The 115,343-nt window shown below is 42.8% G+C and carries 110 protein-coding genes and 1 tRNA gene (2 of these 111 running past the window's edge); 51 read left to right on the top strand and 60 right to left on the bottom strand.

What is annotated here, in order from left to right:
• Together FAI41_08350 and FAI41_08345 are read left to right on the top strand one after the other, a co-directional pair.
• Nucleotides 1-574 carry the 3' portion of a LysE family translocator gene (locus FAI41_08350; GenBank protein QCE33589.1) on the top strand. 56 nt of this gene lie to the left of the window's left edge, so the window shows 574 of its 630 coding nt (coding positions 57-630); its start codon lies off the left edge, out of view; it ends in the stop codon at nucleotides 572-574.
• A 27-nt stretch (nucleotides 575-601) separates the two neighbouring features.
• Nucleotides 602-1,273, top strand: a complete 672-nt coding sequence (locus FAI41_08345; GenBank protein QCE33588.1) for a LysE family translocator — start codon at nucleotides 602-604, stop codon at nucleotides 1,271-1,273.
• 97 nt (nucleotides 1,274-1,370) lie between these two features.
• Here the strand turns inward: FAI41_08345 and FAI41_08340 are convergent, their stop codons facing one another.
• From FAI41_08340 to FAI41_08300, 9 genes are all read right to left on the bottom strand, one after another.
• Nucleotides 1,371-2,348 carry a DMT family transporter gene (locus FAI41_08340; protein ID QCE33587.1) on the bottom strand — a complete coding sequence of 326 codons (978 nt, stop codon included), beginning with the start codon at nucleotides 2,346-2,348 and terminating at the stop codon, nucleotides 1,371-1,373.
• Nucleotides 2,332-3,180, bottom strand: a complete 849-nt coding sequence (locus tag FAI41_08335) for a pantoate--beta-alanine ligase (protein ID QCE33586.1) — start codon at nucleotides 3,178-3,180, stop codon at nucleotides 2,332-2,334. The genes FAI41_08340 and FAI41_08335 overlap by 17 nt, the downstream gene beginning before the upstream one ends.
• 33 nt (nucleotides 3,181-3,213) lie before the next feature.
• Entirely contained in the window at nucleotides 3,214-3,915 is a 702-nt protein-coding gene (rpiA, locus tag FAI41_08330; GenBank protein ID QCE33585.1) for a ribose 5-phosphate isomerase A, read from the bottom strand.
• Entirely contained in the window at nucleotides 3,912-4,646 is a 735-nt protein-coding gene (gene pgl / locus FAI41_08325) for a 6-phosphogluconolactonase (protein ID QCE33584.1), read from the bottom strand. The genes rpiA and pgl overlap by 4 nt, the downstream gene beginning before the upstream one ends.
• A gap of 36 nt (nucleotides 4,647-4,682) precedes the next feature.
• A complete protein-coding gene (gene gnd, locus FAI41_08320) occupies nucleotides 4,683-5,717 on the bottom strand; it encodes a decarboxylating 6-phosphogluconate dehydrogenase (protein QCE33583.1) in 1,035 nt (344 codons plus the stop codon).
• Nucleotides 5,718-5,823: 106 nt separating this feature from the next.
• Nucleotides 5,824-7,509, bottom strand: coding sequence for a hypothetical protein (locus FAI41_08315; GenBank protein ID QCE33582.1), 1,686 nt, complete (start codon nucleotides 7,507-7,509; stop codon nucleotides 5,824-5,826).
• A 109-nt stretch (nucleotides 7,510-7,618) separates the two neighbouring features.
• On the bottom strand, nucleotides 7,619-9,697 hold the full coding sequence (tkt, locus tag FAI41_08310) for a transketolase (protein QCE33581.1): 2,079 nt from the start codon (nucleotides 9,695-9,697) through the stop codon (nucleotides 7,619-7,621).
• Nucleotides 9,698-9,730: 33 nt separating this feature from the next.
• Entirely contained in the window at nucleotides 9,731-11,083 is a 1,353-nt protein-coding gene (locus FAI41_08305; protein QCE33580.1) for a phosphoglucosamine mutase, read from the bottom strand.
• Between the two features lie 78 nt (nucleotides 11,084-11,161).
• Complete coding sequence (locus FAI41_08300; protein ID QCE33579.1) at nucleotides 11,162-13,057, bottom strand: ATP-dependent metallopeptidase FtsH/Yme1/Tma family protein; 1,896 nt, start codon at nucleotides 13,055-13,057, stop codon at nucleotides 11,162-11,164.
• 320 nt (nucleotides 13,058-13,377) lie between these two features.
• Between FAI41_08300 and FAI41_08295 the strand changes: the two genes are divergently transcribed.
• On the top strand, nucleotides 13,378-13,653 hold the full coding sequence (locus FAI41_08295) for a hypothetical protein (protein QCE33578.1): 276 nt from the start codon (nucleotides 13,378-13,380) through the stop codon (nucleotides 13,651-13,653).
• A 191-nt stretch (nucleotides 13,654-13,844) separates the two neighbouring features.
• On the opposite strand, the gene tilS is transcribed toward FAI41_08295, so the two are convergent.
• The 13 genes from tilS to secA all read right to left on the bottom strand — a co-directional run bounded on the left by tilS (nucleotide 13,845) and on the right by secA (nucleotide 26,672).
• Nucleotides 13,845-15,095 (bottom strand): tRNA lysidine(34) synthetase TilS, encoded by a 1,251-nt coding sequence (gene tilS, locus FAI41_08290; GenBank protein QCE33577.1) that lies wholly within the window; start codon nucleotides 15,093-15,095, stop codon nucleotides 13,845-13,847.
• A gap of 112 nt (nucleotides 15,096-15,207) precedes the next feature.
• Nucleotides 15,208-16,179 carry a tetratricopeptide repeat protein gene (locus tag FAI41_08285; GenBank protein QCE33576.1) on the bottom strand — a complete coding sequence of 324 codons (972 nt, stop codon included), beginning with the start codon at nucleotides 16,177-16,179 and terminating at the stop codon, nucleotides 15,208-15,210.
• A gap of 25 nt (nucleotides 16,180-16,204) precedes the next feature.
• Entirely contained in the window at nucleotides 16,205-16,726 is a 522-nt protein-coding gene (gene pal / locus FAI41_08280) for a peptidoglycan-associated lipoprotein Pal (protein QCE33575.1), read from the bottom strand.
• A 170-nt stretch (nucleotides 16,727-16,896) separates the two neighbouring features.
• Entirely contained in the window at nucleotides 16,897-18,273 is a 1,377-nt protein-coding gene (tolB, locus tag FAI41_08275) for a Tol-Pal system protein TolB (protein ID QCE33574.1), read from the bottom strand.
• 93 nt (nucleotides 18,274-18,366) lie between these two features.
• Nucleotides 18,367-19,347 (bottom strand): energy transducer TonB, encoded by a 981-nt coding sequence (locus FAI41_08270; GenBank protein QCE33573.1) that lies wholly within the window; start codon nucleotides 19,345-19,347, stop codon nucleotides 18,367-18,369.
• Nucleotides 19,348-19,365: 18 nt separating this feature from the next.
• Entirely contained in the window at nucleotides 19,366-19,782 is a 417-nt protein-coding gene (tolR, locus tag FAI41_08265) for a protein TolR (protein ID QCE33572.1), read from the bottom strand.
• A gap of 17 nt (nucleotides 19,783-19,799) precedes the next feature.
• A complete protein-coding gene (gene tolQ / locus FAI41_08260) occupies nucleotides 19,800-20,459 on the bottom strand; it encodes a protein TolQ (protein QCE33830.1) in 660 nt (219 codons plus the stop codon).
• A gap of 97 nt (nucleotides 20,460-20,556) precedes the next feature.
• Nucleotides 20,557-21,033, bottom strand: coding sequence for a YbgC/FadM family acyl-CoA thioesterase (locus FAI41_08255; protein QCE33571.1), 477 nt, complete (start codon nucleotides 21,031-21,033; stop codon nucleotides 20,557-20,559).
• Complete coding sequence (gene ruvB / locus FAI41_08250; protein ID QCE33570.1) at nucleotides 21,033-22,052, bottom strand: Holliday junction branch migration DNA helicase RuvB; 1,020 nt, start codon at nucleotides 22,050-22,052, stop codon at nucleotides 21,033-21,035. Before ruvB ends, FAI41_08255 begins: the two co-directional genes overlap by 1 nt.
• On the bottom strand, nucleotides 22,053-22,667 hold the full coding sequence (gene ruvA, locus FAI41_08245; GenBank protein QCE33569.1) for a Holliday junction branch migration protein RuvA: 615 nt from the start codon (nucleotides 22,665-22,667) through the stop codon (nucleotides 22,053-22,055).
• Nucleotides 22,664-23,209, bottom strand: coding sequence for a crossover junction endodeoxyribonuclease RuvC (ruvC, locus tag FAI41_08240; protein QCE33568.1), 546 nt, complete (start codon nucleotides 23,207-23,209; stop codon nucleotides 22,664-22,666). The genes ruvA and ruvC overlap by 4 nt, the downstream gene beginning before the upstream one ends.
• A gap of 1 nt (nucleotide 23,210) precedes the next feature.
• On the bottom strand, nucleotides 23,211-23,960 hold the full coding sequence (locus tag FAI41_08235; GenBank protein QCE33567.1) for a YebC/PmpR family DNA-binding transcriptional regulator: 750 nt from the start codon (nucleotides 23,958-23,960) through the stop codon (nucleotides 23,211-23,213).
• A 48-nt stretch (nucleotides 23,961-24,008) separates the two neighbouring features.
• A complete protein-coding gene (gene secA / locus FAI41_08230; protein QCE33566.1) occupies nucleotides 24,009-26,672 on the bottom strand; it encodes a preprotein translocase subunit SecA in 2,664 nt (887 codons plus the stop codon).
• A 418-nt stretch (nucleotides 26,673-27,090) separates the two neighbouring features.
• On the opposite strand from secA, the gene FAI41_08225 reads away from it, so the two are divergent.
• The 5 genes from FAI41_08225 to FAI41_08205 all read left to right on the top strand — a co-directional run bounded on the left by FAI41_08225 (nucleotide 27,091) and on the right by FAI41_08205 (nucleotide 31,868).
• Nucleotides 27,091-28,014, top strand: a complete 924-nt coding sequence (locus FAI41_08225; protein ID QCE33565.1) for a peptidylprolyl isomerase — start codon at nucleotides 27,091-27,093, stop codon at nucleotides 28,012-28,014.
• 9 nt (nucleotides 28,015-28,023) lie between these two features.
• Nucleotides 28,024-29,253: a bifunctional glutamate N-acetyltransferase/amino-acid acetyltransferase ArgJ gene (gene argJ / locus FAI41_08220; protein QCE33564.1), complete on the top strand. Its 1,230-nt coding sequence runs from the start codon at nucleotides 28,024-28,026 to the stop codon at nucleotides 29,251-29,253.
• Between the two features lie 139 nt (nucleotides 29,254-29,392).
• Nucleotides 29,393-30,595 carry an NAD(P)/FAD-dependent oxidoreductase gene (locus tag FAI41_08215; protein QCE33563.1) on the top strand — a complete coding sequence of 401 codons (1,203 nt, stop codon included), beginning with the start codon at nucleotides 29,393-29,395 and terminating at the stop codon, nucleotides 30,593-30,595.
• A 25-nt stretch (nucleotides 30,596-30,620) separates the two neighbouring features.
• Nucleotides 30,621-31,400 carry a hypothetical protein gene (locus FAI41_08210; protein ID QCE33562.1) on the top strand — a complete coding sequence of 260 codons (780 nt, stop codon included), beginning with the start codon at nucleotides 30,621-30,623 and terminating at the stop codon, nucleotides 31,398-31,400.
• A 9-nt stretch (nucleotides 31,401-31,409) separates the two neighbouring features.
• On the top strand, nucleotides 31,410-31,868 hold the full coding sequence (locus FAI41_08205; protein QCE33561.1) for a hypothetical protein: 459 nt from the start codon (nucleotides 31,410-31,412) through the stop codon (nucleotides 31,866-31,868).
• Here FAI41_08205 and FAI41_08200 read toward each other — a convergent pair.
• Nucleotides 31,865-32,314 carry an Rrf2 family transcriptional regulator gene (locus FAI41_08200; protein ID QCE33560.1) on the bottom strand — a complete coding sequence of 150 codons (450 nt, stop codon included), beginning with the start codon at nucleotides 32,312-32,314 and terminating at the stop codon, nucleotides 31,865-31,867. The two genes, FAI41_08205 and FAI41_08200, sit on opposite strands and share 4 nt — an antisense overlap.
• Nucleotides 32,315-32,555: 241 nt before the next feature.
• Between FAI41_08200 and FAI41_08195 the strand changes: the two genes are divergently transcribed.
• The 5 genes from FAI41_08195 to FAI41_08175 are packed head-to-tail and all read left to right on the top strand — an operon-like array spanning nucleotide 32,556 to nucleotide 35,481.
• The gene (locus FAI41_08195; protein QCE33559.1) at nucleotides 32,556-33,008 is read left to right on the top strand and encodes a hypothetical protein; all 453 of its coding nucleotides are present in this window, start codon (nucleotides 32,556-32,558) and stop codon (nucleotides 33,006-33,008) included.
• Entirely contained in the window at nucleotides 33,005-33,739 is a 735-nt protein-coding gene (locus FAI41_08190) for a hypothetical protein (GenBank protein QCE33558.1), read from the top strand. Before FAI41_08195 ends, FAI41_08190 begins: the two co-directional genes overlap by 4 nt.
• A 24-nt stretch (nucleotides 33,740-33,763) precedes the next feature.
• Nucleotides 33,764-34,240 (top strand): low molecular weight phosphotyrosine protein phosphatase, encoded by a 477-nt coding sequence (locus FAI41_08185; protein ID QCE33557.1) that lies wholly within the window; start codon nucleotides 33,764-33,766, stop codon nucleotides 34,238-34,240.
• Nucleotides 34,241-34,268: 28 nt separating this feature from the next.
• Complete coding sequence (locus FAI41_08180; GenBank protein ID QCE33556.1) at nucleotides 34,269-35,216, top strand: 2-hydroxyacid dehydrogenase; 948 nt, start codon at nucleotides 34,269-34,271, stop codon at nucleotides 35,214-35,216.
• Between the two features lies 1 nt (nucleotide 35,217).
• Nucleotides 35,218-35,481: a hypothetical protein gene (locus FAI41_08175; GenBank protein ID QCE33555.1), complete on the top strand. Its 264-nt coding sequence runs from the start codon at nucleotides 35,218-35,220 to the stop codon at nucleotides 35,479-35,481.
• Here FAI41_08175 and FAI41_08170 read toward each other — a convergent pair whose 3' ends face one another.
• The 5 genes from FAI41_08170 to FAI41_08150 form a co-directional block, all read right to left on the bottom strand.
• Nucleotides 35,482-36,240: an NAD kinase gene (locus FAI41_08170; protein QCE33829.1), complete on the bottom strand. Its 759-nt coding sequence runs from the start codon at nucleotides 36,238-36,240 to the stop codon at nucleotides 35,482-35,484.
• A 47-nt stretch (nucleotides 36,241-36,287) separates the two neighbouring features.
• Nucleotides 36,288-36,665, bottom strand: coding sequence for a hypothetical protein (locus FAI41_08165; GenBank protein ID QCE33554.1), 378 nt, complete (start codon nucleotides 36,663-36,665; stop codon nucleotides 36,288-36,290).
• A 62-nt stretch (nucleotides 36,666-36,727) separates the two neighbouring features.
• Nucleotides 36,728-37,345, bottom strand: a complete 618-nt coding sequence (gene eda, locus FAI41_08160) for a bifunctional 4-hydroxy-2-oxoglutarate aldolase/2-dehydro-3-deoxy-phosphogluconate aldolase (protein ID QCE33553.1) — start codon at nucleotides 37,343-37,345, stop codon at nucleotides 36,728-36,730.
• Between the two features lie 18 nt (nucleotides 37,346-37,363).
• Complete coding sequence (locus FAI41_08155) at nucleotides 37,364-39,226, bottom strand: phosphogluconate dehydratase (GenBank protein ID QCE33552.1); 1,863 nt, start codon at nucleotides 39,224-39,226, stop codon at nucleotides 37,364-37,366.
• Nucleotides 39,227-39,502: 276 nt separating this feature from the next.
• Nucleotides 39,503-40,534 (bottom strand): hypothetical protein, encoded by a 1,032-nt coding sequence (locus FAI41_08150; protein QCE33551.1) that lies wholly within the window; start codon nucleotides 40,532-40,534, stop codon nucleotides 39,503-39,505.
• Between the two features lie 171 nt (nucleotides 40,535-40,705).
• On the opposite strand from FAI41_08150, the gene FAI41_08145 reads away from it, so the two are divergent.
• Nucleotides 40,706-41,671: a 4-(cytidine 5'-diphospho)-2-C-methyl-D-erythritol kinase gene (locus FAI41_08145; GenBank protein QCE33550.1), complete on the top strand. Its 966-nt coding sequence runs from the start codon at nucleotides 40,706-40,708 to the stop codon at nucleotides 41,669-41,671.
• The gene (locus FAI41_08140; GenBank protein QCE33549.1) at nucleotides 41,671-42,939 is read left to right on the top strand and encodes a ubiquinone biosynthesis protein UbiH; all 1,269 of its coding nucleotides are present in this window, start codon (nucleotides 41,671-41,673) and stop codon (nucleotides 42,937-42,939) included. The genes FAI41_08145 and FAI41_08140 overlap by 1 nt, the downstream gene beginning before the upstream one ends.
• A 24-nt stretch (nucleotides 42,940-42,963) precedes the next feature.
• Here FAI41_08140 and FAI41_08135 read toward each other — a convergent pair whose 3' ends face one another.
• Nucleotides 42,964-44,190 carry a galactose mutarotase gene (locus tag FAI41_08135; GenBank protein QCE33548.1) on the bottom strand — a complete coding sequence of 409 codons (1,227 nt, stop codon included), beginning with the start codon at nucleotides 44,188-44,190 and terminating at the stop codon, nucleotides 42,964-42,966.
• Nucleotides 44,191-44,419: 229 nt separating this feature from the next.
• On the opposite strand from FAI41_08135, the gene FAI41_08130 reads away from it, so the two are divergent.
• The 6 genes from FAI41_08130 (at nucleotide 44,420) to FAI41_08105 (ending at nucleotide 51,694) form a co-directional block, all read left to right on the top strand.
• Nucleotides 44,420-45,220, top strand: a complete 801-nt coding sequence (locus tag FAI41_08130) for a VacJ family lipoprotein (GenBank protein ID QCE33828.1) — start codon at nucleotides 44,420-44,422, stop codon at nucleotides 45,218-45,220.
• Nucleotides 45,221-45,306: 86 nt separating this feature from the next.
• The gene (locus tag FAI41_08125; GenBank protein QCE33547.1) at nucleotides 45,307-46,062 is read left to right on the top strand and encodes an ABC transporter substrate-binding protein; all 756 of its coding nucleotides are present in this window, start codon (nucleotides 45,307-45,309) and stop codon (nucleotides 46,060-46,062) included.
• Nucleotides 46,063-46,079: 17 nt separating this feature from the next.
• Nucleotides 46,080-47,189, top strand: a complete 1,110-nt coding sequence (queA, locus tag FAI41_08120; GenBank protein ID QCE33546.1) for a tRNA preQ1(34) S-adenosylmethionine ribosyltransferase-isomerase QueA — start codon at nucleotides 46,080-46,082, stop codon at nucleotides 47,187-47,189.
• A gap of 5 nt (nucleotides 47,190-47,194) precedes the next feature.
• Nucleotides 47,195-48,409, top strand: coding sequence for a tRNA guanosine(34) transglycosylase Tgt (tgt, locus tag FAI41_08115; GenBank protein ID QCE33545.1), 1,215 nt, complete (start codon nucleotides 47,195-47,197; stop codon nucleotides 48,407-48,409).
• Between the two features lie 42 nt (nucleotides 48,410-48,451).
• On the top strand, nucleotides 48,452-51,061 hold the full coding sequence (locus FAI41_08110) for an RND transporter (protein QCE33544.1): 2,610 nt from the start codon (nucleotides 48,452-48,454) through the stop codon (nucleotides 51,059-51,061).
• Between the two features lie 15 nt (nucleotides 51,062-51,076).
• Nucleotides 51,077-51,694, top strand: coding sequence for a hypothetical protein (locus tag FAI41_08105; GenBank protein ID QCE33543.1), 618 nt, complete (start codon nucleotides 51,077-51,079; stop codon nucleotides 51,692-51,694).
• A 33-nt stretch (nucleotides 51,695-51,727) separates the two neighbouring features.
• On the opposite strand, the gene FAI41_08100 is transcribed toward FAI41_08105, so the two are convergent.
• The 8 genes from FAI41_08100 to FAI41_08065 form a co-directional block, all read right to left on the bottom strand.
• Entirely contained in the window at nucleotides 51,728-53,386 is a 1,659-nt protein-coding gene (locus FAI41_08100; protein QCE33542.1) for a glycosyltransferase family 39 protein, read from the bottom strand.
• A 2-nt stretch (nucleotides 53,387-53,388) separates the two neighbouring features.
• Nucleotides 53,389-54,138 (bottom strand): glycosyltransferase family 2 protein, encoded by a 750-nt coding sequence (locus tag FAI41_08095; protein QCE33541.1) that lies wholly within the window; start codon nucleotides 54,136-54,138, stop codon nucleotides 53,389-53,391.
• Entirely contained in the window at nucleotides 54,139-54,639 is a 501-nt protein-coding gene (locus tag FAI41_08090; GenBank protein QCE33540.1) for an ATP synthase F0 subunit B, read from the bottom strand.
• A gap of 31 nt (nucleotides 54,640-54,670) precedes the next feature.
• Nucleotides 54,671-55,297 (bottom strand): ATP synthase F0 subunit B, encoded by a 627-nt coding sequence (locus FAI41_08085; GenBank protein ID QCE33539.1) that lies wholly within the window; start codon nucleotides 55,295-55,297, stop codon nucleotides 54,671-54,673.
• A gap of 44 nt (nucleotides 55,298-55,341) precedes the next feature.
• Nucleotides 55,342-55,596, bottom strand: coding sequence for a F0F1 ATP synthase subunit C (locus tag FAI41_08080; protein ID QCE33538.1), 255 nt, complete (start codon nucleotides 55,594-55,596; stop codon nucleotides 55,342-55,344).
• Nucleotides 55,597-55,676: 80 nt separating this feature from the next.
• Nucleotides 55,677-56,435 (bottom strand): F0F1 ATP synthase subunit A, encoded by a 759-nt coding sequence (locus FAI41_08075; protein QCE33537.1) that lies wholly within the window; start codon nucleotides 56,433-56,435, stop codon nucleotides 55,677-55,679.
• Between the two features lie 36 nt (nucleotides 56,436-56,471).
• Complete coding sequence (locus tag FAI41_08070; GenBank protein ID QCE33536.1) at nucleotides 56,472-56,924, bottom strand: hypothetical protein; 453 nt, start codon at nucleotides 56,922-56,924, stop codon at nucleotides 56,472-56,474.
• Nucleotides 56,818-58,560, bottom strand: coding sequence for a hypothetical protein (locus FAI41_08065; GenBank protein QCE33535.1), 1,743 nt, complete (start codon nucleotides 58,558-58,560; stop codon nucleotides 56,818-56,820). The genes FAI41_08070 and FAI41_08065 overlap by 107 nt, the downstream gene beginning before the upstream one ends.
• A 181-nt stretch (nucleotides 58,561-58,741) precedes the next feature.
• On the opposite strand from FAI41_08065, the gene FAI41_08060 reads away from it, so the two are divergent.
• The 5 genes from FAI41_08060 (at nucleotide 58,742) to FAI41_08040 (ending at nucleotide 64,138) form a co-directional block, all read left to right on the top strand.
• Nucleotides 58,742-59,242 (top strand): outer membrane lipid asymmetry maintenance protein MlaD, encoded by a 501-nt coding sequence (locus tag FAI41_08060; protein ID QCE33534.1) that lies wholly within the window; start codon nucleotides 58,742-58,744, stop codon nucleotides 59,240-59,242.
• Nucleotides 59,243-59,254: 12 nt separating this feature from the next.
• The gene (locus tag FAI41_08055) at nucleotides 59,255-60,400 is read left to right on the top strand and encodes a DUF2155 domain-containing protein (GenBank protein ID QCE33533.1); all 1,146 of its coding nucleotides are present in this window, start codon (nucleotides 59,255-59,257) and stop codon (nucleotides 60,398-60,400) included.
• Nucleotides 60,397-60,912 carry a disulfide bond formation protein B gene (locus FAI41_08050; GenBank protein QCE33532.1) on the top strand — a complete coding sequence of 172 codons (516 nt, stop codon included), beginning with the start codon at nucleotides 60,397-60,399 and terminating at the stop codon, nucleotides 60,910-60,912. Before FAI41_08055 ends, FAI41_08050 begins: the two co-directional genes overlap by 4 nt.
• A 3-nt stretch (nucleotides 60,913-60,915) precedes the next feature.
• Nucleotides 60,916-62,988 carry an NAD(+) synthase gene (locus tag FAI41_08045; GenBank protein QCE33531.1) on the top strand — a complete coding sequence of 691 codons (2,073 nt, stop codon included), beginning with the start codon at nucleotides 60,916-60,918 and terminating at the stop codon, nucleotides 62,986-62,988.
• A 160-nt stretch (nucleotides 62,989-63,148) separates the two neighbouring features.
• Entirely contained in the window at nucleotides 63,149-64,138 is a 990-nt protein-coding gene (locus tag FAI41_08040; protein ID QCE33530.1) for a hypothetical protein, read from the top strand.
• A 144-nt stretch (nucleotides 64,139-64,282) separates the two neighbouring features.
• Here the strand turns inward: FAI41_08040 and FAI41_08035 are convergent, their stop codons facing one another.
• The 6 genes from FAI41_08035 to FAI41_08010 form a co-directional block, all read right to left on the bottom strand.
• Nucleotides 64,283-64,408: a 50S ribosomal protein L36 gene (locus FAI41_08035; protein QCE33529.1), complete on the bottom strand. Its 126-nt coding sequence runs from the start codon at nucleotides 64,406-64,408 to the stop codon at nucleotides 64,283-64,285.
• Nucleotides 64,409-64,597: 189 nt separating this feature from the next.
• Complete coding sequence (locus FAI41_08030; GenBank protein ID QCE33528.1) at nucleotides 64,598-64,927, bottom strand: hypothetical protein; 330 nt, start codon at nucleotides 64,925-64,927, stop codon at nucleotides 64,598-64,600.
• 25 nt (nucleotides 64,928-64,952) lie between these two features.
• On the bottom strand, nucleotides 64,953-66,089 hold the full coding sequence (locus FAI41_08025; GenBank protein QCE33527.1) for a purine nucleoside permease: 1,137 nt from the start codon (nucleotides 66,087-66,089) through the stop codon (nucleotides 64,953-64,955).
• Nucleotides 66,086-67,702, bottom strand: a complete 1,617-nt coding sequence (locus FAI41_08020) for an adenosine deaminase (GenBank protein ID QCE33526.1) — start codon at nucleotides 67,700-67,702, stop codon at nucleotides 66,086-66,088. Before FAI41_08020 ends, FAI41_08025 begins: the two co-directional genes overlap by 4 nt.
• Nucleotides 67,703-67,731: 29 nt before the next feature.
• Complete coding sequence (locus FAI41_08015) at nucleotides 67,732-68,190, bottom strand: hypothetical protein (protein QCE33525.1); 459 nt, start codon at nucleotides 68,188-68,190, stop codon at nucleotides 67,732-67,734.
• 47 nt (nucleotides 68,191-68,237) lie between these two features.
• Nucleotides 68,238-68,969, bottom strand: a complete 732-nt coding sequence (locus tag FAI41_08010) for a hypothetical protein (GenBank protein QCE33524.1) — start codon at nucleotides 68,967-68,969, stop codon at nucleotides 68,238-68,240.
• A gap of 188 nt (nucleotides 68,970-69,157) precedes the next feature.
• Here FAI41_08010 and FAI41_08005 point away from each other — a divergent pair, with 188 nt between their 5' ends.
• The 6 genes from FAI41_08005 to FAI41_07980 all read left to right on the top strand — a co-directional run bounded on the left by FAI41_08005 (nucleotide 69,158) and on the right by FAI41_07980 (nucleotide 72,800).
• Nucleotides 69,158-69,439 carry an aryl-sulfate sulfotransferase gene (locus FAI41_08005; protein ID QCE33523.1) on the top strand — a complete coding sequence of 94 codons (282 nt, stop codon included), beginning with the start codon at nucleotides 69,158-69,160 and terminating at the stop codon, nucleotides 69,437-69,439.
• Entirely contained in the window at nucleotides 69,436-70,275 is an 840-nt protein-coding gene (locus tag FAI41_08000; GenBank protein ID QCE33522.1) for a molecular chaperone DjiA, read from the top strand. The genes FAI41_08005 and FAI41_08000 overlap by 4 nt, the downstream gene beginning before the upstream one ends.
• Complete coding sequence (locus tag FAI41_07995; GenBank protein ID QCE33521.1) at nucleotides 70,265-70,726, top strand: hypothetical protein; 462 nt, start codon at nucleotides 70,265-70,267, stop codon at nucleotides 70,724-70,726. The genes FAI41_08000 and FAI41_07995 overlap by 11 nt, the downstream gene beginning before the upstream one ends.
• A 146-nt stretch (nucleotides 70,727-70,872) precedes the next feature.
• Entirely contained in the window at nucleotides 70,873-72,075 is a 1,203-nt protein-coding gene (locus FAI41_07990) for an Mrp/NBP35 family ATP-binding protein (GenBank protein ID QCE33520.1), read from the top strand.
• Entirely contained in the window at nucleotides 72,075-72,308 is a 234-nt protein-coding gene (locus FAI41_07985) for a hypothetical protein (protein QCE33519.1), read from the top strand. The genes FAI41_07990 and FAI41_07985 overlap by 1 nt, the downstream gene beginning before the upstream one ends.
• A gap of 36 nt (nucleotides 72,309-72,344) precedes the next feature.
• Nucleotides 72,345-72,800, top strand: a complete 456-nt coding sequence (locus FAI41_07980; GenBank protein QCE33518.1) for a hypothetical protein — start codon at nucleotides 72,345-72,347, stop codon at nucleotides 72,798-72,800.
• Between the two features lie 3 nt (nucleotides 72,801-72,803).
• Here the strand turns inward: FAI41_07980 and FAI41_07975 are convergent, their stop codons facing one another.
• The 7 genes from FAI41_07975 to FAI41_07945 form a co-directional block, all read right to left on the bottom strand.
• On the bottom strand, nucleotides 72,804-73,436 hold the full coding sequence (locus FAI41_07975) for a LysE family translocator (protein QCE33517.1): 633 nt from the start codon (nucleotides 73,434-73,436) through the stop codon (nucleotides 72,804-72,806).
• 24 nt (nucleotides 73,437-73,460) lie between these two features.
• Nucleotides 73,461-74,993 carry a hypothetical protein gene (locus FAI41_07970; protein QCE33516.1) on the bottom strand — a complete coding sequence of 511 codons (1,533 nt, stop codon included), beginning with the start codon at nucleotides 74,991-74,993 and terminating at the stop codon, nucleotides 73,461-73,463.
• A 202-nt stretch (nucleotides 74,994-75,195) separates the two neighbouring features.
• On the bottom strand, nucleotides 75,196-75,771 hold the full coding sequence (locus FAI41_07965) for a hypothetical protein (protein ID QCE33515.1): 576 nt from the start codon (nucleotides 75,769-75,771) through the stop codon (nucleotides 75,196-75,198).
• Nucleotides 75,772-75,790: 19 nt separating this feature from the next.
• Nucleotides 75,791-76,543: a polyprenol monophosphomannose synthase gene (locus FAI41_07960; protein QCE33514.1), complete on the bottom strand. Its 753-nt coding sequence runs from the start codon at nucleotides 76,541-76,543 to the stop codon at nucleotides 75,791-75,793.
• 100 nt (nucleotides 76,544-76,643) lie between these two features.
• On the bottom strand, nucleotides 76,644-78,017 hold the full coding sequence (gene hemN / locus FAI41_07955) for an oxygen-independent coproporphyrinogen III oxidase (GenBank protein QCE33513.1): 1,374 nt from the start codon (nucleotides 78,015-78,017) through the stop codon (nucleotides 76,644-76,646).
• Between the two features lie 15 nt (nucleotides 78,018-78,032).
• The gene (locus FAI41_07950) at nucleotides 78,033-78,419 is read right to left on the bottom strand and encodes a hypothetical protein (GenBank protein ID QCE33512.1); all 387 of its coding nucleotides are present in this window, start codon (nucleotides 78,417-78,419) and stop codon (nucleotides 78,033-78,035) included.
• Between the two features lie 33 nt (nucleotides 78,420-78,452).
• Nucleotides 78,453-78,526, bottom strand: a tRNA-Gly gene (locus FAI41_07945).
• 188 nt (nucleotides 78,527-78,714) lie between these two features.
• Here FAI41_07945 and ispF point away from each other — a divergent pair.
• From ispF to FAI41_07920, 5 genes are read left to right on the top strand one after another with little or no spacing between them, the layout of a single operon-like run.
• Entirely contained in the window at nucleotides 78,715-79,950 is a 1,236-nt protein-coding gene (ispF, locus tag FAI41_07940; GenBank protein ID QCE33511.1) for a 2-C-methyl-D-erythritol 2,4-cyclodiphosphate synthase, read from the top strand.
• Between the two features lie 3 nt (nucleotides 79,951-79,953).
• Nucleotides 79,954-81,528 (top strand): type I restriction-modification system subunit M, encoded by a 1,575-nt coding sequence (locus FAI41_07935; protein ID QCE33510.1) that lies wholly within the window; start codon nucleotides 79,954-79,956, stop codon nucleotides 81,526-81,528.
• Nucleotides 81,525-82,706 (top strand): restriction endonuclease subunit S, encoded by a 1,182-nt coding sequence (locus tag FAI41_07930; GenBank protein QCE33509.1) that lies wholly within the window; start codon nucleotides 81,525-81,527, stop codon nucleotides 82,704-82,706. The genes FAI41_07935 and FAI41_07930 overlap by 4 nt, the downstream gene beginning before the upstream one ends.
• A 1-nt stretch (nucleotide 82,707) precedes the next feature.
• A complete protein-coding gene (locus FAI41_07925) occupies nucleotides 82,708-83,745 on the top strand; it encodes an anticodon nuclease (protein QCE33508.1) in 1,038 nt (345 codons plus the stop codon).
• Nucleotides 83,746-86,766 carry a type I restriction endonuclease subunit R gene (locus FAI41_07920; protein ID QCE33507.1) on the top strand — a complete coding sequence of 1,007 codons (3,021 nt, stop codon included), beginning with the start codon at nucleotides 83,746-83,748 and terminating at the stop codon, nucleotides 86,764-86,766.
• 56 nt (nucleotides 86,767-86,822) lie between these two features.
• Here FAI41_07920 and FAI41_07915 read toward each other — a convergent pair whose 3' ends face one another.
• The 7 genes from FAI41_07915 to FAI41_07885 are packed head-to-tail and all read right to left on the bottom strand — an operon-like array spanning nucleotide 86,823 to nucleotide 97,522.
• Nucleotides 86,823-89,519: an AsmA family protein gene (locus FAI41_07915; GenBank protein QCE33506.1), complete on the bottom strand. Its 2,697-nt coding sequence runs from the start codon at nucleotides 89,517-89,519 to the stop codon at nucleotides 86,823-86,825.
• 12 nt (nucleotides 89,520-89,531) lie between these two features.
• The gene (locus FAI41_07910) at nucleotides 89,532-90,509 is read right to left on the bottom strand and encodes an RluA family pseudouridine synthase (GenBank protein QCE33505.1); all 978 of its coding nucleotides are present in this window, start codon (nucleotides 90,507-90,509) and stop codon (nucleotides 89,532-89,534) included.
• A gap of 31 nt (nucleotides 90,510-90,540) precedes the next feature.
• Nucleotides 90,541-91,908: a replication-associated recombination protein A gene (locus tag FAI41_07905; protein QCE33504.1), complete on the bottom strand. Its 1,368-nt coding sequence runs from the start codon at nucleotides 91,906-91,908 to the stop codon at nucleotides 90,541-90,543.
• Nucleotides 91,909-91,938: 30 nt separating this feature from the next.
• A complete protein-coding gene (locus FAI41_07900) occupies nucleotides 91,939-95,418 on the bottom strand; it encodes a hypothetical protein (protein QCE33503.1) in 3,480 nt (1,159 codons plus the stop codon).
• 58 nt (nucleotides 95,419-95,476) lie between these two features.
• On the bottom strand, nucleotides 95,477-96,190 hold the full coding sequence (locus tag FAI41_07895; protein ID QCE33502.1) for a hypothetical protein: 714 nt from the start codon (nucleotides 96,188-96,190) through the stop codon (nucleotides 95,477-95,479).
• A 24-nt stretch (nucleotides 96,191-96,214) separates the two neighbouring features.
• Nucleotides 96,215-97,066 carry a hypothetical protein gene (locus tag FAI41_07890; protein ID QCE33501.1) on the bottom strand — a complete coding sequence of 284 codons (852 nt, stop codon included), beginning with the start codon at nucleotides 97,064-97,066 and terminating at the stop codon, nucleotides 96,215-96,217.
• Nucleotides 97,067-97,096: 30 nt separating this feature from the next.
• Complete coding sequence (locus FAI41_07885) at nucleotides 97,097-97,522, bottom strand: EVE domain-containing protein (protein ID QCE33500.1); 426 nt, start codon at nucleotides 97,520-97,522, stop codon at nucleotides 97,097-97,099.
• Between the two features lie 105 nt (nucleotides 97,523-97,627).
• Here FAI41_07885 and FAI41_07880 point away from each other — a divergent pair, with 105 nt between their 5' ends.
• From FAI41_07880 to FAI41_07845, 8 genes are read left to right on the top strand one after another with little or no spacing between them, the layout of a single operon-like run.
• Nucleotides 97,628-98,434 carry a heme ABC transporter permease gene (locus FAI41_07880; protein ID QCE33499.1) on the top strand — a complete coding sequence of 269 codons (807 nt, stop codon included), beginning with the start codon at nucleotides 97,628-97,630 and terminating at the stop codon, nucleotides 98,432-98,434.
• On the top strand, nucleotides 98,431-98,619 hold the full coding sequence (locus FAI41_07875) for a hypothetical protein (GenBank protein ID QCE33498.1): 189 nt from the start codon (nucleotides 98,431-98,433) through the stop codon (nucleotides 98,617-98,619). The genes FAI41_07880 and FAI41_07875 overlap by 4 nt, the downstream gene beginning before the upstream one ends.
• Complete coding sequence (gene ccmE, locus FAI41_07870; GenBank protein ID QCE33497.1) at nucleotides 98,616-99,143, top strand: cytochrome c maturation protein CcmE; 528 nt, start codon at nucleotides 98,616-98,618, stop codon at nucleotides 99,141-99,143. Before FAI41_07875 ends, ccmE begins: the two co-directional genes overlap by 4 nt.
• On the top strand, nucleotides 99,140-101,122 hold the full coding sequence (locus tag FAI41_07865; protein ID QCE33496.1) for a heme lyase CcmF/NrfE family subunit: 1,983 nt from the start codon (nucleotides 99,140-99,142) through the stop codon (nucleotides 101,120-101,122). Before ccmE ends, FAI41_07865 begins: the two co-directional genes overlap by 4 nt.
• A gap of 40 nt (nucleotides 101,123-101,162) precedes the next feature.
• Nucleotides 101,163-101,795, top strand: coding sequence for a redoxin domain-containing protein (locus FAI41_07860; protein QCE33495.1), 633 nt, complete (start codon nucleotides 101,163-101,165; stop codon nucleotides 101,793-101,795).
• Entirely contained in the window at nucleotides 101,782-102,231 is a 450-nt protein-coding gene (locus tag FAI41_07855; protein ID QCE33494.1) for a cytochrome c-type biogenesis protein CcmH, read from the top strand. Before FAI41_07860 ends, FAI41_07855 begins: the two co-directional genes overlap by 14 nt.
• Nucleotides 102,228-102,821 (top strand): hypothetical protein, encoded by a 594-nt coding sequence (locus tag FAI41_07850; GenBank protein QCE33493.1) that lies wholly within the window; start codon nucleotides 102,228-102,230, stop codon nucleotides 102,819-102,821. The genes FAI41_07855 and FAI41_07850 overlap by 4 nt, the downstream gene beginning before the upstream one ends.
• A gap of 11 nt (nucleotides 102,822-102,832) precedes the next feature.
• A complete protein-coding gene (locus FAI41_07845; protein ID QCE33492.1) occupies nucleotides 102,833-104,533 on the top strand; it encodes an NAD-dependent malic enzyme in 1,701 nt (566 codons plus the stop codon).
• Between the two features lie 39 nt (nucleotides 104,534-104,572).
• Here the strand turns inward: FAI41_07845 and FAI41_07840 are convergent, their stop codons facing one another.
• From FAI41_07840 to hemA, 3 genes are read right to left on the bottom strand one after another with little or no spacing between them, the layout of a single operon-like run.
• Nucleotides 104,573-105,466, bottom strand: a complete 894-nt coding sequence (locus tag FAI41_07840; GenBank protein QCE33491.1) for a hypothetical protein — start codon at nucleotides 105,464-105,466, stop codon at nucleotides 104,573-104,575.
• 45 nt (nucleotides 105,467-105,511) lie between these two features.
• Nucleotides 105,512-106,198, bottom strand: a complete 687-nt coding sequence (locus tag FAI41_07835; protein QCE33490.1) for a CvpA family protein — start codon at nucleotides 106,196-106,198, stop codon at nucleotides 105,512-105,514.
• A gap of 21 nt (nucleotides 106,199-106,219) precedes the next feature.
• Nucleotides 106,220-107,425: a 5-aminolevulinate synthase gene (gene hemA / locus FAI41_07830; GenBank protein ID QCE33489.1), complete on the bottom strand. Its 1,206-nt coding sequence runs from the start codon at nucleotides 107,423-107,425 to the stop codon at nucleotides 106,220-106,222.
• 128 nt (nucleotides 107,426-107,553) lie between these two features.
• On the opposite strand from hemA, the gene FAI41_07825 reads away from it, so the two are divergent.
• The 6 genes from FAI41_07825 to FAI41_07800 all read left to right on the top strand — a co-directional run.
• Nucleotides 107,554-108,819 (top strand): MFS transporter, encoded by a 1,266-nt coding sequence (locus tag FAI41_07825; protein QCE33488.1) that lies wholly within the window; start codon nucleotides 107,554-107,556, stop codon nucleotides 108,817-108,819.
• 561 nt (nucleotides 108,820-109,380) lie between these two features.
• On the top strand, nucleotides 109,381-112,074 hold the full coding sequence (locus tag FAI41_07820; protein ID QCE33487.1) for a TonB-dependent receptor: 2,694 nt from the start codon (nucleotides 109,381-109,383) through the stop codon (nucleotides 112,072-112,074).
• A 245-nt stretch (nucleotides 112,075-112,319) separates the two neighbouring features.
• The gene (locus FAI41_07815) at nucleotides 112,320-113,543 is read left to right on the top strand and encodes a DUF4102 domain-containing protein (GenBank protein QCE33486.1); all 1,224 of its coding nucleotides are present in this window, start codon (nucleotides 112,320-112,322) and stop codon (nucleotides 113,541-113,543) included.
• Nucleotides 113,543-114,418 (top strand): hypothetical protein, encoded by an 876-nt coding sequence (locus FAI41_07810; GenBank protein QCE33485.1) that lies wholly within the window; start codon nucleotides 113,543-113,545, stop codon nucleotides 114,416-114,418. Before FAI41_07815 ends, FAI41_07810 begins: the two co-directional genes overlap by 1 nt.
• A 108-nt stretch (nucleotides 114,419-114,526) precedes the next feature.
• Nucleotides 114,527-114,742, top strand: coding sequence for a helix-turn-helix domain-containing protein (locus FAI41_07805; GenBank protein ID QCE33484.1), 216 nt, complete (start codon nucleotides 114,527-114,529; stop codon nucleotides 114,740-114,742).
• Between the two features lie 66 nt (nucleotides 114,743-114,808).
• Nucleotides 114,809-115,343: the 5' end (the start) of a hypothetical protein gene (locus tag FAI41_07800; GenBank protein QCE33483.1), read on the top strand. Its footprint extends 851 nt past the window's final position; only the first 535 of its 1,386 coding nucleotides appear in the window; the start codon lies at nucleotides 114,809-114,811; its stop codon lies beyond the right edge, outside the window.

Raw genomic sequence — 115,343 nt, 5'->3', positions numbered from 1 at the left:
AGGAACAGATACAGCTCTTGTTTTAAGCAGTACCCTTCGAGAAGGACTAAAAACGGCTTTTGGTGTCATTGCAGGAGTTCTTTTTAGTACTTTTGCTTGGGGAGTAGCAAATGCCCTTGGCCTCTGCGCACTCCTAAAACTTTATCCTCAAGCCTATACGCCCCTTAAATGGGTGGCGGCGATGTGGCTGGCTTGGCTTGGAATTAAAATGTTTCTACCAAAAGAAAAAGCTTTTGGTACAGAAATGGAAAATAATCTTGCTAACACACAAGAAGCAGGCCTCTATGCCGGCTTTAAAATTGGCATGGTTACAGATCTTCTCAACCCAGAAACAGGTATTTTTACCCTTACTTTTTTTCCGCCTTTTATTCCAGCCGGAGCCAATCCTCCCCTCTACAGCTTGATGCTGACGTTAATCACAATGGGCGAATGTCTGATTATTTTTAGTGCCTTAGCCCTTCTTGCACGTCCTCTTTCTGGCTTTCTCAAACGCCCTGATATTTCACGCTATCTTGATTGGCTAACAGGTTTCGTCTTTCTCTATCTCTGCCTTAAGCTCCTCACCTCCTCTTAATCTTCCACCTTACCTTAGGTTCCTTTTATGCTATCTGCTTATCTCCTAAAATTTTTCATTGCTGAATCAGCCTTTCAGGTTTCACCCGGCCCAGATATGGCATTGGTACTCCGATCTGCTTTAAAGGGAAATTTGCGCCTGGCATGGGGATGTGTCTTTGGCATTATGATTAGCTCTCTCATTTGGGGAGGTGCAAGTGCGATTGGACTCTGCGCACTCATTGCCGTCTCTCCTAAAATTTTTAATATTTTAGCTATCATTGGCGTTCTCTGGCTGGCATGGCTTGGCATTCAAATGATTATGAGTAAATCAGCCTCTTTTCTCGGAGAGAATAATGAGGGAACGCTCAATCTTGCTGACGGATTTTTCACAGGAATTAAACAAGGGATTGCAACAGATCTTTTAAGCCCGACAACGGCGATCTTTATCCTAACCTTTTTTCCTGCTTTTATTCCCCCTGGTTATAATCCTGCTTATTTTAGCTTGATTTTAGGGGCGATTATGGCACTGGATACCTTGCTTATTTCTGGTGCAATGGTTCTCCTTGCAAACTCTTTTTCCCGTTTTATCTCCAACCCCCGTATCGCACTTTGGATTGATAGAATTGCAGGAATTATCTTCCTCATTATTAGTTATCAACTCTTTCGGGAAACGGCTCTGGATATAAAATTTCTGACATTCCTTCACCATTTTTTCTAAATCTCACAAAGAAATTTTCCCAAAATAAAAAGGAGGCTTAACTTCAACTGAAGTAAGCCTCCTTTTTCTATCTATTTATCCAAAATGAAGAATGACTTTAAACTTCTGGATTAACGAGAGAAGCACGCCCTTCTCTCTTTTGTAAAATTGCACCGAAAACACCAGAAAGAAGAATAATCCCCAATCCAACATAAGTATGAATGGCAGGCATATCTTTAAAGATAATAATGGCAAAAACAGTTGTCCAAATCAGCTGACTATACTGAGCTAAAGTAATCTTAGCCGCAGCAATTTTTTGCGAAGCATAGATTAAGAACAGCTGTGCAAGTGCTGCTAAAAAGCCATAGCCAAAAAGTTCAAGACAAACATCTAAGGAAGAAGGCATGACAAAAGTATTGCCAAAAACAATGCCATCTCCAATGATTGGTCCAAAGACAACAGCAGCGTAAATACTAAGATCATTTGCCTTACCATTTAAGCCTCGCGCAGCCATAATATTAACGCCGGCTGTAAGTGCGACACCAATCGCACAAAGTCCACCAATTCCTAAATCATTAAATTTCCCAGATTGCAATGTTTCCTGAAAAGAAGCAAGAAGATCAGGACCTGCAACCGTAGCAACTCCGACAAGCCCTACTAAAGCAACAACCCATGTGGAAAACGGAACTTTTTCACGTAGAACAACGACCGTTAAAATTGCTGTTACAAGCGGCATTAAAAACATCAATGCCTGAGCTATCGGTAAAGGCAAAAGCATAAAAGCTGTTACAGCCAGCGCCGTCGCAGCAAAGACACAAAATGCACGTAAAAGCCACAATAACCATGCTGTTTTACCAACAGGAAAGAAGGAACGAAATGTGTATTCTTTTTTCCATAAAACAGGAAATAAAAGAATACCGAGCAATCCGCCAAAGAAAGCAACTTCATAAGCAGGCAATCTGTTGTGCAAAAGCTTTGAACAAAGATCACTGGTTGAAAATGTTAAAAACGCAAGCAGTGCTAGGGGCGTTCCCATTCCACTACTGGCCTGATTTATGGAGGGTGTCCGTTCTATTTCGTCACTCATGGTATCCATCTTTCATTTTGATATTATCCAACAAACGCACCTTTCCAAGGTACATTGCTACAATGGCTAAAGAAGATTCATCCGCTTCTTTAACAGGAGAGAAATCATGCGAACGAACCAAAGCAGCATATTCTGGATTAGGCAATCCAGCTTCCTGAAATGAATGACGCAATATTTCCTCTAAGGTACTACTCTTACGTTCCCCGGCTTCAAAAGCAGCACGTACTTTTTGCAATCCTTTAAAAATTTCTGGCGCACGTTTCCGATCTGATTCTGAAAGACGTATATTCCGACTGGAATAAGCCAAGCCATCCTCTTCCCTGACAGTCGGTGCCGTTTTTAAAGAAATTGAAAAATTTAAATTTTTTATTATATCGGCGACAACAGCAACTTGCTGAGCGTCTTTTTGCCCTAGCCAAAGCTCATCGGGACGAACAATATTAAAAAGCTTAGCTAAAATTGTCGTTACCCCGTCAAAATGTCCTGGACGATCCGCCCCCTCCCACATTTGAGCAACTTTACCTGCCAAAACTCTTTTTTCAAAACCGTCTGGATAGATTTCCGCTTCGGAAGGGATAAAAACAATGTCAGGATCATAGGCTTCTAAAAGCGCTAAATCCTTTTTTTCCGTCATTGGATATTTGTCAAAATCCTCTGGCTGATTAAATTGAGAGCGATTAACAAAAATGCTCACAATTGTTTTTTTTCCAGAATTCTTTGCTTGAGAAAGAAGGGAAAGATGCCCTTTATGTAAAGCTCCCATCGTTGGGATAAAGGCAACTTCTTCTTTAAAGGCAGAACGTAATTTCTGAAGTGCCTCTATGGTTCGACAAACTTTCATAATACGTTCCTCTTTTTTCAGAAGAGAGTGATCTCATTTTACTGAAAAATACGCTACGCCGTCAGGGCTTCCTATAAAAATACCCGACGTTAATCTACAAAATAATCCGTGTTCTAGAACGGCTGGTATAGAGTTTAGCCTATCTGATAATATTTGGGGAGATAATATTGCATCAAAAAGGCAATCAAGGATGGGATTATGATTATCAGAATAGAAAATTTGACCGTCTTTTCTATGTCTTAAAGTAATTTCAATTGCTCCACTCTGCACTAAATCCTTTTCCACAGCGCCTAATGCAAAAGCAGGCACCTCCACCGGAACAGCACAATTTTTACCGAGTATCTCTGTTTTTTTTGTAGAATCTGCCACAACAATAAATGTTTCAGCGGCAGAAGCAATGATTTTTTCCCTTAAAAGCGCACCACCATGCCCCTTAATCAGATCCAATGTTCCCATAAGAACCTGATCTGTTCCATCAATCGCAAGTTCAGGTCTTGGACATTCTTTTAAAGAAAGAACTTCAATGCCACAGCGCTTCGCTAATTCTGCTGTCGCTAAAGAGGTTGGAATCCCTTTAATCCCTTTTAAACGTCCATCTTTTAGACGCTGGCCAATTTCTTCTAAAACATAATTACTTGTACTGCCTGTCCCTAAACCTAAGGTCATGCCTGAACGTACAAAATGCGTAACAGCCTCTTTTGCTGCCATTTGCTTCTGAGAAGAAAGGTCACTCATAAAGCATCCGTTGCATTAAGGTCTGCCATAACAAGGAGATTTCCCTCAGAGACAACACAACCCGCAGGAATAGAAGTATCTCCCTCTAAAAGACGGGCAAGCATTTCGCCTTTAGAAGTTCCCTCCACAAGAAAAACAACATTTCTGGTGCTGGCAATCGCAGGGTAAGTTAGTGTAATCCGGCGATGTGGTGCTTCAAGGGGTTTTGAAGTTCCAACCCATGCTGTTTTTTCATTTAGGATCTCATTTTCAGGGAAAAGAGAAGCTGTATGACCATCACCGCCAAGCCCTAATAATACAAGATCAAAAAGAGGTTCTTTTGGATCAAGCGTATTCTTCCCATATTTTTCTCTTAAAAGATTTTCATAAATCTCAGCATCTTTTTCGGGAGAAATACCCTCGGTGGGGATGGGATAAAAATGTTCTCTAGAGATACCACTATTTTTAAAATAGTCCCAAGCCATACTGCCATTATTGTCAGCATGACCCTTCGGAACCCAACGATCATCGACAAAGAAAATTTCAGCATCAGATAAAATAGAAAATCCTTGCTGTGCCTTTTCCTCAATTAAAGCAAATAAACGCCTTGGTGTCGTGCCGCCAGAAATGGCAATGCGAAAAACACGCCCCGCCTTCTTTGCATTTTCAGATGCTTCCTGAATAAAACTTAGCGTCGCTTCTGCTAAAGCCTGAGGATTAGGAAAAACTTCTAAGGTAATCTCTTTATTCATGATTCACTTCTATAATATATGCAATAAAGGCTGAACCTATTTCGCAGCCTCACCAACATCGGAAACAGATGTTGAATTTTCTTTATGACCACCAAAACCGTAGCGCATTGCGGAGAGTGATTTCTCACCGAATGTATTCCCTGAGCGGGAACGGAATCTCGCAAAAAGAGCTGCCGTCATAACAGGTGCAGGAACATCCTCATCAATAGCGGCCTCAACCGTCCAACGTCCCTCACCTGAATCCGCAACAACACCACTAAATTCAGATAATTCTGGAGAGTTTGCGAGCGCCTCTGCTTTTAAATCCAAAAGCCATGAAGTCACAACACTGCCACGACGCCATAATTCTGCGATATCGGCAAGATTAAGGTCATAACGCTCTTTTTCTGGAAGACGGGAAAGATTACGTGATTTAAGAACGTCAAATCCTTCGGCAAATGCCTGCATCATGCCATATTCAATACCGTTATGAATCATTTTTACAAAATGACCGGAACCAGATGGTCCACAGTAAAGATACCCTTCTTCCGCTCGTGGATCATGACGTTCATCTCCACGATGCTTAACAGGCTTAACAGAGCCTTTTCCCGGCGCAAGTGTTTTGAAGATAGGTTCAACTTTGAGGAAAATTTCTTTACGACCACCACACATAAGGCAATAGCCACGCTCTAGCCCCCAAACGCCGCCAGAGGTACCGACATCCAAATAATGAATATTTTTAGTTGCGAAATGATCTGCCCTGCGAATATCATCCTTGAAATAGCTATTACCGCCATCAATAACGATATCTTCTTTTTCTAACAAATCATAAAGAATATCTAAACATTGTTGTGTCGCACTTCCGGCAGGGATCATCACCCAAACAATTTTGGGCCCACCGTCTTTTCCAAGATAACGAACAAGATCCTCAGGAGAAAATGCGGCAACCGCACGGTTTTCCTCACAACGATCTACCGTTTCAGCAATGGCCTGCGGATCGCAGTCCCAAACGACAACCTCGTGCCCATGTCGTGTAAGACGAACTGCAATATTACTGCCCATACGTCCTAAACCGATTATTCCAATCCGCATTTTACCTCTTTTCGGTTTTCTTAATCGTTATCCTTCGCAGAAGTCCCCCACCTCTGCAAAATTTTACATTTTTGACTACAAACTCAATATATCATGAATAGTAAGTTCATAGCTGATCAAGTGCTTTTTTAATATCTTTTTCTATGATTTTTAAGCCCTCAACAAGATTATCTTCGATTTCAATGCGTAAAACCCTTCTCTTAGATTCTGAAAGCGCCTTGTAATCTCCCTGTTCTTGTGTCGCTGAAAGAACAGCAAGCTCTTTTGACTCTTCCGAAGAAAAAGTTTTCTTATTGCAGGTGAGTTGTAAAAATAAACCTACATTTTTACCCCCCTTATAAGCCTGACCTGTTGAATGCAGAAAACGAGGACCCATTTCCAACATAACAGGAACATCCAAAGATTCCTGAAGCAAATGTGCTATTTTTTGCCCGGCTACGGCACTTTCCCTCCCGGTCCAGAATAAAAGGCCAAGGTAATCACCAGCTTTTAGACTTTTAAGGGCCGATTTAAATACTTCAACCGCATTTTTATCTGCTGCAAAAAGCGCCGCACTTGGTGAGGCAAAGCTTAAAAGACCATCCTTTAAAAAATTCTCAACCTCAGGAACTTTGCCTGTTTCATGATAGGCCTTCGCCAAGGCTCTGCTTAATTTTTTACTGGATTCAACATTTGGCTGATCAAAAGGGTTAATGGAAATGACAGAACCTGCAACGGCAATGGCAAACTCCCAAAGATAGAACATCTGTCCAATTTGCTGTGTATTTTCCGGATTGAGAGTGATAGAGGCATTCTTTGCTTTTTCCGGCGCAGAAAGCCCTGCATAAACAACAGTACGGTCAGCCCCTGCTAAAGCTTTTTTTCCCTCTGGAAGAACAGGGAAAATACCTGTCCCTAATTTTCCTGTACTTTCTGCAATCAGCTGCTCCAGCCAAGGGCCAAAGGCTTTTAATTTATCTGAAGCATCAAAAATCAGCTTATCAGCCCCTTGAAGACAAGCTACCCCAAGCGCTGTACCTAAAAGAAGCCCCGGATTTTTTTCAGCTTGGGCTTTTGGGGAGCATGCCTGCATCATTTCAACAGCACCCGCCAACAAAGGCTCAAGATCATATCCTGAAGCGGCAAGCGGTACTAATCCAAAAGCAGAGAAAAGAGAGTAGCGACCGCCAATTTTAGGGTGGCCGTGGAAAATATGAGAAAAACCACGATCTTGGGCAAGCGTTTCCAAAGAGGTGCCGGGATCTGTCACAGCCACGAAATGCGCACCACGTTTGTCTTCCGGGAGAGAGTCTAACTTACCCCAAAAATAATGAAAAAGCGTATTACTTTCTAAAGTTCCACCGGATTTACTTGAAACAATAAATAATGTTTTTAGCGGATCAATCTGCGCTGAAACAGCCTCAACATCACTCGGTACAAGACTATCGAGAACCAACAAAGATGCCGCTTCTTTCTTCTGTTCTAGGAAGGCTTTTAAAGCTTCTGCCCCCAGAGCAGAACCGCCCATTCCAAGTAAAACAACATGCTGCCAATTGTTGGATTCTGCATAAAGCTGTTTCAAACCCTGAGAAAGTTTCGCAGGTTCATCTTCCGGTGCTTTCAGCCATCCAAGCATATGCTCATCAGAATCCCCTTTCCACAAGTTTGAATCTCCGGCCCAAAGATTTGAAATGAGCCCCTTTTCCTTCCATCTTTCCAAAGACTCAGCAAAATGTTTTTTTTGCTCCGTAGGAAGGGAAAAGGAGATCTCTAAAAGAGAGATTGGCGAATTTTGTGGATGAGTATCTGACATCTTTGATTTTCCTCTTATTTTTCTTGAAATTTCTAAAATATGTAGGAAGAAAAATAATCTTGTTTTTCGGGATTAGTTTAACAAACTCTTATCAAAACCCCCAAGCACTTTATTCAATTTTATTTTGACAACGCAAAAGCACTTTGCGAACTAAATCCAACAAATTCTCCTCTGTGAAACCACGGGAACGCGCCAAAATTTCTCCATCACCAGATTCTCCAAAATCCTCAACCGAAAGCATTCCCCCCTCCAAGCCTAAATATTTCCCCCAAGGTTGAGAAACCCCCAGCTCTACCGCAATACGGGCACGAACTGATGACGGTAAAATTTTTTCTTTATACGCTTCGGACTGCTGTTCAAAACATTCAAAGCTTGGGAAAGAAACCAATCGTGCCTTAACATCTGACAAGATAAGTTTTTTCCAAACTTCTTCCGCCAATGCTACCTCGGAGCCACTTGCCATTAGAATACACTCTGGCAGGCCATTTTCATGACAAGCCTCTTTTAAAATATAGGCCCCTTTAGAAACAGGATAATCTGCAATATGCGATGCAGTTAATTGCGGCACTGACTGACGGGAAAAAATCAAAGCAATAGGCGTTCGCTTGGCTTCCATGGCAAAATGCCAAGCCTGTTGTGTCTCACATTCATCCGCAGGCCGAATAACGGTCAGTCCAGGAATAGAACGCAACTGTGCCAACTGCTCAACCGGCTGATGGGTTGGCCCATCTTCACCAACTTTAATCGAGTCTAAGGTAAAAACATAGATAACAGGAAGTTTCATCATGGCAGATAAACGGATTGCCGGATGTATATAATCAAAAAAGGCTAAAAAAGTTCCAACAAACGGACGCAATCCTATCAGAGCGATCCCATTTGCGATCGCTCCCATCCCGGCCTCCCTAACACCAAAATGGAAATTTCGTCCTGTGAAAGAAAAGCCTTCCTTGCCTCCAAAATCTTTTTCATTCGCCAAAAGAGTAAATGTTGAAGGACCAACATCCCCTGCACCGCCTAAGAGAAAGGGTACCGTTTCCGCAATCGCAGATAATATTTTTCCAGAGCTGATACGGGTCGAAACGCTTCCTTTTTCGCTTAGTATTTCTTCAAGGCATTGATCCCAATTTTGAGGCAATTTCCCCTTAAAAATATTTTCTAAACAGAGCGCTTTTTCAGGATTATCTTTTTTAAAAATCTGAAATTTTCGTTGCCATGCTTCATGGGCTTTTTGTCCTCGCAACCCTAAAGTTTCGGCAAAATGCGCAAAAACATCTTGATCCGCTGCAAGAAAATCTTTCCCGTGCCAATTATTCAAGCGATATAAAGTTTGAAGCTCTTCTTTAGTAAGGGTACCGCCATGGGCTCTTTCTGTCCCCTCACGATTTAAAAGACCACGTCCAATACAAGTATGAAGATCAATAAAGGTTGGCCTGTCACGTCCCCGTGTTTTTTTTAGAGCTTGAAGAACAGCTTGCCAGTCCTCTCCATCCTCAACGGTTTCAATATGCCAGCCATAAGCCTTAAAGCGCGCAGTCACATCTTCGCTAAAAGCAAGGGTTGTTTTCCCCTCAATACTCACTTTATTATTATCGTAAATCCAAACAAGATTTCCTAACCCCCAGTGACCGGCGAGAGAAGCTGCTTCGGCACTTATGCCTTCCATCAAATCGCCATCACCGCAAAAGGTAAAAATCCGCTGTTCAAAAAGATTTGAATCTGGGTACGATGCCTGTAGCCATTTCACTCCTGCCGCCATCCCAACCGAAGAGGCACAGCCCTGCCCTAAAGGACCGGTTGTCATTTCAACGCCTAAAGTATGGCCATATTCTGGATGTGCTGGGGTTAAAGAGCCGAGTTTTCGTAATTTTCTAAGCTGTTCAGAGGTTAAATAAGCTTGTCCTTTTGAATCTCTAAACGCAGCCAGATGCATCAAAACATAATAGAGGACAGAGCCATGTCCACCAGAGAGAATAAAACGATCTCTCCCCTCCCATAAAGGATTCGTTGGATCATAAAGGATTTCATGTGCCCATAGAGCATATAAGGCCGGCGCCAAGCCTAAAGGTGCCCCTAAATGTCCCGAACCTGCATGATAAACAGATTCAGCAGACAAGATACGAAGAGCCGCAATCGCTTTTTCCGCCCCGTGAATGTCATGGATAGGATCGTTTCGAACTTTATCCTGCATATTTATGATTATCTTTTCGAGAAAAATATCGTCTTATTTTAAGATTTCAAGCGTTCCGGCCATCGTCTTCTCTAGGAGGTCTTGGTTATCCGCCTCAACCATAACACGCAAAAGAGGCTCTGTACCACTTGGACGCAGGACAAGACGTCCTCTCTCAAGCAAAGAGTTTTTTGCCCAATTTTTTGCCGCTTCTATTTTTTGAGGCAATTCAGGATCATTTTTATCTTTTAAAGGAAGATTAACCATTTTCTGAGGAAAGGGCTGAAAAACACGGAATAACGCACTCGCCTTAGATCCGCTTCCTACAAGGGCTGCTAAAATTTGCAATGCAGCGACCAGTCCATCCCCTGTAAAGCTATAATCTGAAAGAATAATATGCCCAGATTGCTCTCCTCCAATATTGGCACCAAGTTCTCGCATTTTTTGCTGTACATAACGATCACCGACAGAAGTCCGCTCAAGAGAAATATTTTTTTCTGAAAGATATTTTTCCAGTCCAAGATTAGACATTATCGTTGCGACAACGATATTTCCTTTTAAATTGCCTTCTTGCTGAAAAAGCGTTGCAATCAAAGCTAAAATTTGATCCCCATCCACCAAATGGCCTTTTTCATCCGCCATCAATAAGCGATCAGCATCACCATCTAATGCAATACCGCAATGCGCACCTGTTTCAACAACTTTTTGACACATTTTTTCCGGATGGGTGGAGCCTACCCCATCATTGATATTTTCACCATCTGGAGAACAGCCTACTTTAATAACATCCGCACCAAGCTCCCAGAGAACCTTTGGTGCAACTTGATATGCCGCCCCATGAGCGCAATCCACAACAATTTTAAGTCCATCAAGACGAACACCTCTTGGTAAAGAGGATTTCGTAATTTCCATATAACGGCCTGCGGCATCATCAAGACGCCCTGCACGACCTATTTCTTTAGGAAAGGCTAAAGAATCTGTCAGATCTGACAGCATCAACCGCTCAATCTCAATTTCTGCCTCATCCGAAAGTTTAAAACCATCTGGGCCGAATAATTTAATGCCATTATCTTCTGAAGGATTATGAGAGGCTGAAATCACCACACCAAGATCAGCACGCAAGGAACGTGTCAGAGCGGCAACTCCCGGCGTCGGCAAGGGACCTAAAAAAATCACATCCATCCCAACAGAAAGAAATCCCGAAGCCAAAGCACTCTCAAGCATATAGCCCGAAAGACGTGTGTCTTTTCCTAAAACGACCTGATGGCGGCCAGCTGGACGTCTTTGAAAATATAGGCCGGCAGCCTGCCCTAATTTTTGAGCTGTTTCAACGAGTAATGGTGACTGATTTGCCCTGCCACGAAGACCATCTGTCCCAAAAAAACGTCTTTTATGCTGTCCGGCCATAAATTCCCATCCCCTATTCTCATCGCAGGGTTAAAATTATCATTTCACTAATATCTGCATTATCTTTAATGCCTCTCCCTAGATGGGAAAAGGCACTGTTGGTACCGAGGCACGCCGCCCAGAGCTAGAACGGCGAACAACTTCTCCCTCAATAACTGGGGCAGGAATTTCTTCCCCCTTAATAATACTGCCAATTTCATTCCCTGTTAGGGTTTCATGCTCTTGTAATGCGTGGGCAATACGGTGAAGCGCTTCAATATTATCCAAAATCAACTGACGACTTGTTGCGTAAGCATCATCGATTAAGGATTTGACTTCCTTATCGACTTCACGTGCTGTTTGCTCAGAAATATTACGCTGTTGCGCCATGGAATGCCCTAAAAAGACTTCTTGGCCACCATCATAACCAACCATTCCTAGCGTATCGCTCATTCCCCACTGCATAATCATACGGCGCGCAATATCTGTGGCGCCTTTAATATCTCCCGAAGCGCCGGCACTTACTTCGTCACGTCCAAAGATAATCTCCTCAGCGACACGCCCGCCCATCGCAATGACCAAACGTGCAAGACACCATTTGCGACTATAGGAAACATTATCTTTTTCTGGCAGGGTCATCACCATCCCCAACGCCTGTCCACGGGGAACAATCGTTGCTTTATGAATCGCATCACTGCCAGGCATGAGATAGGCACAAAGCGCATGCCCTCCCTCATGATAAGCTGTCATTTTCTTTTCTTCTGCCGTCATCACCATAGAACGACGTTCTGCCCCCATCATCACCTTGTCTTTCGCCTCTTCAAACTGAATCATTGAGACAAGTTTATGATCTTGACGTGCGGCAAAAAGCGCAGCTTCATTTACTAAATTAGCCAAATCAGCACCGGAAAAACCTGGTGTACCCCGAGCAATAATTCTAGCATCAACATCGGAAGAAATCGGCAATTTTTTCATGTGAACACGTAAGATCTTCTCACGGCCGCTCACGTCAGGATTTGGCACGACAACCTGCCTGTCAAAACGTCCTGGACGTAATAAAGCAGGATCAAGAACATCCGGACGGTTTGTCGCGGCAATGAGGATGACCCCTTCATTACTTTCAAAACCATCCATTTCTACCAACATTTGGTTCAGTGTCTGCTCACGCTCATCATTTCCTCCGCCAAGACCAGCGCCACGATGACGGCCAACGGCATCAATCTCATCAATAAAAATAATGCATGGTGCGGATTTCTTACCTTGCTCAAACATATCACGGACACGGGATGCCCCAACGCCCACAAACATCTCAACAAAATCAGATCCTGAAATACTAAAAAATGGGACACTTGCCTCACCTGCAACAGATCTTGCAAGAAGTGTTTTACCCGTACCTGGAGGACCTACCAAAAGAACGCCTTTTGGAATTTTTCCGCCCAAGCGTGTGAATTTCTGAGGATCTTTAAGGAAATCAACAACTTCCTCAAGTTCAGCTTTTGCCTCATCAATTCCGGCGACATCTGCAAAAGTAACCTTCCCTTGCTTTTCCGTTAAAAGCTTTGCACGGGATTTACCAAACCCCATCGCGCCACGTGCCCCACCGGATTGCATCTGGCGAAAAACCATAAAACACAAACCAAGAAGAAGTAGAATTGGCAACCAAGCGGAAATATAATGCATGAAAGGATTTTCATCATTTTCCGGCGGCTTCGCAAGCTCGACCTTTACCCCTGCACTCACAAGATGCTGTGGTAAAGTTGGGTCTAAGGGCGCATAGGTTTCAAATGTTTTATCATTTGTAAACTGGCCTGAAATATTTTGATCATGAATAACAACAGAACGCACCTGATGCTGGTCAACGTCATGTAGAAATTCAGAAAAACTCATTTGCTCAGATGGATGGTGACGATTCCCAGACTGAAAGACACTGAGTAGCAACAGTCCTGATGAAATCAAAATAACCCAGAGGGCAACATTGCGTCCGATATTTTTCATTTAAAACCCATACATCCAAAAATACTCAATCCTAAGATATATTCTGATGCCATCTCATATCTAGAGGAAAGATAAAAATTCTTATCTCTAAGCAATATAGGGGTTTCTCTTTAAAAATTAAGGATAAAAAACGAAATCTTTGACAATTTTATCTTTTTTTTATGTGAATAAGATCACAAAAATCACTTCCAGCCCATTTATAACGGTATTTTTGATAGAGAAAATCCCTTGACCTCTGTATACAAACAAAAGAAAAATATTTTTCAAGGACAATCTGTCTTTAATATCCCTTTAAAATTTATAAAAATAGGATCAAGATCTTGGCTAATTCCGTAAATCCTGAAAGTGTTTTATTCCCAGAAGGCTGGGTTGATGAGGTTGAAGTTCTTTTTGATGATAAATGCTTTTCCATTGCAAAAATAACAAAAGGTAAATGGAAGAATGGTACAGGTATCCGTTGGAGCGGTGCGCCAGGGACATCTAGTTGTCCAACTGGACGACATGGAAATCCTCTTTGGTTTATGCTTCCGGGCAACAATGAAGCCAGAAAGAAACTCATAGAGGTTTTAGAAACACTTATCACAGAAGATAAGTAAAAACTGCCTTTACGCTAACGATTACATTTTCTGAAAACGATTTTCTTCCTTTATTAAGCAGAAGTATCCTTAAAGACACCTTTGCTAAAGAAGGCTTTTTTGATCAACACTAATATGCAATCCAGCATATTATTTCTAATAAGGTGACAAACCATCGCCTTATTAGAAACGCTAATCACAACATCAACGCTCTAATAAAGTTCTTTACACCTAATTAATGCTAAAAAATCATTTCCAGCCCATTTAAAGGATAATTTAGGAAAAGATTTTAAAGTCCCTTTTTTTTCCACGGTGCCTAAAAATTCTTCTCCCTTCCAAAGAGACGGCAAGGATTGTGCGACTTCCAATGGCAAGTCTCTTTCCCTTAAACGCTCTTTTAAATTTCCCAAAGGGCGAACCTCTATTTCTGGATCCTCAAAATGCTCGCCTTCCCAAGCCCAGACCCCTCCCCATAAAGAAGAAGTTTCATAATTTTGAGAATATAAATCCTGTAAAGAAATCACTGGAAGATCTCGCATCTCCCGAACAAGGAGAAACGTTGGCTGAGAATAAGTTTCTCTTTTGAAAAATTTTTTAAGCTGCACACCGCCAAGCGTTCCAAAACGATCCATATAGAGACGAGATACTGCTGAAAAAGCAGGCGGATGCGGAGAGGCAGAAATGAGCTGAATAGCATATCTTAAAAGCGTCAGAGCCGTTTTTTTCGAGACATTTGTCCAAAATGAAATAGAGATTTCAGCCCAGCCGGCATCTTCATGCCATTGGAAATGTTTTCTCCACGCTTCAAAGAGTGCATATCGCTCAAAAACAATATTACAGCGTGCCAAACCGGAAAGATGACGCATTTTTTGGCGCTCATCTTTCGAAATATCCTGGCGCACCCTAACCCGTTCATAGTGACGATTTTGATTAGAGGGATCTTCACACCAATTTACTTTATTGCGGATCAAAGTCGCCTGTAAACGTGCTCTAGAAATGGGCAGTAAAGGACGCAAAACAAAAAGATCTTTATCTTTTACAAGCGGCTGTATCCCGGCTAAACCGAAATTTCCACTTTTTTTCCGCCAACGCATATAAAGCGTTTCATCTTGATCCCCTTGATGATGCGCTAAAGCAATTAAATTTGTTTGGCGCTCTCGGGCTATTTTATGAAAAGCTTCAAACCTTGCGCCTCTCGCGCGCTCCTGAACCCCAGTCCCTTTTGGATAATAATCAGGATTTATGCGAATAATGCTCGTTTCAATGCCAAGTTTAGAAAGGCGCTCTGCTGTTAGCTTTGCCTCTTCTGAAGATTCTGTACGCAGCCCATGATCTACAATCACAGCAAAAACATCCATAAAGCGAGAGGCTAAATAAGCCAAAGCCATAGAATCCGTTCCGCCGGAAACCCCAATGAGCAAGGGAGATTTTTGAGAATTTAATAGCCCTAAATAGGGGCGCATAAGTCCAGAAAATTCCAAATCTGAAACAGGTAAAATATCCTGAATTTGAAATCTCCTTTTAGAACATTCAATTATTGGGCACCCTTTAAAAAGCGCCCAACAAATCAATCCATTAGCCGCAATGATACTGCGTCTGCACCCGAGAAACTTCTGCCTTAAAAGAAGGTGCCGGATGTGGAAATTCTTTATTTACTTTAGAAAGCGCTTCACAGGCCGCTTGATGATCTCCAAGTGCATGCATAGATTGTGCTGTTCCTAAAAGCGCATGCGGCGCTACAGAAGATTTTGGGGCCAGCTTGTAGGAATCATAATAAGCAACTGCCGCCTTACTCCAAACCTTTTCACCAGCTAGTGATTGCGCCAGCAAATATTGCGCATCCACTCTCCCTGATTTTGGCGCTTTATCGAGAGCTTTACGTGATAATGTTTCCGCTTTGCTGTAATTTTTTTGCGCTTTTGCACTCCGTGCCGCACTGATTAAACCTGAAAAGCTTTCATCAATGGTTTTTACTGCAGGGCGAGCTGGAACCGCTGCGGGCACCACATTAGGTGAAGAATGGGAAACTTGGAATTTTAGATCATCAAGACGCTTGTCATAGCTTGCCTGCATCGTTGAAACTTGCTTTTGCAAAACATCAACAGACCCTTGAAGATTTCGAATACGATCCTCTTGGTCATTTACACGTTCTAACAAGCGTGAAATCATATCACTTTGCGTGCTGGCAACAGATTTCTGTCTTACAATTTTATTTTTTGCAGCCAATTCCTCTGCCGGAGTCATCGCAATAGGATGCTTAACAGTTTCATCGAGAACCGGCGGCTCTCCCCCGACATTTGAAGAATCACTCGGCACGTCTGGCACTTCATCCAAGATACGCCGTTGATCTGTTGGCGGGAGCGAAGACGCTCTTACGGCAGAGCGATGCTCTGCCGTAAGGCGCTCATTATTCGCAGCAATAGAGGAACGACTGACATCCTCCTGCTCCTGCCCAAAAGCTACTGTCCCAAAACATAGCGTTAAAGGAAGAGCTAACACCGCAGCAGAAATTGTACGGCGTATAAAGAAGTCACATTTTTGTGGCATCAGTTCTCTCTACTTGCAAATAAAATTAACGAACGCTTGTGATAGCGTTTCTGTTTGCAGACCATGCTTCTGGTGTATCACCGTCAAGCGCTGGACGTTCTTTACCATAAGAAATGGTTTTAATACGGGAACTGGCAACACCTTTAGCTTCAAGATAATCACGCGCTGCATTTGCACGACGTGCACCAAGTGCCAAGTTATATTCCTGTGTTCCACGATCATCGCAGTTACCGGCGATAATAATGTTTACTTTTGGATATTGCGCAAGCCATGCTGCCTGTTTATCCAAAGTCACTTTATCAGCATCTGTTAGACGATTCTGATTGAGTGCGTAGTAAACACGATCCCCAGCTGTGGCAACCAAGTCTGCTTCGGAGCCCGGTGTAACGACAGCAGCAGAAGTTGTTGTTTCTGTAGATGTTGTTGTTACTGTATTGTCAGAAACTTCTGTTGATTGGTCCTGGATGTCGTGACGATGGTGATGATGGCCAGAGCAACCGACGAGAAGCATACCAAGCGCTGTTGCGCCCAAAACTTTAAAATTCATGAACTCACCCTAGTTCTAATGTGACGAAAACGCCTTTGAAAGTAGAAATTCCTGTTACTTACAGCAACATATTCCACCTCCCCATAAAAGGCTTTTGAAGCCTTATCTGTCAAGCCGATAAATTTCCACAAATCAGGAAAGACAAATAAATTCAACATCAATCCTTTGGTTTAATCTCGTCTTGGAGACCAAGCGGGATCTGAAGCGAGTGTTGCTGTTGGAATAACACGCTCATTATAACCCGTTATATCAATCGTTGCTAATTGAGAATTAAAACCTGCCCCTTGCGAACCAGCAGCTGTTTGCTTGCAAAAAGTTAAAACACGTCCATTGGGACAGAAACTCGCCCCCTCAACGGTAAAGCCTTGCGTTAAAATCCGCTCTCCCGTGCCATCTGGATGCATAATACCTAAAGAGAAGCCATTGCCGTTAATTCTGGTAAAGGCAATCAAGTCCCCTGACGGCGCCCATACTGGAGAGCCATATCGGCCATTCCCGTAGGATATCCGTTTTGCAGGCCCACCTGCGGCAGGCATAATATAAAGCTGAGGCGAGCCGCCACGATCAGAGTTAAAGACGATTTGACTACCATCCGGGCTAAAGCATGGACTTGTATCAATTACGCCAGGCGCATGGGATAAACGACGCTGCTGCCGGGTCTTTACATCAATAATATACATGTCAGAGCCGCCGGAGCGTGTTGTTTCTGCCAGAATTAAAAATTTTCCATCTGGTGAAAATCGAGGGGCATAAGACATTCCCTCAAACTCGCCCATCAAGCTTTGATTACCTGTTTGAAGGTCATAAAGATAAACACGTGGTCTATCACCCGCATAAGACAAAAAGGCGATCTGATCTTTTATCGGATTAAATCTTGGTTCCAGCGTCAGCCAGCGCCCATCTGTTAAAAAATGCTGGTTTGCACCGTCATAATCCATAATTGCAAGACGTGTTGTCTGCTTATGTCGAGGCCCCGATAAGGCGATATAAGCGACACGTGTATCGAAATAGCCGACCTCTCCTAAAAGGCGCTGATAAATAACATCTGCAATAATATGCGCAATCCGCCGAGAACTTCTCATAGAAGCTGAGTAGGAAGTACCTTGCAATTGCTTAGCAGCCGGCGCATCCCATAAACGCATCTCAACAGTCAGCTGATCGCCAGAAACGGTAATCTTTCCCGTAACAACGGCGCGCACGCCGCGACGTGTCATTGCCGTAAAATCTGGTGGTACATTTGCCGGCAAAAAACCACCACTGACAACACGGAACAATCCCGTGGAAGCGAGGTCTCCTGCAATAATCGCTGAAATTGTTTGCCCTTCTGGCGAGCCAAAATCTGTTAGAACGAGAGGAATTGGTGCTTGGCGCGCCTGATCAACCGTGATTTCCGGCGCTCCCTCTTCTTTTTTGGAAACATGCGCAGCTTGCGCTGTTAAAGCGCTTAAGGGGCTAATCATAACCCCAGCCAAGCTCAAACCGCCAAGCATTTTTCGGCGTGATAAGTCAGACAACAGGGGGGATTGAGAAAAAGAAGAAAAATCCATTGATATACTCCGACGAGCTTCCTCGGCTATGTAACACATTCTCTTTCCGCTTTAGCACGTTCTTATCCAAAAAGTGAATCCGAAATGCTAAAATTAAGGCCGAAAGACAAATTTAAAGACATGTTCTTCACCGAGCATCCGTGCCGGCAAAGGTAGTTTTGAGCAAGCTGGGCTAAGAACTGCGTCCCTCGCACGCTCTGCAAAAGCACGATAAACAGGATCAGATTGCATTTTTTCTGCTGTTTCTGGCGCAAAATCAGCAATGCGCACAACCCCTTCTGTATCTGTTGTAATGCTTAAATGTGCTTGAAAAGTTTCATAGCCACTGCTGCCTGTATCCTGTTCATAACAACGACGAACAGAAGATCCCATTGCCTTTTGCTCTCCAGAAGTTAAAGCTCTCGTATCACCATCGGGATTCCCCCCACCCTTTGTCGTTCCCCCCGGCGTTGGATTAGGATGCGCTTTTGGTGGTGCCTTCTGTTTTTCTTCCGAGCGAAAATTTTCAATCGAAGCTAAAAGCGAGTGGCTGTCTGAAGCCATTTTAGAGGCGGCCTTCTCCTGTTTTGTCTCAGAAGGCGGTGTTTTAATCGGTGGTTTATCTATGTTATTTTTAGGACCTTTGACAGCAGCCGGTTTTTCTATTTCCTTTTTTTGAGGCGATTTTGTTAATGCCAAATCGTCTTTTTCCGGTGAAGGTGGTATTTTTTTCTGATCTGAAGGTCGCTCCTTCGCATCCGGTGAGGCTGGCGAAGGTGGTGGCGGTGGTGTTGAGGGCGGTGGCGGTTCTGGCGGCTTTTCTGTCGGCGGCACAGGTGAATGCGGTGCCGCAATATCCTTTTCAGAAGGCGGCTCTGGCGTCTTTTTTAAATTTTTTGATTTTACAGCCGTTGTCTTTGTATGTCCGTCATCAAAAACCATTTCCACAGGTTGTGCCGGCTGTTCCTCTTTATGAAAAAAAGAAAAGCCAACAAAAAGAAAAGTTAAAAAAAATGCGCCATGTAAAAGGAAGGAGAAAGAAATCCCTCCTCCCCATGATTCACGAACTCTTTTTTTCTCATCATCTCCGGACATAAAAAGATCAGCCCCTTCTTATGATGTCGGTGGCTGCTGCGCTAAAAGTGCAACATGCGTAAAGCCTGCGGAGGTTACTTTCCCCATTAGGCCCATCACTCTCCCATAGTCAATCTTTGCATCCGCCCTAACAAAAATACGATGTGCCGTATCACCATGAGAGGCCTGTTGCAAAGTCGGAACAATATTTTCCAACGTCACAGGGTTATCTCCAACAAAAACAGAACCATCATTCTTTAAAGAAACGGTGATCGGTTTTGAATCTGTGTTAATCGGCGTTGCACTTGCTTTTGGCAGATCAACATTAACCCCTGTTGTCATCATCGGTGCTGTTACCATAAAAATAATCAGCAGAACGAGCATCACATCCACCAAAGGTGTCACGTTAATAGCCGTTTCAAACTTCTTCTTTTTACGTGTTCTTCTGATCGCCATTCTTAAAAATCCACCTTTTATAATTTGTGGGATTTTGGCTCTTCCGCCTGTCGTGACAAAATCGCAGCAAATTCAGTTCCGAATGCATCCATTCTATCTTCAAAATCCGAGAGGCCGGCACTGAAAAAATTATAAGCCATATAGGCTGGAATGGCCGTAACAAGCCCAATGGCTGTTGCAAAGAGCGCTTCGGAAATTCCTGGCGCAACAACAGAAAGATTTGTACTGTGCATTTGGCCAATAGCTTGGAAAGAGACCATAATTCCCCAAACTGTGCCAAAAAGACCGATAAAAGGCGCAACCGGCCCCACTGTTGCAAGAAAAACCATATTTCGCCCAAGTCTTTCGCTTTCACGACTGATGGTCACGGAAATAGCTTGCTCAATGCGCTCTCTCACAGTCAAAGAAGACATATTAATCCCTGCGATACGAGAAGAACGACGCCACTCTCCCATTGCAGCAGAAAAAATAGCTGCGATCGGATGTACCGGGCGACTTCCTTCTTCTTCGTAAAGCTGATCTAAGGAAGCCCCCGACCAGAATTTTTCTTCAAACTGATTAGCTTCTTTATTAACCCGAATAAGAAGAAGCGATTTTTGAAAAACAATCGCCCAAACAAGAATACTAAAAAGTAAGAGCGTCGCCATTACGAATTTAACCGCAACCGATGCATGCATGAAAAGTACAAAAGGCGATAAACCGCCTGAACCCAAAACCGCTTGATTAACTTGATCCACGTTCTCTCCTATTGCCACTAAACGCTTTCAACAGCCATTATCCTATTGCCTGATTCGCTTCCTTAATTCTCTGCCTAAGCGCTTCTGGCGGATACTCCCCATTCCAAACATGCCGCAAAGCCAATCTTAAATCTTCCGGCGGCTTTGTACATAGACGCAATGTTTTGCAATCAATCAAAACAAGCTCCACTTTTAAACGGGCAGCAACCTTATTTTTCGTAAGGTTAAAAATTTCCTGCTCGACAATCACCCGCATCGCCTTTTCTTCAATCATGCGATTACGGACTTCCCCCTCATCATCAAGCTCCATCGGATCATAATAACGAATTTCGAGCTGGCGCACGACAAAACCAAGATTGCGTTTTTCTGCAAGCTCTTTTGGCGGAAAACCAGCCATACGCAAGGTTTCACCACGTGAGCGCTCTGCAAACATCAGATAGCGCGCATGGTAGACGATGCCACCTGCATCTGTATCTTCATAGTAGATTCGAAATTTATATTTTTCTGTTTCCATTAAATAAGCCCCCTTTGTGGCGGAATAATGCCTAAAATTTTCCAAGTTTTATCGCCGATCATTCGCCCCTTTGCTGTTCTCACGACCAACCCTTCTTGTATTAAATATGGCTCAACAACTTCTTCTAAAGTGTCACGCCCCTCTGCCAAGGCGGCAGCAAGTGTTTCGATTCCAACAGGCCCCCCAGCATGAAAGGAAGCGATCCTACGCAAGTAACGCAAATCCATCGCATCCAAACCATTCGCATCCACACCTAAACGAATGAGCGCACGATCCGCAATATCTTTTCCAACAGTCTCATGCCCCGCAACGGCTGCAAAATCCCTTACCCGTCTCAAAAGACGCCCTGCAATTCGAGGCGTTCCACGAGAACGGCGGGCGATTTCATGCGCACCTTCTGGCATTAAATGCATCCCTGTTTTAGCCGCATTGGCCATGACAATCGTTGTCAAATCCTCTGTTTTATAAAATTCTAAACGAATAGGGATACCAAAACGATCTCTAAAAGGTGTCGCCAGCAAGCCTGAACGTGTTGTTGCGCCTACCAGGGTGAAAGGCGGAAGATCAATTTTAACGGAGTGCGCTCCAGGCCCTGTACCAATGACAAGATCTAACTGAAAATCTTCCATTGCCGGATACAGAACCTCTTCAATCGCCGGTTGCAAACGATGAATTTCATCAATAAAAAGTACATCATGCGGCTGTAAGTTTGTTAAAATTGCAGCCAAATCCCCTGCACGCTGAATCACAGGTCCTGAGGTTGAGCGAAAACCGACTCCCAACTCTTTGGCAACAATCTGCGCCAATGTTGTTTTACCTAAGCCGGGCGGACCATGTAACAGAACGTGATCCAAGGCTTCCCCACGTTCTTTTGCTGCCTCAACAAAAATTTGTAAATTTTCACGTGCGGCTTTCTGTCCAATAAATTCCTGTAAATTTTGGGGACGTAAAGCAGCCTCTGTGCGAATTTCAGGTAAATCAATCACCTGAGGGTCTAATGCATCAAGACGATCTTCCATTTAACCAAGCTCTTTGAGGCAAAGACGTAGAAAATCAGACGTTGATAAATCATCCCCTTGCGCTTCTGAAACTTTTTGAAAGGCTTTTTCCGCTTCATTTTTACGAAAACCCAGCCCTTCCAAAGCCGAAATCACATCATCACTTTGAAGTTTGGAGGCTGTTTTTTGAGGTGTTTTTATTTCTTTTGCAGGCAATTCAGACAAAGGAACAGGTGGTAACGGCCGAGCGCCAAGCTCTAGCACAAGGCGTGCAGCCAAGCGTGGCCCCACACCAGCAGCTCTTGAGAAAACCTTTTTATCCTGTTCTTGCACGGCAAGATAAAGTTCCGCAGGGGAAGAAACGGACAAAAGCGCCAGAGCAACTTTTGCTCCCACCCCCTGAACATCAAGAAGACGGCGAAACCATTGCTGTTCCGTTCTGTCAGAAAAACCAAATAATAAAAAAGCATCTTCACGCACAATGGTTTCAATTAACAAGGTGCATTCATTTAAATTTTCTGAGATTTTATCTAATGTTCTTGAGGAAACTGAGACAAGATAGCCAACACCATTGACATCCAATAAACATTCACCTGTCTCAAGAATGTCTGCCTGTCCCCGCAATCTTCCAATCATGCACTCACCCTCCCCCGTGCAATACGTAAATTTGTCGCACGACGATATGCGTGACAAACTGCCATAGCCAAGGCATCTGCGGCATCTGCACGTTTTAACGTCGCCCCCGGCAGCAAATGCTTAATCATCAACATAACTTGCTGTTTTGTCGCCTGCCCTGTTCCAACAACCGCCAACTTAACCTCTTTTGCCCCATATTCTGCGACAAGAAGCCCTTTCTGCGTCGGCACAAGCAAAGCCATAGCACGAGCATAGCCTAACTTAAGCGTGGCAGCACCATTGACATTAACATAGGTTTCTTCAACTGCAGCCTCTTGCGGAGAGTAGGTTTCGATAACCTTTTCAATCCCCTCATAAAGAGCACATAAACGTTCCGGAACAGACATGCTGCTATCTGTCACCAAAACACCATCCGCAATATGTGAAATACGATTTCCAACAGCCTCAATAATGCCCCAGCCAAGAAATCTCAAACCAGGATCAAGCCCTAAAAGACGTACGGAACCGGAAGATCTTCCTGAAACTGGGGAAAATGAGGAGATTTTATTCAGAAAACTCTGCCTTTATTTCATCGGAAAGATCAAAATTTGCATAGACAGTCTGAACATCATCATTGTCCTCCAGCGCATCTATCAATTTAAGTGCCGTCCGAGCCTGATCCCCATCTAAAACAATTGTATTTTTAGGACGCCAATCAAGCTTTGCAGAACGAGGCTCTCCCAATGTTTTTTCAAGAGCCTCTCTCACTGCCATTAAGGTATCCGGACTGGTCAAGATTTCGTGGTTTTCTTCATCTTGCTCTGCATTTTCAGCACCAGCTTCAATCGCAGCCTCTAAGATTTCCTCTTCACTTCCGATAGAAAGTGGATAAACAATGGCGCCAACACGATCAAACATGAAAGAAACTGAATTATCTTCGCCCAATGATCCGCCATGTTTAGAGAAAGCCGCACGCACATCCGAGGCCGTCCGGTTGCGATTATCTGTCAAGCCCTCAACAATGACAGCAATGCCGCCTGGACCATACCCCTCATAGCGAACGGCTGTATAATCTTCGCCGCCACCTTCCCCAGATGCCTTCTTAATGGCGCGATCAATATTATCTTTTGGCATATTAACATCACGTGCCGCAATAATAGCGCTACGCAAACGGGGATTCATTGCAGGATCAGGTAATCCCTCTTTTGTCGCAACAGTAATTTCACGAAGCACCTTTGCAAAATCACGTGCCCGACGTGCGTCCTGCGCCCCTTTACGGTGCATAATGTTCTTAAATTTGGAATGACCTGCCATAAAAACCCTTAATATACATTTTCAAATAAAAATCAGATAAAACTTTCTTTACGCAATGCGGCCACAGCAATGCTTATATTTCGCACCTGAGCCACAAGGGCATAATGCGTTTCTTGATAGACTTGTCTCATCTTGTGAGAACATTTGCACGCTAGCTGGCGGTTCTTGCTGGAAAGATAGCGCATCCTCCCTGCTGACTTCAGACTCTGCAAACGGATTTTCTGAAACCGTACGCATGCGACTCAAAGAGGAAAGAACACGCCGGCGCAACTCCTCTAACATAAAGCCAAACATTTGAAAGGCTTCCTGCTTATATTCGTTCAGAGGATCTTTTTGACCATAAGCACGTAAACCAATCCCCTGACGCAAACGATCCAAACCGTGGAGATGCTCTTTCCATACGGCATCAAATGAGGTCAAAAGAACATGTTTTTCTAAAAGATGAATCGTTTCTTCACCAATAGAATCAATAATCTTCTGATAAGATTCCGTTACTTCTTCCTCTAAACGGGAAAGCAGAATTTCCTCATCCATTTCATCTTCAAGAATCCAAGATTCTAAATCCAAATCCAATGCAAAAATTTCTGCAATCTCTTTTTTGAGATCTGAAATCTCCCACGATTCAGGGAAAGTCTTTTCTGGAATGTGCGTATCCAAAAGATCTTCAAGAATACGTGTTCGCATCTCTATAATGATCTCGGAAACATTCCCTGATTCCATATATTCTCGACGTTGCGCATACACTTCTTTACGCTGATCGTTCATAACATCATCGTATTTCAATGTATTTTTACGCATATCAAAATTACGTGCTTCAACTTTTTTCTGTGCTTTTTCCAGTGCTTTGTTGAGCCAAGGATGAATAATCGCCTCGCCTTCCTTTAGGCCTAATTTTTGCATCATCGCGCCCATACGGCCAGTTGCAAAAATACGAATAAGATCATCTTCTAAAGAAAGGAAGAATCTGGAATTTCCAGGATCTCCTTGACGTCCGGAACGTCCACGAAGCTGATTGTCAACACGACGACTTTCATGTCGTTCGGTACCGATCACATAAAGGCCGCCTGCTTTCTGAACAATTTTCTGCCCCTCTTTGACTTGCGCCATAACAGCATCTTCGATCGCTTTTTTACGCTCTTCCGTCTGTTCTTCTTCTGGCAGATCTTTCAAAAGCTCTTTAATCATTAAGTCAGGATTCCCGCCTAATTTAATGTCTGTGCCACGCCCTGCCATATTCGTTGCAATTGTAATTGCACCGGGAGAGCCCGCTTGCGCAATAATACTCGCCTCACGTTCGTGGTGGCGGGCATTAAGCACATTATGCAATACCCTTCGCTCAACCAACAGCTCGGATAAACGCTCACTTTTCTCGATGGAGGTTGTCCCAACGAGAACAGGCTGACCTGTTGCATGAATTTCTTCAATAAGATTAGCCACTGCATTGAATTTTTGTATCTCTGTGAGATAAATTTCATCATCTGAATCAGCACGCTGAACAGGCAGATTTGTCGGAATTTCAATAACACGTAAATTGTAAATTTCGGCAAACTCATTTGCCTCCGTCATTGCTGTTCCTGTCATGCCTGACAATTTTGGATAAAGACGGAAATAATTTTGAAACGTGATCGAAGCCAGTGTCTGGTTTTCTTTTTGAATTTCAACGCCTTCTTTTGCTTCCAGCGCTTGATGCAACCCTTCTGAGTAACGGCGGCCATCCATCATGCGGCCTGTAAATTCATCAATCAAAATAACTTTATTATCTCGAACGATATAATCCACATCACGTGCAAATAACGTGTGCGCCCTCAAAGATTGCTGGACATGGTGCACAACCTCAACATTTTGAGCATCGTAAAGCCCACCCGTCAAAACACCCTTTTCAAGAAGGGTATTTTCAATTTTTTCAACCCCAGCCTCGGTCAAAATGACCGTACGAAGCTTTTCATCTTTTTCGTACGTTGTCATATCTTTTGATAAGACAGCCATAATCTTATCAACCTGACGATAAAGCTCTGAACTATCTTCGGCGGGACCAGAAATAATTAGAGGTGTCCGGGCTTCATCAATAAGAATACTGTCAACTTCATCCACGATGGCATGAAAAAAGGGTCGTTGAACCATTTCTTCAAGCGTGTATTTCATGTTGTCACGAAGGTAATCAAATCCGAATTCATTATTCGTACCGTATGTAATATCGGCATGATAAGCCGCACGACGTTCCTCATCCGAAAGATTCGGAACGATAACCCCCGTGGAAAGCCCCAAAAACTGATAGAGAACCGACATTTCAGATGCATCTCGAGAGGCAAGATAATCATTAACGGTAACGACATGAACGCCTTTTCCGGCGAGGGCGTTTAAATAAACAGCCAATGTTGCAACAAGGGTTTTTCCCTCCCCTGTCCGCATCTCGGCAATGCGCCCATCATGTAAAACCATGCCGCCGATGAGCTGCACATCAAAATGCCGCATTCCAAGTACCCTGCGGGAAGCCTCACGGCAAACAGCAAAAGCCTCACACTGCAAATCTTCTAAAGTCTCACCCTTTGCCAGCCGCTCACGAAACAGAAGCGTTTTCTGCTGAAGCTCTGCGTCAGATAAAGCCCGGATTTCGTCCTCTAAGGCATTTATATGCGTGACACGCTTTTGATAAATTTTAAGAGCGCGATCATTGGCTGATCCAAAGAGGGTATGGGCAAAACGTGCGAACATAAATATCCAAACTGTGAACCTGACAAACTCCCTGAACCATCAGGGCATGTAAGAAAAAGCCGCTAGCAAAACTTTTTTCAATATCAATAACGTATTGTTTAAAGTAAGATCAAAGCCCAAAACATTCTTTTTACATGGGCTAAGCGCAATCAGCTCTCTATTAAATCTTGTTATAAATCTTGTTGCTTTTATAACCTTAAATAATGCTAAATAACAATAACAACGCACTTTATTCTAATTTCGGAGTGCTTTACAAAAAAAATGGTGACCCCTAAGCTGGTAATCAAGTGCCTTCTATGCGATCCTCAAAAAACATTGAGAATTATTATGCATTCTAGGTTACCATCTTAACTCTGACAGGCTTGCGATATTTCAGATTTCAGGCTCTTTCAATAAAAATATGTTTTTGAGGCAATTAATGATCCGCAAATATGCTTTTAACTCTGCTCTTACTTCCTTAAGATGGACTTTCTTGGCGGCTGTCGCTATTGCCCCCATCTCCTTTGGCAGTGCGATGGCAGAAGAACCTGCGGCAACCGCAGCATCCGCAATTAATAATCCTAGCGCCAATCCTTCCTCACCTGTTGCAACCGTGAACGGTGAAAAAATCACCTTAGAGGATGTTAAGAAAACAATTGCAGCGCTTCCTCCTGAGGCACGCCAACTTCAAGCAACAATGATCACACCGCTTGTTGTCGATCAGTTAATTGAGCAAAAAGCGATTGAAACAGCTGCTAAAAAAGATGGTCTTGAGAAAAAACCTGAAGTTCAGGCAGCCATGAAAGCAGCTTCTGACACCGTTTTGCAGAATGCCTACCTTGAAAAGCAAGTTGCGCCTAAAATTTCTGAAAAAACAATGAAGGCTTATTATCAGTCCCATTATGTTGACCAGAAACCTGAAGAAGAAGTGCATGCGCGCCATATTCTTGTCGATACAGAATCCGAAGCACAAAACATCATTAAAGAACTCAAAGGCGGTGCTGATTTTGCTCAGCTAGCAGCTAAAGATTCAAAAGATAAAGGCTCTGCCGGTACAGATGGCGGTGACCTCGGCTGGTTTAAAAAAGGCGATATGCTTCCAGCCTTCTCACAAGCAGCTTTCTCTTTGAAAAAAGGCGAAATTTCTCCAAAACCAGTTCATACACAATATGGCTGGCACGTCATTCAAGTTCTTGGAACGAGAACAGCGCCTATTCCTGCTTATAATCAAGTTCAAGATGATATTCGCCGTAATATTGTCCGTGACGAAGTTAAAGTTGTTATCCAAAAAGCCGTCGCAGACGTTAAAGTTGTCCGCTATGATGCAAACGGAAACCCACTTCCAGCTTCTTCAAAAAAATAACGCTTTTATATGACAAACAAATCCCCCTTACAGAAGCCTCTGCCTTTTTTCATGCCTCTTGAGGGGGTTACGTTTGGAACAGCACAGACCAACAGTCGCTACCGAAATCGAGATGATCTTTTACTCGTTTATTTCGACTCTCCAGCCTCTGTTGGTGGTGTTTTTACCTCGAACCAATGTCCCGGAATCCCTGTTACATGGTGCCGAGAATGTCTCTCTCACCCTCACAATTTTGCAAGAGCCCTCCTCGTCAATGCCGGTAATGCAAATGTTTTAACCGGGAAAGAAGGGAAAGAAGCCGCCTCGCTTTGTGCTCAAAAAATTTCCAAAATTTTTGACATTCCAATTGAAAGTATTTTTCTAGGATCAACAGGGGTCATTGGAGAGGCTTTTCCTACAAATTCTATTCTCAAAGCGATTTTGCCTGCGAAATTAAGTCTATCTCCCATGAACTGGGAAAAAGCGGCACGTGCCATTATGACCACCGATACCTTTCCAAAAGGTGCTGTCGGTTGCGCCTATATTGGCAATACAAAAGTTAAAATTCAGGGATTTGTCAAAGGATCAGGCATGATTGCGCCAAATATGGCAACAATGCTCGCCTATATCTTTACAGATGCAACCCTGCCCTCTTCTATTTTACAACAAATTATTTCAGAAGCCGCAGAAGAGAGCTTCAATGCGATCACGGTAGATTCTGACACTTCTACCTCTGACATGGCTCTTTGTTTTGCTTTGAACAAAGCACAAAATCCTCAGCCTAAAAATTTGGACGATCCTATTCTCTCTGATTTTCGAAGAAAAATAAGAGAGATCACCACAGAACTTGCCCTCCTTGTTTTAAAAGATGGTGAAGGCGTTTCTCGCCTTATGCATGTCAAAGTGGTCGAAGCATCTTCTCGAGATGATGCAAAAAAAATCGCTTTTTCGATTGCGAATTCCCCCCTTGTTAAAACAGCACTTGCAGGGGCTGATCCAAATTGGGGTCGAATTGCAATGGCAATCGGTAAATCAGGTGTTAAAATTGATTTTCAACATGTCAGGATTTCTTTTTGCGGGATTGATGTCGCTGCTGCTGGAGAATGCCTCTCTTATGACGAATCTTTCCTCCAAAAAAAGATGCGTACGGTAGAGGTTCCGATTGTCGTCTCCCTTGGGAATGGACAGGCAGAAGCTGAGGTTTGGGGATGTGACCTTACAAAAACCTATATTGATATCAACGCCGCATATCGAAGCTAATCAGCACGCAACGAAATTCGATGGAAGAATATTCCTTTCAGTGTAAATTTGTATTAAGCTGGATCGACTTTAATTTATCCTCCACCCAATTTTCTGGATTTTTTCCAGAAAGAATTATGCCTAAATTAAAAGGAATACCGTGCCCAACGCTGATAAAACCACTAAAAAAATCGTTGTTTTAGGGGGTGGCATTGGAGGAATGAATGTTCTTAGAAAATTAAAAGATCTTAAGAATATTTCTGCAACCCTCATCGATCCTCACCTCTTTCACATTTGTAAACCTGCCTTGCACGAGGTAGCCGCTGGCTCTCTCGCACCTAAAGATAACGGATTCCCCTTCACAGAACTTGCCCGAAAATTTAACTTTAATTTTATCCAAGCAAAGTCCCAATCTATTGACACAAATACACGCACTATTCAGCTCTCGACAGGTGACGTGATTGACTATGATTGGCTTGTCATCGCCTGTGGCGCTGTTCCAAATGTTTTCCACATTGAAGGTGTTGAAGAGCACGCTTATTTTTTAAATAACACTGCAGATGCAGATGATATTTATAAAAAAGTGCAAATTGGCGTCCGTGCAGCCTCTCAGCAAAAACGTTCTTTTAAAGTGGCTGTGATTGGTGGCGGCCCGACAGGCGTTCAGTTGACAGCAGAGCTCTACAAAACTTTTGCAAAAAGACATTCCCCTTCAATTGACGTAAGCATTGTCGAAGGGGCTCCGAAACTCTTACCGAGCTTTGCTGAAAATATCGGTCTGAATGCCGCAAAACGACTGGCACAATTACCGGTTAATGTGTGTCTTAATGCGCAAGTTTCCAAAGCGACACCGGAGGGAATTTTTCTCAAAGATGAAACTTTTATTCCTGCGGATATGGTCATTTGGACAGCCGGCGTAAAAGCAAATACAAGCCTTAAAGTCTTACTTCCCGATTTTGAGTTTGCCCGAAATGGCGCTTTGGTTGTGAGAAATACGCTTCAAACAACAAAAGATCCCCGTATTTTGGCTGTCGGTGACTGCGCCTTTATTGCAGATAAACCGCTTCCACCAACAGCGCAAGTTGCCCGTAAAGAAGGCATCTACGTTCAGCAAACAGCTCTTCCGGCACTTCTTGAAGGAAAAACGCCAGAATCATTTGTTTATCAAGACCAAGGGAGTATTGTTGTTTTAGCGCAATATGCTGGCTGGGCTGAACTTCCCTCTGGGAAAACCTATGGTGGAAAAGGTCTAGGCAATTGTTTTGCACATTTTTTGCATAATTGTCTTTTTATACGCCAGCAATATGAACTTGGTGGCCTTTCTTTTGTTGTAAAGAAATTTCTAAAAAAGAAATTGTCCTAGGTCTAATCCGATAAGGAAGAAACGTATGTTTTCTAAAGGTAAAGAAATAAAATCCTTAGCCGCGGATATAGCAGCTCAAAAATTCTTTCAGAAAATAGAGCCCCCTATCCAGCAGCAAGGCTTTGCCTTTCTTCCAGCTAAGGAAACATGCGCCCTTATTGAAAAACTTGGCGGATCTCCTGCGGACTGGAATCTTTTTACAGAAAGCTGGAATGATCTTGGAAAAGATAAATTTATGGCCGATGGCGGACGTTACCGCCGTCGTCGCTATGGTGTTTTTTCTCTCAAAGAAAATGAAATCATCTCCAAACCGCATCAGCCCCACTATCAAAGCCATGATTACAATCCTTTAAACGGCGGTATAGAACGTTGGTTTGATCCGATTAATGAAGAAATTAAAGAAAGCTCTGCCCTCCGGGCTACTTTAAAACTTGTTTGGACTCTTGCAGAAACATTTACAAATAGATCAGAAATACCAGATTCTTGGCATGCCGAAATACATCAATACCGTATTGAAGCCAACCAATCCGAAAAGGGACATCCTGCGCCAGAAGGATTGCACCGTGATGGTGTTGACTGGGTTTTTGTGCTGATGATTAAGCGCCATAATGTCAAAGAAGGCACAACGAGTATTTATGATTTGGACAAGACAAAAAAACTTGCCGAATTTACACTCTTTGAGCCCTTTGATGCGGCTTTTGTCAATGACCACCGTGTTTATCACGGTGTTACAGCCATTGAACCTGAAAATATCGATGAACCTGCTGCACGAGATGTTCTTGTCATTACGCTTCGTCACGAATAAAATCATGATATGAAACATCTTTCTAAATGCTTTGCGGCACCTTTTCTTCTTTCTTGCTTTCTGCTCCCTGGCCTTAGCTCTGCTGCGACGGTTCACCTTAGCAGACATCCTGGAAGTGATTTGGAAAAAATAGCTTCCTCTCTCAATTCTGATCTGATCAAAGATAGTCAAATGCATGGCGAAAAGCCTGTTATTTTTACAACATCAATGCATTTAGGAGATAGCAAAGAGCCAGCAGCTTTGTTTGTAAGCATCCAATCAGGGCGCCTTTGCGGCGCCGCTGGGTGCGCTACCTCCATTTACCTTTTAGAAAAAGGCCAATGGACAACCATTTTAGATGACATTAATGGCGAAATTTCCACCTTATCAGAACGGCATAAAGGCATGCTGGATATTCTCGTTGATAAAACAGATAAATGGATCTGGGATGGTCAACGTTATGTCGAGGTATCTGGGGCGAACAACTAACGCTTTTTCCGTAATGCTTTGATTTCACAGGGGCCGATAATATCTTTGAGAGTGGATTGATTCATCTTCTCCAGAAAAGTAGCCTGCGCCTCTGCCAGCAAAGATTTTAAATGACAGCCTGCCGATAAAATACAAAAAAGATTTTTTTCTTCCTTTGTGATACTTTCATCCATGCAACGAAGTAAATTTCCGCCTTCATCAAGATAGCGAATAACCTCTCCCAAACGGATTTCACTCGCTAAACGTGCAATTTTAATCCCGCCGTTACGACCACGGAGAGAGACGACATATTTTCCTTTAACCAAATGCGTAATGATTTTTTTGACATGGTTTAAAGGGATATCATAGGCTTCTGCAACATCAGCCGCCGAAACCAATTCTCCTTCTCTTACGGCCAAATAAATTAAAATTCGACACCCATAATCTGTTTGTAACGTCAATCGCATACATTTCTCTTCTAAATAAGGAGGAAATACAAAACTCTTTTATATCCCTCTATAGACAGATTTTTTTTATTTCTTAAGCTTCAAGGACTTATGAAAGTGCATTTCGCCCTTTACGGAATGATATCTCTAAGCAACTCTAGTTAAAGGCTTTTACAGCCTTATGGACGAATCGACAAAATTCTGAAGTTCTAACCTTCTTTTATTCCCGAACTTCTTAACGCCTATAAAGGAAAATACAGGCATGTATCGTAATCAACGCTATATAGGACTGTTTATTAAAAGCACTCTAATTATTATCATAGCAGGGATTGTTGGTATCGTTTTGCTCTCTCAACATAATCAGCTCGAAGACCAAAAAGAATCTTATGATCGTCTCAGTAAGAAAGCTGACAGCCTAGAAGTGAAATACAACGCCCTCCAAGATGAAGATGCTGCAAAGCAAAAATTTGCCGAGCAAGTAACAAACTGGATCGGGGATTTAAAACAATATGATGCAAAGCAGAGCTCAACTCTTTCCTTCCATCCTCCTTCCATTTTTTGGGCTCTTCCTCTTTGCCAGCAGAATCATGAATATGTTCATGTTATAAAAAATGTGGTCTCACCACTAAAACCCGTTAAAGTAAAATCTGACCAATTGGGTGAGCAACAGAATCAGCTTTTCTCCTCTTTTGCCAAGGACGAAGTTAAAAAATGAATAAATATCTTTTACTACTTTCTGTAGGGCTTTTGTCTGGCTGTGCGGTTTCCACATATCACCGGGTAACCATTCCACCGGAGGAACAGGAACGTGAGAATATTGCACCTCCGCCTTCCTTGAAACATGTCAATTGGGAGGAAATTCGTTACGGCAATAAAACCTATTACGCCATTGATAAAAGTAATATGGAAATCCTTGATGGCAACTTAAGTGCGATGACGGATTACCAAAAAACAACTTTCGATGCGTTCCAAGCTTATCAGGCAAAACATCCGATAAAATCGACGAAAATTATTCGTCATAAAAATTTCGGGAATGCTCTTCTCCAATGGTGGTTGGGATGTGATCAAAAAGAATATCAGGACACGCAAGTGTGCCAGAAATTCATTACACCGCCGGATTATGTCCCGCCACCAACACCGCCTAAATTAACACGAGAGCAAAAAGAGCAGAAAAAAGCAGAAAGAGAGGCTGCTAAAAAGCTTGAAAAGCAATTGCGTGAGGAAGGGAAAGCCCCTGCTTCCGTCAAGACGGAACTTAAAACAGAGGCACCCGCCGGTTTTGTTGCGCCACCACAGTTAGAGACACCGACAGCGACGACGACTATCCAATCAGCGCCTGTTCAAAATCTTCCACCAGCACCTGCTGCGCCAGCCTCTAACTCTGCGCCAGCACCCCTTACATCTGCTTCTAAGCCAGCTCCGGCACAAGCAGCGTCAAAGAAATGATTTTTATCGCAGGTTAGTACTTTTATGTTGCCCTCTATTCTTTTTGTCTGCACAGGAAACATTTGCCGTTCCCCTTTAGCAGAAATTTCAATGAGAATAGAGGCTTCTAAAAGGGGGCTAACCTGCGATATTGATTCTGCTGCAACAGGACGATGGAATCTACATGAGCGTCCAGATTTTCGGGCTCAGAATATTATTCAAAAATATCACCCCTCCCAAATACTGGCGATGGAACAACTCTCTTCCCGCCAGGTTACCAAAGAGGATTTTCTGCGTTTTACACATATGATTGCACTCGATCAAACGCATTTTGACTGGCTCAAAAAGGAAAAGCCACAGAACGCAAACCCACATATTTCTCTTTTGATGGAATATCTTCCGCAGACAACAGATAAAAATGTGCCAGACCCTTATTTTGGATCTGAAAATGACTTTGAATATTCTTGGTCTTTAATCAAAGAAGCTTGTTCTGAATTAGCCATAGCGCTATTTGATAGATAATAACCCTCCAATTCCCAATGAGAATATAATGCCCCTCCATCCCCACAGCTCTGAAGTTCTCCTTTTAGACGAGGGCTTTGAGGCGCTTATAGACAAGAATCTCTTTCCTTTCACCATGCGTTACCTCAATGAAGCCGGTGAGCTGACGCAAAGCCAAAATATAAAAGCAATTATTACGAATGGTGCGATTGGCTTACCTGAAAAACTCTTCGACAATCTTCCCGCTTTAGAAATGATTTCTGTTTTTGGTGTTGGTATTGATCGTATTCCCCTAGAAAAAGTGAGAGATAAAAAAATAAAAATCTCCACAACAGGCAGCATAAGTGCTGATGAAGTTGCAGATAGTGCCCTCATGTTTCTTCTCAATCTGAAACGCAATTTTTTAAAAAATACAGCATGGATGAAAGATGGCTCATGGGAAAAAATGGGAGAGCCGCCTCTCGGACATTCAGTCAAAAACGCCAAAATTGGCATTGTCGGCTTTGGTTCTATCGGCCAAGCTATTGCCCACAGGGTAAAAGCACTTGGTGCCTCTGTCCGCTATTATAATCGTTCAGATCGTGGCGCTAGCTTTCAACGGGAGGCGAGCCTAGAGAGGCTTGCAGAATGGTCTGATTCTCTTATTCTTGCTATTGCGGGAACAGAAGAAACATCCCATTTAATTGATGAAAATATTTTAAAAAAACTAGGGCAAAATGGATTACTCATCAATATTGCCAGAGGCAGTGTTATTGATGAAATCGCCCTCATAAGCGCCTTAAAACATAAAATTATCAAAGGGGCTGGGTTAGATGTTTTCCAGACAGAGCCTCAAATCAATCCTGAATTTTATACACTTTCCAATTGTATTCTTCAGCCGCACCAAGGCTCAGCTGCTTTGGAGACCCGACAAGCTATGGCAATGAATGTTATTGATAATTTAAAAGCATATTTTATGCATAAACCGCTTCTGACACCGCTCAAAGGATTTTCCTGATATGTTCAACCCCACGCAGAAAAAAATGGGACTGCTTTTAGGATCAACGCTTCTTATCTTAACAGGATGTGATACGAACCCTGTCAGAGATGTCCATCCACTTACCAATATTCCTTTTGCAAGTAGCTACCCTATTGGTGAAGATGGCAGTTCTCATTATGGGCCTGCACGTTCCAAAAGCTATTGTGCAGATTGTGGGCTAAGAATCCCACGTCCGACACAAAAAACCTCTATAGCAAGAGGTCCTGACGGAGAACCTTTATAATTATCCGGAGAATTGTTGCTGAACCATTTTTTCAGAAAGGCTGAATTCTGGATCAAAAAGCAATGTTGCCTCGATAGAAAGATCCATCCGAGCAGAGACCTCTACCACATCCCTAATTTCACGTGAATCTGCAACTGCAGCGGCAGGACGTTTATCCGTTTCGGAAAGGATAAATTTCACCGAAGACCCCATAGGTAGAAGTGCTCCTCCCCAATGACGAGGATTGGTTGGTGCAATAGGCGTCAGCGGCAAAATATTTGCATTCAAAGGAACGATTGGACCTCTGACAGAATAATTATAAGCGGTCGAACCTGCGGGTGTTGAAAGAATAACACCATCGCTTTTTAAATCAAAAAGGCGTGTGCGTCCGTCAACTTCGATACGGGTACGGATGGTTTGGTGGCTTTGTCTAAAAATAAAAATATCATTAAAACCAAGCGCTTCCTGTACTGTGCCATCCACCTTCTTTACGCTCATTCGTAAGGGCGAGATTTTGACAGGCTGTGCATCCAAAAGCCTTTTTTTCAAATCATCTGTATGGCTTAAAGGTGTATTGAGTAAAAAGCCAACTGTTCCATAATTAATCCCATAAACAGGAATTTTCCGTGAGGAGATACGATGAAGTGTTTCTAAAAGAAAACCATCTCCCCCCAAGCAAACAATTATATCTGCCTGCTCTATTGAATAGTTTCCATAAGCTTCGACCAAAGCTTCTGTCGCTTTGCTTGCTTTTGGCGTTTTAGAATGCAGAAAGGCGATTTTGAACACCAAATGAATTCATCCTAAGAAAAAATGACAGGTAAGAACTATAATGGCGGTGTAGGACGAACCCCACCAATGATAACATCATAAACATTCGATCCGGGATGTGCCCCTTTACGAACATCACCAACATTAGGACAAACCGCATCATCATTTGGTAAGAGAACTGCAACCGCCCAAAATTGTTTCTCTTTAATTCCTGCCAGCCCTTTTACTTTGAGGGGCTGATTTAAACGGGCATAGGGCAATAACGCCTCTGGCAGAATAACATCTGTCCCGTCAGAAATGATAACCCCATCTCCGCTAATTCTCGTCACCGTTCCAGTTTTTAAGGCAAGAGTATCAACGTCAAACTGACAAGGTGCAGCAAAAACAGTCGTATCAAAAAGAAGACCAGCGGCCATAAGAGCGGAAAGCCCCATGACCGCCAAAGCCTTTTTAGAGTGTATTTTAAAAGAAGAAATAAACACCCTAAACCTCTATTTTAGGCAACAAGTTTCAAACGCTTTGCACGCGCATGAATTTCTTTTGCATCGGCACCACCGCTTGTGAGCCATGATCCGCCAACAGCAATCACTTTAGAAAGTTCTAACCATTGAGCATAATCATTTTCACTAATGCCGCCAGAAGGCATCCACTCGATTTCAGGGAAAACAGAGGCATAGCCTTTAAGCGTTTTAATACCGCCCAATGCGCCTGCAGGGAAGAATTTTAACCAATTAATCCCAAGATCTCTGGCTTGCATAATATCTGTAGAGGTTGCAACACCCGGCAGATAAGGCACATTAAGTCTTTCTGCCTCTTTTGCAACACCAGCGCTGAGACCTGGGCTTACGAGAAAAGTTGCACCGGCATCAACAGCTTTTTTTGCAAGTTCTGCATCCAAAACTGTCCCTGCGCCGACAACGGCGCCTTCAATACGTGACATTTCCTTAATGGACTGAAGACCAGCCTCTGTCCGAAGAGTCACTTCTAAAAGCTTGACGCCTGCCGTAACAAGCGCCTCCCCGACAGCATGTGCTTGCGCAGCATCATCAAGAGTTAAAACAGGCACGATAGGAGAGGTTTTAACAACCTCTTTAATTTTATTCACAGGCATTATTTTTTCCTTTGTTCTAAATTAAAGATCGCGACCTGTTAAACCACCATGAAGCGCTTCAATCTCTTCATCCATAAGATGAAGCATCGAAGATGCGCCATCCTCTGGCAAAGCCGGAGCGGAATGACGGAAAATCGCAAAAAGTTCACGACCGGTTCCCTCAACTTCAGGAACAGGAATCTGAGGTTTACGCTCTGCCCATTCTTTTTCATCAACACGTGCAGATAGCTCACCTGTTTTACCGCAAAGACGGACGACATCACCATCTCTTAAAAGAGAGATTGGCCCACCGGTAACCGCCTCTGGATAAACGTGAAGTGCAGAAGGGACTTTACCACTGGCACCGGACATTCTGCCATCTGTTACAACAGCAACATGACGGCCTTCATCCTGAAGAACACCAAGAAGCGGCATCAGACGATGAAGTTCAGGCATACCATTTGCCTGTGGTCCTTGACCCCTTAAGACAATAACAACATCTTTATTCAATTCACCATTTTCATAGGCATCGACAACAGCTTGCTGTGTTTCGAAAACACGGCATGGCGCTTCAACACTTTGATGTTCTGGCTGAACGGCACTGATTTTATAAACACCACGTCCCAAATTACCTTTAAGCATCAACATACCGCCATCTTTTTGAAACGGATTATCGATTGGACGGATAATGTCCTCATCTCCAGAAGTTTTTCTTTCTGCGTAAACAAGCTTACCATTGTCATCCAAATTTGCTTCTAAGCAATAAGCTTTATAACCGTCTTCGGAAACAGTGCAAATATCGTGTAAAAGACCGCCCTTCATCAGTTGGTTGATCACAAAAGGAAGACCGCCGGCCTTACGGAAAGCATTCACATCCGCCGGACCATTTGGATAAACACGGCAAAGAAGCGGAACTTCTTTGGAAAGACGTTCAAAATCCTCCCATGTCACTTTAATTCCTGCAGCACGTGCAATTGCAGGAATGTGCATGGTCAAATTCGTAGAACCCCCTGTTGCCATCAAACCAACAATTGCATTCACAATCGCACGTTCATCAACGCATTCTGCCAATGTACGCTCATCACTGCCAAAATGACTCATTTTTGCCAAACGATGGGTTGAGTTACGAATCATTTCCTGGCGCAATTTTGTGTCTGCATTGACGAAAGAACCGTCTGGCATCATCAAACCCATAACTTCTACAAGCATTTGGTTACTATTTGCCGTGCCGTAGAAAGTACAGGTTCCAGGAGCGTGATAAGATTCCATCTCTGCTTTTAGCAGCTCGTCTTTGCCAATTTTTTTCTGTGCATAAAGCTGACGAATACGGATTTTTTCTTTATTTGGAAGACCGGAAGTCATTGGGCCTGCCGGGAAGAACATTGTGGGCAGATGTCCAAAACGCAATGCACCGATCAAAAGACCTGGGACAATTTTATCGCAAACACCCAACAAAGCAACCGCATCGAACATACCATGGCTCAGACCGATAGCGGTAGAGAGTGCAATTGTCTCTCTTGAGAAGAGAGACAGATCCATCCCTTCCTGCCCTTGAGTAACCCCATCGCACATCGCTGGAACGCCGCCGGCAACCTGAGCTGTTGCCCCTGCTTCGCGGGCGAAAATACGCATTTGATTAGGATAGTTTGCATAAGGCTGATGTGCTGAAAGTACATCATTGTAAGAGGTGATAATACCAATATTTGGCGTACGGTCTGCAATCAAAGCAGGCTTATCATCACTGCAAGCGGCAACAGCATGCGCTAAATTGCCGCAAGCCAATTTAGGACGAGAAATTCCCTTTTCCTTATTCCGCTTCATCAGTTGCAAATAAGCAGTACGCGTTTTTGCGGATCTTTTCCGAATATCAGCGGTAACCGCTTCAACAACTGGATTTAGCGACATAAAACCTCTCCTCTATATTTCCTCGTTAGGGCTTCTTCAATATTGCCACGAGGTTTAAAAAACAGACTTACCTCATCTTCCTCACGCATGTAGGTGCGATCTTACACATCTACAATCTTTATCTGCGTAAAAGATTATTATGTCTTATTAGATTTTATAGAAAAATCAGTTTTTGATGACATAAAATCTGAAGCTAGGGTCATCTTTGTAGATCTAGATTCCTGTGCAATATATCAGCGTTTTCTTTTTGAGACTATGAAAAAGAAAAATGAAAAATTATTTTTCTCTTTCTGAAATTTCAGCCAATCCTTGCTTAAAAACCTGAAGATCCTGCCACATAGACTGACGCATTCTCGCAGAATTTTTCAAGCGGGCAGGAGAGATCAATGGAAAAATATTTATTTTTTCCTCCATCCCTAAAAAAGAAACCTTATGCCAACGCCCTCTTACAGAAGAAAGACGGAAGGAAGGACGCAAAAAACGCTTTACGCCCCCCTCCGTTTCATCCTGCGGCACATTATCCAAAAGCATACGTGCCGATAAGCTACCAAAAGTAACAATCCATTTTGGTGCGTTCAACACAATCATCCGTTTCAGCAGGGGAACACATGCCTCAACCTCTTCGGGTAATGGATCTCGTCCACCTGGCGGGCGCCAAGGCAAGGCTGGTGCTGATCCAAGCGCCTCTAAAGAAAGTCCAACAGAGAGAAAAAGCCGCCGCATTAAAAGCCCCTCATCGCCTACCAATATCTTTCCTGCTCTTTCAGATTCCTGAGAAATTTCTGAACTGACAAAAAAACCACCGCCCTTTATGCCTGTTGCGCCTTTAATATCGTTTAAAGCTGTTTGAGCTAAACCTGCACCACCAAATGATCTTGCACATGCTAAGGCGTCTTCAATCGTCTGCGTTTCTTGAAGCTTAAGCGTCAAATCCTTGATTGAAATTTGCGAAACAGGGGCTCTCGCAATATTGACTTTTGGCGGCGCATCTAAAAGGGCACGTGCTGTTTGTGAAAGCGGTTTCTTTTGTGAACTATTCCCAATAGCAGAGAGTCTCTCTTCTACGAAGACTCCTGAAGCATGAGAGGATAAGAATGAAAAAGGATTGGTTTTTTGCTCTGTTTCTTCGTATTTCTCTGCCGAAAGACCCGGAAGTGCATCAAAAACATCTGAGACTCCCCAATCCATTTGACAGGCTAAGGCAGCGTGTAAATCTACAATAGAAAAAGCGGAAGAATTCTCCCAAGAAGCGCATAAAGCTGCCGAATTTTTCTCTTCCAATGCTTTTTGATCGACAAGATTTTGCATCCCCAGCTGAACCTTCCAAAAATCTCCGTAAACGCCCTTTCTTTTAAGGAAGAAAGTCTCAAAAACGTTAATTCTTTTTTCATAAAATCAAATTATAAGCATATAATACATAGAATCATTTAAGAAAAAGTTATTCTTTTTCAGAAGATCCTTTACGTTCCGCCAACTTAAATCATTGATGAAAGGTTTTTCAGCATTTCTTCGCTTCACTCCATTGCCCCTGCGAAAATTAATTTCTTTCTCCATGTCACAGCTCGGCGGAAGGATGGCTATCATGAACTTGATAGCCTAACCGTTTTTGCGAAATACGGGGACAATATTTCCCTTGAGGAAAATCCAACAAAAAGGCATGATTCTCTTCATATTTCCGGCGATTTTGCAGATATTCTTAACGCTGAAAAAAACATTTCTTCAAACTCCGTCCTGAAAGCCTGTCGCATTTGGCGAGAAGCCGCTCAAGAACAAAATATCTCTCTGCCCTTCTTTAACTGTTTCCTTGAAAAAAATCTTCCCGTTGCAGCCGGTATTGGCGGCGGTAGCGCAGATGCCTCCGCCACCCTAAACTTACTCCGCCAATTTTATCCAATCCCCCATCTGAAAGAAGCAGATTATAGGGCACTCGCCCTTAAACTAGGCGCTGACGGACCTGTCACGATAGATTCAATGCCAAAAAGAATGCAGGGTATTGGTGAAATTCTAACAAAAATTTCAAATTTTCCAGAACTTGGAATTCTACTGGTTAATCCTCGCATTAAAGTCAGCACACCTGCAATTTTTAAAAAATTAAAGATTGAAAAGCTTCAACGGGTAATTTTTCCTGAATTCCCTACGAATGGATGGGAAAACGCAGAAAGCTTATTTTCTTTTCTCAACCAAACACGCAATGATTTACAGTTGCCAGCCATCCGACTGGTACCAGAAATTCAAAAACTTCTTTCTCAGCTCAAGACGCTTCCTGCTTGCCAAATTGCAAGAATGAGTGGCTCTGGCGCTACGTGCTTTGCTCTTTTTAAGACAAAAGACGATGCCATGAAGGCTGGGAAGATTTTACGTTCTTCCCCTAATACACCTCAAAATTGGTGGATCTGGAGCGGAGAAACCTACCCTAGTAAACAAAATCCAATGAAAGATTTCTAATGGTACAAAACTTCACTGCTTCGGAACCAACGACACATTTTGATATTTGCATCAATGGCGCTGGCCCTATTGGGGCTGTTCTCGGCATTTCTCTCGCCCAAAAAGGCCTCAAGGTTCTAATGTTGGAGCGGCGCAAACTTCCGCTGAACAGAATTCTTGCTCAAGATGGCAGAGCCTATGCCCTCAATGCCCGCATTCGTCCGCTTTTAGAAAAAACAAAAATTTGGGAAAATTTTTCCAATCTTCCGCAAGCCATCAATATCATTCATGTCAAAGATTGCTTCAAACCTGCTTTCTCTTGGCTAAAAAATATGGAAGGCTTTTCTTTTCTTCCAAGTGACCTCCCAAAAAAAGAACCTTTTGGCTGGATGGTGGAGGCCGCTGATCTTTTACCGGCCATTACACACGCCCTAAAAACTTGCCCTAATTTGACCGTCCTCTCTCCCTATACGGCAAAATTCGACTTTAAAACATCACAAGAGAAAGTATATATCTCCGCCCAAAAAGAAGATGCTGTAGAGATAGAAAACTTTACAGCCGCTTTAGTCATTGCCGCAGATGGTAGAAAATCACAGTTACGTGAACAGGTCGGCATTGACCTCACAATCATCCCCTATCATAAAGATGCGCTTGTCACTTTAATTGCTCACGAACATGCGCATCAAGGGAGTGCCTTAGAAAATTTCTTACCTGAAGGTCCTTTCGCACGTCTTCCCCTCCAAGGCATGGAAAATCATCCGCATTGTTCCGCAATTGTCTGGACAGATACTCCAGAATGGATCGCACGCCTAAAAAGCCTTCCAGAAAAATCTTTTTTAAATCTGCTTCGTCCCAAACTTGAAAAAGAGCTGGGGGAAATTTCCAATATTGGCCCACGCTGGACATATCCGCTGTGCTCTCAATATGCGCATAAATATATCGCATCGAGGCTTGCGCTTATCGGTGATAGCGCACATGGCCTTCATCCCGTTGCGGGTCAGGGAATGAATTTAGGATTTAGGGATGTCTCTGTTCTCAAAAAGATTTTAACAGAGGCCTTTTCCAGAGGGGAGGATCTCGGTTCTGATAAAATTCTCAAAACATATCAACGCAAAACACGCCCCTATAATATGGCGTTGCTCGCCTCTTGCGATTTAATGGAGCGCTCTTTTAGTAGCTCAAATCCTATTCTCAGAGCAGGACGTCAGGCAACGCTTGGCCTCTTTAAGAAAATTCCTGCCCTGCGAAAAATGATCGCCAAGCAATCCCTTGGAAAAGGAGAAGGATGACCCCTTAAGGTCATCCCACTTCTTTTATTTTCCATTATCAATAACGCCAAATTCCCAGACGGTTGTCGCATGATAAGCGTCTGCTGGCGTAATAATGATAGAGGGGAAGTTCGGATGGTGCAGAGAATCGGGGAAACCACCTGATTCAAGAGCAATTCCATCTGTTTGACGGTAAGTTTTCCCAGATGTGCCGACATAGCCACCATCCAAAGAATTCCCTGTATAAGCAATAATTCCCGGCTCCGTTGTCGAAATTCTTAAGGCACGGCCTGAGCGTGGATCTGCTAAAATAGCGGCAGGACGTGGCTCCTCGCCATAGGCACCATTTAAAACAAAATTCTCATCTAAGCCGTGATGCCATAGCATTTGATTTTCTGATAAATTTAAACGCTCGCGCAACAAAATTGGCTTACGATAATCAAAGACACTGCCCTCAACAGGTAAAATATGCCCTGTTGGGATAAGGGAAATATCTGTTGGCGTATAGCGATCTGCAAAAACCTGTAAAGTTTCCGATGCTATGGAGCCTGACCCTTCCCCATTAAGATTCCAATAAGTATGGTTTGTCATACTAAGAGGTGTTTTTTTATCTGTTGTCGCCTTATATTCCAACGTCAGCGCATTCTCCGCCCCTAAGAAATAAGTTGCTTCAATATTAACGGCACCGGGGAACCCCTGATCGCCACTTGGACTTACACAGCCTAGCTTAACCCAAGCGCCCTTTGCATTTTGTCCCTTATCAAGAATTTTCCAAACCTTTTGATCCAAGCCGACATTGCCACCATGAATGGCATTATCACCGGCATTGGTTGGAACATTATAAGTTTGCCCATCAAGACTAAATGTCCCATTTGGAATACGGTTCGCAACACGTCCGATCGTTGCACCGAAATAAGTCCGTGGAGAGGGGCCAGTCGCCTCATAGCCTTTTAGATCTTTAAAGCCGAGGACAACATTGGCCGATTTTCCTTTTGCATCTGGAATATCAAGCGACTGAAGGGTTGCACCATAGGTCAAAATTCTCGCTGTAACCCCATGCTGATTAGACAAAATAATCCGCTGAACCGATTTGCCTTTTTGTGTTTTTCCCCAATTTTCCAATTTAATCTTAGGGCCATTCTCCTGCTGCACTGCTGCCGGCACCTTGGCCTTTGCAAGAGCGGATACAGGGATAAGCGACAGAAAGCCGCATGAAATGATACCAACAGCAAAAGCCGATGATGCGGTGTAAAAAATCTTTGAGAACTGCATATAAAGGGTTTCTCCATGCGCTTATGTCATAAAAGCGTTTCCAACTGCCTAAGATATATAACGGAAAAACAGAAGATGAAACGAAAAGAACCCGTCTTCAAAGAGATAAATTTATTAAACCTTTATTCTTTCAGATTTTTTTTCTATTTTTAAATAAAAATGATCTGCTCTCTTCCCTTTTAAAATGCAAAGTGCTTAAGGATTGTCCTCTTTTCTTAAAAAATTAGCCTTGGCTCGCCCTTCTTTCAAAAAGCAGCGCGCACTGTCCAAAAAAGTCATCTCTCTTGCACTTATTCTAGGTATTTTAACAGGATGCAGCAGTGATAAATTTATCAAGCCCCCACCAACAGATCCGGATGAGCTTGAAGAATATAATGAGGCAAATGACCCTCTAGAACCTCTGAACCGTGATCTTTTTGCATTAAATATGTGGGTTTATCACAAAGCCCTGCGTCCTCTGGGACAATTATGGAAAAAATATATTCCTAAACCTGTTCGGGATTCTATCTCCACCCTCGAAGAAACATGGCGTGAGCCAATGGTTTTTTTCTCCAGTGCGGGGGCAGGAAAACCTTATCGTGCGGGTAATTCTTTTATGCGTTTTGCCATTAATATGAGTTTTGGAATTGCGGGTTTTTTCGATATTGCTAAATTTGCAGGCTATAAAGAAGAGCCAACAGATCCGGGTATGGTTTTTGCGCTCTGGGATATTGATCCAGGACCTTATCTCTTTCTTCCCGGCATTGGCCCAAGTAACTTTCGTGATGCCATCGGTTATGCTGTTGGACAAGCCCTCACCCCGATTAACTATGTGCCAAGCGGTTACGGTCTGATTCAATTTGACTGGGGATATAACGTCCTCGGCACTTTCAACATGTTTGCGTCTGCTTCGGATCAGCTGGAACAGCTGGAGCATCAAAGCCTTGATCCTTATGCCTTTTTGCGAAGCGCATGGCAGCAGAACCGGCAAGGACAAATTGATGCCCTTAAAAAAGATAAGCGCTCAACTCCGCCAAGCTGGTATTACTAAATCCCACTTTGTCGGCTTTTCCGCTTTATCGAAAATATCTTTGCCAAACGCTCTATTTTATCTTATTTTAAAATAAACCTAATCTCTTGAAAATTATCCGTTTTTCTGAAAATTCTCTTGATGAGAGTTTGGATCAGCTTAATCTTTCTAAACCTATCCAACATAAAAGTTTCTCGAAAGTTCCCAGCCTTATGTCTTTGAGCCGTTTCCTAAGATCTCTTCCTCTCAGCGCTGCGCTTGCAACGGGAAGCTTTCTTACTGTGGTAAATGCCCCTCATGCCCAGGCACAAGATGCCGCCCAAAGTGGACGGGCCTTTGTTACTGATTTTGGTGCGCAAATTGCAACCATTATCAATGCCCCGATTACTTTGACCGAAAAACGCCGAGAAATTTTACCACTTATCAGCAAAAATGTTGATATCCCGGCCATCGGACAATATTGCCTTGGCCACTACTGGAAACAGGCAACGGAAGAAGAGCAAAAAGAATATCTTGAACTTTTCCGTAAAGTTCTCATGCATGCCATCACAACCCAAGTGGAAAATTTTCAAAATATCAGCATCAATGTTCTCAGTAGTACGACATTGCCGCTTGGTGAAAAAGTGGATGCCCTTGTCACACGTCCAAGCGGTGAGCCCATTAAGCTCTCTGTTGTCACAAATGGGGAACCTCCAAAAATTGTGGATGTCTATACAGAAGGTATGAGCATTCGTATTACCCAGAGAAACGATTATCGTGCTTTCCTTGGAAACCATAATGGCGAAGTGAAGCAACTTATCTTAGCCATGAGAAAGCAAGTTGGGGGTTACGATACAACGAATAAATCAGGTACCACCAGCTAAAAACGGGATCTTATCTTATGGACCCCATGCAAGTATTTGACTTCCACCTTCCTAGTGAGCAGATTGCCTTAAATCCTGCTTCACCACGTGAAAGTGGAAGATTGCTTCATGTCCTCTCCTCTCAAAATGACACACAATCACCAGATCTTCATTTTGTCAGGGATTTGCCAAAGCTTTTAAAAAAAGGGGATCTGCTCGTCTTTAACGACACCAAGGTCATTCCCGCGAAAATACAAGCATGGCGCACCCGAAATGAACAGACGGCTCATGTCGAACTTACGCTAGATCGCCCTCTTCCCAATGGGGCTTGGCGTGTATTGGTTCGTAATGCAAAACGTCTTAAAAAAGAAGATACGCTCTCTTTTTTCCCTGCGATCGCTGGCAATAAATATGGAGCAACTCTCCCCGAAGGAAAACCGGATCCTGTCAGCGCAAAAATTTCCGACATTGATCAGGGGGTAGCGGAAATTATTTTTTCTGTTTCCGGAACAGATTTTCATAATTTTCTTTGCCGTGTCGGCAAGCTCGCCCTGCCGCCTTATATTGAACGTCCTCAAGGCCCTACGCTGGAAGATGAGCAAAACTACCAAACCGTTTTTGCAAAAAAAGAAGGGGCCGTTGCAGCACCAACCGCAAGCCTGCATTTTACAGATAGCTTATTAGAGACGCTTAAAGCCATTGGAATTGACTGGACTTTTGTGACGTTACATGTCGGCGCAGGTACTTTTCTTCCTGTGCACGACTCTCCAGATGAGCATGTCATGCATCCTGAATGGGGTGAAATTTCAAAAGAAAGTGCTGATAAAATCAATCAAGCACGCTCAAAAGGGGCACGTATTATCCCCGTTGGCACGACCTCTTTACGCCTTCTGGAAAGTGCGGCAACAAAAACAGGTAAAATCCAGCCTTGGACTGGCGAAACGGCTATTTTTCTACGTCCCGGCTGTGAATTTCATGCCGCAGATGCGCTCTTAACCAATTTTCACCTGCCACGCTCAACCTTATTTATGCTGGTATGTGCTTTTGCAGGAACAGAAAAAATGCGTCATGCCTATCAATATGCCATTAAAAATAACCTGCGCTTTTACTCCTATGGGGATCTTTGCCTCTTAGAAAAAAATAAGTAATCACAATGACTTTAAAAAATAACACACCACCATGGCCTGATTTTACACCTTGCGATAAATTTCAATGGGTTTCTGAAAAACAAGATGGTAAAGCCCGCGCTGGCTGGCTCCATACTGCCCACGGCAAGGTGCCAACCCCTATCTTTATGCCTGTTGGCACCTGCGCAACCGTCAAAGGTATGACTCCTGCAATGCTACGCTCAACAGGCGCTGGCATTATTCTTGGAAATGTTTACCACTTAATGTTGCGCCCAACCCCGGAACGCGTCCAAAAGCTAGGCGGCTTGCATCAGATGATGAACTGGGCTGGCCCTATTTTAACAGATTCAGGCGGATTTCAGGTCATGTCTCTCGGAAAACTTGCAAAAGTCAAAGAGGAAGGCGTTACTTTTCAATCTCATATTGACGGTTCCCGTCATTTTCTAAGCCCTGAACGCTCGACCGATATTCAATTTATGCTTGATGCGGATATTTCAATGGTCTTGGATGAATGTCCAGCCCTTCCCGCTACCAAAGCACGTCTGGAGAGCTCAATGGAATGCTCTCTCCGATGGGCACAAAGGTCCCGTGATGCTTTCAAAAAACGTCCCGGATATGGGCAATTTGGAATTGTTCAGGGGGGTACGGAAAAAGACCTCAGAGAACGCTCGGCCGAAGGGCTGAAAAAAATTGGTTTTGAAGGTTATGCTGTCGGCGGCCTTGCTGTTGGTGAACCTCAGGAACTGATGTTTTCAACCCTTGATTATACCTTGCCTTTTTTACCGACAGAGGCACCACGCTACCTAATGGGTGTTGGAACGCCGCAAGATATGCTTGGGGCGATTGAGCGTGGTATTGATATGTTTGATTGTGTCATGCCTTCACGTGCAGGTAGAACTGCTAGAGCCTATACGGAGCGAGGCTATATCAATCTCCGAAATGCACGCTTTGCAGAAGACCCTCGCCCTCTTACACCTTATGAAGAGGGGCCACTCAAAAATGTCTCTCGGGCCTATCTTCATCATCTTTTTAAATGCCAAGAAATGCTTGGCGCAATGTTCTTGACTCTGCATAATTTGGCATATTATCAACGCTTGATGCAACAAATTCGTCGTGCGATTATTTCTCAAAATCTTGCTGAAACGGCCTCCTATTTGAGAGAGGAATGGCTTAAAGGCGATTGGGAAATGTCAGAGTGGAATACGCCTGTTCCGCCCCCCATAGATCCAATGCCATTATAGCCTTCAAAAACGATTTATTCGGTTCTATCCCAAGAGGTTTTTATGCGTTTTTCTCTCACTTCGATCCTTACCCGCCTCGGTCATCTTTGTCAGAAACATGCGTGGAAAACTTTTGGGATCTTTACGCTCTTGGCAATCCTATCCTGTGCCTACACAACAAAGCATCTTGGAATTACAACCGAAACGGATCGTCTTTTTTCAGATTCTTTGCAATGGAAGCAAAAAATCTCAGAGGTGGAACATCTTTTTCCAGGTGAAAAAGGCACATTGGTTGCTGTTATACGTGGGAAAACCCCTGAAGAGGCGCAAGATGCTGCAAAACAGCTTGCAGATAGGCTGGAAAAAGATAAAACGCATTTTTCTGCCGTCAGCCTTCCCAATGCTAATCCCTATTATCTCGACCGTGCGTTACTCTTTTTAGAAGAGCCGCAATTACAATCTCTTTTAGACTCACTCGTTTCTTCGCAGGCTTTTCTCGGAACGCTTGCCGCAGATCCCTCTGCACGTGGACTTTTTGGAGCCTTTACCCTCATGGGGAAAGGGATTGAGACAGGCGAAAATATCCCAACGGACTTTAATAAACCGCTCAATGGCTTAGCAGATGCACTTTCAAAAAATACAAAAGGAGAATATGCCCCGCTTTCTTGGCAGAAACTTCTTTTATCAGACCTTGATAGCTTAGCTGCTGGCCCTGAATTTGTCCTAACACACCCAAAGCGTGATTTTAACTCTCTCCAACCCTCAGAAGCCTCTACCACTGCGATGCGGACGGCTTTTAATGAGCTCAAACTTGCCAAAGATGGGCGTGTTAATCTTCTCATTACGGGAGAGGCTAAAATCAATGACGAAGAATTCTCAACCGTTGCCGATGGGATGACATTAAGTCTTGTTTTATCCATTGTTCTTGTTTCTCTTTGGCTCTTTTTGGCTGTTAAATCCCCAAGAATTGTCTTCCCTGTTCTCATCACGCTGATTTTTGGTCTGATTTTAACAACAGGTTTTGCGGCCATTAGCGTTGGCACCTTAAATCTTATTTCTGTTGCTTTTGCCGTTCTTTTTGTTGGTATCGCTGTTGATTTTGCCATTCAATATAGCGTCCGCTTCCGCAGTCAAAGAGAAATGAGAACACCGGAGGCCATTGTACAAACCTCCAAAGAATGCGGCATTCAAATCCTCGTTGCCGCACTCGCCACGGCAGCCGGTTTTTTAGCCTTTACCTTTACCAGTTTCGTTGGCGTTGCCCAGCTTGGTATCATTGCAGGTGTTGGCATGTTAATCGCCTTTATTTGCACGCTGGCTTTACTTCCTGCCCTTCTTGTTATTTTTAAGGCTCATCCTGACAAAGCAGAAACAGGCTTTGCCTTTATGCATCCTGTTGATCATAAAATTCGAAAATATCGTAGCATTATTTTAGGTGTTTTTGCTTTTATTGCCCTTTTAGGGATTGGACTTCTCTACTTCCTAAAATTTGATTCAGACCCTCTTCATACAAAAAATCCGAATACAGAAGGCATGAAAGTGCTTCATATTCTTGAGGAAAACCCTTTCACAACGCCCTATAATGCGCAGGTACCCGTCCCGAATATCCAGACTGCCTCCCATGAGGCAAAAGCCTTCAGCGCCCTTGCAAAAGATAAAAATTCCACGATCCATGATGTTTTGTGGCTCGGTGCGCTGGTTCCTGAGCATCAAAAAGCGAAAATGGCAATGATTGAGGACAGCTCTGATCTTCTTTTGCCAACATTGGAAAGCATCCATGATCCAGAACCGGCTCCAACAGCCGCCGAGCTTCGCAAGGCAGCACAACAAGCTGCAGACGAACTTAATAAAGTTAAAGATAAACTTTCCGGACCTTTATTAAAACTAAATGAATCCATGAATCTTCTCAGCCAATCATCTGATGAGGTTTTATTAAAAACGAATAAAGCGCTTACCTCTTACCTCACGCCACAACTGACAAAATTGGAACGGATTTTACAGCCAAAAATCACGCATCTATCGGATATTCCAGATGATTTACGCCGTGAATATGTCTCTCCAGATGGCCGTTACCTCCTCATCATACACCCAAAAGGCCATATGTCTGATGCGTCCATCTTGCGGCGTTTTGTAGAACAAGTGAAAGCGGTTAATCCTAATATTGCAGGCCCCGCTCTTGAGATTACGGAAAGTGCACATACGATTGTCACAGCCTTTATTACTGCCGCCTTGGCTGCGCTTGGAATGATTTTTATCATTCTCTTTATCAATTTAAGAAGACTCTTAGATGTCTGCCTCGTATTGGCACCCTTGATCTTATCTGCCCTTTTGACCGTTATTATTGATGTTTCCATTCCTGAACCACTCAATTACGCCAATGTGATTGCATTGCCTCTCCTTCTTGGCGTTGGCGTCTCCTTTAATATCTATTTTGTAATGAATTGGCGGGCTGGACAAATAGATCCTTTAAGCTCTCCAACAGCACGAGCTGTCTTATTCTCTGCTTTAACCACCGGTTGCGCTTTTGGATCTTTGGCCTTATCGGCTCATCCAGGAACAGCTTCTATGGGACGGCTTCTTCTCTTTTCACTTGGGGCAACATTGCTTTGTACCCTTCTCTTCATTCCTGCTCTTCTCCCCAATCAGAAGACGCACAAATCAAATCTTCATTAAATAAGGAAATACAACATGAATTTACGTTTTTCTCTCTTAACAGGTTTTGCACTTTTAACTTTTGGCACCTCTGCTGCTTATGCAGAAACAGCTTGTCCGCTTGCAAATGGAAGTGCGGATACACTCGCAAGTAGGCAGTTACAGCAGCAAGAATGTTTAAACCAAGCCCTTCAAAATCGTCTAACGGACTATAATCAAAAACAAGCAGAAGCTTTAAAAAACATTCAGGACAAACAAAACCAGCTTGCAAATGCCTCTCTCGATAAGCAAAAACAATTACAAGATAGTATCAATGCTGAAAAACAAGCCTATGCGGATCGTGCAATGAAAATGCAGCAGGATCAGCAGGCGCAAATCAACCGTCTGAACGACCTGAAAAAGAAATATACGTCTCTGCCGCAACAACAGCAGAATAAATTCAAGCAACAGATTGAAACACTACGTCAAAAAGAAGAATCTCAGCGGGAAGCTTTAAATAATTCGAAGTCACAGCAGCAGCAACAGCTTCAAAATATTCTCAGCCAGAATAAAAATCAGTTAAAACAGCTGGCAGAGCAAAATAAAGAGACAATCAAAAGTCTCAAAGAGAATAACCAAGAAACGCTCAATAGTCTCAAAAGTCTTTTCCATTAATGTTTAAACTTTTAAGCCATAAAAAGCCCCTTTTTAGGGGCTTTTTTTATAAAATCTTAAATCTAGATAATGGCCATTTGAATAATTCTGCCCTTGAAGCTGTGCCACATTCTGTAGAGAAAGATGATTTTGAGAAGCCAAATCTAAAAAATCCCCTTCTCTTTTCCAATCTAACAAGAGAATATCACAGCTATTTTCTGCTTTTAAAAGAGAAAGCGCCTTTAATTTTCCTGAAAGAATAGTACGCTCTCCACCGACTAAAAAAACAAGACTTGGCTCTTTATAAGAAATCGAAATAAGACGGCTTTGCGCGCAAGGTTTCTGCATTTCAAAAATTCTTGCCGTCTTTTCAGAAAGGTGGAAAATTGAAAAGACAGGCAATGCACACAAATAAATACCCATTTCAAGGGAGAGTGCCGAAAAAAGAAGTAAGACAAAACCTGTGAGATTTTTATCTTTTAATAGATAAAAAATGGCGCCTATCATGCTCAAAAGAGAAAAGACGATGATACCCCACAATATCAACGAAATAGGCGCATGATCTTTCTTTAAGAGCAAAACAACCCCTATCGGCAATGATAGGCTTAAAAAACCCCATAAAATCCCATAACAATTTACAGAGATTTTAAAATATTTTTCTTTAAAAGCGGATTCCTTAAAGAAAAAAGCAGATGTTAGAATCGCTATTGCTGGATAAATGGGCAAGATATAATGCGGTAATTTTGTTGGCACACATTCAAAAATAAGCCAAAAAGGAATGATCCAGCATAAAAGAAAACGAACCTGCCATGTAAAGCGTGCTTTCCAAACTTCTGGAAAAGATTTTACAAAAAGATAACTTCCCGGCCAAAAAGCCAGCAAAAAAGTAACAAGATAATAACCAGGAGGAAAGCCATGCGTTTCCTGCGCCCCAACAATCTTTCCAAAGAAATTATGCTTGAGGGCATAGGCAAAAAACTGTCCATCTGTTTTCAAATAAATAGCAAGGTACCAAGGCAGCGCAAGTAAAAGAGAGAAAATAATTCCCCATAAGGATAATCGCTTCCAAAGCTCTTTCCCATTCCCTGTAAGAGAAAGTGCGAGAGGCGTAAGAAAAGCGGGGAGAAGAATAATTGGCCCTTTTATTAAAAGACCTCCGCCCATTATCCCCCAATAGCCTAAAGCGTATAAAAAAGATGTCTTCTCGCCTCTTTCCTGCTGACGCAGAATTAAAACCAACAAAGACATCATCGCCATGATAAAAGCTAACAAGCAAGGATCAGGAGTTGCCAAACGGCTTTCAACACTAAAAAGAACCGTACTGCTCAATAAGATGGTCGCAGAAATCCCAATCCATGGCGAAAAAAGAAACGCCCCGATAAAAGCTGTCAAACCACCGATCAATGCTGCCGCAAATAAAGCCGGTAAACGATAGACAAAAGGGGCGCTAATGATCTTATTACCATAAATTTTTTTATCTATTTTAAGGGCTGCAACCTCAAGCCAATACAGCCCCGCAGGCTGATGATTCCTAGGCGTATCCTGGAAATAAATTTGAATAAAATCATTTGTTTGATCCATTTGACGACTGGCCTGCATATAACGGGCCTCATCCCGATCAAAGGGCGCAAGTGTCTGACGTGCTGGCAAAGCAAGGCAAAAAGCGATCAAAGCCCCAATAACAGCAACATAAAAAAGAATGGGCTTTTGCATCTTTAATATTCTTTAAAAAAGCGATTATTTCGATTTCTTTTCAAAAACCAATAAACACCTAAAAGATCAAAAAAACCTAAAAAAGCTCTCGAAATATTCGTATATTTCGACTTTCCATGAAGGCGTGGGCGATGAATAACCGGCATCATCTCAACATGCCCTTTTTTCATCTTCATAAAAGCCGGCAAAAAACGATGCAATCCCTCAAATTGCGGCAAAGATAAAAAAAAGCTTTTAGAAAAAACCTTTATCGGTGCTGCCGTATCTGAACAATTATCTTTTAAAAGCGTTGAACGTATCTTATTGGCGATTTTAGTTGCCAGACGTCGTGAAAAATAATCACGGCGCTTTATCCGCTCCCCAACAATCATCGGAGAGAGACCTTTCTTTAAAAGTATCTCTGCCTGCTTCAAAAATTCAGGAATAAAAAGAGGATTATCCTGGCCATCTGCATCCATTGTTGCAATCCAGAAGGCCTCTGCCTGTGAAATCGCAGTATATAAAGCGGCTGATTTTCCTAAAGGAATAGGATGTTTAAAAATTCGCATCGGAAGTTTATAACGCCGACGCGCTTCCTGTAAGAAGGCCAAACTCTCATCTTGGCTTCCATCATCCACCACTAAAATTTCAAAGGGTGGGAATAAGTTCTTGAAATCTGAAATTTCTTTAAAAACAGGAAGAATATTTTTAGCCTCATTTAACACTGGAATAACAAGTGCTAAATGAGGTTTTTCAGAATTTTTCAACAAGATTTAAGAAACGTGCGCCATCTCAGAGAGACGAGAAAGAGAATTTTCTGTCATCCTCTCACGTAGATCTTTATTATTCTCTAAATCTTTTTCAAGAACTTCAGAGGCAATTTTAATCGCTGTCTCAAGAACCTCTTGTCGTAGAGAATCTTTTGCAGCTTGTTTCATTGCTTCGATCTGAATTTCCGTTCTTTTGAGGTAGCTATCGGCCTCCTCTTTTAGACGTTTTTGTGCTTCTCTTTCTAGAAATTCAGCTTCGAGCTTTGATTTTACGATCATCGCAGCCGCATCATCTTCTGCTTGTTTACGCTCTTCTTTTGCTTGAAGCATTAATTTCTCTGCTTCTTCACGTAGGGAAGCTGCCTCTTCAAAATCAGAACGGATCGCATTTCTTTTCGCATCAAGTTGCTCTTTAAGAGCATTCCAAAGTTTACGACCAAAAATGAGGAAGAAGACAATGAAAGCGACACCCACCCAAGTCCGTGGATCAGCAAATATAAACATTAGAGAGAGTGCTCCTTACTTTATTGCTATTTTAAGCGTGATATTTTTGAGCATGTTCACGCAGTAAAAAATTCCGCGCTTCTAGCTTCTCTGGTGAATTTTGCGCATCTAGCGACTTGCTTCCGCTTAGGCAACGCCCAACAATAAATTCCGCAACAGGTTCAAAGATTTTATGCAAATCTTTTTTTGCCTCTTGTACCGAAAGCTCCATTTCTCCAACTTCAACAAGCATTTTTGCCTGCATCTGCTGACGAAGCTCAGCTTCTTGCACCTTAAATCTCTGACGATTTTGATCGGCTATATCCTGCATATTTTTTTGAATTTTTAATCGAGAAGCCTGAATCTCGGCCTCAATATCTGCTTTGAGATTTTCAGCTTCTATTTGAGCCTGCTTTGCATAAGCGAGATCAGCCTCAATACGTGCTTCACGTTCGGCAAGGATTTTTTCGATATGCGGCATAACAGAATATCTTAACGCCAACATAAAAAGGAAAAAGATTCCTGCACCCCAAAAAACTTGCGCCTGAACAAGCCAGTTTCCCAGTTCTAGCTGCGGCATCCCCTCAGCATGACTCAGAGCCGGAAAAGCAACGCCTCCAGCGACAAAAAGGATTTTTGCCCCTCTGCCAGCACAAAGGGAAGAAATTTTACTACGCATCGCTCTCCCGCTCCAGTAGTCTATTCGTAAAAAAAATCTATCGATTAAACGAACAGGATGATGAAAGCAATTAACAAAGCAAACAATGCAATAGCTTCTGTTAATGCAAAGCCAAGCATTGCAAGACCGAAAACCTGTGCACGTGATGCTGGGTTACGTGCGACTGCCGTAACAAGTGACGCAAAAATGCTACCAATACCGACACCAGAACCTGCAAGAGCGATAACGGCTAAACCAGCACCGCATTTATGGGCAACTTCAGTTAAAGCAACAGCAAGCTGAACTGTATCTTGAACCATTTTTTTTTCCTCTTTCTCTAATAAAAACCCGTTTTTAAAAACAATACCGGGTCACAAAAATCAGCAACTTTATATTAAAGTTAATGAGATCCCTCACCAACAGCTTCACCGAGATAAATGCATGTCAACAAGGCAAAGATATATGCTTGCAATCCGCCCACCAATAGTTCCAGACCAATCAAAGCCATATTTAAAATGATGGGGATAATACCAAACGCATAACCGACAATACCGAATCCCATGAGCATCACCGTGCCCAAAGCAAAGACTTCCATCAACACATGTCCCGCAACCATATTTGCAAACAAACGGACAGAAAGACTAATTGGACGCGATAGCCAAGATAAAATCTCAATCGGAATCAAGATCGGGGAAAGCCACATTGAAACACCCGCAGGCATAAAATGCTTAAAAAACCCAAAACCTTGATAAAAGAGAGAGACCAGCAATGCCATAATAAAAACAGTCATTGCAAGCGCCAATGTTACGGCCAAATGACTTGTATAAGTATAAGAATATGGCAAAAGACCAATATAATTCCCTGCAAGAACAAAGAAGAATAATGTAAAGACGAATGGGAAGAAAAACTTGCCACGCGCTCCCATATTGGCTTCGACCATATCACGCACAAAAATGTAAGCAAATTCAGCGGAGGTCTGAAGGCGAGAAGGAATCATCGCCTTATTGCGCATCGCAATCCAGAAGAAAACGCAAACCAAGATCGCGCCAGCCAGCATAAACAAAGGCGCTTGAGAAATTCCAAGCTTTTCACCTACCTGACCAAATTCGGGATGAAGTCTAAATCCATCCATCACGTCAATTTTGGATTGACCTGCCATCTTGCCCTTCCCTTTACTTATTAGCGCCCTTTAGAATCAATCTAACGGCGAAAAACCTGCCCGACTCAGCGAGCGCCACATATTTACCAAGCCAGCAGCAAATCCTAAAAACACAAAAATGATGAGGAAAATAGCACGGTAGCTGAGGCAATAATCTATTATATATCCTATGGTACCCCCTACAGCGAGGCCAGCGATAAGATCGCTTGCAAGATGAAATGCAAGGCCTAGTCCAGAGGATAAATTTGATTTAGCACCTTCTTCTTTTTTTTCCAAGAATTCTTTGGACTCTAATTGTACAAAAGGTACTTTTCTCTGTTTTCTTGCCTCTAAACGGGCAATTCTTTCCGCAAAAGAAAAGGGATCTTTTTCTTCTGCCATTTCAGCCTTCTGTCCCTGTGCGCCTTGCCTCTTTAAAAGGAAGAGAAAGACTCTCAGAGGCTGTTTTTCGTGGACGTGAAAATTTTGCCGTCCCTGCAGCCCCCTCATGGTCGGGAATCACTTTTCCTAAATATAATTCTGCCAAAGAACGGAAAATATAATCTAAAATTGAGGTTGCATGTTTGATATTACGCCCTCCCTCTATTTCGCCAAAGGGTGGGAACTCGCTATATTTAAATTGCTCAACATAGGCTTCCAGCGGCACGCCATATTGCAGACCAAGGCTTACAGCCTGCCCAAAGCACGCCATTAAACCTTTAGCAAGGGGAGATTCTTTGAGCATATGGAATTCCAATTCCGCAGGGGCACCATCCTCAAATTCTCCAACTTGAAAAAAAAGATCCCGATTATCTAAAAGTACATGCTCGCTTAAACTTTTTTTACGCGCCGGCACCAAACGACGTGTGCCCCTTTCAAGCTTTGCTTTGACTTCACATGTCTCAAAATTTGGAATTGGCGGTAAAACACAACCAATTTCTGCCACGGCTTCCCGCATTTTCAGATGCGCCGCATTACCAGGCATCGTAAAATTTCTCTCTCCAGCCATTGTTAAGGCTAAGGCTGTTTCCGGCGTTAACCCTTTACGCAATAGGCGTGACGTAAAAGAGTGCCTAATTTTTCCCGCCTCATCCAAAGGGGAAAAGATCGGTGCCAAACCACATGCTTCCACACCAAGAAGACTTTCAACAGGACTTTGAGAGGAAAAACCAACCTTAATTCTAAAAGATTTTTTTAAAGATGTCTCAGAGATCTGCTGTTGTTTTTTTTGAAAATTCTGTGAAATTCTTGTGCAGAACTCAAAACCAGCGTGCCGCATTTCCGGTGGGGACTCCAAAGGTACGAGAGAATCTGTGCCAACCAACGCTGCAAAATTCTCCTCCCCTGCATAAGCCGCCAATTTTGCTAAGGCAACAATACCTTGCGCCGCATAGCGCCCTGCATTGGAATCGTATTCCAATCCCATTTCAGCCAGGGCTGAATCCAAATCCGTAAGGAGAAAGGAAGCCTCAAAAGAGACTGCTTTTTCTTCCAAAGCATTTTCAGATGATTTTTTTCCCCCTGTTTCAAACAGATCTATTGCATCATCTTGAAAGATCGGGAGAAGCGGCATTGAAAGATTTGTACGACTTTCAACTGCTTTTTTCAGCCCTTTTGCAGCCATTTCCAAACAAGCGAGAAAGTGAGATGCTTGAAAAATACCTTCTTCGACAAAAGCACTTAAGCGCACAATAAAAGCGGGTGACTGAGAAAGGTCTTTTTTCCATAAAGATAATGAAGGAGACATTTGCCTTAAAAGCAACAGCCCAACAAACCCATCTCCCAGAGCAGCGTCAGAATCGCCCTCCAAAGGTGGTGCCATCAAATTTAGCCACCAAGCAGATTCCGATTGCAAACGCACGGTACCCGCAGGAGCGCTGGCAAGCTGTTCCAAGCCATAGCTTGCACTATCAGGCCAGATCGCCGGGAAAATAACTTTCCGTGCTTCTCTTTCCTCATCAAAACTATCCTCCACCTCTAAGGTACGCATCTGGACCCCTGCCCAGCAGTTTTCTTGGCCATTACGTTGCCAAATAGATGTGAAAGAAGATCTTTTTCCTGCCATAACCCTGTTGTTACCCCATCCCCACGGATTAAAATAAATATCTCGATTCCCAGAGGGAAGAACATCCCTAGAAAAAGACACAGGCTCCTTTAATAGCGTATCTTTAAGAGAGCTCAACCCCTCTCTTCAGAATGCAGCATTTATTCTACAGATCACCTCTGAAAGATTTTAGGGGATAATTATAGATAGTGTCAGGATGATTTTTTTCTGTTAATTTTACCCCGAATAGTACTCTCTACCCTCGGAGGATCAGTTTTTTATCATGTCTTTTTTCCCAGTTACGAAAACCACACAAAATTTTTGGGAAATTGTGACAGGATTTTTACTCATTTTAATTGCCGGTCTGATTGCTTTTACGGCTTTTTCTTCTTTTCACCACCGCTCTCTGAGACATTATTCGCTCTCAGCCGTTTTCCCACGGGTTGATGGATTAGAGATAGGCTCTGATATTCGTCTAGCAGGCGTAAAAGTTGGAACTGTTCAAAAAATTTTCATTGATCCGAAAACATGGCAAGCACATGCGGATTTTTCCTTGCAAAAAGAAATCTTACTGCCCATTGATTCAAATGCCATTATCACGTCGGATTCTCTTTTGGGCGGCAAATATATTGCCTTAACCCCAGGCGCAGAAACAAAAATTCTACAGCCGCATCAAGTCATTTCAGATACCCAAGGTACAGTTAGCCTTGAAGAACTCATTAGTAAGTTTGTCTTTTCCGCCGGTGAAAAAGATTCTGCGCCCCCCCCTTCAAAACATTCTTAAAAGCTTTGAAATATGTCGAATATACCCCCAAACTTCACTTGGCGAGATGAAAACGGTGATAAGCTGGAATGCAGCGAAAAGCTTCGCCTTCTCCATGAGAATGAAATGGAACTGACTCAAATGACACAAGATGTTTTTGAGGATGGTCTGGCTATGGGCGTTTCTAAAGAAAATATGAACGAAGCAATGAAAAAGCTTCTCCTTTATCTTGCTGCCGGTTTTGGCCTTCTTACGCTTTTCTTAAACACGCCAGCCATTGCACAAACACAAGACACAACGCCATCATCTTCTGTTTTGCCTCAAGGTTCGGGACAATCACCCTCCATTCCTGCTGCCTCTCCGCTCCCCACAAGCACCACTGAGACACAAAATAAAGAAACGACATCCCCGCCTGCACCAGCTACGCCAACGACACCAACATTGCCTATGCGTGCCACGCCGGAAACACCACCGGCATTACTTCCGGCACCTTTGATCTATCCTGCCACTAGCTGGGAAGGGCGCTCTATCGGTGAAATCCGCATCTTAGATCGTGTGACTTCTGAAACCAAAGAACTTGAAATCCCAGTCGGTACAACGGTTACTTTCCATCGCCTCACCTTACGGCTTTACGCCTGCAATCAGAAACCGGCTGGTCTTCCGGCTGATACGGCGATCCGATTAGGACTCTCAGAAATTCCACTCAAGACGAATGAAGATGGTGAAGTGCCTTTGCAACGGCAATTCGAAGGATGGTTCTTGGCCGCAGAACCTGCTGTCAATATTTATCCCAGCCCCTTATATAGTATTCAGGCTGTCCGCTGCACAGGAGAACCAGTAGCACCCAAGCTTTCCCCTCTCGTTTCCTCAAAACCTGTGACAACACCTCTTCAGGACACTTCTGCGCCTATAACAAATTCTGTCGCACCCCCTACTGACCCTACAGAACAGGCGACTTTGACACCGGGGACACCGCCACCTGGAAATCTCACCTTACCGCCAGCTAAGGCCACTGATCTTCCTTTTGCTTCAAATCCGGCAGAAGACACATCTAAAAAGAAGAAAAAACACAAACATCACCACCACGAAAAGTCAAAAGATCGTAGTGCCACCGCTTCAGAGGGAACTTTAAATCCAATTGGAGCGCCTTCAGCAACGAACGCAAACGCCGCCACATGACATTTTCTTTCAAGCCCTTATCTTCCCCTTTCTTTTTAGGGATTTTCTTTCTTCTTGCAGGGATTTTTGCCTTTGGGACGGCGCAATTTCTACAGCATGTCCTCTACCTTGTCCCTTGCGAGCTCTGCTATCTGGAACGAAAACCTTGGATTGTTTTAAGCCTTACCGGTTTACTTATTCTTTTTTTCAAGGATCGTGGCTTTCCATTTTTTGTCACACTTGGATGCTTAACGCTTGTTGCCTCTCTGGGATTAGGCTTTCTACATATTGGTGTTGAACAAGGCTGGTGGGAAAGCCCTTTTGCTTCTTGCTCTGCACAGACAAGTCTTTACACCCATACGCATCTCAATCTTATCAAGGATTTACCTGACTTGCCGGCAAAGCCGTGTGACACACCAGACTATCTTTTTGGTCTTCCCCTCACATTATGGGGATTTATTTATAGTCTGCTCACACTTCTAGGGACTTTTCTTCTCATCTTTGCAAAATCTCATTTCAATAACGAAAAATAAATAATGCCTAAAGATTGCTTCCATTCTATTTATCATCAAGGATTTTGCCGTGTTGCGGCGGCTCACCATCCCATTCGCTTAGGTGCGCCTAAGGAGAATGCCAAGCTGGTGGCAAATATCATGCGGCAATGTGACAAAAAACAGGTTGCTGTCACCGTCTTTCCGGAATTATCATTGACAGGCTATAGTCTTGAAGATCTTTTTTTTCAGCGCCCCATTCTTGATGAAGCGCTAGAAGCGCTTAAAATTCTTGTTCACGCCTCTAAGGATTGGTATTCTGTTGGCGTTGTCGGTCTCCCCATTTGCCATAACCAGACCCTCTATAATTGCGCCGCCATTTTTCATAAAGGAATACTTCTAGGACTTGTCCCTAAAACGCATATCCTCTCGGAAGGCGAATTTTATGAGGCGCGCCATTTTGCCTCTGGCCAAAATGTTCAACAGCAGCAAATTTCTCTCTGGGGAAAAACATATCCTTTTGGAACAGATCTACTTTTTCAAGCAAAAGACTTTCCTGATTTGTGCTTTGGTGTCGAAATCTGTCAAGATCTTTGGGTTCCAAACTCCCCTGGTATTGCGCAAATCGAGGCTGGAGCCTTAATCATTGCGAATCTTTCTGCTTCTCCTGGACTGATCGGACGTAAAAAAGATCGTCATCTTTTATGTGCCTCTTACGCAAAACGTCTTATGACAGGTTATATCTATGCCGCCTCTGGCTGGGGAGAATCTACCAACGATCTTGTATGGGACGGTCAGATGATGATTTATGAAGCCGGAGAAATGCTTGGCGATATAGCCTCTTCCCTTCCAGATTCTCCAGAGCTCCTCATCCGTGACATTGATCTGCAAGCGCTACGGGCAAAACGTCTTAGGTCCAACTATTTTCGTCAGCTCCCTCCCCGTAAGACGAAAGATAAATTTACTTTCATTGCATTTCATCTTTCCCCCATTTCCGAAGATATTGGTTTTGAAAGAAATATTTCGCCCTTTCCTTTCCATTTTCAAAAAGAAAGCATGGCAGAAAATACCCTTGAGGTCTTAGAATACCAAGCAGTTGGTCTCGCTAAGCGCCTTCAAGCCAGCAAAGCTTCCAAAATGGTTATCGGTGTCTCAGGCGGTCTTGACAGTGCCTTAGCGCTTCTAGTCTGCCATCGTTCAGCAGAGATTTTAAACTGGTCTTTCGATAAAATTATCGCTTGCTCGCTTACTGGTTATGGGACTTCCAAAACCAGCGAAGATCTTGGCGCACAACTTATGAAGAGCCTGCAAGTTGAGATAAAAAATATTGATATCCGCCCCATTTGTCAGAAAATCTTTCAAAGCTTGGATCATCCTGCAAAAGATTTTCCTCTTCAGGGCAACATATCTCCAAATGAGATGAGGAATAGCCTAGATCTTACCTTTGAAAATGTGCAAGCAGGTATTAGAACAGATCTTCTTTTCCGTTTAGCCGGACAGCAGAATGCGCTTGTCATCGGCACAGGTGATTTGTCTGAACTCGCCTTAGGCTGGTGTACTTATGGTGTTGGGGATCAAATGGCACATTACAATGTGAATGCGGGTATTCCAAAAACCCTTATTCAACAAATTGTTTGCTATTTTTCAAATAAAGATGCCCTAAAAACCTATCCTTCTGCGCTTCGAGAAATTTTAGCAAAAATTGCAGAACGTCCTATTTCACCGGAACTCCTGCCAAGTGATAACCCAAATACGCTTCAAAGCACAGAATCCGCCATCGGACCTTACGCATTGCAAGATTTCATTCTATGGCATGTTTTAAAATATGGTGCAGGCCCGAAACGTATCGCTTTTCTTCTCCAAAAAGCCTGGGGAAAACACAGCACAGAAAACAGCCATTCCTACGAGGCAAAAGAACTCTTAAAATGGCTTGAAATCTTTGGGAAACGCTTTTTCAATTTCAGTCAATTTAAACGAAGCGCAATGCCAAATGGACCGAAAATACTGCCTGATATTGGCCTCTCGCCACGAGGAGACTGGCGTGCGCCAAGTGATTTAGAAGAAAGAATCTGGACATCTGAGATAGAAAGTATTAAGAAGATGTTCTGTGCATTCTAGCGTGGAACAAATTATATAAAATTTGTTTTCTATTTTATCTCCGATGTTAGCTAGATCACAAATAAAAGAGTTTCGATTAAAGATCATTAAATTATAGCTTTCTTGATATTGGATTTTAGCCTTATCGAGGAAGATCTTAAAGATAGGAATATATTTATACGTGGTTTATACCCATTTAAATGCTTCCCCCACTCTTCCTGGTGGGGGGCTTTCTGGCCCTTCCTTTGTTACAAAAAATGATCTTAGTGATTTAAGTCATCACTATAATGCTACCATGCGCCAAGTTCAGACGGGCATGGCAGACAACAATTCATCTCCTGTAAATATAGCGAAAGATAGCGTTTCTGGCGCTTTGAATACGACTGCCCTCACCCCCAGTGTTACAGGCTTTGAATCAACATCCAATAACGCTTTTCTACGTCCTGATACTTTGTCTGGTGCGCTCAACGGTATCCTAGGGGAAACCTCAGCTCAGCAAGTTTCTTGGCTTCAAAAAGCAGAACTTCTTAAAACAGATGTAAAAGACACGATTTCTGCAGCGGGTCCTGACGCTTTACGTCATATGGATAATATCTCCGTTCAAGGGAATCCTCATTTTATAAACGGTACTGTTCAAGATACTATTCGTGCTGTTGGCGTAACCGTTTCCGGTGGCGCAACCCCATTCTCAGACACAATTTCTGGAACATTCTCTGGTTTTGGTCATGGCGAAACGGCGCCATTAACGCCCTATATTCCCCTACCATTTAAAGATAGTTCAGGTAATCTCTTATATCCAAAAGACGGTATTTTACCCGAAGGTGCATCAAACGATTCTTTCATCCCTGGAGAGCCAGACAAGAACGTATTCCTTGATCCACATCGCAAAATGGACACTCATTCCTCTCTGATTGATCTCTTACACCAAGTAGATCATCAAGTGACAGTTGACCTTGGTAAATTTTCCGGTGTCTCCTCTTCTGAAAATGCTTCAAAAATAGATAGCTTTAACCCTGACATGCTTAAGAAAACAATGGCTCACACCACAGATGAAGTCTTAAGTGCGGCTAAAAAAGATGATTCTCTGATTACCCTATTGGATGAGGAGCAAAAGAAACGTATGGCCGCAAATATTGACTTTGGGCCATTTGGAACCGGTGGGCATTTCTAAAATAGAAATATTGTAAACGATAAAAGGATAATCTCTTTTTTATCGTTAGCCATTCTAAAATCTTTAAATAACAAACATAAAAAACCCTGACTCTCAGATCTCTCTAAGAATCAGGGTTTTTTATCTTATCAAAAGGAAATCCTCTTAGCCTTGACGGGCCTTCATGCGAGGATTCTTTTTATTAATAACGTAAACGCGGCCTCTGCGACGAACAATTTGACAGTTTTTATCGCGCGTTTTAGCTGATTTTAGACTATGACGTATTTTCATGTTCCACTTTCCACGTCTAAGACGCGTCTTAACTTGTGTTGGTAAAAACTCTTATTAAACTCTCTTCAGAATAGTACTGAGGTACGGCCAATAAGAAAAAATTTCAAGAACTATATTCCTTATTTTCACAGAAAAGTCAAATTTTCTTATGAAGGGATAGCCCTCTCGAAACCTATAAGAATCCCTAACTTAATGCAAATGAGACAAAAGACCTAGTAAAAGTGCTAAAGCGGCTAGACCGCTTCCGCCCATACCACAAATAGCCGCTCTGGCATTGGCCCGGCTATTCTCTGTGAGTGCAACTTGTATCTCATTAAGATTGTTTAAGCCCGTATCAATTTGATCAAAGGCTTTCTCCATTGAAATTTGCTGTAATTTCAAAGAGCCGATTGCTTTCATAGATCTTTCGGGCAAACGCAAGCGAGAAGCATCCCACCAGAGTTTGGCAGAAAGGCCTGAGCAAATAGAGGAACCCAATGTTGCCCATCCGACAAGATCTGTACATATCTGACTAAACAATAAGATGCCCTTCCCTTTAATTCTATTACGCTTTAGATTCTGATTGAGGCACAGTCATTTTATAAGACTGCCAATGTTGTGAAATTTCACGAACAATGATTGAGGCAACAGAATAAACATTATTTACAGAAGCATCCAGACCAATATAGCCTTCCTCTCCTTGTTTAAATAGATCCGCCGTCTCTTTCCCCGCTGGAGGCATGTCAAAGTTACTGACAGAGCGGAAAACAAGCAAGCGCTTAGAATCAACCAACCCTGCCTTCGCTTCTCTTTCCAAAACAAGTGGCACAGCAAGATCTTCCATCGCTGTGGTAGAGAAATAGCCTTTACCCTCTGTCCAGTAATCCACCCATCTTTCAGCCCATGCATTGCTATGCGGCCCTGCCCAGAAAGTCTCACTTGAAATCACATCACCGATAACAACCTCTGGCGCTTTTTGCGCCGCTGGATAATCGGCGTAGGCCTTACGTGAATTTTGTAATTTCTCACTATCTGGCAAAGGGTATTGAGAAACCTTATCAAAGGCCCAATCAACCAAAGATGAATTTAAATCATAAACCATGTCGCCGGCTTGAGAATGGGCTGCCGGCCGTGGCACAGGATACGGCTCACTGGATTGAGCTGGAATATAAGGATCACGCCACTCTTTTGGCATGTCTCTTGGGTCAATCATATGTGACATACCGCCATTGACAACGTAACGTGCCAACGCCACGCTCCCAACAGAAATCTTATGCGGATTTCCACCAGCAATCCCTGCCAAAACAAAATAAGCATGGCTAAAGTCAAAACGTGGATCTTTTAACAAGGCAGTTAAAGATTGCGCTGTGCTGGTATGCCCTTCGCCTAGCAAAACACCGAGAACATGATCTTTTTCATTATAAAAATAATGTCCATGATAACTATCTTTTGCCTCAATTTTTTTATTCAGAGGATATTTTTCGACCCAATTTTGAAGTTCTCCAGCCTGATCTCCTGTATCTTTTCCAATTTCAAAAGCGGTTAAAACAACAACCCGAACAGCCATTTTTTTCTGATGATCTGAAATCTCCTTTTGAGGTGCCGCTATGGCAATATGTCCTGATAAAGAAAGACAGGTCAGCGCACACACTCCCAAAAGAGTTTTGCTTTTCCAATTTTTCCAAGAAAAAATTTGTGTCATTTCACCTTTTCCGTTTTTAATAAATAGAGATTTTCAAAGGTTTGAAATCTTTTCTCAAGCTCCCATTCCTGCGCCGCTTTTTCATTCTTTTCGAGATATTTCTGGCACTTGTCTGTTAAATGCCTTTTTATTTGCGCCTTTTTACAAGCGGAAACGAAAATACCGCCAACCTGCGCTTTCCAAAGAGATTTTCCTTCTAAAAACGCATATTCTAAACCTGTTTGACTGAAATTCTTTAAATCTTGATAAGAGGCTCCCTGCTCAAACACAGCTCTGACATATTCCTGCGTCAAATCGCCACGTGATATACCCTCATCATCTGTCGAAAGAGAAACAGGAACACCTGCCTTTTGATAGAGAGAAAGCGGATGCTGCTTACCTTTTATGCCTAGAATTTCATCGTTAGAAGTCAAATTAATTTCCACTAAAATCTTTTTCTTAGCCATTTCTTTTAAAAGCTGTTGGGATTTTTCTTCGTAGGCAATATCCACCCCATGCCCAATACGTTCCGCCCCTGCAATCTCAACAGCTTGGCGAATATGGTCTTTAAGGGCATCCTTTCCAACCAGTTCACTGGTAAGCTCTCCCGCATGCAAAGCAAGATGAACGTGCGGATAAAGATGATGAAAAAAATGAAACATCTGCATGTGCAGTGTATAATCTTTTAGAGCAATTGGCGCATCTTCCGGTGCAACAAAATTAATTCCAACGAATCGTGGATCTTTCGAAGTCAGAGCGTAGCCAATGGCAAGTTGTGAGAAAACCTCTTTTGGAGGCGCTGTGCGTATCACCTGATAGAGATAACGTGCATTAACCTTACATCCTTCTCTTGGTGACCTTTTATGACATCCTAATAGCGCATCACTCCGGGCCTGTGCTTGATCAATTTCCTGAACAGCACGCTCTAAACGCAACGGTAAAAATGGAGAAATTTCTTTGTGCCATTGACGAAAAACCCTTTCAGCAGAAACCTCTTTAACTTCTGAAAGTTTTTGCCCCTGCGCCATAGCACCTGATAAATCCGGAGAGATCATTAATTCTAAATATTGAATATGATCTCTTGCCGCCCGGGTTCGCGCCTCTGCAATCATATCACCCGTACGGTAAGTTTTTACGCCGATATGATGAAACGCATTAAAGAAATGGTCATGCCCTGTTTCCCCATGAGGATGCGCTACAAAATGACGCATGGACATCACGTCAATCAGTGCCTCACGTTTTTTTGGGAAATTCATTAAATAAATTGCCGATTTTTCTTCCTTTGAAAGCGGATTTTTACAGGTTTCTGCAGAAAGTTCATTCGTTTTTAAATGAACACAGTTTCCGTCAGCCTCTGCCCAGTTTAGAAAACTCTCAGCATAAACAGCACCGATTAAATGATTATGGAGATCTGCCCCTTTTGGAAAATCTTGTAAAAAGAGACTGAGCGCTGCTGGTGTTGTGGCATTTTCTTTTAAGACTGCTTCCATACCTGAATCGGTACCTAAATCGGCCTCTATCGCCTTTTCAATCGTAGGCCTCGCCTGCCCAACGATAGGCGACAAAACAGAAAAACCAAGCAATGGAAAAGAGGATATGAAAAAGCGAAAAGTTTTTTGATAAAAAAGGCGCATCAATCTCTCTTTTCCTAAAAATAACGTTCTTATCCGGGAGCCCCTATAAGCTGCAAGCGCATTTTTCGACGCATAGCACCTGTCCAGTCTCCCCACTGCGCTGCATCTAGCTTTTTCATTTGATAAGCTTGCCAGCCCTGCATAAAAGTTGCCGTTAAAATGGTAAAATAAGCGTCAATAATCTCTAGCCCATCCACACCTTCCGGAAATGGCAGATCAACATTCTTTTTAATCCAAAATGCGAGCGGCTCGCCGTTCCATGCTGGCATTGAAAGATACGCAGGGTTTTCACCCTTAAAAATTTTAGCAATATTCGCAATAGATTCATTTACGGAATGGCGAGCAACCTCCTCTGAAACACCTTCTTTTTGCCATTTTAAAAGTTTTTCTTCTATTTCCAAAAAAAACGTTTTTAGAATCTTCTCAATAAAATTAGCATCTCCCAAATAACCGAGACGCTCGATGTCCATTTGTACATCTGAGGACATTTAAAACTCTACTTTCAACATCTGTAATATTTCTGTGTTTTCTAAGATTATTTGGTTACACCTAAAGCCGCTGGAAGTGATTTCCAGTAAGGAAATTCATAAATTTCATTCCATAAGAGCTTTAATTGTTTACGTCTTTCATCAGGGGATAACGCTACCCATCCCTCTTGCGTGCATAATTGGGAAAGTCCGCCTTCCGGGTAAAGAAACTCTTTATCATGCAAAAGAGAAAGTAATGGCGGAATATGTCCTCTTGTCCTTGTCCCGTCTTTGAGGATAGGCACAGCCAGTACCTGCTTTAAAAGCCATAAAGTTTTCTGTGAAAAATCGCTTAAAAACCAGTTTTCTTCTAATGCTAATTTTTTAATAAGCGCTGTATCAAGAAGTGTCTTTCCTTCAAGTGCCGCAGTTACAAGCAGTAAAAGAATCTTAGAGGCCAATGCCTCAGCCTTAAGATAAATCTCCTCATTTGACTGATCGGGCACAAGAGAATGATGGCGAAAAAATGCCCCACTGCTGGGCCATAGTAAAAGGGGAAAAAATTGTGGTGTCAGCTCATCTTTGGATTTTCCAACCCGCTTCACAGCACCAACTTTTTCTGCCCGTTCCAATGCCTCCTCCGGCGTTCGGTCACTGCATTCCTCTTCCAGAGTACGCGCCAATGCTGCAGAGGCCTCATCTATAGAAACAGCCTGTCCCGGCAAAGATACGCCAAGATATTCAAGGGATCTCAGAACAATTGCTGAGAGGTCTTCTCCTGGTAGTTCAACAACAGCCATTGAAATGTTTTCCCCTTAAAAATGAGATCTAATATCGCCTATTTATGGTTACGCTAAATAAATGTAAAGTTTAGGGGAGTTCTGATAAATTGTCTTCCCCTTTAGGGTTTAAAATTTTATCCTATGCTCAAAAGTAAGTCTATCCTATCTTTTTGCGCACCTTTTATCAGGTTCAGAATATAATTCTTATGCCATTTTCAAAAAAAAAGGGGGGAAATGCCTCTCACCTCCAAAAAAGAAGTCTGTCCATCAGCGGACATGCGACTTCCATCGCTCTTGAAAAAGAATTTTGGGATATTCTCGAATCTGCCGCACAACGCAAAAAAATAGCGCTTTCAAAATTCATCAGTAACATTGATTCTCATCAACGGGAGGGTCGCCCCCTTACCTCCACCCTTCGTTTAAAGGCTCTGGAAGAGGCTTTTTTATCTGCCAATAAACATACATCTTTAGGAAAATATGAATCATGACAGTCTGGGGTAAGCTTTTTGGAACAGCCGCTGGGATTGCCGCAGGCGGTCCTGTTGGCGGGATCGTCGGCTTTCTCCTCGGGGCCCGTGCAGATAATGATAAATTGCTCTCCTCTCCGGCAGGCTGGGGAAAAAACTTTCCTTCCTATGGCAAAGCAGATCCCCAAGGAGCGACTTTTTTTTCCGCAGTAAAGATTGCTGCCTTGTTTGGAAAGAAAGAACAGCTTGTTGGTCTCGCCAGCCTCGTTCTAAGCGCTAAAATCGCTAAAATAGACGGTCCTGTAAATAATTCTGAAATTGAAGCTTTTAAAAACGCCATTAATGTTCCTCCAGAGCAACTTTCTGCAATTGCCAAAGCCTTTGACAAAGCACGTGAGCGCACAGACGATTTTGAGCGCTATGCGGTTGAAATCGGAGAAGCCTTTAAAGATAATCCCCAGCCTCTGGAGCCTGTGCTTTTTCTCCTTTTTCACATCGCACGTGCAGATCTTGAAAAAAATATGCCGCTTCACCCTGCTGAAAAGGATTTTCTAAAACGGGTGCACAAAGCCTTCCACCTTTCAGAAACAGCTTGGAAAAGAGCCTCTCTAGGTATTTTGCCACCGGAAAACAATATTTCAGATATTAACGCCTATCGTATTTTAGGCGTTCCTCACGAAGCGGATTTAGAAACAATCCGTATCCGCTGGAAAGTTTTAATGAAAAAATACCATCCTGACATTTTACAGCAAAAAATTCTGACAAAAGAGCAGGAAAAAACCTTCAGAGACCGTGCGCAACGCATTAATAATGCGTGGGATCATATTAAAAAGGAACGGAATGGGCATGCGTCTTAAACTCTTTGCTCTCATCATTGGGCTTTTAACCCTCTTCATTTCTATCCTTTCTTTGTTTTTCGTTATCTTAAAAAAGAATCCCGAAAAACAACGAGATAAAACAGTGATTTTTAAAAATCATAATGCCGCTCTTTTTCTTGAAAAAAATCCCGTTGAGAAAAAAGAATTTACAGCTTATTTACGTGTTTCCATTCCACAATGCAGTGGTGCACTCGCCCAAAAAGGAGATGGCGGTCTTCCTGCTAAAGGCGTCTTAAAAAGCGGTAATTTGCAAAACGGCATTCTTGAAGTTCATCAGCCACCAACAATGGGAGAAGCCGCCTGTGACTTGGCATTTCAGATTAAAAATGATGAAATCATCACCGCAAGACAGCAAGGCGGAGATTGTGATGCTTGGCACGGCGTATCCTGCCCTTTTTCCACCCTAATTCTTGGCGGTATGAAGCGCTAAGATATTGCGAAACTCTTGACATAAACAAGCTGAATTCTTAGCTCGCACTTATAAGACAGAGATTTACCGTTCCGCCCTTAGAGTTTCCCCTCAGAAAAGAAACTTCTCCTTTAAAAAAAGGGGAAAAATTGCTAGGTATTAAGATCATGATACAAAATTCTCCCCAAAATACGCCTAATCCTTTAGAAACCCATATTCATACGACGCTTAAGGATCTTGGTATCTTAGACATCTGTGATTTGGCAGGCTCTTCTTTAAGAGACGCTAATCTTCACATCGCCCTACAAGTTTTGCCAGAAAATCTCTCAAAATTGCCTGCGTTGCAGAAAAAAGCCCAAGAAAAGCTTTCCGATTATCCCGGCATTTCAGCAGTTTCCATCTCTTTTACCCGAAAATCCGCCCATGCACCGCAAGGCGCTCCTCAAGAACAACACTTGCATCAAGATGTGCCTTCTTTCGAGAATGAACCTGCTGGCGGCGGATGTGGCAGCGGAGGCTGTGGCTCTTGCGGTTCCTCTGGCGGATGCAGTAGCACTGCACCTAAAAAAGCACCAGAACCCACAGAGATTCCTCAGCTTTCTGGTATTAAATGTGCTATTACGGTTGGATCAGGAAAAGGCGGTGTTGGTAAATCAACCACGGCAATCAATCTTGCCTGTGCCCTTTCTAAATCAGGTTTAAAAGTCGGCGTTTTAGATGCAGATATTTACGGCCCTTCTCTTTCAAAAATGTTAGGCACCAAAGTCAAAGTGCCCGTGATTGAAGGTAAACCGCACCCTGTCGAAGCGCTTGGCATGAAAACAATGTCTCTTTCCTACATGATTGATGACAAGCAAGCTGTCATTTGGCGTGGCCCTATGGTCATGGGCGCTCTTACCCAATTCTTACAGGAAATTGAATGGGGAGAGCTTGATGTTCTTGTGATTGATATGCCGCCGGGAACGGGGGACGCTCATCTGACCATTACTCAGAAATTGGCAGAACTCCTTAAAAAAGGCGGATCTGTCTTGGTAAGTACCCCTCAGGATATTGCCCTTCTTGATACACGCCGCTCTGCAGAACTTTATAATCAAGTCAATATTCCATTGCTTGGTCTCATTGAGAATATGAGCATTTTCCATTGTTCACATTGTGGTAAGGAAACAGATATTTTTGGGCAGGACGGTGCTAAAAAAGAAGCTGAGAATCTTGGCATTCCTTTCTTGGGCGCTATTCCACTTTCTAAAAATATTCGTGTCAAATCAGATGATGGACATCCAATTGTCCTTTCTGAACCTGAAGGCCCAGAAGCCAAAGCCTATCTAAAAATTGCAGAAGGTTTGGCTGAACATATTCGAAGTGTAAAATAATGTTTAAAAGCCCGGTTTGTTTTCTAAAAATATTATGGCTCTTACCGGGCTTTTTTCTCCTCGCCTGTTCGATGCAACCCTCCCATGTTGGGCTTTCAACGGACGGCTATGGCTTTGTCAAGAATTCACCGCATGTCTCACCGCCTACACACTTAACGCAAGGGCAAAAGCTTGAGCTCCCAATAGCCGATCCAGCGCCGTACACGCCGAACATTCTTTTCGGTAAGTCCTAACGCTCTTTTTAATATTTTTTGAAAAATGAGGCTTAAATGTCCCTTATTCCCGCTGAAGAGCAAGCTTTTTCTTATATTTATCAAAAGAAATTAGACCTCAAAAACTTACCTATAACAGAAATTCGACAGTTTTTGATTGAGCTGCTCGAAGAGAACCCAATCCCCCATCCGGATTCTCAAATTTTTCTTGCTGGGAGCTTTATTTTCGAGCTTGCACGACAAACCAGTCCGACAATAAATCGCGGCTCCTTAGAGCAATCATGGGAAAATATTTTTTCGGATGTGCTTAAAGGTCAAAAAACTTTTCCAGCACATTTATCTTTAAATGATCCGAAAAGAGCTCAGAATGCCCTCCAAGCGGCCGGACGCTATGCCATCCATTTCAAAGCAAGTTTTAAACGGCAGACAAACCCAAGTGCCATTTTATCTGTCAATCGCTTTGTAAAATTTGTTGTCAAGAATCTTCCAAAACTTCCAGACGCTAAAAAATAATTTTTAACTGGGACGGGTCATTAAAAGAAGTAAAATCCCAAAAATTAAGAAAAGAACCCCGGTTAAACGGTCAAAATTCTTAATAATAGCGGGCCGCCCCAACAAGGATCTTAAAGGGATACCGCCCATAACAAGTGTACCGAACCACAAAGCCGCTAAAATAATTTGAATGGCCGTCTCCATGAGAACAAACATGGTAACATTTGTCTGTTGTGGGACAAATTGAGGAAAGAGCGCCAAAACGACCAAAGCAAAACCGGGATTGCATAAAGTTGTCGTAAAACCATTTCGAATGCCGTTTAAAATAAGATTTTTAGGAAACTCTTTTACCTCAACCACATCAAACAAAGATGTATGCGGCTTACGTAATAAATTAATGCCTAAATAGGCCAAAAAAATTGCCCCTGTGATTTTCAAAAGGAAAAATCCAAAAGGAGAGCCTGCGATCAAAGCTGTTAAGCCAAAGGCGGCGGCACTCCCCCAAAAACCAACAGCAATACAAATCCCCAACACAACGGCAAAACCTGCTCTATAGCTTTCTGAGATGGATGTTCTCAACACCAAAGCTGTCTCAAGTCCAGGCGTCATCATCAGTGGGCCTGCCGTTAAAATAAAAGCAATTAAAGATGAGAGCATGGCATTTTCCTAAAGCAGAAAGAATTAAACACGTTTTAACATAACAGAAGCCTCAACCTTGTGATCTTCACAACTTAAGAAAAGTTTTTGCTTTCCTTTTTTTGGGAAAAAGAGATTTGTTGCGACAGTTCCAGCTTCAGGACAGAAAAGCTCTAAAGAAAAAGCATCCACATAAAAAACAAGCCTTAAAAGCCCCTCATGTTCTCTTAAAGGCAGAACATGCTCCGCCTTCCAAAGCCTTAGCGCCTCTTCACTCATTTCCTTTGGAAAGGAAATCGCCCCCTTTTGACGTAAAATCTTGCAGACATTCACTTTCGGAAGAATCTCAAAGATCATAGCCTTTTCCTTAGTTTGAGAACTTCCTGCAAGCGAAAAATATATTTTCTCAGGCCATATGCCACCAATACGCTTTAAAGAGAGTTCTACTTTATAAGCACATCCCGGTTTTGATTGTTGAAAATCAAAAGAACATTCTGGCGTAATTTCCTGCGTTGGTAATTTCAAGCTTGTCGAAAAAATATCATCCTGATTTTTATGCGGAAGCGTATAAATCTTGTAGCTTTCCACTTCTTTTCGAACAAAAACCTCTCGCAATAATGTTTCCGCATTCGAAAAGCCTTTAAAAGGCATATATTGCACATAGCTCCAATTTCCCATCCAGCTTTGTAGGTAAAGCTTTCCAGATCTCGGATCAATGGAGCAATTTGGGGCATATGTATCCGCGCCAAAATCAAGCCGTTGCGGCTTCGTCAAATCTCTAAAAATCTTACCGTCCCAATCACCGATAACACCATAAATCTTCCCTGAAGCTTCCAGATGATCCGCATAAATTAAAAGATATTTTTTTTGCGCTTCACCTTCAATAGAAACCGGTAAGAACACAGGCGCTTCGAGACCGCCATTTTGATCTACACGGTGATCCGGCGCCATCCAAAGAGAATGTCTTTTCCATGTCTTCGTATCTAAAGAGCCGTAGAAAGACATGCCATAAGATAGCGTAATAACAGCAACCCATTGCTGACCATCCCAATGAACACGAAAATCCCTTAACGCCTGACCGATGTCACGTTGCGATTTTGTTTGTTCAAAAATGATCTGATCAAAAACAGGTCTTTCACCAAAATCCTTTGCCCAATACCTTAGGACTTTTTGACCTTGTGAAGTCTCTACGGTCACAAAATACAGAACAGCACCATTTCCAAAACCAGCACTATCCTGCCAATCTCGAACAACGCAGCCGCCAAAAAAACCTGTAATATCATTCTTGCAGGGGAAAAGGAATTTCTGCATTGGTATCCAAGAAACACCCCGATTAAAAGAAACACTTTCAATCCATTGCGAAATACAGCTTGTTTCTATGGCATCACTTGGCCTTGCCAAATGCCATGCCCTTAAAATCTTTTTCTTTTCATCAAAAAGAATATTTTGCGGATCACTTACCCATAAAGGCGATGTCGCATGAGGCAAGGCTGTCGCATGATAAAAAGGATAATAAGACGATACAGAAAGACCTGTCCGCAAATCTTCTAACGCCCGAAGAGAATGTCCTATTCTCATTCCTCAACCTCCAGCGAAATTGAGAGAATTTCTGGGCTGAACTCTCCTGTTAAAGCGGCTTGCCACTCACGTTTTTGAATAGCAAGAATTTCGCTCGCTTGAATGAGATAAATATCTTCTGCGTCAATCATTGTAACTTAATAATCCTGATTTAAATCTTTTTAAAAAAAGCGCCCTATAAAGTAAGGCGCTTTTTCTTAATTTACTTTTTAGGATGTGCTCCTAATTTCTTTAAAAGAACCTGAAACTGGGACGCCATTTTGGCACGATTTTGTGCAACAATCGTTGCCTCTTTTCGGTTCCGTCCCGGAACCTCATAATCACGTGCAAAATATAAAGTTGCCTGTGCCGCATTTTGAGAATGAAGCAACTCTTTACCGACAAATTTATAAGGACTTGTCGGATCTGTTAAAGCCTGCTGGATAAAATCCGCTTGATCTTTCCAAGGTGCCTGATGTGGCAATACACCATATTTCTTAACAAAATTTTTCTTACGAACACCAAGCCATTGCGCCAATCCCGAAGCGCCATTCGTGTTGACCTGAGAGGGATCTAGCGAGCACTCGAAATAAATATTTGCGACAATCCCTGCGACCACATGTTCAGACCAACCTTTTTGACGGTAGTAAGTTGCCAGCAATCCCGCCATTTCTGTCTGTTGAGGACTTAATTTTAAAGGCTTTGCCGGTACCGCAACAGAGGGTAGGACATGGCAAAATAGAGATAGTGTAAAAATTAGGCCACAAAAGGACCTAACTAAAAATGATCTTTTTTTCAAAAATAAACTCTCTAAAATTTTATAATTTATTTCGGTGCCTTTTAACACGGTTAAAAAGCAAGACGAAGGTTTGAATAATCGCTTCCTGAATAACGCCAAAGCTTAATTTGCTTTCTCCAGCTAAACGATCTTTAAAAACGAAAGGCACTTCACGAATACTCAAGGTATCTGAAGATTTCGCTAAAAATTCAAAAAGAATTTTAAATCCTTTTGTCCGCATAGACGGTAAAATTTCTTCAATTAAATCACGTTTAACCGCAAAGAAACCACTCATAGGATCACTGCATTTTTTACCAGAAACCTTTTGAGCCACTTTGGTTCCCAGTTTTGAAAGCCATTCCCGATATTTTCCGGAAAGCCCCGATGCATCACCACCTTTTGCATAACGTGTGCCGACGACAAGGTCTGTTCCATCAACAAGAGCATCTAACATGCGTGGTAAAATCGTCTCATCATGCTGACCGTCACCATCCATCACCGCAACAAAATGAGAAGAGGAAGACAAAATTCCCTCAATAACAGCGGATGTCAAACCACGACGGCCAATTCTGCGAATAACCCGTAAACGTGAATCCTCTTGAGCAATTTTTCTTGCGACACTTGATGTGCCATCTGGAGAATTATCATCAACAAGAATCATCTCCCATTCATCGTCACGCCCTTCCCAAGCACGACACAAGGAGTCGAAAACTTTCGAAACATTTTGTGCCTCGTTATAAACCGGCACGATAATGCTGATAAGAGCTGGTGAATTTGCCAAAGGAAACCTCAACTATTTACGTTAATTACTCTCGTTAATAATGACACTGCTTAAATTTTCTCACGAGAGAAAGCCAATGATAAAGATTTTTTAGTACAAAAACAATCTTCCACTAAAAAGCACTTGAATAACGTGGGGACCCCTCTTCTTTTTCTGCTTTGAGATATTGGTCAAAAATCCCTGCCACATTACGAATAAAAGGCCGCCCCTTCTCCAGCACATAAATATGCCGCCCTTCTAACTTAACCAATCCATCTTTCAGCATAGGATCAAGCTGTTTAAGCTCATTAGAAAAATCTTTTCCCTTATCAAAATCATCCAGATTAACAGATAAATCACACATCAAGCGCTCAATAATACGGGCCCTTAATAAATCCTCTCCCCTACGGGCAACATCACGATAGGCAGGAAGACCTTCCTTTAGCATCGCCTTTTTATAGGCTGAGGCCGTTGGTGCATTCTGACTGAGACCCTGTGCAAATTCTGAAATCGCAGAGGCTCCCATCCCAATCAAAACGCCTGAATTATCTGTTGTATAGCCTTGAAAATTGCGACGAAGCACACCCTTTTCTGCTGCTTTGGCCATTGTATCTTCGGGACGGACATAATGATCCAAACCAACGGCGATATAGCCCGCTTTACGCAAAGTCTCGTCAATCGCTTGCCTTTGTGCAAGACGCTCTAAAAGACCCGGCAACTGATCTTCTGGAATTAACTGCTGGCGTTTTTGCTTCCACGGCACATGGGCATAACCAAAAACGGCTAAACGTTCCGGCTTTAATTTAGCAATAACTTCTGCAGTGTGAATAACGCTCTCGGTTGTTTGACGGGGAAGGCCATAAATCAAATCAATATTGATTGAGGCAATGCCTGCATCCCGCATTTGAGAGACGCAATCTTCTGTTTGTTTTTCACTCTGAATACGCCCACAAGCCTGCTGAACGCTCGGATCAATATCTTGAACCCCTAGACTAACACGGTTAAAACCGATCTCTCTCAGATAGGTGGCACATCCTTGAGGGATATTGCGAGGATCAAGCTCAATGGAAAGTTCCGCCTTCGGATCAATTTGAAAATATTGAGCGACTTTTCCCATAACGCTTGCCAAAGCCTCTTTGGGAAGCGTTGTTGGTGTCCCACCTCCCCAATGAAGATGCGTCACGATATGCTCTTTTCCGGCCAAAGCTGCCACACGTTCAAGTTCTGATAGCAACAGATCTGCATAGGCCTCACGTGTCTCTTGATGCCGAACAACAGACGTATTACAGGCACAGAAACTGCAAAGCTCATCACAAAAAGGCACATGAAAATAAAGAGAAATTGGCTCTCCCTTAGGCAAATCCCTAATCCAAGTTTCAATCTTGTTGCTCTCTGCAACTGGAACAAACTGTGCGGCTGTCGGATAGCTGGTATAGCGTGGAATAAGCCCGCCATACCGCTTTAAGAGCAAAGAAATTTCTTCAAAATTTTTGGATGGTTCTACCATTTTTAATCCGCCTTTTTAGTGCCCATCATTGTAGAGTAAGCGGGGGCAATTTGCATTATATTGTGTTAGGCACGCTTCGTTCTCTTTTTCCCGTTGCGCAATAAAGGCCTCTGCACGTGCCTTACAGGCGGGGAGTTGTTTTTTAAGCTTCTGCACCTTAATAGAGGCTAAAATGGCTGTAATCGGGAGCGATAAAACATTATCGATATCAAGCGTTGCAAGACCTAACGGATCGCTACCATCCATAAGATTACCAAACTCAATGCCATGCGGAACCTGACAAGGGTAAGGCGTATCCTCATAAATTAAAGTCGTCTTCGGACGAAAAATATTGGTGGTGCAGCCAGACATTGTAAGGGCCAGAAGCGTGGCTGCCCCAATCTTCTTTAAATGTCTTTTCATGCCTGCCTTATGATTGCTCAAAGCTGGAGAAAATGGAGCGGATGAGGGGAATCGAACCCCCGTATGCAGCTTGGGAAGCTACCGTTCTACCATTGAACTACATCCGCTAATTTCATAACCAGAGAAAAACGCTTCTTTTAAGAAATCTTAGTCTATTTAATCTATAAAAAAAAGAGCCATCACTCAAGCACTCATCTAAATAAAAAAAGAATTATACTTCCGATGAGGTTTCAAGATAAGCATTATAGAACCATAACCCAAAGAATCTTATAGAGAATTTAGGAAAAGATACGCCATGACATCCGCTCCCCCTGCCTTGCCTTCCAAACCTTATATTGCTGCTATTCTCCTCGGCGGCGGAACGGGAAAACGGTTTAAAGAAAGTCTCAAGAGCCCTCTCAACACAGAAAATGCCAGTCTTCCTAAGCAATATCTTCTCCTCAATGGTAAACCCATTATTCATCATGCCGCTGAGGCGCTTTTGCCTTATGTCGATCTGATTCAGCCTGTTGGAGATCGTGAAAAACTTGTTGCGACTCTCCCAAAAGACAAAAAAATTCTACCGCCTGTTTCTGGCGGTACAGAACGCCAAGATAGTGTTCGTAATGGTTTAGAAGCGCTTTCACGTCTTTCTAAAACCCCCGATCTTGTCCTCATTCATGACGGCGCAAGACCCTTGGTTCCTTCTGCCTGTATTGAAAATGTCCTTGAAGCTTTAAACGATTATTACGGTGCCATTCCAGCTCGAAAAGTCACAGATACCATTAAACGGGTTGAAAATGATGTCATCGTCGCTACGGTTGAAAGGGACAATTTACGCCGTGCGCAGACACCGCAAGGATTTCATTTTCAGCTTTTCCTTGATCTTCACCGCAAAGACAATAACAATAAATGCACTGATGATATTGCCCTTTTAGAAGCTGCCGGTTTTGAAACTAAAGTCGTTGAGGGCAGCGAACGCAATATTAAAGTCACTGTCGAAGAGGATTTAAATTTTTTAAAAACAATGTTTAGCCAGACATCTTCCCCAGCCCCTCTCCTGCCACATATTGGCAATGGTTATGACGTTCATGCTTTTGAAGCCGGCCGCCCCCTTATGCTTGGCGGTGTTGAAGTGCCCCATACGCATGGCTTAGCAGGACATTCTGATGCCGATGTCGTCCTTCATGCACTTTGCGATGCGTTGTACGGCGCAATGAATGAAGGCGATATCGGACGCCATTTTCCCCCTTCGGACAATCAATGGAAATCTGCGAATTCCCGCCAATTTTTAGAACATGCCATCGATTTTCTCCGCCAAAAAAACGGACGCCTTATCAATGCCGATATCACCTTAATTTGCGAAGCGCCCAAAATTAGCCCCCATGCGGAAAAAATGATGCAAAAAATGGCAGAAATTATGGATGTTTCGCCAAAACGCATCTCTTTGAAAGCCACCACAACGGAAAAATTAGGCTTTACAGGACGTAAAGAAGGGATTGCCTGCTTTGCAACGGTTTCCGTTTTATTACCAGATATTGAAGAAAACTAAGCCATGACAAATAGACAAAAAGAACGAGATTCACTCCATAATACAATATGGAAAATTGCAAATGATTTACGAGGTCAAGTCGATGGCTGGGATTTTAAAAATTACGTTTTAGGTACATTATTTTATCGTTTTCTTTCCGAGAATCTCACTAAATATCTAAATATTGCCGAGCATCAGGCAGGTAATGCAGACTTTGACTATGCGACACTTTCCGATGTGGAGGCTTTGCCGATCAAAGCCGAGATCGTGGCGGAAAAAGGCTTTTTTATCCTGCCGAGCCAGCTTTTTTACAATGTTTTAAAAAATGCCGAAAAAGACAATGATTTTAACATTACGCTTGGCAATATTTTTAGAGATATTGAAGGCTCCGCCATCGGCACACCCAGCGAAGAGAATTTTAAAGACCTCTTTCGGGATTTTGATACAAACAGTCCTAAATTAGGCGAAAATGTCTCTAAAAAAAATGAGAAACTTCGCAAGCTTTTAACGGAAATCGGTGATCTGGAATTAGGGAATTTCACCGGCAAAAATGCCCATGAGATTGATGTTTTCGGGGATGCCTATGAATATCTCATTAAAATGTATGCCGCCAATGCGGGAAAATCGGGCGGAGAATTCTTTACGCCACAAGAGGTTTCTGAGCTTTTAGCGAATATTGCCTTAAATGGCCGAAAAAGCCTGAATAAAGTTTATGATCCTGCGTGCGGTTCCGGCTCTCTTCTTTTGAAATTTTCTAAAATCCTCGGCAAAAGCAAAATTAAATCGGGCTATTACGGGCAGGAAGTTAATTTAACGACCTATAATTTATGTCGTATGAATATGATTTTGCATGAGATTGGCTTTGAACATTTTCATATTGCCTATGGCGATACGCTAATAGAGCCTAAACATTGGGATGATCAGCCTTTTGATGCGATTGTTTCCAATCCGCCCTATTCGACCAAATGGGAGGGCGACAGTAACCCGATTTTAATCAATGACAGGCGGTTTGCGCCTGCCGGTGTTCTTGCACCGAAAAGCAAGGCAGATTTAGCCTTTACGATGCATATTTTAAGCTGGCTTTCCACCGCAGGAACCGCGGCGATTGTCGAGTTCCCCGGGGTTTTGTACCGATCCGGTACGGAAAAGAAAATCAGGCAATATTTAATTGAGAATAATTATATTGATTCCGTTATTCAGCTTCCTCCCGATTTATTTTTCGGAACGACGATTGCCACCTGCATCATCACGTTAAAAAAATCAAAAACAGACAATCAGACGCTTTTTGTTGATGCGAGTTCCGAATTTTCCCGCTCAGGCAATAAAAATATCCTTTTAAAGAAACATCAGGGAAAAATTTTAGAGGCTTTAGAAAAAAGAGTAGATATCCCCCATTTCGCCAAATTGGTGCCGAATGATCAAATTTTAGAAAATGAAGTTAACCTTTCAGTTTCCTCCTATGTCGAGGCTGAGGATTTACGGGAAAAGATTGATATTAAAATTCTTAATCAAGAGATTGAAGAGATTGTGAAAAAGCAATCCAAACTTAGAAGTGCAATAGATGCGATTGTCGCCGATCTAGAAGAGGCAAGCGCATGAATAAGATTGAACAGCTCATTCAAAAACATTGCCCGAATGGGGTTGAATTCAAAAGTATTTCAGAAATTTTTACTATACGAAACGGCTATACCCCATCGAAAAGCAATCAAAATTACTGGGTTGATGGTGATGTTCCTTGGTTTAGAATGGATGATTTACGAAAAAATGGTCATATTCTCAATAATTCACTGCTAAAAATAACAAAAGAAGCTGTAAAAGGTGGAAAATTATTTCCTAAAAACTCAATTATTATTGCCACCAGCGCAACAATTGGTGAACATGCGCTTATTACCGTTCCATACCTGTGTAATCAACGCTTTACTTCGCTTACTTTAAAATCAAAATTTTTAAAATCATTTCATATCAAATTTATTTTCTATTACTGTTTTCTCCTTGATGAATGGTGCCTAAAAAATACGACAAAATCTAGTTTTGCTTCTGTTGATATGAACGGATTTAAGCAATTTCCCTTTCCTATCCCCCCTCTCGAAGTTCAAGAAGAGATTGCCGCTATCCTTGATCAGTTTACAGAGCTGGAAGCGGAGCTGGAAGCGGAGCTGGAAGCACGCAAAAAGCAGTATCATTATTACCGAGAACAACTTTTAAGCTTCAGTTATAATTCAGACACAAGTCAAGCAAGCATAAAACTCTTGAGTGAAGTTTGCAACATCTTAGATTCAAAAAGACGCCCTATCACGCGCTCTCAAAGAGTAGCTGGGGATTTCCCCTATTATGGCGCTAATGGTATTCAAGATTGGGTAGAAAATTATATTTTTGATGGGAATTTTCTTCTTATCGGGGAGGATGGAAGCGTCATGACAGATAGAGGTACACCAATTGTAAACTGGGCCACAGGGAAGTTCTGGGCGAATAATCACGTTCATGTTTTATCCGCTAAGCAGGGATTGAACCTACGTTATTTATACCACCTAGCCCAGATGATAAATATTCGCCAATGGGTTCAAGGATTACCTCCAAAACTCAATCAAGAGAATTTAAAAAACTTAAAACTTCCCATTCCCTCACTTTTGGAACAAGAACGCATTGTCGCTATTTTGGATCGGTTTGATGCGCTGGTGAATGACATCTCTCACGGCCTGCCTGCTGAAATTAAGGCAAGACGCCAACAATATGAATATTACAGAGATAGGCTCTTAACTTTTAAAGAGGCTGTCTAAAATGTTTGAGAATGCTTTACACGAAATTAAAAAGAAAATGACTTCCAAAGTCACGCTTTTATATGCATTCAATGGCACGGGCAAAACACAGTTATCAAAGTTATTTTATGAAGATAGACCAGAAGAAACACTTTATTATAATGCCTTTACGGAAGATTTATTTCATTGGGACAACGAACAATCTCTCTTAGGCTTTAATAAATCATCTTGGCTATTGAAAACTATTGAAGAGCAAGGTTTAGAAAATCGTATTTCTAAAAATTTTAAGAGCATCATTACCTCTAAATTAGAACCTTCTTTTAATTTTTTAGAAGGGCATGTTTCCTTTGACTTTAATACGGGGGATGACACAGCTTCTCAAAGTATAAAAATCTCTAGAGGAGAAGAAAGCGTCTTTATCTGGAGTATTTTTTATACACTCTTAGAAAATCTGGAGGAGTCACAAAAAGAAGATGAGGTATTTAAAAAAATTAAATATATCCTTATTGATGATCCTGTCTCTTCGATGGATGAGGGGCGTATTATTACAATTGCCCTTAAATTATCTGCCCTTATAAAAAAAACAAAGAGCTTAAAATTTCTTATCTCTACGCATCATCCCCTATTTTTTAATATTTTATACGCAGAACATGGAGCTAAAGAGCATGCCTTTATCTGCACTAGAGAAAACAACGCTATAAATTTTATAGCACAAAAGAATGATTCCCCTTTTCTCTATCATCACGCCATTCTTTTGGAGATAGAAAAAGCAATTCTACAAGACAATCTTAAAAAATATCATTTTAATCTTTTTCGTACCCTTTTAGAAAAAACAGCTAATTTCTTGGGTCATGATCGTTGGAAAACCCTTTTATCTGAGTCCAGCTCAGATAAAATTCAACAATTAGAAATTACAAAAAGAATCAATCACCATAGTCACGGCTCTCTTTCTGAAAGTGAAACAGATTTTTTAAGCCCAGAAGATAGAGAGATTTTTACAAATGCTTTTAATCATTTCATCCAAAAGTTCCACTATTCATCTTTCAAAAAAGCTTCCTAAATGACTCAAGAAAATCCAACCTTCGAAAATTTATTTTCCACCTCTGCGATTGAAATGATTGCAGCCTCTGATGAGAGTACTTTGGTTGGAAAGTTTGAACCCTCTGCGCACAAACGAGAAGGCCACCAATCTGAAGATGAGCTTGAAAAGACTTTTATTCAGCAACTCCAAGAGCAAGGCTATGAATTTCTCCCAATTAGCACAGAGGCCGATTTAATCCAAAATCTACGTCTGCAACTCGAAAAATTAAACAAATTTCAATTTACCGATTTAGAATGGGACGAATTTTTTAAAAATAAGCTTTCTCGCCCGAACGCCGGCATTTTAGAAAAAACAAAAATGCTTCAGCTCGAAAATACCGCACAAATCCTAGAGGGCGAAGATGGCTATGATCGCAATATCCATCTCATTGATAAGAAAAATCTTCATCGAAATAAGCTCCAAGTCATTAACCAATATCGTTCCGAGGGCGAAAAACGATCGCATCGTTACGATGTCACAATTTTACTTAATGGCTTGCCGATTGTGCATGTGGAGTTAAAACGGCGCGGTATTGCCATCCGGCAGGCTTTTAACCAGATTAACCGCTATCAAAGAGAAAGTTTCTGGGAGGGGTCCGGTCTTTTTCAGTATGTACAACTTTTTGTTATTTCAAACGGCACAGACACGAAATATTACAGCAATACAACCCGTTTAGGATCAATCGAGGCCCAAAACAAGGTGACAAAACAGCCCAAACAATCTTCCAACTCTTTTGCCTTTACCTCTAACTGGGCCGATTTCCACAATAAAAATATTTTAGATTTAGAGGATTTCACCAAAACTTTTTTTGCTAAACACACGCTGTTAAATATTTTAACAAGATATTGTGTTTTGGATGCTCAAGATCGCCTTTTGGTTATGCGTCCCTATCAGATTGCCGCAACCGAGCAAATTTTAAGCCGTATTAAAACAGCCGCGAACAATCCCCAGTCAAAAAACGCAAAAACAGGCGGTTATATTTGGCACACAACCGGAAGCGGCAAAACCTTAACCAGTTTCAAGGCGGCACAGCTCGCCTGCAAAATGGATGAAATCGACAAAGTTTTATTTGTCGTAGATCGCAAAGATCTTGATTATCAGACAATGAAAGAATATGACCGTTTCGAAAAGGGGGCGGCAAACGCCAACGCATCCACAAAAATTTTAAAAGAACAGCTTGAAAAACCATCGGCAAAAATCATTGTCACAACCATTCAAAAGCTCAGTCATTTTATTAAATCCGACAAAAACCATCCGATCAAACATCAAAAAATCGCTCTGATTTTTGATGAATGTCACCGTTCTCAATTTGGAGAAATGCATAGAGACATTACAAAATTCTTTAAGAATTACCATCTTTTTGGTTTTACGGGCACGCCTATTTTTAATCTTAATCAGAAGAAAGGGGGAAGCCCTAACATTGCCACAACAATGCAGGTTTTCGGCGATCGCCTTCATGCCTATACGATTGTTGATGCGATTAAAGATAAAAATGTTCTAGGCTTTAAGGTCAGCTATCACAGTACAGTTAAAAAAGCGTATGAAACCGAGGATGAGCCGCCTACCAAAGAAAATGAAGAAATTTTTCTAGCGTCTGAGCGCATTTCGCAAATAACCTCTTATATTTTAGAAAATTTTCAGACCAAAACCTATCGAAATAAATCTTATAAATACGAGGCGAAAAGACGGACAGGCTTTAATGCCCTTTTTGCGACCGCCTCTATTAAAGCAGCCCGTCTTTATTATGAAGAATTTAAGCATCAGCAGGAAAATCTTCCCTCTGACAAAAAATTAAAAATTGGAATGATTTATTCTTACGCCCCAAATGAAGCCGAGGAAGAGAATTCAGACGGCACCGAAGGTTTAGACGGCTCTTCCCGTGATTTCTTAGATCAGGTTATTGCCGATTATAATGAGATGTTCCAAACAAATTATAATTCCGGCTCAGGCTTCTCAGATTATTATAAAAATCTTTCCCAGCGTTTAAAAGATGGCGATTTAGATCTTGTTATCGTTGTAAACATGTTTTTAACAGGGTTTGATGCGCCATGTTTAAATACATTATGGGTCGATAAAAATCTTAAATATCATGGGCTTATTCAAGCCTACTCCAGAACTAACCGCATTTTAAATTCGGTTAAGCAATTTGGGAATATTATTACTTTTCGAGATCTAGAAAATGCAACCAATGAGGCGCTTCAAATCTTTGGGAATAAAGAGGCTATCGAGTTTGCAATTCTAAAACCCTATGCTCACTTTTTAGAAGAATATCAAAGTCATATTGACATACTTTTAAAGAACTTCCCTCTTAATATGGAAATCATTGGGGAAACAAAACAAAAAGATTTTATCCAGCTTTTTGGAAAAATTTTAAAGCTTCTTAATATTTTAAAAAGCTTCGATGAATTTGATGCGGATACTTTTCTCTCTCCTGCAGAACTTCAAGATTACCGTAGCCGTTATTTAGACCTTTATGAAATATTCAAACAGCAGTCTAACACTGACAGCGACACAGATATCCCTTTAGAAGGTATTACTTTTGAGATTGAACTTTTAAAACAAGTTGAGATCAATATTGATTATATTTTAAAACTTGTTGAAGAATATCTTAAAGAAAATAAGAATGCTGCTCTTAAAGAAAACATTACAAAACTTGTTAATGCAAACCCTTCTCTTCGCAACAAAAGAGAGCTTATTAATGATTTTATGTCTAAAATCTCTTCTGAGGATGATATCCCAAAAAAATGGCAAATATATATTGATCTAAAAAAAGAAGAAGAACTTGAGGAGATTATTAAAGAGGAGCGTCTCAAACCAGAACTAACGCATGAGTTTATCAAAGATGCCTTTATACAAGGTATTGTTCCTGAATTTGGTACGGGACTTGCAAAAATTTTACCTCCCCAATCCCGTTTTTCAAAAAACAATCCATCTGCTGAAAATAAAAAAAGAGTATTACAAAAACTCTCTGAATTTCTAGAGCGCTTTCTTGATATTTAAAAAAAGGGCTTTTGAAAAATTCAAAAGCCCTTTTTCGTTTTCATTCTTTGGAGAAATTACAGGCCTAAGATCCGCAATAAGCCGCTGGCAACTTTTTCTCCTTTATTGTCGCCCTCTGCTTCTTTGGGTTCAGGGCCGGGAATGCCCATTCTTGCTGCGGAAAGAAGAGATTTGCAGTTATCGCTATTATTGCCACCGCCAAGTTGCAGACCTAAGGGGCCGCCACTTGCACGTAAGACAACCGTTTTTAAATCGCCAAACTCGCCGCTGACTTCTAATGGTGAATTGACCACCTCGCCCGCATAACTCATTTGGGGATTCAAACGCAGATCAAGGGATTGCTGAAGAGGCGAAATCCAACCATTTCCCGTAAGGCTTAAATGATTTGCCTCAAAACCAAAGGCAGAAATATCCCCACGACCATTATTAAAGCTTGCCGCCGCAGCCGCACAGCGCAGTGGAATGTCTTTACTTCCCAGCTTAAAGATCGCTCTCAAAGGACCCGCCAAATCCACTAAAATCTGACGTTTAAGAGAACTGTCAATCGTGGACGCCCCAAGTTTACCTGTCAGAGTTGAAAGGATAGCATTGAGATCATTTCCCTGCCCTTCCAGATGTCCAACCAATTCGGAAGCGCCTGAAAGGATAGCCGGAGCCCCAAAAGTTTCAAAGAGAAGTTGAGACGGCAAAATCATTGGACTGGCTTGCATCGAAAAATGATAATTTTTATCCTGTTTCGTAACGTCTAAACGACCAGAAAGCGCCTGATTATCGCCAATCCCTTTTGTGATTTCAAAATGTGTTGCGCCATTATGCGAAATTAAATGCGCTGCTAAATCGTGGTAAGAGACATCATCAACAGAAAAATCTTTAGCCGTTAAGGTAAGATCTGCTGATGTTGCCGAAGCATTTGAAATAGCACTTTCACGTGCAGCTTCCATCACTTTGATCGTCTCATCATCAGATTGCATATCTGAGGCTTTGGGTGTCGCTACGGATGCCCTTTTCTGAGAATCTAATTTTTTTCCTATCGCTTTAAGGTTCCCTGAAATGAGGTGCGCTTGAGCAATATCAAGCGTTCCCCCAAGCTTCCATTGCGCCGATCCATTTTCAGGGCCAGCGACAAGCTCTGTCTGAAAGCTTAATTCATCACTTGAAAAAGAACCATTATGAATAAAGGCATTCCATTTTTTATCGCCTAAGGAATGGGTAAAATGGAAATCTCCCGACATGGAAACCCCATGAAGAATGGAAAGTTCACGTCCAACATCATCCGCCAAAGACCAGCCGCCTCCAAGAGCGACAACGGGCATTGCCGGAGAAACACCCGACAGCGATCCCGATATTTCTGTTGGAGACACCGTTCCCGAAAGATGAAAACCTGCTGGAATATCCCTATCAGGATTTTGCGCATTTTGTTGCGCCGTCGCTTTCATTGAGCCAGGCCTTACCGAGAGCTCATAAATATTTTCATTTTTTATAGGAAGAGATGAGAAAAGATTTGCTGGCAATGCAAGATGAATCTGCCAATTTCCTCCCTTGCCCTGCGTTTCTGAATCGATAAGCAGAGAAGGCTGTCCCTCATCTAAATGAAATTGCAGATTATTTATCTGAAGATTTCTCAAAATAGCACTGGAAGCCGCTTTTCTAACAGCCTCTCCAGCATCTTGAGATAAACGATCTGCCATCTCCGACAAAAGGGAAATCTTTGAATGTGCAATGTTCATATCTATGGCAGAAAGCATCACAATCGGCTTATCATCGTTCCTGACCAAATGAAAACTGGCTTGCCCTGAAAGGTCTTTTAGAGCAGGCACCGAAACTTCAGGATAAATTCTTTTGAAATCTGAAAGAGATTGCAAATCTGCCCTGACAAGTAATGTACTTTGTCCGCCATCACCCAAAAATGGGATCGTCCCGTCAACAGAAAGAAAATCTTCTTTTGCCGTCAACTTCGCCGTTTGACGGTGTGGAAAGGTGAATTTGAGAAAGAAAGGCCATGGCGGGCGTTTCCCCGGATCTGTATGCGCAACGAGCAAATCAGGAATTTCAGACAAAGCGCCGGAATGCCCTTCGACCGCCCAAGCCTGTCTTTTCCCTGCAATTTCTGGAGATTCGATAAAGAAAGACGGATGTGCAGAGGCAATATGATTAAGTTCTAAATTTTTAACCGGCAAAGTACCCGCAACGGGGGCATCTCCCGGACGCACAACCGTATTTTTCCATTTAATTAAACTGTCATGCAGCGCAATTTTGCCAATAGAAATTTTAGAATGCGTTAAAAAAGGCGCATTGATCAATGCCGGAGAGACTTCCTGCGAGGTTACCGCATTCACATTTTCAGTCGTCTGAGACGATTTCTGCCAAAAAGAAGGTTTCCCCTTCATAGCCATTCTGATCTGTAACGGGTGACCATCATAAGCAATGATTGCCCGGTCCAAGGTCAGCGATGGAATGTTCATGCCATAACCCAGCAAGGTCATTACGGAAAGTTTAGCATATGTTTTTTCCGCACTGACAAGAGGGATTGCACCTGGAATGCCCCCTTCTAAATTATGAATTTCAATCGCAGGTCTCGGAAAAAGGGTCATTTCAACATGGCCTGCATGCCATTCCAAACCTGTAGATTTAGATAAAGAAGTCTGTAACCCATCCCACAATGTCTCTGGATTAACAAGACGCCCCCCCTCAAGCCATAGGCCGAGAACCGATAGTCCTAACAGACCAAACCCAATCGACTTTGCCTTCTTCATCTCATCTTCCTTTTATTTTTCCCGCCTTGGCTTTGGCGTCTGCCCGGCGCAAAATCCAAGCTGTTTAAATGTGTCAACCATGTGCGGCGGTAGCGGAGCCGTCACCTGCAAGCGCCCCCCTTTAGGATGTGGAAAATCTAAAAACCGTGCATGCAAATGGAGCCTGTCAATAAAACCATCTTGATGCGCCTTTTCACCACCGTAGCGAGGGTCTCCCAAAATTGGTGTTTCAATGACTTCACAATGCACCCTTAATTGATGCGTCCGGCCTGTCTCTGGTGAAAGTTCCAGCCATGCAAATTTTTTACCGGCATGATCCAATGTCTCATAAAAGCTGACAGCATATAATGCGCCCTCTTCCTTTAAACGAACAGGTGCCATGATAGAAGCCGCACCCGCACCAATTTTTGCCAAAGGCTGATTAATTTTTCCGGCAGGCACTTCAGGACGCCCGACAACAACTGCCCAATATTTTTTCTCAACCTCACGCTGCCGAAAAGCCTCCGCAAGCGAGGCAGCAACGCCCGGTGTTTTTGCAATGAGCAAAACGCCGGAAGTATCTTTATCCAAGCGGTGTACGAGACGGGGGCGCACCCCATCCTCTGAAACCATCGCATCCAGCATCAAATCAACATGCTCTTTAAGACCTGTTCCGCCCTGTGTTGAAAGGCCAGAAGGTTTATTCATCACCGCCAAATATTTATCTTCATAAATCATGAGTTTTTTAGCACGTTCTGCCAGCTCAGGATCTATTGTCTTCGTTTTATCCCTTGTCCCGAATTCCCGCTTAATCTGAGGAATTTTTACCTCATCCCCTTCTGAGAGACGTGTTTTCGTCTCTGCTTTTTTGCCATTCACACGAATCTCGCCCTTACGGCAAAATTTTTGAATTGCGCCCTGAGGAAGATCTGGGAAATAACGTCTGACCCAACGATCTAAACGAATATTTTCCTCATCTGCGATAACTTTTTTTATTTCTGGCTCTGCCATGTTCTCTTTTACTTTCACCCTTGGAAAAGGATTATTCTCTTCCTGATTGTCGCCGCGCTTGATCTTGTAAAAACGCTCGGCGCTCTTCTAAAATATGTAAACGCTTATTAATTTCAACTTCATACCCTCGTGAGGATGGGGCATAAAAACGTATTCTTGCCATCTCATTAGGAAAATAATTCTGACCTGAAAATGCCCCTTCCTGGTCGTGATCATACTGATAACCTTCGCCATATCCAACCGCCTTCATTAAGTTGGTTGGGGCATTGAGAATATGGGGCGGCGGCATCAGACTTCCAGTCTCCCTTGCAACGGCTCTTGCCTGTTTTAACGCCTTATAAACAGCATTCGATTTTGGCGCTGTTGCCAAATGAACGATAGCCTGTGCCAGTGAAAGCTCCCCCTCTGGACTTCCCAGACGTTCATACGTTTCCGTTGCAGCAACCACGAGCGGAAGAGCACCCGGTGCCGCCTCACCCACATCTTCACTCGCAATGACAAGAAGGCGGCGGGCAATATAACGTGGATCCTCTCCCCCCTCGATCATTCTGGCATACCAATAAAGCGCAGCATCCGGATCTGAGCCTCTAATCGATTTATGGAAGGCTGAAATAAGATTATAATGCTCCTCCCGGCTTTTATCATAACGAAGCGCACGCCGGGAAAGATTCTGCTCTAATGCTTTGACATCTAAAGGATGATCTTGCGGAAATAAAAAAACTTGTTCTGCGAGATTTAACAAATACCGTCCATCACCGTCCGCCATTTCAATTAAACGCTTGCGAGCATTTTCATCCAAAGGCAAAACCTGTTCTTGCAAAACCTCTGCGCGTTGGAGCATTTTCTCCATGGCATCAGCACCTAAAGCCTTCAGCACCAGAACCTGACAGCGTGATAAAAGCGCCGGATTTAAGGCAAAAGACGGATTTTCTGTTGTGGCTCCCACCAGCGTAATCAGTCCATTTTCGACATAAGGTAAAAACCCGTCTTGCTGTGCTCGGTTAAAACGATGAATTTCATCGACGAAGAGCAATGTGCCCCGTGAAGCACTTTTTTCAGCCTGCGTGAAAACTTTTCTTAAATCGGCAACGCCTGAAAATACAGCAGAAATTTGAACGAAATCCAAACCACTTCTTTCTGCCAATAAACGTGCCAACGTTGTTTTTCCACATCCCGGAGGCCCCCATAAAATGAGACTTGGTAAAAACCCTCTACCCAGCATTCGGGTAATACGTCCTGCTGTCCCAAGAAGATCTTCCTGACCGCAAACCTCTTCCAGCACTCTCGGACGCAAACGGTCTGCCAAAGGCTGGCGTCCAGCTTTTGTTTCTTTGCCGCCTAAAAAAGATTCGGAAGAAATTTTTGATCCATTATCCGCCTCTCCAAACAAATCATTCATCTCTTTTTACTCCTCATCTTTGCAGGCTTATTAGATATTCGGATTGGCAATCTTCCTTAAAATTCCCGGCAATAACATCATATAAGGGTTCAAATTAAAATGAGGTTGCGGCAGTTCGCCGTCAAGGGTATATCCCATAGCCAAAATGCCGCTCCCTTTTTGTGGCGAAAAGATATACCCCAAAATACTTGGCAAATGCCCCGGTGAGCTATTCCAATAATAATAAGGAGAAACCGTTCCGCCGAGATCAATTTTGTCTTTTTTTAAGTTGATATTGCCCACCATAGTGGCCGTGAGAATATCACTTTTTCCCTGAACATTTCCAAAACCGATAATACCGTCCTGAACGGAAATCGCCCCGTTAAGGGAAATCCCTGTTAAATTCCCATTCACATGCTTCCAATGGGTCGGACTCAAAATTTTAGCAAGCAAAACGGCCGTTAAAGAAGAATGCCAATCCATTCCCTCAAGTGAGATTTTACCAGCATAAGGCGGCAAACCTAAGCCAAGTCCCTCTGTATGAATCATTGCCGTGTTTGGCTTCTCCTCCCTTTTAAACGGTAGCGGATCTGCCACGACATCCTTTTTCCCATGTCGAGATTTTTTATCATTTTTTCGATGTTTTCCAACATCAATCAAGAGAGGATCACTTACGCTGGCAAGTTCAATCGCTGGCGCAAATTTTCCAGAAATACTCACCTTCCCACCTTTGAGCGCATCATAAATTTTCCCCCAAGCCAGCCATTCCCCCAAATGATCTGTGCCGCCTTCGAAAAAATGTTCCTCCTGATTTTTAAGATTATGGGAAACTTTGAGAAAGGCATGGTACGGTTTCTCAATCTCAATATCAGCCCTTTTTAAATGCCCCTTATTCCAATTAGCTAAAATGCTCCAGGGCCCTAAAATGCGTCCCTGCCCCAAAAAGGCCTTTTCAACCCTAAGATCAATATCCCAATTCCCCTTAGGCAAGAGAATACGGCCATTTTGCTGTTTCATTACCGGCTTGGCCATTTCAGGAATTTTTTGCCCCTTGAGCGTATCCTGTACTTCCGTGGAAGTCTTTTTTAAAAAAAGCTCTAAATCAATCTTGGAAGCCCGTAATTTGAGGAAATATTTTTGCGATTTCTTTTGAGAAGAGGAAGATAATGTTGCACCTTCCTCTTTTATAAAGGGCCATTCAAAACGGAATTTTCCCTCATTTTTACCAATTTTAAAATGCGAAACATCCACCCCTTCAATTTGGTGATTGCGCAATAAACTATTCGCTTGAATTTCAATTTCAGGCCCATAGGCGGCAACATCTGTAATGGAGGCAAGATCGCCATCTTGCCAAGAGGCATGCAAAGAGCCACCCGCCGGAATATGCTTTGCCTTATGCCAGAGAAGGCTTTTTACAGCAGCATTCTTCATATCCAAATGCAGCATCATATTCGTCTCATTATGGTCTTTATCTGCGTAAGGCTGTGCAATCTCAACCGCAAGCTCGCCTCTGCCTGTGACCTGTTCTGCAGAAATCGGAATCCCTATTTTATGTAGAAAATCCTGATTCACCGCCGTATGGAGATAAATTTTCAACATTTCCTGACCGGGCTTATTTGCCGTTAAATCATTATATAAATCCATTTTTACGGGAATATTACGCACCAACGCATTCGCCTTTACGGTCAAATCTTTATTTCTGGCATTTAAAACACCATCAAAATGCTTAACCTGACCAATTCCACGTAAGTTTGCGGCAAGATCATGTGTTGTCACTTGCGTTTCAAAAAGAATATCATCTGCCTTTACCCAAGGTGCAAAAGGAAGATCTAGCATGATCTGTCCTTCAAATGTCCCTTTCGGCGTACGGTAATATTTTTTAAAGCGTTTCAAAATCGGCAAACAGTCACGGCTTAACATTTCAACCAGTTTCGGGGCTGAACCTGAAAGATTTAAGTCAATCTTTCCTGCAATTTGATGTTCATGTACGGTCACACCCCTGATCGCAACGGAACCTTTGGAAAGATTGACCGGAGAGCCAGGGGTCTCATTAATCGACCCACCTGACATTTTTACAAGCACATTATCTGCATCTAAAAATTTAGCAGAAACACCGACGCCCTTAAATGGCGGCATCCCGTCAAGCCAATGCACCGTGACATTTTCAGCCTCAAGATTACCGCTCATCTCTTGCACCTTAAGATGATCGAACCCCTCATTTCCTGATAAATCAATATTTAACGTGAAATGATGCGCCTGTCCCCTCGTCAAATTTTCAATAATCCACGCTCTCGCACCATTTGCGAGACCAAGCGGCCACAATGTCGGCAAAGAGGCCAGATTAAAATCTGGCAAATTGCCATGAATGGATAAAATTGTTTTTTGAGGAAGAAGGAGATTATCCAGCCCCAAAGTTGCCCGCAGAGATTCTTTTGTTGGCTTCCCAAAAGAATCAATCCAAACAACATCCAAGGGATCAATTTCAGCCTGAAGCTTTCGGTAATTTTTTTTCCATGCCACCTTGCCTGCACCAGAAGCTTCGGCGACCTGCATTTTTGTACCATCAGGTTGCTTGTAGTAACCTTGGCCAACTTGAAACTGCAGGGCCAAGTGACAATTTTTTAAACCGAGCGCACAAAGAATAGGCTCACCTGAAATCTGGCTTTTAAACGGCAGATGAATTTGATCCATAAGGGGCAGAATATTAGCAAAATCTTGTGGCGCAGGAATATCAATATCCATTTGCCAATCTTGTAAATCTTGATTTTCACCCGCTTCTCTTTTTCCAGAAATAATGGCAGTTTTTCCGCCATCTTTGGCAAAAATACCAAAATGACCTTCCCATCTGCCAATCGCATTATTTTCTGAAAAATTTTGTAAATTCAGATCCGGAATCTTTATCTCAGCTCTTTTCCCGTCTTTTTCCACCATGAGCGCCAGAAAAAGATTTTGCATCTTTAAAGACTGAAAGAAATCCCGATCAAGAAAGCTCAAATCAATCATTTTAGAAGGATTGGGATTACGATGAACCCCCGGAAAATCAAGGATGATCTCCCCTTCTTTTAATTTCTTCAGCCCGAGTGCCAAACCATCCGCCTCTAGACTGGTCACCGCAATTTTCCCTTTAGAAAAAGGCGTAATAGCGATTTTTCCAGCTATTTTATCAAGATGGTCAATCTCTTTTTCCTCAAGATCAACGAGCTTTACCCCAGAGAGTGAAAACGCAATCTCTCCAATATCCTGATTGAAAAACCAGTCTCTAAAATGCGGCAGAACCCATTGGATTTTCAAATTATCCCAGACTTCTTTGCCGACTGCATGTTTTTTCTGAGCTGAAAAATCCCCAACATCATTGAGATAGAATGTCCCAACAAAGCGCTTGGCAAGCCCCGTCATATCCACAGGACGAAGCGAGAAACACAGAATAAAAAGGGAAACAAGGATCCCCTGAATCGAAAAAAAAGCAGCTAGGAAACAGCCTAACCACCAGAAAAGCTTTTTAAGCTTTTGAGACATTATTTTCTTTTTCATTCTAAAGGGCAATTCTCAATGGGCGACGGATGTCCATAAAGCTCTTTTTATCTTTCTACTAATCATTCTTTTCGTTCGGCGTTTGTGCGACACCCGGCACATCCGTCTTCGGCGCCCGGATATTATGATAATCACTGGGAATGTCAAAACTTGAAGGCGGCAAAGGATGATAAGAAACGCTCAAAGCCTCAAGTTTTCCACTTGTTCCTTCGGAATCTGCCCCCTCTTGCTGTAAAATCAAACCATCTTCTGTCACACAGGCATTCGCATGACCATATTTAGAAGTAATGTCCCATTCTCTGCAGGTAACATTGGCAATTTTTTTTGCCCCCTTAGGTACATAATGCATCTCCAAATCAAGAAAAAAGGGACTTCTCAAGCCATGTAGGGGCCGCATCCCGAGATAAAAATGACGCTCTTTATTGAGATAATAAACTTTCTGTCCGGGACGATCTAAAATCGTAATCCCAACAGAATCGAGCTGTTCAATACGAAGCTTATCCCCGCTTCCTGAAAAGAGAACCTTCACCTCATGCGGCTCTGATTTACCTTTTACATGAAAACGATAAACAATTTCTGCGTCTTTGGAAGGGGATAAGGTTGGATGAATTCCCGGTAAAGATTCCTCTTCTGCGGAAGAAAAGGGAGTAGAGGGAGATTCTTCTGGGGATTGCGGTATAATCAGCGCCTTTGCCGGCAGTGCCAGCATCAAAGCGCAAGGCACCAAAAATATGCCTGTGCGTTTCCACCAAAATAATTTCTGAAAAGCCAATAGCCGCCCTTTCCTTGGATAGACTTAGGATTTAGGCGCAACACCTGCAAATGCAGCTGCCATTTCCGCGGCATCTGTTGCGGCCGGCCCATAAATACGTTCTAAACGGCGAACTGTAAAATGCGCCCGAGCCAAAGCACGGTAATGATTTAAAAAGGCCGTATTTAAAGCCGCACCGCAAAGGGCTCCGGCAACCGGCACCATCTGAATAGCTGTCTTGCGTGAAAGGCTGATCCCGTAATGCCCTGCAACTTCTGCGATTAAAAAGACCAAAGGCTGCCCCCGCAACAAAGCTCTTGCTGCGAAATAATTGATTTCTTCCTGACCGCCTTTCTGTGCAAAAGAGCGCAGTCCAAAAACTTCCAAACAGGCTCTGCGGGTTCCCTCTTCTGAAAGATCCTCCCCTTCTTGACGGGCAATGGCGGCAATTTCACGCATAATCACAAGCGTTGAAAAAGTAAGATCCGGAAGCATCGCCGGTAATCCGCCAAAACCGCCGAAAGCACCGGAAACAGCCATTGCACCACGGGCAATGTTCCCCTCTCCGAAAGAGGAGATGAAATTACTTTTAATCTCCTCCTGCTTATTTTCCATGCCGAAAGATGCAACATGAAATGCCGTTTCTAAAGTCTTTTCCGCTGCTTTTTGACATTTTTCAGCAAAGCCGGGAGTCAGGCGCAACCCTTCTGCGCCGAGACGCATCAGCTCATTGATAGAACCGCCCATTAAACCTGATATGCGACCAATCAGACCCTTTCCCTGCTCTAAATCCGCAAAAACAGATTCAAGCAACGCATTATCCTGTGGAGACAATTCCCCCCATGCAAAAGAAACCGTTGGTAGAAAAGGTTTGTCTTCGCCTGTCTGTTGTTTCATCTCTCTTCTCCGATTTTTTCTCAAAATGGTCTAAATTTGCGTCTCACCTAAGAGGCAGATCCGATCAAATTCCTCTTTGGTTAATTCTGCAACGGAAAGACGGCCTTGCCTTAAAAAATCAGCATTTTCCAAAACGGAATCCATCTTCATCCATTTTAATGCAACAGGATTTTTAAAGCTTTTAACCGTTTTGACATCAATACAAGGCCATTTCCCTTCGGAATCTGTCGGATCGGGATAGGTTGCGCTCGCCACCTCGACAATGCCGACAACGCTACGTTCTTTGCCTGTATGATAGAAAAAACATAAATCGCCGACTTCCATTGCATACATATTTTTTCTGGCCTGAAAATTACGAACCCCATCCCACGGCTCTATGCCAGCCTTAAGTTGCTCATCCCAGCAAAAACAATTTGGTTCGGTTTTTAACAGCCAAAACCGAGAAGAGGATGACATTTTTTTTATTTTTTCAGCACTCATTGCTTAATTTTTCCTCAAAGGGCGTTTATTCTCCCATTATACGCAGATGATTTCATACTGGAAAAGGATTTCCTATTTCTAATGCCTAAGGCTTCCCGCTCTTCTTTCTCTAATTCACAAGGGAAAGTCCAATCTTATTTCCATTATTTCGGCAATCCAACACGTTTACGGAAATTTCTTTCCTTTTTCTTAAACTATCTTGGATGGGCGGCGCTCCTTTTTCTTCTCATAGGTCTTTTTCTTGTCTCCTTCTATGCCCCGCAAGATTGGCAGCAAGGGGCAGTTTTTAAACTGATCTATCTCCATGTGCCGCTTGCATGGCTTAGCTGTAGCTTTTACCTGCTTTTAAGCTTTTTCTGCCTCCTCTTTCTGGTTTGGAAAAATCCCCTTGCGGGCCTTTTAGCCTCGCAAACAGCACCAGTCGGCCTTATTGCCTCTGCTTTGTGCCTGATAACGGGCGCTTTATGGGGTCGACCAACATGGGGAACATGGTGGGTTTGGGATGCACGCCTGACCTCTGTGCTTATTTTATTTTTTCTCTATCTTGGTTTTATCGCCCTCCAAAAAAGCTATAAAAATAATCCGGAAGGCATGCGCCTTTGCGCCCTTCTTGGCCTTGTCGGAGCCGTTGATCTGCCAATCATTCATTTTAGCGTTCAATGGTGGAGTACCCTTCACCAAGGCCCTACCTTCCGCCTAGGGCACATGCCGCCAATGCCGATGCAAATGTGGCTTCCGCTGCTTTTCACCTTTTTAGGTTTTAGTCTTGGCGGGTTATGGCTGATTTTAGCCAAAACTTATACCGCCCTAAGAGCCCGCCAACTCAAAGGATTACTGGAAACAGAAACACCGCATAGCTCTGCCTATACGATTGGGAATATTCCATGACCGATTTGATAAAATTTTACGAAAATACCCTTTCTGATCCGCATTCCTTTGTTTTTGTTCTCATCGGCTATTTTATTGTCTTGGGAACTTGCGCTTATGCTGTTATCAAAACCCTTAAAGAAATCATTCAATACCGTAAGCAAATCAAACAAATCACCCTGAAAAAAGAATTATCTAAAGAATGACCTCGCCCTTCCAAGAATTTAAGAAATCCCTTCCGGCAAAATGGCGACGTCTTTTAGCTGTCCTTGTTATTTTACTTTCTCTAAGTCTTGCCCTCTTTTTCTTTTTACGGGCTTTTTCGACAAATCTCTTATTTTTCACAACCCCTTCCCAACTTAGCAGTCAACAAGTTCCGCTAAATAAAGAAGTTCGTTTAGGCGGCATGGTCGTCTCAGAAAGCTGGCGTCAGGGAGAGCGAGATCATCACCCTTTCCACTGGTTTGAAGTAACAGACGGACAGGCCAGCCAAAAAGTCTATTATGCTGGTATCATGCCGGATCTTTTCCGTGAGGGGCAGTCAGTTGTCGTCTTAGGACATTTAAATAAAGATAATAATTTTATTGCAAGTGAAGTTCTCGCACGTCATGACGAAACCTATATGCCGCCCGAAGTTGCCAAGGCCCTGCAAGAAAGTGGCAAATGGGACCCTCGTTTTGGGCCGCCGCCTGATCCAAAAGAATGGCAGGCAATGATTAAAAGCAAATGAATTTCTTTTTTTCGCTTTTGAATCCGGAAACAGGCTTATTTGCGCTTATCCTTGCCATTTGTTTTTGGTTTTCTCAGGCTCTTATCGCTTTTTTAGGATTTCTTTTTCCACAGGAAAAAAGCCTTATCCCGACTTTTAAAGGAATTGCCCTTGCTGGCATGGTCTCCATTGTCACGGCCATGCTCACTTTGCTGGTTGCTTTTGGCCATAATGATTTTTCATTGCAGCTTGTCACAGAAAATTCTGAATCTTCTGCGCCGCTTCTTTACAGGTTGGCAGGAAGCTGGGGCAATCATAACGGCTCCTTGCTCTTATGGTTATGCCTGCTCGGCATTTGCAATTATGTGGCCGTTAAAAATCTCTCTTACTTGAAAGATACTGCCTTAAGCCAAATAAGTTTCCTAATTTTGGGACTTGTTACCGGCGGATTAGGACTGTTTTCGCTACTGACCTCCAATCCTTTTTGCCGTCTTTTTCCAGCGCCAAGCGAGGGGTCTGGATTAAATCCCCTTTTGCTTGACCCCGGCCTTGCCTGTCATCCTCCCCTTCTTTATTCGGGATATGTCGCCTTTTGTGTTCCTTTTGCGCTCACAATTTCCGCTCTTTTTAATGGTAAAATGAGTGAAGAACTGCTGCTCGCTTTGCGAAAATGGGCTTTAATCGGCTGGAGCCTCCTTTCCGGTGGTATCTTGCTCGGTGCCTGGTGGGCTTATGGCACGCTGGGATGGGGTGGATACTGGTTCTGGGACCCCGTAGAAAATGCCTCTTTGATGCCTTGGCTAACCGCCACGGCGCTTTTACATGCAAGCGCTGTGAGCGTCAGCCAAAAACGGATGATCTGCTGGAGCTTCGCCCTTTCGCTTACAAGCTTTATCCTATCGCTCATGGCAACTTTTTTCGTACGCTCCGGCATTATGAACTCTGTCCATTCTTTTGCTGCCAACCCAGAAAAAGGCGAAGGGATTCTTCTTTTGCTTAGCCTAACGATTATTGGCGGATTCGGCTTGTTTGCTCTGCGCTCCCCCCTCTTTAAAGATCAAAAAAAAGCTATTCCGCTGATTTCAACGGAAAATGCCATCGTCCTCAATAATATTCTTCTCTGTGCGATGATGGTGACAGTTTTAACAGGGACATTATACCCGCCCCTATCCCAATTTATCGCTGGACATATTCTCTCTGTCGGGAAACCCTTTTTTGATCAAACCATTCTGCCAATGGCATGGCCGCTTTTACTCCTCATGGGGATTGCCTTTTTTCTGCCATTGAAGGAAGAAGTCACTCTCGCTGCCTTCCTCCGAAAAATCTCTCTGCCAGCACTGAGCAGTCTCATCGCCCTTCCTTTTATCTATGCAATGGGGATGAATATTGCCGGAGATCTGTTCTTTTTTGCCGCAATCTGGATGATTTTAGGGAGCTTTCAAAGCCTTTATGCTACCTTTTTCTCTGCCAAGCAGAATGAACCCTTTCTCAATCGACTAAAAAAGAAGTCAAAACTTTTTTATGCCATTACGGCCCATATCGGCGTTGGCATTGCTGTTCTAGGCCTTTCAGGGCTTACAGCCTCTCAAGGAGATGTTGTTTCTCTCGCCGAAGGAGAAAATGTGACGATCGGACATGATCGCTGGCAGCTTGATTCGGTGACAAAAATTTCTGCCTCTGATTATCAAGGGGTTAAAGCACATCTTTCCATCTGGAAAGATCAAAAAAAATGCGCAATCCTAACACCAGAACGCCGATTTTACCGCCGCCAAAGACAGGCCATTTCAACGCCAGCCATTAAGCATCAATTTTTCCAAGACCGCTATGCCGTTCTTTCGACGCTGTCGCAAGAAAAAGGAGAAACAAAATATCTCCTAAAATTAAGGACTCATCCTCTCGGTTCTTGGTTCTGGATTGGGGGGCTTATCGCTGTTCTTGCTGTCGTTTTTGCCCATTTAAGACCCATATGGTTTACCCCCTTCTCAAAATCATCCCTTTAACGCCCTTTTTTCCTTACACCTCCCTGCTTATATAAATATCATGAAAAATTCCTCTCCCTTCCATCTTCGATCCCTTTTTGGCCGCTTTATCCCTGTGGCCGGTATGGCTATTTTAGCCTTTTCTCTTTGGATGGTTTTAGGCGCACTAAAAGACGGACATTACGATCCGAGAGCCATTGGTGCCCCTTCCAAACTGCATCCTATTCCAGATTTCAAAGCGCAGGCACTTTTTGAGGAAAAGGATTTTTTTGACAGCGAGGCACTTAAACAAGAAAAAAAACCTGTTTTGGTTGTTTTCTTTTCCTCTTGGTGTATTGCCTGCATTTCCGAAATGCCCTTCCTCAAAGATATTGCGAAAACAGTGCCGCTTTGGGGCGTTGACTATGATGACAAACCCGCTAAAGGGCGTGCCTTTGTTAAAAAATTCAATGTTGATTTTGAAAGAGTGGATGCCGACCAAGAAGGGATTATTGGTGCAAACTGGGGTTTAACAGGTGTTCCAGAATCTTTTCTCGTCATGCCCGGTGGAAAAATTGCTTGGCATGCAGATGGGCCGATTGATATGCAAGATCTTGAATCACATATTATTCCCTTAATTCAACACGAGAACATGCTTCCCTCCGCTTCCATGATGACGGAAAAAAACGTTCCCTTTCCTACTGTTAAAGGATGATGTTGCATTGAAAGGCACAAGATTTCTTTGCTTTTTGACTCTTTTCCTCCTTGCACTTACCACCACGCTCAAACCTGTTTGGGCGTTAGAAAATCCTGAGGAAAAACTTCCCTCTCTCCAACAAGAACTTTTAGCTGAACAAATTGGACGACAGTTACGTTGCCCTGTCTGCCAAAATGCTAATATTGAGGAAAGCAGTGCGCCGCTTGCCAAAACATTACGAACGGCAATCCGCCAACAAGTTGCTGAGGGCAAGAATGAGAACGACATTTTGCAATGGATGCAGGAACGCTATGGCGATTTTATCTTTTTAACACCACCTCTCTCACGCTATTCCTTTTTTCTTTGGATAACGCCTATTTTAAGCCTTCTGATTGGCATGGCAATTTTTCTGATGAGACGGAAAACGCTTTACTCAAAGGCGGTACAAGAATGATCCTGCTTTCTCTCTTTCTTTTGCTTCTTTTGGCTTTCAGCGCCTTTTTTCTCGGTGCTGGGCGTAAATTCTCCCCCTCTTTCCTTTCCTTAGCGATAATTTTACCACTTCCGCTGATTGCGTTGGGGCTTTACGGCTTTTTTGGTAATCCTTCGATCCCAAGCGCCACAAAATCCGCTCCGAAAATTCCTAAACAAATTCAACAGACTTTTGCAAAACTCGAAATAACAGCCGAACAAACACCCGACCCTGTTCTCCGAAGCCAAAAACTCCGCCTCTTAGCCGAGATTGCGTTTCGCTCCAATGCAAAAGACTTTGCGCTTAAAATGTGGCAAAAATCCCTTGATGCACACTTCTCTTCTGAATCTGCTATCGAATTAGCCGAGGCCGAAAGTGAACAAGCCGGCTATGTAACCAAACCGGCGCAGGCGCTCTACGCAAAATCCCTTGAAAATCCCCTTATAAACGCAAATGATCCCAAAGCGCCAACATGGCAAAAAATTGCACAAATGCGCCTAATGCAAGCGGAGCAGGAACGTGAAAAAGAAGGCGATGAAACGCAGCTCCTTTCACCTGAAAATGCGTCATAAGACGATAAAGAATGAGGTTTAAAATGACACAATCCCCTCTCAAAATAACAAAAACAGGTTTAGACTTGATCCGTGATGCCCGTCTTAATAAAGGCCTCGCTTTTAGCCAAAAAGAACGCTTGGATTTTCAACTGAACGGCATTTTAGCCCCTGCTGTTTTAAGTCTTGAGGAACAGATTCAAAACGCATGGGCGGGATTGAAATCTATTGAGGATCGCCCCTCCCAATATCGCTGGCTGCGGGAAATTCGTCAGGATAATGAAACGCTTTTTTATGCTTTGCTCCAAACCTATCCGCAGGAGCTTCTGCCGATTATCTATACGCCCGGCATCGGCGAAGCTTGCTTAAATTATCCATTTTCAGGTAATCGCCCCGAAGGATTCTACCTTTCTGCAGGATGTAAAATCCCTGTCAAAGAACAGCTTGCCAATGCGCCTAAAAATATCCGCCTGATTGTCGTGACAGATGGTAGCCGGATTTTAGGTCTAGGAGATTTGGGCGCAAACGGGATTGGCATTGTGATCGGGAAATCCGCACTTTATACAGGATTTGCGCAGATTGATCCTGCTCTGATTTTACCGATCATGCTGGATATTGGAACAGAAAATGAAAAATATCTTCAAGATCCTGCCTATATGGGCTGGCGGCATAAACGCCTCCAAGGCAAAAAATATGATGATTTTATTTCAGAATGCGTCTCTGCCTTTCAGGAAAAATATCCTTCTGCATTACTCCATTGGGAGGATTTTAACAGAGAACATGCCGCACCGCTTCTAACCCGTTATCACAAGCAATATTTGAGCTTTAATGATGATATTCAGGGCACAGCTTCTATCACGCTTGCGGCGATTTTAGCAGCGCTCATCCGGACAGGACGTCCCCTCAAAGAAGAGAAAATCATGATTTTCGGTGGCGGCTCCGCAGGCTGTGGTATTGCCACCCTCATCGCCGCACTCTTGAGAAAACAAGGGCTCAGCGAGGCAGAAAGCACACAAAATATCTATCTCGTTGATCGTTTCGGATTGATTACGGAAGAGATGGAAAACCTCACCAAAGAACAAAAAATCTTTGCGAAATCCAGCGGCACTGCCGATAGTGCTGGAACAGACCTCGCACAGCTTGTCAAACGCCTAAAACCCAGCACGCTTATCGGTGTTTCCGGACAGGCCAATATGTTTACAGAAGCCGTTCTCCGTCAAATGGGCGAGAATAGCCCCTGCCCGATTATCTTTCCGCTTTCCAACCCAACCGATCACGCCGAAGCCACTCCGGCCGAAATTTACAAAGCCACCAATGGCAGAGCGATGATCTGCACCGGCAGTCCTTTTCCACCCTTGGAAATTAAAAGCACCGATATGGATGAGAACAGACCGACAACGCGTGATGTTCTTTTTTCTCAGGTCAATAATGCCGCCGTCTTTCCGGGGATTGGCTTAGGCGCCTTGGCCTGTGAAGCCAAGGAAATTTCAGAAGGCATGTTTCTTGCCGCCGCCATTAGAATTGCCCAATCCTCGCCCAATAAAGTCTCCAAAGAAAACGGCATTTTGCCTAAAGTCGAGAATTTTTCAGAACTTGCTTTAGAAGTTGCCAATGCCGTTGCAGAACAGGCACAAAAAGAAAATCTCTGCCCAAAATTCACACCGGAAATTTTAGAGGAAAAACTTACCGCTCTCCAATGGAAAGCGGCATATCGGGAATATATGCCTGCCTAAAATTTAAGAACGAAACAAATAAGGGGCAGAACTTGCCCTTTATTTTTTCTTTTTAGGCCAAGGATGCGCCTTCTCATATTGCTTAACCTGCTTATAAGCCTTTTCCAACAAACCCTTTTCATTCGACTGAATTGCTTCAAGACGCTCTTGCAAATTTGGCTTATCTTGTAGATCAGCTACCCCATCTAAATGCCCTGCCAAACGATGATGTAAATCTAAAATATCGCCCTTGGCATCCACCAATCCGATGATGTTCGGATAGGAAAACACATTCCAATCTAAATCTAACCCGTAATGCGGTATCCATGATTTAGGATTAAATATAATTGCCCCTTGCTCCAGCATGGCAATTTGCACGCCGTTCCGATCCGTAATTTTTCCGTTTTGGTCGGCTTGCCCTACTTTTAACTGGTCAAGATGTGCATCCATCTGCGTCTTGCCATAAAAATTTTGCTCTGAAATCTTTTTTAACTCTTGCCGATGTAATTTCCGCCAAATCGAAAAATCAATACCCACTAAAAGCGCATTATCAAGGGCAACATATTTTTCAGAAACGGCAGGGTCCAGCCCCAAAGTTGGCAAAGCATGTTTTTTTATTTTCATAACGGCATCCTCTACCCACCCGACAAGCTCACCGTCCAATGTCCAAATACCAGCCCGCAAGGGAACTTCTTTCAGCGCTCCCTTTGAGACGTCCGCCGGCTTTGCCTTAGGATCACTGTCATTATTCTGGTTTTCTCGATTGGCAAACGGGATAAAAGCCTCTTGCTGGGGCAAATAAATGCCGGCACCATTTGGACGCTCCTCAATCTCACCCTGTAAGATTTCTACCTTTGGTGCCTGAGGAATACCCCCTTGCGCCCAAGAGAGACAGGAACAGCCAAAAAATCCTGCGCCAATCAGAACGGCGCTTAATATTCTTTTTTTCATCATTTTTACGGCTGTCCTTTTTGACTTCTATTTCAAATTTTAAAAAGATTATTCCGCCCATTCCTCTGCACCGTCATCATCCGGCGGTATCTCATCCTCTGGCGTTTGCGCTGAGTGTGTTAGCGGTGTGGATTTACTGGCGCTCAAAGAAGGTAATAAGGTTCGGGCACTTTGGTTTACCTCCCACAACTCCTGTGCAAGACCGGTTTGTTTACGAATTTTTTCTAAATCCGGATTAAATTTATCTAAAATTTGAACGCTATAATTCAACCCCTCGACAAAAGGCCCATCTGTTGGGATGTATTGCTGAATTAAAACGGGAATAGTTCTTATGGCGACAAAATAAAGAACGACTAAAACCAGCCAGCCCCGCACGCCGCCAAAAGCTGCCCCAAGCAACGCATCGACAGGCGGCGAGAGAAATCCCCTAATGGCAGGGGCGATCCAGCGCCCGATAAAATTAAACGTAAAAAGGGAAATAAAAAAAACAGCAGCACCGCTAATCCAAGAGGTCAAAAAACCTGCCGAAATATGCGTTGCCAACCAAGGAACAAAAATTTCATATTCACGGCAGGTAATGAGGGCGGCACCAACCCATGAAGTCAGGCCAAAAAGCTCTTTGCTAATGCCTCTGATAAATCCCCAAGCGATGGAGGCAAAAAGCAATAAAAGCCCTGCGGTCTCTAAAGCGCTTAAAGGGTGACCGAAAAAAGCATTTATCATATCAGAGGACATTTTTTACCTTTATGGAAAGCTTTATTTCTTTAAAGGCAAATTATATTCTCGCCAAAGTGTCAAAAGCGATTTAACCAAATCATCAATATCCTCTTTGGTATGTAAAGGCCCCGGTGTGAGGCGGATACGTTCCAGCCCCTTGGGCACTGTTGGGTAGTTAATTGGCTGGAGATAATGGCCAAAACGGTTCAGCAAATTATCTGTAAGCTGACGGCAAAGTTTTGGATCCCCAATCATCACCGGCACGATATGGCTTGGATTATCAAGGTGTGGAATGCCAACTTCATCTAATTTCTGGCGCAAATAAGCGACCGATTTTTTCTGTCCATCACGCTCTTCGTTATGATGGCGAAGATAGCGCACACTCGCCCAAGCGCCTGCAGCATCGGAAGGCGGCAAGGCGGTTGAGAAAATAAAACCCGATCCAAAAGAGCGCACAAAGTCGCAAAGTGCTGCAGAAGCGGCAATATAACCGCCCGTCACCCCGAAACCTTTGCCTAATGTGCCTTCAATAATGGTCAAACGATGTTCAAGGCCACGTTCCTGCGCCACACCGCCACCATTTTTGCCATACATACCAACCGCATGAACCTCATCAATATAGGTCATCGCATCATATTTATCGGCTAAATCACAAATTTCCTCGATTGGTGCAATATCGCCATCCATCGAATAAACAGATTCAAAAGCGATTAATTTTGGACAATCTTTCGGGAGAGCTTTTAATTTCTCTTCCAAATCCTGTAGATCATTATGTTTAAAAATCCGTTTTTCGGCTTTAGAATGGCGTATTCCCTCGATCATGGAGGCGTGATTAAGCTCGTCTGACAAAATCACGCAATTTTTTAATCTTGCCCCGATTGTGCCCAGCGTGACCCAGTTGGAGAGATAGCCTGAATTAAAAAGAAGTGCGGCTTCTTTGCCATGAAGGGCGGCAAGCTCTTTTTCTAAGCCAACATGGGCTTGAGTCGTCCCTGAAATATTGCGAGTTCCACCAGCGCCTGCACCATTATTGTCTAAGCAATCATGCATTGCTTTGAGAACGGTTGGGTGCTGTCCCATTCCGAGATAATCATTAGAGCACCAAACCATGACCTCTTTGCCGATCCCGTGATGAAAAGCTCTTGGGAACTTGCCGACTTTTCGTTCCAGCTCTGCAAAATAACGGTAGCTTCCATCCGCATGAAGCCCCTCTAGGGCTGAGCGAAATTGTCCCTCATAATCCATAAAACGACCTTTAAATAACCTTATCTGTAAGACATTGCTGTAAACATTCTTTATGATGTTTCTAAGCGAAACGTAAGCAGATTAACATCATTTTGATTTTTTCTGAAAAAAACGGGTATCTTTTCTCCATGATTATCAATGAAGCCATACAAAATCTTGTGAAAACCGTTCAAACACTTTGGCCTTGGAGAGCCATTATTTTTGCCGCCTTTGCCGGATGGCTTTTGGACGCCTCCGCCCAAACGCTTCTCTTATTTGTGATGCCCAATATTATGGCAGATCTCCATGCCTCTATGACGGCGATGGGAAGCATTCTTTTTGCGCAGGCAATCGGCAGAATGGGCGGCAGTATTGCCGGCGGATGGTTTGCAGACCGCTATGGACGTAAACCCACTTTTCTCATTTCCATTCTTCTCATTGGCATTTTTACAGGATTGACAGGACTTTCCCAAACTGTACCCCAGCTCATTTTGGCGCAATGTATCTTTGGTCTCGGATTTGGTGCTGCATGGACAGCCTCGGCAACCTTGCTCATGGAATCTGTTCCGCCGGAAATTAGAGACCGTGCCTCTGCCCTGATGATGTTGGGCTATGAGTTTGGATATCTTTGTTCTGCTGGCGTTCAAGCGATCCTTTTACCGCTCATTGGCTGGCGATTACTCTTTTTAAGTGGGGTTTTCCCTTTCTTTCTCGGCCTCTTTATTTATCATTTCCTCTCTGAAAGTCCCAAATGGCAGCCAAGAACGCTTTCAAAGCAAAATCAAAGAGAAATACCCAACAGAAAAACGGCCTTTTTTCAGAAATTTCTTCCGGCATCCCTCTTTGCGACAAGCTATAAAGGGGCGGCATGGCAGGCGATTATTGTCATGGCGACGATTGCATTTTCAAAAGCAGCCATTTTAGCCTTTTTCCCAACCATTTTAAAAACAGAGCACGGCTGGAGTCCTGCGGATGTTTTCTGGCCTGTTTCCCTTTATTGTGTTGGCTCCATCATTGGAAAGCTTCTTTCAGGATTTAATACAGGCCGTAAAGGAATGGTGCCGATTTTCCTGATCTGCCTCATTGTGAGTGGCCTGATTTCTATTCCCTATTTTCTTGCCTCAAATTTTTGGATTATTTTGCTTTCAGCCTTCGTGATCGGCCTAGCCGCCTCTGGCGTTTTTGCGATTATCCCAGCCTATCTTTCTCTGCGTTTTCCAGACGCCTATCGAGGAAGCGGTATCGGCTGGAGCAATGCCGCTGGCGCTATCGGCCAAGGGACGGCCTCAAAATTAGTGCCTTTTGCGGCGCTTTTAACAGGGGTCCTTAGCACCGGTGCGCTTTATACAACTTTTCTAGGCTTGGGTTTTGCCATTTTCTTTATTCTTTTCCGCCCTCGCCTTCCCCAAAATTAAGCTGAATTTTATAAAATCTTTTTCTTTTCTTTTTAAAATTTTTGTGTAGTCTTTCCTCTAGAGGATTATTTCCCTCTTTAAAAATTGAGGTTTTCACTGTAACGGCGCCTTCTTAAAACAAGCGCCCTTATTAAAATTCACCCCCTCTTATCCGTGGTTCTGTCTCTGGAAAAGACAAATCGGATAGGATGCTCTATCGGGTTCTATAAAATGACTTTTTCACTTCGTGCTACCAAGCGCTATCCTTTTCTTCCCTCTTCTGTCGTTTTTTTCAAAACCTCTAAAAAATCCTTCTTAAGCTGTTGTCGGCCCTGTTGAGAAATCTCCTGTATTTTTCGCTATAACAGCTTAAAAATTTTGGATTTTATACTTTTCCCATCCAAAAATTTATAATTTTCAAAAGTCTTTTTCTACGCATTTTATTTTGAAATAAAAATGTGATGGGAAAATCTTACCCAAAATTCAAAAGCGTTATCTAAACTCACTCACCGCTTATTCATCAAATTATTGTCTCTGAAAAAGACAATCGAATAAGCAGTTTCAAAGGGTTTCCGTGCTTTTATGACAATTTTTAACGCTTTCAAAAGGCGTCAAAATTATTTTCTGCTGCCTTCTAAACTTTGCATCATTTCAAGTTTTTCTTTTTTTTCACCCCTTCATGCGCAAGGCATCGAAAGCCCCTCAGCAGATGGCATTACCTCTGATGCCATTGCGAGCTTTTCAGGGGCGGCAACAGGTGAGACTGAAACACGTTCTACACCGCCAGATTCTATGAATACCGACACAAATTCAAATACCATATCCATGCCACCAAAGGACAATCAGGAGGAAGGCACCCCTTTCAAAGAAAGTCCAACCTATAAAAAATTCTTTACCCCTGTGCGCGATCTTTCCCCTCGAAAAAAATATAGAAATCGCCTTTCCACTGCCCCCTCTCATGCGGCTCCTGAACATTTCGGCGTTGCAGGACATCGCCGCAGGCATCTTCCAGATATTGAAGAATCTCAAAATGCAGAAACAACCATTGGGCGAAAAACCCTTGAGCATTTTGTTGCTGGAACAAACCCGCTTGAGGCGCTTGCCCTTTCAACACCAGGCGCAAGTTTTGCGTCTTCGGACGCACAAGGTCTGGATGCAGGAGCCAACACTTTTTACCTCAGAGGGTATAATCAAAGTCAGCTTGGCTTCACGATGGACGGAATCCCTATGGGCAACCAAGCCTTTGGTGGCTCCTCTGGTGTAGAGGTTAACCAAATTGAAATTCAGGAAAATATTTTAAGTGTTTCAGCCAGTCAGGGAGCCGGTGCACTTGATACCCCCTCCGCTCAAACTTTGGGCGGCGCAGTAACATATACGACCTTAGATCCCTCTGAGAAGTTTGGAATTAAAATCGGGCAGCAATTTGGAAGCTTTAGCGGCTATCGTACTTTTGGACGTTTAGATTCAGGACGGCTTAATCCGACAGGAACAAAATTCCAAGCTTCCTTTTTACGTAATCAGTCCAATAACTGGACAGGTGGGGGTTTCCAACGAGAAGAAACAATGGATTTCAAGGCCGTTCAGCCCGTTTCTAACTTTGGGAAAATCACACTAAGCTCCCGCTGGGCAGATGTTCCGCAATATAACTATCCCGAAAATGACGAACATATGATCCAAAGTCTCGGCTATGGCGATCATAATTTTTATCCCAATTACGGTCAGGCCAAACAATGGGCGAATGCCTGCCATACCGGAAATTTAACAGGTTTACCCAGCGGTGTTAGCCAAAATGACGCCTGTAATCTTTCCTATCAAGGCACGCAGGTCGAGCGCACCTATCTCGAAGCCTTGCGAAGTGATTTCCAAATTAGTCCTGCCATTAAATCCAGCACGGTTGCCTATGGGCAAGTCTCAGATAATTGGGAAGGTGGTGCCAATCCGACCCTCATGTCGCCCGGAACAGGCAACGGATATCCTGTAGATATGGCCGAATATGATGAGCATATAAAAGGACGTCGTGTCGGTGTTACCCAGAATTTCCAATTTCAACTCGGCCACCGAAATACGCTAAAAACAGGAATCTGGTACGAAAATAACCGTTACCATATGCCCCTCATTTTACATGCTTTCGGACCGAATGACCCAATCAATAATGATTTTGATTTAACCAACGCAAGCGGCGTTACCACCGAGCAAAACCAATTTACGACCAATACTTTTCAATTTTACATCGAAAATGGTTTTCAGCTCGCTCGAAATATGAATTTTACCTACGGCTTTAAATCTTTAGTCCAGACAACCAATGGTGGCATGCGTTCTTATAATCACGATCTTTCTGCATGGGGATTAGGCCCTGATGCCATCCGCCCAGCATGGGGGCGTCTAACGGCTTCGAACGCTTTTCTCCCTCATTTCAATTATGACTGGAAATTCCTGCCAAAGCATGAATTCTATTTTGATGTGGCAGAAAATATGCGCCCTTACGATGCCTATACGCCTTGGAACTCTCTTGGCTCAGCCAGCGCAGGTGTCGGAAGCGCACAGACAATTTTTAACCAAGAACAACAAAATCTTCGACCAGAGCGAACATGGAACTATGTGGTGGGCTATCGCTATTCAGGAAAACCTTTTTCTTTTGGCATTGATTATTATCATACCGATTATCTGAATCGGCTTGGCAATGTGCGTTCAGCTTCAGCCAATGATGTCGCCGCAGGAAACCAATATCTTAATCTTGGCGGTGAAAAAATGGATGGCGTGGATCTTATTGGCATTGCCCATCTTTCACACATTCTGAGATTACCCGATGCTTTGGGCAAACTCGATTTTATGAATAGCTTTAGTTACGATCATGCCGTTTATGAAAATAGCGCTATTCCAACAGCCACAGGGCCTGTTTCAATCAAAGGCGATCAGCAAATCTATTATCCAAGATATATGTATAAAACCAATGTTCATTATCTCAATGGCCGCATGGCATTAGATTTGAACGTTAATTATAACAGTAAGCGCTCTGTTACCTATACTGGCGATATCAAGGCCCCCGCTTACTGGAGCTCTGAATTGACAGCCTCTTATATGCTCGGAAGGCAAGGTGCGGAAAATCGTTTTAAACTGACTTTCGGTGTTACCAATCTATTTGGTGAGCAATATATTGGCGGCACTTATGGCGCAGCAGCCTTAAAAGGCGGACCCAACGATGATGACGGCGGCAATACAAATATGTTTTGGGCAGCACCAAGAGAATTCTTTGGCTCTGTCAATGCGGTTTTCTAAGAAGGGAAGCACAAAAAAACCGATAAGGCGATCAAGGCTTTATCGGTGCATCATTTTTTCTTTTTAAGAAACAGAATGGTGGTGTAACAAGGACTTAACCATAATCTACTAACATCTTTTTATGTCTATAAAAACACACAGTCACTAAGAGTGATAGAAAACAACTTTCTTCTTGCGTCTATATATTTCTTTCATTATCTTTCTTTTCATTGCATACTATCTGCATACCATTTAGGAAAAGAAAGTTGGCAAAAAAGAACTCTGGACAACTCTTTGAATCGAAACTTGAGAGCCTCGGAAAAGGAGAATATGGAGATGGTGGAAAACTGTCTCTCGTAAAATCTTCGACAGGCAACAAAGGGAAATGGGTCTTTCGATTTGTAAGTCCGTTAACAAAAAAAACACGTCGAATGGGATTAGGATCTCTTCCTATAGTGTCCCTTGATGAAGCTAGAGAGAAAGCTAGAAAAGCTCGATTATTACTTGATGAGCAAAAAGATCCCTTAGAAGAACGTGTTCGAGAAAATTTGGCATTACAAAAAATTCACGGCCTGTCTTTTGAAGAAGTATCAGAAAGATACATTCTCTCAATGTTTCCTCGCTGGAAAGACGGTAAAAACGGCTCAACGTATAGAAAGCATAAAAACCAGCTTGCTCTTCATGCCTTTCCTATAATTGGAAAGCGCCCTATTGCAGCCGTAGACAAAAATGACATTTTACAAGTTTTAGAGCCTTTATTTGAAGATAAAAAAGGGAAAACGGCTTTAGAATTACGGAAATATTTAAAATCTATTTTAGATTATGCAAAAGCACGTGAATGGAGAAGCGGCGACAACCCTGCTGAATGGAGGGGAAACCTCAACCACATACTCCCCGACCCTTCTAAAATATCACCCGTAAAACACCATAAAGCCTTAGAATCCAAACAAATGCCTACATTCATGAAGGCATTAATGCAGAGCAATGGCATCGCAGCTCTGGCAGCTCGTTTCGTTATTTTAACAGCAACACGAAGCGGAGAAGGACGCAAAGCTCTCTGGGGAGAGATAAATTTCAAAAAAAATCTATGGATCATTCCAGAAATACGCATGAAAGCTGGTAAGGAACACATTGTTCCCCTCTCACCAGAAGTAGTCGAACTACTAAAGACAGTAAGACCGCTGAGCAATGGCAACGGACTAATTTTCCCAAATTCAAAAAACAAACCCTTATCGGATGTCGCACTTTTAAAAGCCGTCAAACTTGCTGGGAAAGCTGTAGGAGAACCCGACCTCACCCTGCATGGTCTAAGAGCAACTTTTAGAACGTGGGTTGGGGATGAAACAAATCACGAAAGAGAAGTTGCTGAACATGCCTTAGCTCATGCTGTTGGCGTAGTATCAGAACGATCTTATGCCCGAGGCACAATGATAGAAAAACGCCGCATCCTTATGGATGATTGGGGAAAATTTTGTATGGGAGAAAGCTAATGGATGAAGATGAGTTTCAACTCGGATGGAAAGGATACTTTTTTGAGGATTTTCCAGATATAAATTGGCAGGAAAAAATACTTTACACCTTCGCAATTCCTCTCTCTCGCTCACCAATGCAACAACAATTACTCGCTGACAGAATATATTCCTTTTTGCGAGAATCTTCCAAAAAAGAAAAGTTTTCTCAAAAAAAATTTGAAGCGCATCTTGCTAACCTTACAGCCATTATCGAAATTTGCCTTCATATAAAAGAAAGCGCAGATATAATCTTGGATTACTGGGTTTTAAACGGACACAATCCAAATCACTTACCATCCCATAATGCCTTCACTCAATGGCATTCAAAGTATTTAGACCTTTGCTCCTTTCCCGAAACACCACAAGAACTATGGAAAAACATCCTTCCATCAAAAGTAGCTGGTCTAAAGGAAAAAAATAAGCGTAGAGCAAAACTCTATGATATGCAGTCTATTTTTATAACCATTTTAGCAACTGAATTTTACGGAAGCTCTACAGAAAAAATCTGGACTCAGAATCAAAAAGATGCCGCTGATTGGTTAGGGATCACAAATCATGAAAAAACCAAAGCACTAATAGCAAAAGGTTGTAAGCTCCTCGGCGTCCACCCTCCAAAGAAGGGGCACAACCCAATGCCATTTGGACAGGAGGTTCAAGATTCAATTAAAGCTGCACATATCCGTGAAGAAAAAATAGAAAGAATTCAAAAAGAAATGCGAAAGCTAAGACAATACAGAGAAAACCCTGAAGAATACAAATCTGAAATAGAAGCGCTAGGAGGCGAAGAAGGCATGGACGATTACTTTGTTGCACTCCTTGAACATCTAGCGAGTCGAGGGAAATCTACCCTCTGAATCGTGTCCTATACCATTGAAAACAAATCTTCGTGTTATTGAAGATTCAATAAGAAAATAGAGGGCTTTAAAAGACTTAAATGCTCTTGCTTTTTGAAAGGATCGAGAATGACAGAATTAGAGCAAAAATATTACAGCCCAAAAGCAGCGCAAAAAATTTTTAGCATTGGCAAGGATAAGCTGTATGGACTTCTAAACGAGGGCAAAATTGAAGGAATTAAGGTCGGAAAAAGCACATTAATTCCTGCCTCTTCGATTAGAGATTACTTTGCTTCTTGCCCAAAATATTTAGGAGGTGATTGGAAAGAAACTAAAAAACAATAAAAAAGCGACCTTCTAGCTGAAACTAAAAGGCCGCCACAGAAAACCACAAAAGGAACGCTTATTCGCTTGCAGGCCATGAGCGCTCCTTTTCGATCAATTTTTATGAAAGGGTTTCCTATGCGAGATTCTAACGAAAAAAACACATCTTGTAAAAATATTCTTCACACTACTATCCCCTTCCCTACCCTCTCAAGATTAGGCTGGTCTGATGAATTAAAGAAAATCATGGGCGATGAAGAAGCAGGTAAAGTTCAAAAATTAGAAGCCTTTGTCTCTCTCACTCCTGAACTTCAAAATCTACTGGCGTTTGATGAATTAACAAACCGTTTCATCCTTATGAAAGAGCCGCCAAGTATCCGAAAAAATTCCTTTTCTGCTTTAGGATATGGCGAAAAATTTCCTATTCCTTTTAAAGAAAGACATCTTTTAAGAATTACAGAATGGATAGAGGCAACAACCTCTTTAAGAACCCAAAATAAAAGGAAAGTTATTCGGGCTTATTTAGAGGATGCAGGAAACCAAAATAGGCAAAATCAAATTAGAGATTATCTACAATCTCTCGAATGGGACGGCACAAACAGATTAGATCATTTCTTTGCGA

Source organism: Acetobacteraceae bacterium, assembly GCA_004843165.1.
Classification (GTDB): domain Bacteria; phylum Pseudomonadota; class Alphaproteobacteria; order Acetobacterales; family Acetobacteraceae.
The sequence above is the reverse complement of the archived record's forward strand: the minus strand, read 5'-3'. Positions and strand labels throughout refer to the sequence as shown.

Coding starts and splice junctions, on each gene's coding strand:
- FAI41_08345 (QCE33588.1), top strand. CDS start 602: ATGCTATCTGCTTATCTCCTAAAATTTTTCATTGCTGAATCAGCCTTT.
- FAI41_08340 (QCE33587.1), bottom strand. CDS start 2,348: ATGGATACCATGAGTGACGAAATAGAACGGACACCCTCCATAAATCAG.
- FAI41_08335 (QCE33586.1), bottom strand. CDS start 3,180: ATGAAAGTTTGTCGAACCATAGAGGCACTTCAGAAATTACGTTCTGCC.
- rpiA (QCE33585.1), bottom strand. CDS start 3,915: ATGAGTGACCTTTCTTCTCAGAAGCAAATGGCAGCAAAAGAGGCTGTT.
- pgl (QCE33584.1), bottom strand. CDS start 4,646: ATGAATAAAGAGATTACCTTAGAAGTTTTTCCTAATCCTCAGGCTTTA.
- gnd (QCE33583.1), bottom strand. CDS start 5,717: ATGCGGATTGGAATAATCGGTTTAGGACGTATGGGCAGTAATATTGCA.
- FAI41_08315 (QCE33582.1), bottom strand. CDS start 7,509: ATGTCAGATACTCATCCACAAAATTCGCCAATCTCTCTTTTAGAGATC.
- tkt (QCE33581.1), bottom strand. CDS start 9,697: ATGCAGGATAAAGTTCGAAACGATCCTATCCATGACATTCACGGGGCG.
- FAI41_08305 (QCE33580.1), bottom strand. CDS start 11,083: ATGGCCGGACAGCATAAAAGACGTTTTTTTGGGACAGATGGTCTTCGT.
- FAI41_08300 (QCE33579.1), bottom strand. CDS start 13,057: ATGAAAAATATCGGACGCAATGTTGCCCTCTGGGTTATTTTGATTTCA.
- tilS (QCE33577.1), bottom strand. CDS start 15,095: ATGCGCCCCTATTTAGGGCTATTAAATTCTCAAAAATCTCCCTTGCTC.
- FAI41_08285 (QCE33576.1), bottom strand. CDS start 16,179: ATGCCACAAAAATGTGACTTCTTTATACGCCGTACAATTTCTGCTGCG.
- pal (QCE33575.1), bottom strand. CDS start 16,726: ATGAATTTTAAAGTTTTGGGCGCAACAGCGCTTGGTATGCTTCTCGTC.
- tolB (QCE33574.1), bottom strand. CDS start 18,273: ATGGATTTTTCTTCTTTTTCTCAATCCCCCCTGTTGTCTGACTTATCA.
- FAI41_08270 (QCE33573.1), bottom strand. CDS start 19,347: ATGTCCGGAGATGATGAGAAAAAAAGAGTTCGTGAATCATGGGGAGGA.
- tolR (QCE33572.1), bottom strand. CDS start 19,782: ATGGCGATCAGAAGAACACGTAAAAAGAAGAAGTTTGAAACGGCTATT.
- tolQ (QCE33830.1), bottom strand. CDS start 20,459: ATGCATGCATCGGTTGCGGTTAAATTCGTAATGGCGACGCTCTTACTT.
- FAI41_08255 (QCE33571.1), bottom strand. CDS start 21,033: ATGGAAACAGAAAAATATAAATTTCGAATCTACTATGAAGATACAGAT.
- ruvB (QCE33570.1), bottom strand. CDS start 22,052: ATGGAAGATCGTCTTGATGCATTAGACCCTCAGGTGATTGATTTACCT.
- ruvA (QCE33569.1), bottom strand. CDS start 22,667: ATGATTGGAAGATTGCGGGGACAGGCAGACATTCTTGAGACAGGTGAA.
- FAI41_08235 (QCE33567.1), bottom strand. CDS start 23,960: ATGGCAGGTCATTCCAAATTTAAGAACATTATGCACCGTAAAGGGGCG.
- secA (QCE33566.1), bottom strand. CDS start 26,672: ATGTTCGCACGTTTTGCCCATACCCTCTTTGGATCAGCCAATGATCGC.
- FAI41_08225 (QCE33565.1), top strand. CDS start 27,091: ATGATCCGCAAATATGCTTTTAACTCTGCTCTTACTTCCTTAAGATGG.
- argJ (QCE33564.1), top strand. CDS start 28,024: ATGACAAACAAATCCCCCTTACAGAAGCCTCTGCCTTTTTTCATGCCT.
- FAI41_08210 (QCE33562.1), top strand. CDS start 30,621: ATGTTTTCTAAAGGTAAAGAAATAAAATCCTTAGCCGCGGATATAGCA.
- FAI41_08205 (QCE33561.1), top strand. CDS start 31,410: ATGAAACATCTTTCTAAATGCTTTGCGGCACCTTTTCTTCTTTCTTGC.
- FAI41_08200 (QCE33560.1), bottom strand. CDS start 32,314: ATGCGATTGACGTTACAAACAGATTATGGGTGTCGAATTTTAATTTAT.
- FAI41_08195 (QCE33559.1), top strand. CDS start 32,556: ATGTATCGTAATCAACGCTATATAGGACTGTTTATTAAAAGCACTCTA.
- FAI41_08190 (QCE33558.1), top strand. CDS start 33,005: ATGAATAAATATCTTTTACTACTTTCTGTAGGGCTTTTGTCTGGCTGT.
- FAI41_08185 (QCE33557.1), top strand. CDS start 33,764: ATGTTGCCCTCTATTCTTTTTGTCTGCACAGGAAACATTTGCCGTTCC.
- FAI41_08180 (QCE33556.1), top strand. CDS start 34,269: ATGCCCCTCCATCCCCACAGCTCTGAAGTTCTCCTTTTAGACGAGGGC.
- FAI41_08175 (QCE33555.1), top strand. CDS start 35,218: ATGTTCAACCCCACGCAGAAAAAAATGGGACTGCTTTTAGGATCAACG.
- FAI41_08165 (QCE33554.1), bottom strand. CDS start 36,665: ATGGGGCTTTCCGCTCTTATGGCCGCTGGTCTTCTTTTTGATACGACT.
- FAI41_08155 (QCE33552.1), bottom strand. CDS start 39,226: ATGTCGCTAAATCCAGTTGTTGAAGCGGTTACCGCTGATATTCGGAAA.
- FAI41_08150 (QCE33551.1), bottom strand. CDS start 40,534: ATGCAAAATCTTGTCGATCAAAAAGCATTGGAAGAGAAAAATTCGGCA.
- FAI41_08140 (QCE33549.1), top strand. CDS start 41,671: ATGGTACAAAACTTCACTGCTTCGGAACCAACGACACATTTTGATATT.
- FAI41_08135 (QCE33548.1), bottom strand. CDS start 44,190: ATGCAGTTCTCAAAGATTTTTTACACCGCATCATCGGCTTTTGCTGTT.
- queA (QCE33546.1), top strand. CDS start 46,080: ATGGACCCCATGCAAGTATTTGACTTCCACCTTCCTAGTGAGCAGATT.
- tgt (QCE33545.1), top strand. CDS start 47,195: ATGACTTTAAAAAATAACACACCACCATGGCCTGATTTTACACCTTGC.
- FAI41_08110 (QCE33544.1), top strand. CDS start 48,452: ATGCGTTTTTCTCTCACTTCGATCCTTACCCGCCTCGGTCATCTTTGT.
- FAI41_08105 (QCE33543.1), top strand. CDS start 51,077: ATGAATTTACGTTTTTCTCTCTTAACAGGTTTTGCACTTTTAACTTTT.
- FAI41_08100 (QCE33542.1), bottom strand. CDS start 53,386: ATGCAAAAGCCCATTCTTTTTTATGTTGCTGTTATTGGGGCTTTGATC.
- FAI41_08090 (QCE33540.1), bottom strand. CDS start 54,639: ATGTTTATATTTGCTGATCCACGGACTTGGGTGGGTGTCGCTTTCATT.
- FAI41_08085 (QCE33539.1), bottom strand. CDS start 55,297: ATGCGTAGTAAAATTTCTTCCCTTTGTGCTGGCAGAGGGGCAAAAATC.
- FAI41_08080 (QCE33538.1), bottom strand. CDS start 55,596: ATGGTTCAAGATACAGTTCAGCTTGCTGTTGCTTTAACTGAAGTTGCC.
- FAI41_08075 (QCE33537.1), bottom strand. CDS start 56,435: ATGGCAGGTCAATCCAAAATTGACGTGATGGATGGATTTAGACTTCAT.
- FAI41_08070 (QCE33536.1), bottom strand. CDS start 56,924: ATGAGGGGGCTGCAGGGACGGCAAAATTTTCACGTCCACGAAAAACAG.
- FAI41_08060 (QCE33534.1), top strand. CDS start 58,742: ATGTCTTTTTTCCCAGTTACGAAAACCACACAAAATTTTTGGGAAATT.
- FAI41_08055 (QCE33533.1), top strand. CDS start 59,255: ATGTCGAATATACCCCCAAACTTCACTTGGCGAGATGAAAACGGTGAT.
- FAI41_08050 (QCE33532.1), top strand. CDS start 60,397: ATGACATTTTCTTTCAAGCCCTTATCTTCCCCTTTCTTTTTAGGGATT.
- FAI41_08045 (QCE33531.1), top strand. CDS start 60,916: ATGCCTAAAGATTGCTTCCATTCTATTTATCATCAAGGATTTTGCCGT.
- FAI41_08035 (QCE33529.1), bottom strand. CDS start 64,408: ATGAAAATACGTCATAGTCTAAAATCAGCTAAAACGCGCGATAAAAAC.
- FAI41_08025 (QCE33527.1), bottom strand. CDS start 66,089: ATGACACAAATTTTTTCTTGGAAAAATTGGAAAAGCAAAACTCTTTTG.
- FAI41_08020 (QCE33526.1), bottom strand. CDS start 67,702: ATGCGCCTTTTTTATCAAAAAACTTTTCGCTTTTTCATATCCTCTTTT.
- FAI41_08015 (QCE33525.1), bottom strand. CDS start 68,190: ATGTCCTCAGATGTACAAATGGACATCGAGCGTCTCGGTTATTTGGGA.
- FAI41_08010 (QCE33524.1), bottom strand. CDS start 68,969: ATGGCTGTTGTTGAACTACCAGGAGAAGACCTCTCAGCAATTGTTCTG.
- FAI41_08005 (QCE33523.1), top strand. CDS start 69,158: ATGCCATTTTCAAAAAAAAAGGGGGGAAATGCCTCTCACCTCCAAAAA.
- FAI41_08000 (QCE33522.1), top strand. CDS start 69,436: ATGACAGTCTGGGGTAAGCTTTTTGGAACAGCCGCTGGGATTGCCGCA.
- FAI41_07995 (QCE33521.1), top strand. CDS start 70,265: ATGCGTCTTAAACTCTTTGCTCTCATCATTGGGCTTTTAACCCTCTTC.
- FAI41_07990 (QCE33520.1), top strand. CDS start 70,873: ATGATACAAAATTCTCCCCAAAATACGCCTAATCCTTTAGAAACCCAT.
- FAI41_07985 (QCE33519.1), top strand. CDS start 72,075: ATGTTTAAAAGCCCGGTTTGTTTTCTAAAAATATTATGGCTCTTACCG.
- FAI41_07980 (QCE33518.1), top strand. CDS start 72,345: ATGTCCCTTATTCCCGCTGAAGAGCAAGCTTTTTCTTATATTTATCAA.
- FAI41_07975 (QCE33517.1), bottom strand. CDS start 73,436: ATGCTCTCATCTTTAATTGCTTTTATTTTAACGGCAGGCCCACTGATG.
- FAI41_07970 (QCE33516.1), bottom strand. CDS start 74,993: ATGAGAATAGGACATTCTCTTCGGGCGTTAGAAGATTTGCGGACAGGT.
- hemN (QCE33513.1), bottom strand. CDS start 78,017: ATGGTAGAACCATCCAAAAATTTTGAAGAAATTTCTTTGCTCTTAAAG.
- FAI41_07950 (QCE33512.1), bottom strand. CDS start 78,419: ATGAAAAGACATTTAAAGAAGATTGGGGCAGCCACGCTTCTGGCCCTT.
- ispF (QCE33511.1), top strand. CDS start 78,715: ATGACATCCGCTCCCCCTGCCTTGCCTTCCAAACCTTATATTGCTGCT.
- FAI41_07935 (QCE33510.1), top strand. CDS start 79,954: ATGACAAATAGACAAAAAGAACGAGATTCACTCCATAATACAATATGG.
- FAI41_07930 (QCE33509.1), top strand. CDS start 81,525: ATGAATAAGATTGAACAGCTCATTCAAAAACATTGCCCGAATGGGGTT.
- FAI41_07925 (QCE33508.1), top strand. CDS start 82,708: ATGTTTGAGAATGCTTTACACGAAATTAAAAAGAAAATGACTTCCAAA.
- FAI41_07920 (QCE33507.1), top strand. CDS start 83,746: ATGACTCAAGAAAATCCAACCTTCGAAAATTTATTTTCCACCTCTGCG.
- FAI41_07915 (QCE33506.1), bottom strand. CDS start 89,519: ATGAAGAAGGCAAAGTCGATTGGGTTTGGTCTGTTAGGACTATCGGTT.
- FAI41_07910 (QCE33505.1), bottom strand. CDS start 90,509: ATGGCAGAGCCAGAAATAAAAAAAGTTATCGCAGATGAGGAAAATATT.
- FAI41_07905 (QCE33504.1), bottom strand. CDS start 91,908: ATGAATGATTTGTTTGGAGAGGCGGATAATGGATCAAAAATTTCTTCC.
- FAI41_07900 (QCE33503.1), bottom strand. CDS start 95,418: ATGAAAAAGAAAATAATGTCTCAAAAGCTTAAAAAGCTTTTCTGGTGG.
- FAI41_07890 (QCE33501.1), bottom strand. CDS start 97,066: ATGAAACAACAGACAGGCGAAGACAAACCTTTTCTACCAACGGTTTCT.
- FAI41_07885 (QCE33500.1), bottom strand. CDS start 97,522: ATGTCATCCTCTTCTCGGTTTTGGCTGTTAAAAACCGAACCAAATTGT.
- FAI41_07880 (QCE33499.1), top strand. CDS start 97,628: ATGCCTAAGGCTTCCCGCTCTTCTTTCTCTAATTCACAAGGGAAAGTC.
- FAI41_07875 (QCE33498.1), top strand. CDS start 98,431: ATGACCGATTTGATAAAATTTTACGAAAATACCCTTTCTGATCCGCAT.
- ccmE (QCE33497.1), top strand. CDS start 98,616: ATGACCTCGCCCTTCCAAGAATTTAAGAAATCCCTTCCGGCAAAATGG.
- FAI41_07865 (QCE33496.1), top strand. CDS start 99,140: ATGAATTTCTTTTTTTCGCTTTTGAATCCGGAAACAGGCTTATTTGCG.
- FAI41_07860 (QCE33495.1), top strand. CDS start 101,163: ATGAAAAATTCCTCTCCCTTCCATCTTCGATCCCTTTTTGGCCGCTTT.
- FAI41_07850 (QCE33493.1), top strand. CDS start 102,228: ATGATCCTGCTTTCTCTCTTTCTTTTGCTTCTTTTGGCTTTCAGCGCC.
- FAI41_07845 (QCE33492.1), top strand. CDS start 102,833: ATGAGGTTTAAAATGACACAATCCCCTCTCAAAATAACAAAAACAGGT.
- FAI41_07840 (QCE33491.1), bottom strand. CDS start 105,466: ATGATGAAAAAAAGAATATTAAGCGCCGTTCTGATTGGCGCAGGATTT.
- FAI41_07835 (QCE33490.1), bottom strand. CDS start 106,198: ATGTCCTCTGATATGATAAATGCTTTTTTCGGTCACCCTTTAAGCGCT.
- hemA (QCE33489.1), bottom strand. CDS start 107,425: ATGGATTATGAGGGACAATTTCGCTCAGCCCTAGAGGGGCTTCATGCG.
- FAI41_07825 (QCE33488.1), top strand. CDS start 107,554: ATGATTATCAATGAAGCCATACAAAATCTTGTGAAAACCGTTCAAACA.
- FAI41_07820 (QCE33487.1), top strand. CDS start 109,381: ATGACAATTTTTAACGCTTTCAAAAGGCGTCAAAATTATTTTCTGCTG.
- FAI41_07810 (QCE33485.1), top strand. CDS start 113,543: ATGGATGAAGATGAGTTTCAACTCGGATGGAAAGGATACTTTTTTGAG.
- FAI41_07805 (QCE33484.1), top strand. CDS start 114,527: ATGACAGAATTAGAGCAAAAATATTACAGCCCAAAAGCAGCGCAAAAA.